General features: G+C 73.3%; 102 protein-coding genes, 5 tRNA genes and 2 pseudogenes (1 of these 109 cut by a window edge). 47 read left to right on the top strand and 62 right to left on the bottom strand.

Annotated features, from left to right (window positions below; genetic code table 11):
• Nucleotides 1–182 precede the first annotated feature (182 nt).
• The 6 genes from PUR71_RS13365 to PUR71_RS13390 form a co-directional block, all read right to left on the bottom strand.
• Nucleotides 183–554 carry a holo-ACP synthase gene (locus tag PUR71_RS13365; protein WP_329927189.1) on the bottom strand — a complete coding sequence of 124 codons (372 nt, stop codon included), beginning with the start codon at nt 552–554 and terminating at the stop codon, nt 183–185.
• Nucleotides 551–1,408 carry a hypothetical protein gene (locus tag PUR71_RS13370; protein WP_329927190.1) on the bottom strand — a complete coding sequence of 286 codons (858 nt, stop codon included), beginning with the start codon at nt 1,406–1,408 and terminating at the stop codon, nt 551–553. The genes PUR71_RS13365 and PUR71_RS13370 overlap by 4 nt, the downstream gene beginning before the upstream one ends.
• Nucleotides 1,409–1,416: 8 nt before the next feature.
• Nucleotides 1,417–2,289 (bottom strand): diiron oxygenase, encoded by an 873-nt coding sequence (locus PUR71_RS13375; protein WP_329927191.1) that lies wholly within the window; start codon nt 2,287–2,289, stop codon nt 1,417–1,419.
• Nucleotides 2,290–2,454: 165 nt separating this feature from the next.
• Complete coding sequence (locus PUR71_RS13380; protein ID WP_329927192.1) at nt 2,455–3,087, bottom strand: pyridoxamine 5'-phosphate oxidase family protein; 633 nt, start codon at nt 3,085–3,087, stop codon at nt 2,455–2,457.
• Between the two features lie 393 nt (nt 3,088–3,480).
• Nucleotides 3,481–4,599 (bottom strand): nucleotide disphospho-sugar-binding domain-containing protein, encoded by a 1,119-nt coding sequence (locus PUR71_RS13385; RefSeq protein ID WP_329927193.1) that lies wholly within the window; start codon nt 4,597–4,599, stop codon nt 3,481–3,483.
• 246 nt (nt 4,600–4,845) lie between these two features.
• A complete protein-coding gene (locus tag PUR71_RS13390; protein WP_329927194.1) occupies nt 4,846–5,625 on the bottom strand; it encodes an alpha/beta fold hydrolase in 780 nt (259 codons plus the stop codon).
• Nucleotides 5,626–5,841: 216 nt separating this feature from the next.
• Here PUR71_RS13390 and PUR71_RS13395 point away from each other — a divergent pair, with 216 nt between their 5' ends.
• Nucleotides 5,842–6,414, top strand: coding sequence for a hypothetical protein (locus tag PUR71_RS13395; RefSeq protein ID WP_329927195.1), 573 nt, complete (start codon nt 5,842–5,844; stop codon nt 6,412–6,414).
• Nucleotides 6,415–6,851: 437 nt separating this feature from the next.
• On the opposite strand, the gene PUR71_RS13400 is transcribed toward PUR71_RS13395, so the two are convergent.
• The gene (locus tag PUR71_RS13400) at nt 6,852–7,484 is read right to left on the bottom strand and encodes a response regulator transcription factor (protein ID WP_329927196.1); all 633 of its coding nucleotides are present in this window, start codon (nt 7,482–7,484) and stop codon (nt 6,852–6,854) included.
• Nucleotides 7,481–8,749 (bottom strand): sensor histidine kinase, encoded by a 1,269-nt coding sequence (locus PUR71_RS13405; RefSeq protein ID WP_443077436.1) that lies wholly within the window; start codon nt 8,747–8,749, stop codon nt 7,481–7,483. The genes PUR71_RS13400 and PUR71_RS13405 overlap by 4 nt, the downstream gene beginning before the upstream one ends.
• Nucleotides 8,750–9,040: 291 nt before the next feature.
• Here PUR71_RS13405 and PUR71_RS13410 point away from each other — a divergent pair, with 291 nt between their 5' ends.
• The 7 genes from PUR71_RS13410 (at nt 9,041) to PUR71_RS13440 (ending at nt 15,884) form a co-directional block, all read left to right on the top strand.
• Nucleotides 9,041–9,601: a GlcG/HbpS family heme-binding protein gene (locus PUR71_RS13410; protein WP_329927197.1), complete on the top strand. Its 561-nt coding sequence runs from the start codon at nt 9,041–9,043 to the stop codon at nt 9,599–9,601.
• Nucleotides 9,602–9,783: 182 nt separating this feature from the next.
• On the top strand, nt 9,784–10,200 hold the full coding sequence (locus tag PUR71_RS13415) for a YunG family protein (RefSeq protein WP_329927198.1): 417 nt from the start codon (nt 9,784–9,786) through the stop codon (nt 10,198–10,200).
• 136 nt (nt 10,201–10,336) lie between these two features.
• Entirely contained in the window at nt 10,337–11,218 is an 882-nt protein-coding gene (locus tag PUR71_RS13420) for an NAD(P)-dependent oxidoreductase (protein WP_329927199.1), read from the top strand.
• A 304-nt stretch (nt 11,219–11,522) separates the two neighbouring features.
• Nucleotides 11,523–12,101, top strand: coding sequence for a flavodoxin family protein (locus PUR71_RS13425; protein ID WP_329927200.1), 579 nt, complete (start codon nt 11,523–11,525; stop codon nt 12,099–12,101).
• A 315-nt stretch (nt 12,102–12,416) separates the two neighbouring features.
• On the top strand, nt 12,417–13,574 hold the full coding sequence (locus PUR71_RS13430; protein ID WP_329927201.1) for an LPXTG cell wall anchor domain-containing protein: 1,158 nt from the start codon (nt 12,417–12,419) through the stop codon (nt 13,572–13,574).
• Between the two features lie 187 nt (nt 13,575–13,761).
• Nucleotides 13,762–15,006 carry a hypothetical protein gene (locus PUR71_RS13435; RefSeq protein ID WP_443077437.1) on the top strand — a complete coding sequence of 415 codons (1,245 nt, stop codon included), beginning with the start codon at nt 13,762–13,764 and terminating at the stop codon, nt 15,004–15,006.
• A 107-nt stretch (nt 15,007–15,113) separates the two neighbouring features.
• Entirely contained in the window at nt 15,114–15,884 is a 771-nt protein-coding gene (locus PUR71_RS13440) for a MerR family transcriptional regulator (RefSeq protein ID WP_329927202.1), read from the top strand.
• Between the two features lie 9 nt (nt 15,885–15,893).
• Here the strand turns inward: PUR71_RS13440 and PUR71_RS13445 are convergent, their stop codons facing one another.
• Nucleotides 15,894–16,871 (bottom strand): helix-turn-helix domain-containing protein, encoded by a 978-nt coding sequence (locus PUR71_RS13445; RefSeq protein WP_443077442.1) that lies wholly within the window; start codon nt 16,869–16,871, stop codon nt 15,894–15,896.
• Nucleotides 16,872–17,204: 333 nt separating this feature from the next.
• On the opposite strand from PUR71_RS13445, the gene PUR71_RS13450 reads away from it, so the two are divergent.
• Both PUR71_RS13450 and PUR71_RS13455 read left to right on the top strand, forming a co-directional pair.
• On the top strand, nt 17,205–17,882 hold the full coding sequence (locus PUR71_RS13450) for an RNA polymerase sigma factor (RefSeq protein ID WP_329927204.1): 678 nt from the start codon (nt 17,205–17,207) through the stop codon (nt 17,880–17,882).
• Nucleotides 17,879–19,279 carry a hypothetical protein gene (locus tag PUR71_RS13455; protein WP_329927205.1) on the top strand — a complete coding sequence of 467 codons (1,401 nt, stop codon included), beginning with the start codon at nt 17,879–17,881 and terminating at the stop codon, nt 19,277–19,279. Before PUR71_RS13450 ends, PUR71_RS13455 begins: the two co-directional genes overlap by 4 nt.
• Nucleotides 19,280–19,333: 54 nt before the next feature.
• Here PUR71_RS13455 and PUR71_RS13460 read toward each other — a convergent pair whose 3' ends face one another.
• Both PUR71_RS13460 and PUR71_RS13465 read right to left on the bottom strand, forming a co-directional pair.
• A complete protein-coding gene (locus PUR71_RS13460; protein ID WP_329927206.1) occupies nt 19,334–20,833 on the bottom strand; it encodes an aminopeptidase P family protein in 1,500 nt (499 codons plus the stop codon).
• A 123-nt stretch (nt 20,834–20,956) separates the two neighbouring features.
• Nucleotides 20,957–22,426: a PP2C family protein-serine/threonine phosphatase gene (locus PUR71_RS13465; protein ID WP_329927207.1), complete on the bottom strand. Its 1,470-nt coding sequence runs from the start codon at nt 22,424–22,426 to the stop codon at nt 20,957–20,959.
• A 632-nt stretch (nt 22,427–23,058) separates the two neighbouring features.
• On the opposite strand from PUR71_RS13465, the gene PUR71_RS13470 reads away from it, so the two are divergent.
• Nucleotides 23,059–23,694 carry a bifunctional DNA primase/polymerase gene (locus PUR71_RS13470; RefSeq protein ID WP_329927208.1) on the top strand — a complete coding sequence of 212 codons (636 nt, stop codon included), beginning with the start codon at nt 23,059–23,061 and terminating at the stop codon, nt 23,692–23,694.
• A 213-nt stretch (nt 23,695–23,907) separates the two neighbouring features.
• Here PUR71_RS13470 and PUR71_RS13475 read toward each other — a convergent pair whose 3' ends face one another.
• From PUR71_RS13475 to PUR71_RS13490, 4 genes are all read right to left on the bottom strand, one after another.
• Nucleotides 23,908–24,891, bottom strand: coding sequence for a DUF5926 family protein (locus tag PUR71_RS13475; protein ID WP_329927209.1), 984 nt, complete (start codon nt 24,889–24,891; stop codon nt 23,908–23,910).
• Nucleotides 24,892–25,017: 126 nt separating this feature from the next.
• On the bottom strand, nt 25,018–25,737 hold the full coding sequence (locus PUR71_RS13480; RefSeq protein ID WP_443077438.1) for an ATP-binding protein: 720 nt from the start codon (nt 25,735–25,737) through the stop codon (nt 25,018–25,020).
• Nucleotides 25,738–25,896: 159 nt separating this feature from the next.
• A complete protein-coding gene (locus PUR71_RS13485) occupies nt 25,897–26,721 on the bottom strand; it encodes a glycerophosphodiester phosphodiesterase family protein (RefSeq protein WP_329927211.1) in 825 nt (274 codons plus the stop codon).
• A gap of 112 nt (nt 26,722–26,833) precedes the next feature.
• The gene (locus PUR71_RS13490) at nt 26,834–28,285 is read right to left on the bottom strand and encodes a purine-cytosine permease family protein (protein ID WP_329927212.1); all 1,452 of its coding nucleotides are present in this window, start codon (nt 28,283–28,285) and stop codon (nt 26,834–26,836) included.
• A 373-nt stretch (nt 28,286–28,658) separates the two neighbouring features.
• On the opposite strand from PUR71_RS13490, the gene PUR71_RS13495 reads away from it, so the two are divergent.
• From PUR71_RS13495 to PUR71_RS13520, 6 genes are all read left to right on the top strand, one after another.
• The gene (locus PUR71_RS13495; RefSeq protein WP_329927213.1) at nt 28,659–30,533 is read left to right on the top strand and encodes a S1C family serine protease; all 1,875 of its coding nucleotides are present in this window, start codon (nt 28,659–28,661) and stop codon (nt 30,531–30,533) included.
• 61 nt (nt 30,534–30,594) lie between these two features.
• A tRNA-Ser gene (locus PUR71_RS13500) sits at nt 30,595–30,682 on the top strand.
• Between the two features lie 120 nt (nt 30,683–30,802).
• Entirely contained in the window at nt 30,803–31,630 is an 828-nt protein-coding gene (locus tag PUR71_RS13505; protein ID WP_329927214.1) for a MerR family transcriptional regulator, read from the top strand.
• 176 nt (nt 31,631–31,806) lie between these two features.
• Entirely contained in the window at nt 31,807–33,171 is a 1,365-nt protein-coding gene (locus PUR71_RS13510; protein ID WP_329927215.1) for an FAD-binding oxidoreductase, read from the top strand.
• A gap of 435 nt (nt 33,172–33,606) precedes the next feature.
• Nucleotides 33,607–33,936 carry a hypothetical protein gene (locus PUR71_RS13515; RefSeq protein ID WP_329927216.1) on the top strand — a complete coding sequence of 110 codons (330 nt, stop codon included), beginning with the start codon at nt 33,607–33,609 and terminating at the stop codon, nt 33,934–33,936.
• Between the two features lie 375 nt (nt 33,937–34,311).
• Nucleotides 34,312–35,130, top strand: a complete 819-nt coding sequence (locus PUR71_RS13520; RefSeq protein WP_329927217.1) for a pyridoxine/pyridoxamine 5'-phosphate oxidase — start codon at nt 34,312–34,314, stop codon at nt 35,128–35,130.
• 25 nt (nt 35,131–35,155) lie between these two features.
• On the opposite strand, the gene PUR71_RS13525 is transcribed toward PUR71_RS13520, so the two are convergent.
• The gene (locus PUR71_RS13525; RefSeq protein ID WP_329927218.1) at nt 35,156–36,223 is read right to left on the bottom strand and encodes an EamA family transporter; all 1,068 of its coding nucleotides are present in this window, start codon (nt 36,221–36,223) and stop codon (nt 35,156–35,158) included.
• Between the two features lie 152 nt (nt 36,224–36,375).
• Between PUR71_RS13525 and PUR71_RS13530 the strand changes: the two genes are divergently transcribed.
• Nucleotides 36,376–37,248, top strand: coding sequence for a DUF1906 domain-containing protein (locus PUR71_RS13530; RefSeq protein WP_329927219.1), 873 nt, complete (start codon nt 36,376–36,378; stop codon nt 37,246–37,248).
• A 21-nt stretch (nt 37,249–37,269) separates the two neighbouring features.
• On the opposite strand, the gene PUR71_RS13535 is transcribed toward PUR71_RS13530, so the two are convergent.
• The gene (locus PUR71_RS13535; RefSeq protein WP_329927220.1) at nt 37,270–37,461 is read right to left on the bottom strand and encodes a hypothetical protein; all 192 of its coding nucleotides are present in this window, start codon (nt 37,459–37,461) and stop codon (nt 37,270–37,272) included.
• Nucleotides 37,462–37,657: 196 nt separating this feature from the next.
• Between PUR71_RS13535 and PUR71_RS13540 the strand changes: the two genes are divergently transcribed.
• Entirely contained in the window at nt 37,658–39,319 is a 1,662-nt protein-coding gene (locus PUR71_RS13540; protein WP_329927221.1) for a long-chain fatty acid--CoA ligase, read from the top strand.
• Nucleotides 39,320–39,376: 57 nt separating this feature from the next.
• Here PUR71_RS13540 and PUR71_RS13545 read toward each other — a convergent pair whose 3' ends face one another.
• Nucleotides 39,377–42,781 (bottom strand): PAS domain-containing protein, encoded by a 3,405-nt coding sequence (locus tag PUR71_RS13545; RefSeq protein WP_329927222.1) that lies wholly within the window; start codon nt 42,779–42,781, stop codon nt 39,377–39,379.
• Between the two features lie 177 nt (nt 42,782–42,958).
• On the opposite strand from PUR71_RS13545, the gene PUR71_RS13550 reads away from it, so the two are divergent.
• The 6 genes from PUR71_RS13550 to PUR71_RS13575 all read left to right on the top strand — a co-directional run bounded on the left by PUR71_RS13550 (nt 42,959) and on the right by PUR71_RS13575 (nt 48,895).
• Nucleotides 42,959–43,052 (top strand) — tRNA-Ser (locus tag PUR71_RS13550).
• A gap of 160 nt (nt 43,053–43,212) precedes the next feature.
• A tRNA-Arg gene (locus PUR71_RS13555) sits at nt 43,213–43,288 on the top strand.
• A gap of 31 nt (nt 43,289–43,319) precedes the next feature.
• Nucleotides 43,320–43,395: transfer RNA gene (locus PUR71_RS13560), tRNA-Arg, on the top strand.
• A gap of 228 nt (nt 43,396–43,623) precedes the next feature.
• Nucleotides 43,624–46,383, top strand: a complete 2,760-nt coding sequence (locus PUR71_RS13565; protein WP_329927223.1) for an Ig-like domain-containing protein — start codon at nt 43,624–43,626, stop codon at nt 46,381–46,383.
• Nucleotides 46,384–46,607: 224 nt separating this feature from the next.
• On the top strand, nt 46,608–47,864 hold the full coding sequence (locus PUR71_RS13570) for an SPFH domain-containing protein (RefSeq protein ID WP_329927224.1): 1,257 nt from the start codon (nt 46,608–46,610) through the stop codon (nt 47,862–47,864).
• A complete protein-coding gene (locus PUR71_RS13575; RefSeq protein ID WP_329927225.1) occupies nt 47,861–48,895 on the top strand; it encodes a C40 family peptidase in 1,035 nt (344 codons plus the stop codon). The genes PUR71_RS13570 and PUR71_RS13575 overlap by 4 nt, the downstream gene beginning before the upstream one ends.
• Before the next feature lie 63 nt (nt 48,896–48,958).
• Here PUR71_RS13575 and PUR71_RS13580 read toward each other — a convergent pair whose 3' ends face one another.
• The 3 genes from PUR71_RS13580 to PUR71_RS13590 form a co-directional block, all read right to left on the bottom strand.
• Nucleotides 48,959–51,151, bottom strand: a complete 2,193-nt coding sequence (locus PUR71_RS13580) for a WXG100 family type VII secretion target (RefSeq protein WP_329927226.1) — start codon at nt 51,149–51,151, stop codon at nt 48,959–48,961.
• Between the two features lie 57 nt (nt 51,152–51,208).
• Nucleotides 51,209–51,514, bottom strand: coding sequence for a hypothetical protein (locus PUR71_RS13585; protein ID WP_329927227.1), 306 nt, complete (start codon nt 51,512–51,514; stop codon nt 51,209–51,211).
• A gap of 128 nt (nt 51,515–51,642) precedes the next feature.
• Nucleotides 51,643–52,623 (bottom strand): aldo/keto reductase, encoded by a 981-nt coding sequence (locus PUR71_RS13590; RefSeq protein WP_329927228.1) that lies wholly within the window; start codon nt 52,621–52,623, stop codon nt 51,643–51,645.
• Nucleotides 52,624–52,775: 152 nt separating this feature from the next.
• Between PUR71_RS13590 and PUR71_RS13595 the strand changes: the two genes are divergently transcribed.
• On the top strand, nt 52,776–52,973 hold the full coding sequence (locus tag PUR71_RS13595; protein ID WP_329927229.1) for a hypothetical protein: 198 nt from the start codon (nt 52,776–52,778) through the stop codon (nt 52,971–52,973).
• Between the two features lie 60 nt (nt 52,974–53,033).
• Here the strand turns inward: PUR71_RS13595 and PUR71_RS13600 are convergent, their stop codons facing one another.
• The 8 genes and pseudogenes from PUR71_RS13600 to PUR71_RS13635 all read right to left on the bottom strand — a co-directional run bounded on the left by PUR71_RS13600 (nt 53,034) and on the right by PUR71_RS13635 (nt 63,290).
• Nucleotides 53,034–54,056 carry an endo alpha-1,4 polygalactosaminidase gene (locus tag PUR71_RS13600; protein ID WP_329927230.1) on the bottom strand — a complete coding sequence of 341 codons (1,023 nt, stop codon included), beginning with the start codon at nt 54,054–54,056 and terminating at the stop codon, nt 53,034–53,036.
• Nucleotides 54,057–54,078: 22 nt separating this feature from the next.
• The gene (locus PUR71_RS13605) at nt 54,079–54,771 is read right to left on the bottom strand and encodes a spherulation-specific family 4 protein (RefSeq protein ID WP_329927231.1); all 693 of its coding nucleotides are present in this window, start codon (nt 54,769–54,771) and stop codon (nt 54,079–54,081) included.
• The gene (locus PUR71_RS13610) at nt 54,768–55,682 is read right to left on the bottom strand and encodes an NAD-dependent epimerase/dehydratase family protein (protein ID WP_329927232.1); all 915 of its coding nucleotides are present in this window, start codon (nt 55,680–55,682) and stop codon (nt 54,768–54,770) included. Before PUR71_RS13610 ends, PUR71_RS13605 begins: the two co-directional genes overlap by 4 nt.
• 122 nt (nt 55,683–55,804) lie before the next feature.
• A pseudogene (locus PUR71_RS13615) lies at nt 55,805–56,506 on the bottom strand (nucleotidyltransferase family protein); the annotation flags it as partial.
• A gap of 74 nt (nt 56,507–56,580) precedes the next feature.
• Nucleotides 56,581–57,573, bottom strand: coding sequence for an SDR family NAD(P)-dependent oxidoreductase (locus tag PUR71_RS13620; protein WP_329927233.1), 993 nt, complete (start codon nt 57,571–57,573; stop codon nt 56,581–56,583).
• A 133-nt stretch (nt 57,574–57,706) separates the two neighbouring features.
• Complete coding sequence (locus PUR71_RS13625) at nt 57,707–59,230, bottom strand: hypothetical protein (protein WP_329927234.1); 1,524 nt, start codon at nt 59,228–59,230, stop codon at nt 57,707–57,709.
• Nucleotides 59,231–59,306: 76 nt separating this feature from the next.
• On the bottom strand, nt 59,307–60,818 hold the full coding sequence (gene pelF / locus PUR71_RS13630) for a GT4 family glycosyltransferase PelF (RefSeq protein ID WP_329927235.1): 1,512 nt from the start codon (nt 60,816–60,818) through the stop codon (nt 59,307–59,309).
• A 117-nt stretch (nt 60,819–60,935) separates the two neighbouring features.
• The gene (locus PUR71_RS13635; protein WP_329927236.1) at nt 60,936–63,290 is read right to left on the bottom strand and encodes a hypothetical protein; all 2,355 of its coding nucleotides are present in this window, start codon (nt 63,288–63,290) and stop codon (nt 60,936–60,938) included.
• A 428-nt stretch (nt 63,291–63,718) separates the two neighbouring features.
• Between PUR71_RS13635 and PUR71_RS13640 the strand changes: the two genes are divergently transcribed.
• The gene (locus PUR71_RS13640) at nt 63,719–64,678 is read left to right on the top strand and encodes a tyrosine-protein phosphatase (protein WP_329927237.1); all 960 of its coding nucleotides are present in this window, start codon (nt 63,719–63,721) and stop codon (nt 64,676–64,678) included.
• A gap of 15 nt (nt 64,679–64,693) precedes the next feature.
• Here the strand turns inward: PUR71_RS13640 and PUR71_RS13645 are convergent, their stop codons facing one another.
• From PUR71_RS13645 to PUR71_RS13680, 8 genes are all read right to left on the bottom strand, one after another.
• Nucleotides 64,694–65,596: an RNA polymerase sigma factor SigF gene (locus tag PUR71_RS13645; protein WP_329927238.1), complete on the bottom strand. Its 903-nt coding sequence runs from the start codon at nt 65,594–65,596 to the stop codon at nt 64,694–64,696.
• A 144-nt stretch (nt 65,597–65,740) separates the two neighbouring features.
• On the bottom strand, nt 65,741–66,580 hold the full coding sequence (locus tag PUR71_RS13650; protein ID WP_443077443.1) for an RNA polymerase sigma factor SigF: 840 nt from the start codon (nt 66,578–66,580) through the stop codon (nt 65,741–65,743).
• A gap of 286 nt (nt 66,581–66,866) precedes the next feature.
• Complete coding sequence (locus PUR71_RS13655; protein WP_329927239.1) at nt 66,867–67,160, bottom strand: Dabb family protein; 294 nt, start codon at nt 67,158–67,160, stop codon at nt 66,867–66,869.
• A 97-nt stretch (nt 67,161–67,257) separates the two neighbouring features.
• A complete protein-coding gene (locus tag PUR71_RS13660) occupies nt 67,258–67,497 on the bottom strand; it encodes a hypothetical protein (protein WP_329927325.1) in 240 nt (79 codons plus the stop codon).
• 378 nt (nt 67,498–67,875) lie between these two features.
• Nucleotides 67,876–67,965: transfer RNA gene (locus tag PUR71_RS13665), tRNA-Ser, on the bottom strand.
• Nucleotides 67,966–68,021: 56 nt separating this feature from the next.
• Nucleotides 68,022–68,555 carry a tRNA adenosine(34) deaminase TadA gene (gene tadA, locus PUR71_RS13670; RefSeq protein ID WP_329927240.1) on the bottom strand — a complete coding sequence of 178 codons (534 nt, stop codon included), beginning with the start codon at nt 68,553–68,555 and terminating at the stop codon, nt 68,022–68,024.
• Between the two features lie 51 nt (nt 68,556–68,606).
• The gene (locus PUR71_RS13675) at nt 68,607–69,182 is read right to left on the bottom strand and encodes a tRNA adenosine deaminase-associated protein (RefSeq protein WP_329927241.1); all 576 of its coding nucleotides are present in this window, start codon (nt 69,180–69,182) and stop codon (nt 68,607–68,609) included.
• 236 nt (nt 69,183–69,418) lie between these two features.
• Nucleotides 69,419–69,655, bottom strand: coding sequence for a hypothetical protein (locus tag PUR71_RS13680; RefSeq protein ID WP_329927242.1), 237 nt, complete (start codon nt 69,653–69,655; stop codon nt 69,419–69,421).
• A gap of 163 nt (nt 69,656–69,818) precedes the next feature.
• Here PUR71_RS13680 and upp point away from each other — a divergent pair, with 163 nt between their 5' ends.
• Nucleotides 69,819–70,454 (top strand): uracil phosphoribosyltransferase, encoded by a 636-nt coding sequence (upp, locus tag PUR71_RS13685; protein ID WP_329927243.1) that lies wholly within the window; start codon nt 69,819–69,821, stop codon nt 70,452–70,454.
• A gap of 90 nt (nt 70,455–70,544) precedes the next feature.
• Here upp and PUR71_RS13690 read toward each other — a convergent pair whose 3' ends face one another.
• From PUR71_RS13690 to PUR71_RS13705, 4 genes are all read right to left on the bottom strand, one after another.
• A complete protein-coding gene (locus tag PUR71_RS13690) occupies nt 70,545–71,228 on the bottom strand; it encodes a LytR C-terminal domain-containing protein (protein WP_329927320.1) in 684 nt (227 codons plus the stop codon).
• Nucleotides 71,229–71,505: 277 nt separating this feature from the next.
• The gene (locus PUR71_RS13695) at nt 71,506–71,802 is read right to left on the bottom strand and encodes a type II toxin-antitoxin system VapB family antitoxin (RefSeq protein ID WP_329927244.1); all 297 of its coding nucleotides are present in this window, start codon (nt 71,800–71,802) and stop codon (nt 71,506–71,508) included.
• 299 nt (nt 71,803–72,101) lie between these two features.
• Nucleotides 72,102–73,268, bottom strand: coding sequence for a hypothetical protein (locus PUR71_RS13700; RefSeq protein ID WP_329927245.1), 1,167 nt, complete (start codon nt 73,266–73,268; stop codon nt 72,102–72,104).
• Between the two features lie 97 nt (nt 73,269–73,365).
• Entirely contained in the window at nt 73,366–74,022 is a 657-nt protein-coding gene (locus PUR71_RS13705; RefSeq protein WP_329927246.1) for a rhomboid family intramembrane serine protease, read from the bottom strand.
• An 83-nt stretch (nt 74,023–74,105) separates the two neighbouring features.
• Here PUR71_RS13705 and PUR71_RS13710 point away from each other — a divergent pair, with 83 nt between their 5' ends.
• A complete protein-coding gene (locus tag PUR71_RS13710) occupies nt 74,106–74,624 on the top strand; it encodes a YbhB/YbcL family Raf kinase inhibitor-like protein (protein WP_329927247.1) in 519 nt (172 codons plus the stop codon).
• 4 nt (nt 74,625–74,628) lie between these two features.
• Here PUR71_RS13710 and PUR71_RS13715 read toward each other — a convergent pair whose 3' ends face one another.
• Nucleotides 74,629–75,603: a helix-turn-helix transcriptional regulator gene (locus PUR71_RS13715; protein WP_329927321.1), complete on the bottom strand. Its 975-nt coding sequence runs from the start codon at nt 75,601–75,603 to the stop codon at nt 74,629–74,631.
• 96 nt (nt 75,604–75,699) lie between these two features.
• On the opposite strand from PUR71_RS13715, the gene PUR71_RS13720 reads away from it, so the two are divergent.
• Nucleotides 75,700–77,187 carry an MFS transporter gene (locus tag PUR71_RS13720; RefSeq protein ID WP_329927248.1) on the top strand — a complete coding sequence of 496 codons (1,488 nt, stop codon included), beginning with the start codon at nt 75,700–75,702 and terminating at the stop codon, nt 77,185–77,187.
• Nucleotides 77,188–77,259: 72 nt separating this feature from the next.
• On the top strand, nt 77,260–77,472 hold the full coding sequence (locus tag PUR71_RS13725; protein WP_329927249.1) for a KTSC domain-containing protein: 213 nt from the start codon (nt 77,260–77,262) through the stop codon (nt 77,470–77,472).
• Here the strand turns inward: PUR71_RS13725 and PUR71_RS13730 are convergent.
• Complete coding sequence (locus PUR71_RS13730) at nt 77,465–78,091, bottom strand: TetR/AcrR family transcriptional regulator (protein ID WP_329927250.1); 627 nt, start codon at nt 78,089–78,091, stop codon at nt 77,465–77,467. The genes PUR71_RS13725 and PUR71_RS13730 overlap by 8 nt on opposite strands.
• 104 nt (nt 78,092–78,195) lie before the next feature.
• Between PUR71_RS13730 and PUR71_RS13735 the strand changes: the two genes are divergently transcribed.
• On the top strand, nt 78,196–78,582 hold the full coding sequence (locus tag PUR71_RS13735; RefSeq protein ID WP_329927251.1) for a DUF4345 domain-containing protein: 387 nt from the start codon (nt 78,196–78,198) through the stop codon (nt 78,580–78,582).
• A gap of 24 nt (nt 78,583–78,606) precedes the next feature.
• Here the strand turns inward: PUR71_RS13735 and PUR71_RS13740 are convergent, their stop codons facing one another.
• Nucleotides 78,607–79,206, bottom strand: coding sequence for an HhH-GPD-type base excision DNA repair protein (locus PUR71_RS13740; protein WP_329927252.1), 600 nt, complete (start codon nt 79,204–79,206; stop codon nt 78,607–78,609).
• A 274-nt stretch (nt 79,207–79,480) separates the two neighbouring features.
• On the opposite strand from PUR71_RS13740, the gene PUR71_RS13745 reads away from it, so the two are divergent.
• The 4 genes from PUR71_RS13745 to PUR71_RS13760 all read left to right on the top strand — a co-directional run bounded on the left by PUR71_RS13745 (nt 79,481) and on the right by PUR71_RS13760 (nt 83,992).
• The gene (locus PUR71_RS13745) at nt 79,481–79,828 is read left to right on the top strand and encodes a DoxX family protein (protein ID WP_329927253.1); all 348 of its coding nucleotides are present in this window, start codon (nt 79,481–79,483) and stop codon (nt 79,826–79,828) included.
• 355 nt (nt 79,829–80,183) lie between these two features.
• Nucleotides 80,184–82,559 (top strand): terpene synthase family protein, encoded by a 2,376-nt coding sequence (locus PUR71_RS13750; protein WP_329927254.1) that lies wholly within the window; start codon nt 80,184–80,186, stop codon nt 82,557–82,559.
• Between the two features lie 132 nt (nt 82,560–82,691).
• On the top strand, nt 82,692–83,498 hold the full coding sequence (locus PUR71_RS13755) for a VOC family protein (protein ID WP_329927255.1): 807 nt from the start codon (nt 82,692–82,694) through the stop codon (nt 83,496–83,498).
• The gene (locus PUR71_RS13760) at nt 83,498–83,992 is read left to right on the top strand and encodes a DinB family protein (RefSeq protein WP_329927256.1); all 495 of its coding nucleotides are present in this window, start codon (nt 83,498–83,500) and stop codon (nt 83,990–83,992) included. The genes PUR71_RS13755 and PUR71_RS13760 overlap by 1 nt, the downstream gene beginning before the upstream one ends.
• Before the next feature lie 10 nt (nt 83,993–84,002).
• Here the strand turns inward: PUR71_RS13760 and PUR71_RS13765 are convergent, their stop codons facing one another.
• Complete coding sequence (locus tag PUR71_RS13765) at nt 84,003–84,716, bottom strand: ArsR/SmtB family transcription factor (RefSeq protein WP_329927257.1); 714 nt, start codon at nt 84,714–84,716, stop codon at nt 84,003–84,005.
• Between the two features lie 57 nt (nt 84,717–84,773).
• A complete protein-coding gene (locus PUR71_RS13770; RefSeq protein WP_329927258.1) occupies nt 84,774–85,727 on the bottom strand; it encodes a helix-turn-helix domain-containing protein in 954 nt (317 codons plus the stop codon).
• Nucleotides 85,728–85,824: 97 nt separating this feature from the next.
• Between PUR71_RS13770 and PUR71_RS13775 the strand changes: the two genes are divergently transcribed.
• Nucleotides 85,825–87,324, top strand: a complete 1,500-nt coding sequence (locus PUR71_RS13775) for an alpha/beta hydrolase (RefSeq protein WP_329927259.1) — start codon at nt 85,825–85,827, stop codon at nt 87,322–87,324.
• A gap of 188 nt (nt 87,325–87,512) precedes the next feature.
• A pseudogene (locus PUR71_RS13780) lies at nt 87,513–87,665 on the top strand (helix-turn-helix domain-containing protein); the annotation flags it as partial.
• A 107-nt stretch (nt 87,666–87,772) separates the two neighbouring features.
• Here PUR71_RS13780 and PUR71_RS13785 read toward each other — a convergent pair.
• Together PUR71_RS13785 and PUR71_RS13790 are read right to left on the bottom strand one after the other, a co-directional pair.
• A complete protein-coding gene (locus PUR71_RS13785) occupies nt 87,773–88,984 on the bottom strand; it encodes a metallophosphoesterase (protein WP_443077439.1) in 1,212 nt (403 codons plus the stop codon).
• Nucleotides 88,985–89,302: 318 nt separating this feature from the next.
• Nucleotides 89,303–89,767, bottom strand: coding sequence for a DUF5994 family protein (locus tag PUR71_RS13790; protein ID WP_329927261.1), 465 nt, complete (start codon nt 89,765–89,767; stop codon nt 89,303–89,305).
• Nucleotides 89,768–90,021: 254 nt separating this feature from the next.
• Here PUR71_RS13790 and PUR71_RS13795 point away from each other — a divergent pair, with 254 nt between their 5' ends.
• A complete protein-coding gene (locus tag PUR71_RS13795) occupies nt 90,022–90,447 on the top strand; it encodes a CBS domain-containing protein (RefSeq protein ID WP_329927262.1) in 426 nt (141 codons plus the stop codon).
• Here the strand turns inward: PUR71_RS13795 and PUR71_RS41270 are convergent.
• Nucleotides 90,384–90,701, bottom strand: a complete 318-nt coding sequence (locus PUR71_RS41270; protein WP_443077440.1) for a type II toxin-antitoxin system YoeB family toxin — start codon at nt 90,699–90,701, stop codon at nt 90,384–90,386. The genes PUR71_RS13795 and PUR71_RS41270 overlap by 64 nt on opposite strands.
• A gap of 69 nt (nt 90,702–90,770) precedes the next feature.
• Nucleotides 90,771–91,187, bottom strand: coding sequence for an SRPBCC family protein (locus tag PUR71_RS13805; protein WP_329927263.1), 417 nt, complete (start codon nt 91,185–91,187; stop codon nt 90,771–90,773).
• Between the two features lie 285 nt (nt 91,188–91,472).
• Between PUR71_RS13805 and PUR71_RS13810 the strand changes: the two genes are divergently transcribed.
• The 3 genes from PUR71_RS13810 (at nt 91,473) to PUR71_RS13820 (ending at nt 93,726) form a co-directional block, all read left to right on the top strand.
• Nucleotides 91,473–92,300, top strand: a complete 828-nt coding sequence (locus PUR71_RS13810) for a helix-turn-helix domain-containing protein (protein WP_329927264.1) — start codon at nt 91,473–91,475, stop codon at nt 92,298–92,300.
• A 626-nt stretch (nt 92,301–92,926) separates the two neighbouring features.
• The gene (locus PUR71_RS13815; RefSeq protein WP_329927322.1) at nt 92,927–93,418 is read left to right on the top strand and encodes a DUF5994 family protein; all 492 of its coding nucleotides are present in this window, start codon (nt 92,927–92,929) and stop codon (nt 93,416–93,418) included.
• A 59-nt stretch (nt 93,419–93,477) separates the two neighbouring features.
• Entirely contained in the window at nt 93,478–93,726 is a 249-nt protein-coding gene (locus tag PUR71_RS13820) for a hypothetical protein (protein WP_329927265.1), read from the top strand.
• Nucleotides 93,727–93,781: 55 nt separating this feature from the next.
• Here the strand turns inward: PUR71_RS13820 and PUR71_RS13825 are convergent, their stop codons facing one another.
• The 6 genes from PUR71_RS13825 to PUR71_RS13850 all read right to left on the bottom strand — a co-directional run bounded on the left by PUR71_RS13825 (nt 93,782) and on the right by PUR71_RS13850 (nt 99,313).
• Nucleotides 93,782–93,949: a hypothetical protein gene (locus tag PUR71_RS13825; RefSeq protein WP_329927266.1), complete on the bottom strand. Its 168-nt coding sequence runs from the start codon at nt 93,947–93,949 to the stop codon at nt 93,782–93,784.
• Nucleotides 93,950–94,505: 556 nt separating this feature from the next.
• Nucleotides 94,506–95,084 (bottom strand): DUF5994 family protein, encoded by a 579-nt coding sequence (locus PUR71_RS13830; protein WP_329927267.1) that lies wholly within the window; start codon nt 95,082–95,084, stop codon nt 94,506–94,508.
• Between the two features lie 831 nt (nt 95,085–95,915).
• Nucleotides 95,916–96,287, bottom strand: coding sequence for a thiol-disulfide oxidoreductase DCC family protein (locus PUR71_RS13835; RefSeq protein ID WP_329927268.1), 372 nt, complete (start codon nt 96,285–96,287; stop codon nt 95,916–95,918).
• A gap of 33 nt (nt 96,288–96,320) precedes the next feature.
• Nucleotides 96,321–97,454, bottom strand: coding sequence for an HTTM domain-containing protein (locus PUR71_RS13840; protein WP_329927269.1), 1,134 nt, complete (start codon nt 97,452–97,454; stop codon nt 96,321–96,323).
• A complete protein-coding gene (locus tag PUR71_RS13845) occupies nt 97,444–98,205 on the bottom strand; it encodes a DUF5819 family protein (protein WP_329927270.1) in 762 nt (253 codons plus the stop codon). The genes PUR71_RS13840 and PUR71_RS13845 overlap by 11 nt, the downstream gene beginning before the upstream one ends.
• 151 nt (nt 98,206–98,356) lie before the next feature.
• Nucleotides 98,357–99,313: an ice-binding family protein gene (locus PUR71_RS13850; RefSeq protein WP_329927323.1), complete on the bottom strand. Its 957-nt coding sequence runs from the start codon at nt 99,311–99,313 to the stop codon at nt 98,357–98,359.
• On the opposite strand from PUR71_RS13850, the gene PUR71_RS13855 reads away from it, so the two are divergent.
• Nucleotides 99,270–99,401, top strand: coding sequence for a hypothetical protein (locus PUR71_RS13855; RefSeq protein WP_329927326.1), 132 nt, complete (start codon nt 99,270–99,272; stop codon nt 99,399–99,401). The genes PUR71_RS13850 and PUR71_RS13855 overlap by 44 nt on opposite strands.
• A gap of 986 nt (nt 99,402–100,387) precedes the next feature.
• Here the strand turns inward: PUR71_RS13855 and PUR71_RS13860 are convergent.
• Nucleotides 100,388–101,068, bottom strand: coding sequence for a response regulator transcription factor (locus tag PUR71_RS13860; protein ID WP_329927324.1), 681 nt, complete (start codon nt 101,066–101,068; stop codon nt 100,388–100,390).
• Between the two features lie 23 nt (nt 101,069–101,091).
• Complete coding sequence (locus PUR71_RS13865; protein WP_329927271.1) at nt 101,092–102,333, bottom strand: sensor histidine kinase; 1,242 nt, start codon at nt 102,331–102,333, stop codon at nt 101,092–101,094.
• A gap of 140 nt (nt 102,334–102,473) precedes the next feature.
• On the opposite strand from PUR71_RS13865, the gene PUR71_RS13870 reads away from it, so the two are divergent.
• A complete protein-coding gene (locus tag PUR71_RS13870) occupies nt 102,474–103,676 on the top strand; it encodes a serine hydrolase domain-containing protein (protein ID WP_329927272.1) in 1,203 nt (400 codons plus the stop codon).
• 80 nt (nt 103,677–103,756) lie between these two features.
• Nucleotides 103,757–104,899 (top strand): serine hydrolase domain-containing protein, encoded by a 1,143-nt coding sequence (locus PUR71_RS13875; RefSeq protein ID WP_329927273.1) that lies wholly within the window; start codon nt 103,757–103,759, stop codon nt 104,897–104,899.
• Between the two features lie 427 nt (nt 104,900–105,326).
• Here PUR71_RS13875 and PUR71_RS13880 read toward each other — a convergent pair whose 3' ends face one another.
• The 4 genes from PUR71_RS13880 to PUR71_RS13895 are packed head-to-tail and all read right to left on the bottom strand — an operon-like array spanning nt 105,327 to nt 109,981.
• A complete protein-coding gene (locus PUR71_RS13880; RefSeq protein ID WP_329927274.1) occupies nt 105,327–106,829 on the bottom strand; it encodes a CoA transferase in 1,503 nt (500 codons plus the stop codon).
• A 52-nt stretch (nt 106,830–106,881) separates the two neighbouring features.
• A complete protein-coding gene (locus tag PUR71_RS13885) occupies nt 106,882–107,823 on the bottom strand; it encodes a 3-hydroxyacyl-CoA dehydrogenase NAD-binding domain-containing protein (RefSeq protein ID WP_329927275.1) in 942 nt (313 codons plus the stop codon).
• The gene (locus PUR71_RS13890; RefSeq protein ID WP_329927276.1) at nt 107,820–108,572 is read right to left on the bottom strand and encodes an acetoacetate decarboxylase; all 753 of its coding nucleotides are present in this window, start codon (nt 108,570–108,572) and stop codon (nt 107,820–107,822) included. The genes PUR71_RS13885 and PUR71_RS13890 overlap by 4 nt, the downstream gene beginning before the upstream one ends.
• 5 nt (nt 108,573–108,577) lie before the next feature.
• Nucleotides 108,578–109,981, bottom strand: a complete 1,404-nt coding sequence (locus PUR71_RS13895; protein ID WP_329927277.1) for a CoA transferase — start codon at nt 109,979–109,981, stop codon at nt 108,578–108,580.
• A gap of 227 nt (nt 109,982–110,208) precedes the next feature.
• Between PUR71_RS13895 and PUR71_RS13900 the strand changes: the two genes are divergently transcribed.
• Nucleotides 110,209–111,387 carry a CaiB/BaiF CoA transferase family protein gene (locus PUR71_RS13900; protein WP_329927278.1) on the top strand — a complete coding sequence of 393 codons (1,179 nt, stop codon included), beginning with the start codon at nt 110,209–110,211 and terminating at the stop codon, nt 111,385–111,387.
• 13 nt (nt 111,388–111,400) lie between these two features.
• Nucleotides 111,401–111,589 carry the beginning of an acyl-CoA dehydrogenase family protein gene (locus PUR71_RS13905; RefSeq protein WP_329927279.1) on the top strand. The gene runs 969 nt beyond the window's last position, so only the first 189 of its 1,158 coding nucleotides appear in the window; its start codon is at nt 111,401–111,403; the stop codon falls past the right edge of the window.

The raw sequence follows: 111,589 nt of genomic DNA on the forward strand, positions 1-111,589 counted from the left end.
CGATCGTGTAGACGAGCTCGACGAAGGCGAGCGAGTCGACGAGGCGGCTCTCGATGATGTTGACGTCGGGGGCGAGTTCGGTGCGGCCGGGGTGACGGCCGAGGATCCAGTCGCGGACCTTGTCGATGCCGGTGGCGCTCACGGCGCTTCCCTTCGAACGGTGCGGTCGGTGGTGGGGCCGCTCAGGAGGCGGTGGTGGCCGCGACGGCGATGGCGAACCCGCCGTCGTGGCTGATGCTGATGTCGATCGGGCCGAGCCCGGCGTCCGCGGCGAGTTCGGCGGCCGAGCCGCCCAGCCGCACCTCGGGACGGCCACCGGGGCCGCGCAGGATCTCGATGCCCTGCCAGGGCACGGGCCGGCCGGCGGTGCCGAACAGTTTGAAGACGGCCTCCTTGGCGGCCAGCCGTCCGGCGATCCCGGACGGGTCGGGCACGCCGTCCGGGGTCCGCGAGGCGGTCAGCTCGTCGGTGGAGAGGAATCGCCGCAGCACCGGCAGGAGTTCGTGGATCCGCGTGAGCGGCACGAGGTCGACGCCTATGCGCGGTCGGCTCACGACGGACCGGCGGCGCCGGCGCCGGCCGTGGCGGCGTCGCGGACGGCTTCGGTGGCGTGGTCGAGGTCGCCGTCGAAGCGGTCGGTGAGGACGGCGATCCAGCGTTCGAGGCCGAAGGCGGTGCAGGAGGTGTAGGCGTGTTCGCCGGTGGTGAGGGTGATGCCGCAGCGTTCGCCGAAGAAGTTGCGGTGGGTGTTGACGGAGGCGATGGCGAGGTCGCCGTAGTGGAACTCGTGTTTGACGGGGTTGAGTTTCTGCAGGAGGGCGCGGGCGCCGTCGTTCTGGAAGAACGGGTCGCCGGCGGGGGCCTTGCCGAGGTCGAGGCCGAGGTGGGCGGCGAAGGCGAGGATGCGTTCTGTGAAGTGGTGCAGGACTGCCTGGGTGTGTTCGTGGGTGCCGATGGCGACGATCTCGCGCATCTGGAAGGAGGCGAGGCGGCGTAGTCCGTCGTAGTGGTCCTCGTTGCGGAAGCAGCGGTTGACGAGGGTGACGAGGGCGTCGTCGGGGACGGTGGTGCCTTCGTAGTAGAGGTAGGCGCCGTAGCAGGTGGCGTGGGGCAGGCCGTAGCGGGCGTCGGCGAGGGCGTCGGGGGTGAAGCGTCCGTCGTGGGGTTTGTGGGGGGCGCCGGTGAGGTCGAGGGGGGCGGCGGTCCAGGCGAGGTGGGGGAAGTTGGTGTAGACGTCGAATTTTTCGAGGTCGGTGACCGGGTAGAGCGGTGGTGGGGTGAGGGGCTGGGCACCGGCGTGGTGGGCCCAGGTGGTGAAGGTGTGGTCGAGTTCGTGGAGGAGGCGGGTGGCGGGTGGTCCGAGGATGGCCAGGGCGGGTTGTCCGTCGTGGCCAGTGAGGCGGTTCATCGGATGTGTCATCGGATGAGTCCCGTCTTTTCCAGGTATTTGAGGGTTTTGCGGAAGGTGCGTCGTTCGGCTTCGGCGCGGGCGGGGGATTGGAGGAGGCGGCGGCGGATGTCGTGGGGGTGGTCGAGGCCGGCGTCGCGGTAGACCTGGGGGTGGTAGAGGGATTCGAAGCTGTGGGTGAGGTAGCGGCGCAGATAGGTGGAGATGTCGGTGAGTTCCTGGTCGGTGGCGGTCTGCCGGAGGTCTTGGTAGAGGAGGTCGACGAGTTCGCGGCCGAAGGCGATGTGGCGGGATTCGTCCTGGTGGTGGATGCGGTTGATGGCGCGGATGGTGTCGTGGAGGCGTTCGTCGGCGGCCATCGTGGAGTTGTAGTGGTCGACGAGTTCCTCGAAGATCAGGATGCGGGTGAAGACGAGGAGGCTTTCGGTCTTGGGTCCGTGGGTGGGGGTTTCGGTGGTGGTGGGGGGCTGACGGTAGATCTTCTTGCCGTAGCGCAGGCAGAACTCGGCGAAGAACCACATGTGTTCGTTCTCTTCGCCGATGAAGTGGTGGAAGAACTCGGAGGGTGTCTCGAATCCGGCGGTGTGGATGCGGTTGACGACCTCGGTGAGGAGTTCGCGGATGCCGTGGACGTTGAGGCTGTAGAAGTTGATGCTCTCGTGTTTGGAGAGCGTGTGGAGTTGTTCGGGGGTGAGGTGTTCGGCGATGTCGGTGCCGTGGGTGGTGGTGAGTTCGGGGCTCATCCACCAGGTGTTCTCGGGGAGGTGGTCCGGCCATTCGAAGAGCCGGTAGGGGTTGTAGTAGTCGTCGATCGATTTGTCGGTGAGGCGGTTCATGATTTCCTGGAACCGGCTGTTCCGGTCGATCACATCGCTGACCATGGGCGATGTCTCCGTTCACCTCGGCGCTCTTGGGTGGTTCGAGGCTATGGATTGGTGCAGACCTTCCTCAACGCCCGGAACCGGCTGCCGAATTAGGCCAGCGGACAGCGGGGTGCGGCACCGGGACACTGGGCACAGGGGGACACCCCGGCGAGGCACCCGGTCCTATTGCGGCTTGACCGCCGCGAGTTCGGCGCGCAGGGCGGCGTTCTCCTGCTCCACCAGCGCGAGGCGCTCGCGGATCGGCACCAGGGCGTCGGAGACCTCGCGCTCGCTGAAGCGGGGCGTGATGTGGTTCGGGCAGTTCCAGGCGAACGCCTCGACCCGGATGGTGACGACGTGTTCGACCGCGCCCTCGGTGCGCGGCTCGCTCAGGCGCTCGACGAGCCCGGGGTCGTCGCCGACCGGGACGGCGGTGGCGCGGCCGAACAGTTTGAGGCGCGCCCGGCGGGCGTGGTCGATGAAGAAGAGCGCGACCCGGTCGTCGCCCCGCAGGTTGCCGGTGGTGATGTACTGCCGGTTGCCCCGGACGCTGAGGTAGCCGAGGGTGTGCTCGTCCAGGACGTGGACGAACCCGGTCGGGCCGCCTCGGAACTGGATGTACGGCCAGCCGGTCTGGCCCACGCTGGCGAACAGGAAGCCGTCGAGGCCGCGGATGAACGAGGCCTCGGAGCCGGTGAGCGGCTGGGCCTCCTCGGCCTGGCGCCGCAGCCGGCGGTCGGCGGCGGTGGCGCTGCCCATCTCCTCCTGGACCTGGCGCACCGCCTCGGTGTACGCGAGCTGGTCGAACCGGCTCATGCGACGCTCCTCTGGTGGGTCGGCACGGGGAACGGCCTCGTGGTTCGACCACCGTACGGACCTCGCCTGGTCGGCCCCCTACAGCCCGGCCAGAGGAGCGGGAGTCCCGGTCCGTCCGGCCGCTGCCGACCGAACCGGCCCCCACCTGCGCTTCCGGCGGGCGTCGCCGACCGGACGGTCGCGACCGGCAGAACCGGCAACACTGCCGGAGCAGTTGTCCGCAGGGCACGGCGCACCGGCCGGGGCGGCGTCCGGGGGCGACCGACGACGCGTGCCCGCGCCGCGACGCGCGGCAGCCGCAGGCCGGGTGGCCTGCGGCTGCCGGAGTGCCTCAGTGGGCGGCTGCCGGCTGCCGGAGTGCCTCAGTGGGCGGCTGCCGGGTGCCGGGGTGCCTCAGCGGGCGGCGGTCAGGGCCTCCAGGGTGGGGACCATGGCGGCGGGGGTGGGGAGGGCGTCGTTCTCGGCCCGGACGCGGGCGGCGGCCGCGCGCAGGTCGGCGTCGGTCAGGAGGCGGTTCAGGATGTCGGTGTCGACGGTCTCCGAGGTGGACCGCAGGGCGATGCCGGCGGCGACGAGGGCGTCGGCGACCAGGAAGTTGTCGGCGCCCTGGGGGAGCAGCAGCTGCGGGACACCGGCCGAGAGGGTGGTGCCCGTGGTGCCCGCACCGCCGTGCTGGATCACGCCGTCGCAGTGGCGGACCAGGTCGGCGAGCGGCACCCAGGGCAGGGCGCGGACGTTGTCGGGCAGGGTGCCGAGCGGGGTGATGTCGGCTCCGTCGACGGCGAGCAGGAAGTCGGCGTCGACGGAGGAGGAGGCCTCGATCAGGCGGGCGATGCCGCTCACGCCGTCCATCTGGGTGACGACGGTGCCCAGGGTGATCAGCACTCGCGGGCGTTCGGCCGGGCCGAGGAAGTCGCCCGGGACGAGGCCGCCGCCGTTGTACGGCACGTAGCGCATCCGCAGGCCGTCCGGGTCGCCGCCGAGCGGGCCGATGCTGAGCGAGGTGGGCGTGGCGGGACCGGCCACGCCGTGCTTCTCGTAGAGGTCGGTGAAGTTGGCGGCGAGGCGCTCGACCATGTCGCGGCCGGTCGGGATGCCGTAGTTGTGCAGGACCGACGGGAGCCCGAGCTTGGCCGCCACCAGCGGGGCCGCGGCCTGGAAGGCGGCGTGCACGAGCAGGTCGGCGCCCCAGCCGGTGGCGACGTCGAGCAGGCCGTCGACGGTGGGGCGTGCGGCGAAGGCGAAGGCGCGGGCGGCCATGTCCAGGATCCCGTCCTGGTCGAGGCCGTGTCCGCTGTAGCTGAGCCGGCCGTCGTTGGCCTCGGAGAACAGGTCGCGCATGTCGCGTCCGTCGCCGATCTCGGCGAGCGGGAAGCCGGCGCTGCGGATCTGGTCCAGGGGCCGGGAGACGGCGAACAGGATGTCGTGCCCGGCGGCGCGCAGGGCCTGGGCGGTGGGCACCATCGGGAAGAGGTGGCCGGCCGCGGCCGGGCCGGTGAGGAGTATGCGCATCATCGTCTCCTTGCATGACGTGTCGCGCTCTCGTGCGGAGCGGCGACGGACTAGGCCATCTCCTCTCGCGAGCTGATGTCGAGTCAATTCGGATTTCGACGCCGTGTGCGGGAATCGGACGTTCTGCCGCGGCTCTTGCCAGGCGGGTCGAGGTGTGCTCTCCGGGGCGGGTGGCGTGCGCACAGGGCACGGGCGCTGTGCTCGGGCCGGGCGGTCCGGTCGTGCGCGCCGACGAGGGCGCGCCGCTCAGGCGCCGAGGAAGTCGCGGACGGTCTTGGTGTACGCCTCGGTCTCCTCGGCCAGGACGACGTGCCCGGTGTCGAACTCGGCGTAGGCGCTGCCGGGGAGGGCGGCGTGCAGCCGGCGGGTGTTCTCCACCGGCACGGTCGCGTCCCGGGTGCAGCCGATCACCAGGGTCGGCGCCTGGACCCGGGGCAGCAGCGGGCCGAGGTCCAGCGCGAGGTCGAGGGCGATGTGCCGCAGCGTGCCCGAAGTCGGCTGCATGTAGGCGGTGTTGGCCTCGACGGCGGCGCGCCCGATCCGGTTGAGGAAGTCGCGGCTGAAGGCGGTGAGGGTGGCGTACCGGCCGAAGGCGACGGGGTCGCCGGCGAGCGACAGCCACGTCGCGAAGGACAGGCGCAGGTACTCGTCCTGTTCGCTGCTGATCCACCCGGCGGTGGCGACGAGCCGGCGGACCTGGTCCGGGCGCAGTGCGGCGGCCGCGGTGGCGACGACGGCGCCGAGCGAGAAGCCGACGACGTCGGCGGGGCCGCGGCCGGCGTCGTCGATGACGGCGTTGACCTGGGCGGCGAGGGTCACGAGGGCCAGCGGGCCGCCGTCGTCCTCGGCGCTCTCGCTGCCGGAGAGGTCGGGCAGGAGGACGGTGTACCGGTCGGTGAACGAGTCCAGCAGGCCGTCCCACATGCCCGAGCCGGGGCCGGTCCCGTGCACCAGGACGAGGGTGTCGGGGCCGTCGCCGACGACGCGGTACGGGATGCGGGCGGTGCCGACGGTGATGGTGGGCATGGCGGGGTCCTTCCGCTGAAGAGGGGTGCTTCCTGTCGGCGCTTCTCGCCGACAGGAAGGAAACTACACGGTGCAGATCATTGATTCAACTGCACCGTGCAGTGCATTTCGGTCGGTGCGACGCGCCGGACCCGGAACCGATCGCCTGAGCGCGCCGTCGAAGGGGTGACGGAATCCCTGCCCGGGTTGAACGCCGGGAGGAGTACGGAGAGCCCAGTGCTGCCAGGTGGTGCCGACCTGAACCTCGGATGCCCGGTGGGTCGCCCCTGCCACGGACCGCAGGAGCCGGCCGCCTGGCCGGCGGGAGGGGCGACGGTCGATCAACTCGTCGCCTCCGCACGGTGCGAGACGCTGCTCCAGGACACGCTCGACGCGATCCGGCCGATGCCCGTCTGGCAGAGTGCGTCGCCCCGGTCCGGCGTGCGGCTGCCGCGGCCGGGGACGGGCGACGCCCTGCAGTGGTACGTCACCCGGGGGCGGGACGTCCTCACCGTCGTGTCGGAGGCGCGGCGCACGGCGCTGGCCGGCGCGGTCGAGGGCCACTGGCGGCGGCGCGGCTGGACGATCACCGCGCTGGGTGTCGGCCGGGAGCTGCCGCGGGTGGCCGCGACGACCCGGGACGGCTACCAATTGGTACTGGAGTTCGGCGACTTGGGCGAGGCCGGACTGATCGCGAGCTCACCGGGGGCGGATCGCCCGGAGCACCCGTCACGCCCGTGGGCCGCGGGTGGATGCGGCCGCGCGCCGCTGCCGTACGTCCGCTGCTCCCACTGGAGCGCGATGGCGTGACGCGAGGTCACGCGTGGAGAGGGGCATCGACGAGCAGGGGTGGCGCGGAGCGAGCCCCCCCGGACACGCTCCGCGCCACCCTCGCCGCGCGGCTTCGGCACTGCCGCTCCCCCCGACCCCCCGGCCGCTCACCGGCCCCCCTCGGCGGTGCCCTCCGGCGAGGGCGGTCCGCACGGACCCCGGCGAGCCCCTTCCCCCAGGGACGTCGTCGGACCCACGCTAACAAACCGCGTGGTTGGTTTGTCAATAGCGGGTTCCACGAAACGTCCACAATCGTGACAGGCCCGTGGACGCCGCGCCACCAGGTATTTGTGGGCGCATCAGGGCGCGCGACGGCCTGTCGGGGGCGCGCTCGAGGTGCGACGGAGCGGCGCGCGCCGGTCTGGAATCCGACATTCCGAGCACTTCGCCGGTACGGAGCGGTACGGGACCGGCGCTCAGCGCAGCAGCCTGCGCTCCTTGGCCACGGCCACCGCGCCGGCCCGGGTGTCGACGCCGAGCTTGTCGTAGATGCGGCCCAGGTGGGTCTTCACGGTGGCCTCGCTGATGAACAGCGCGCGGGCGATCTCCCGGTTGCCGAGCCCCTGCGCCAGCTGCTCCAGGATGTCCTGCTCGCGCTCGGTCAGCTGCGGCGCGGGCGCCCGCATCTGCGCCATCACCCGCGTCGCCACCGGCGGCGACAGCACCGTCCGGCCCTGCGCGGCGGCGTGCACGGCGGCGAACAGCTCCTCCGGCCGTTCGGCCTTCAGCAGGTAGCCGGTGGCGCCGGCGGCGATCGCGCGGCTGATGTCGGCGTCCGTGTCGTACGTCGTCAGTACCAGCACGTGCGGACCGCCGGGGGCGGCGGTGATCCGCCGGGTGGCCTCCACGCCGTCGATGCCGTCCCCGAGCTGGAGGTCCATCAGCACGACCTGCGGCGTCAGCCGGGCGGCCAGCGCGACCGCCTCCTCCCCGGTGCTCGCCTCGCCGACCACCTCGAAGTCGCCCGCGCTCGCGAGCAGCGCCAGCAGGCCGGCCCGGACCACCGCGTGGTCGTCGCAGACCAGCAGGCGGACGGGGGGCGTGGTCATGGCTGCTCCAAGGGGATCGACGCGGAGACGACGGTGCCCTCGCCGGGGGCGCTCTCGACGGTCAGCGTGCCACCGAGCTGCCGCAGCCGCGCGCGCATCGCCGGCAGTCCGTAGCCGCGGCCGGCGGTGTGCACGTGCGCACCGCCGTCGAAGCCCCGCCCGTCGTCGGCGACGTCCAGCACGGCCTGGTCGCCGAGGAAGGACAGCGTGATCGCCGCCGCCGAGGCCCCGGCGTGCTCGCGGACGTTGGCCAGCGCGCCCTGGGCGATCCGCAGCAGTGCGGACTGGGCGGCGGCCGGCAGCGGGACGGGCGCGCCGTCCAGGTGGAAGCGGACCGGCAGGCCGCTCTCGGCGGACTCGCGCGCGGCCAGGGCGCGTAGCGCCTCGTCCAGCGGGCGGCCGTCGGCGAGTTCGGCGGGCGCGAGGTCGTGGACGAAGCGGCGGGCCTCGGCGAGGTTGCGGGCGGCGACGTCGGCGGCGGTGCGCACGTGCGCGCGGGCGGTCGCCGGGTCGGCGTCCCAGGTGCGGTCGGCGGCCTGGAGCAGCATCTGCTGGCTGGACAGCCCCTGGGCGAGGGTGTCGTGGATCTCCATCGCCAGCCGCTCGCGCTCCGCCAGCGTGCCCTCCCGCCGTTCGGTGGCGGCGAGTTCGCGCCGGGTGCGGACCAGGTCGGCGATCAGCGCGCGCTGCCGGGCGGACTGTCGCGCCATGAAGAGGAAGACACCGGTCGCGAGCGCCGCCACGGCGGGCGGCAGCAGGACGAGCGTCGCGTCGGCGCCGCCGGGCAGCCGGATCTCGGCGATCACCACCAGCAGGGTCAGCGCCGCCACCAACGGGATCGCCGCCCGTGCGGGAAGCGCGCGCAGGGCGGTGTAGACCAGCGGGACGGCGCACCACGCGAAGCTCGGCGCGAGCAGCACCAGCACCACCCAGAGGGCGACCACGGCCGCGAACGGCCAGAGCCGGCGCCGGCCCGGTGCGGGCGGACGGCGGTGCGCCAGCCAGGAGCCGGCCGGCTGGGCGGTGGCCAGGGCGGCGCTCAGGCCCACGACCCACGGGATCCGCGGGCTGCCGGCGTGGTGGGTGAGGTAGCGGCTGAGCGAGGCGACGAGCAGCAGGAGGAAGGCGGAATCGAGCAGCAGCGCGAGCCGGCCCGCGTCCGGGTCGCCGGTGGAGCTCCCGGGCGCGTCCGCACCCGCGAGCGCTTGGGCGCCCGCGGTGCCCTCGGCGGCGACGGCGTCGTCTGCGGCGCGCGGGTGCGGCACGGGCGGCTCCTGGTCGGGTGATCGCGGATGGCGCGCTGACCTGCGCCGATCCCTCGATGGTGGCCCGTCCGGCCCGGTCCCGCATCAGCCGATCGGTTGACCCCGGTGTCCGCCGACCCGCCCGCGCACCCGCGCCGGACCGCCGATGTGGCGGGCCCCGCTCCGGCCGGAGGATCGAAGCACGGCCGCCGGACGGGTCCCCCCGCCGCCCGGTGGCCCACGGGCCCGCGGCCCCGACGAACCCGCGGAACCCGACTTCCGATCCCGCAGTCCCCGAGGAGCTGGACCCCGATGAAGAAGATCTCCGTGCGCACCCGAGTCCTGACCGGCACGCTCGCCGCCGCCGCGCTCGCCGCCACCGTCGGCGCCGTCTCGGCCAGCGCCGACACGAGCGGGACGCCCGCCGCCGCGCCGGCCGCGGTCAAGGTCGACGCCCAGAACAAGGACCTGGCCCAGAGCACCGGGCTGAGCATCGACGCCGCCACCCGCGCCGCCCAGGCCGCCCTGGACGCGGCGACCAGGGCCGGCCAGCACGTCTCGGTCGCGGTCGTCGACCGGGACGGCGTCACCCGGGTCCTGCTCAAGGGCGACGGGGCCGGCCCGCAGTCGCCGGAGTCGGCCGTGCGCAAGGCCTTCACCGCGGTCTCCTGGAACGCGCCGACCTCGGAGCTGGCCAAGCGGCTGGCGCAGGCCCCGAACCTCAAGGACATCCCGGGCACGCTGTTCCTGGCCGGCGGCGCCCCGGTGCAGGCCAAGGGCGCCCCGGTCGCGGCGATCGGGGTCGCGGGCGCGCCCGGCGGCGACCTGGACGAGCAGTTCGCGCAGGCGGGGGTCGCCGCGCTCGCGAAGTGACGCGGCCCCGGGGCCCGCGGACGGGGAGCACCCCGGCGCACCGCCCGTCCGCCCCGCTCACCGGGCGGGCGGGTTTCCGTTTCCCCTCGATCGGGTGAAGATCGGGAGGGTCCTTGCAGTACAGGGCGCGGACCGGTCAAAAGCCGGTGCCACTGTCGGTGGCGCGTGGCAGGCTTCCCGGTATGACGGCGTGGACCCTCAACGACATCGAACGTGCGATCCGCTCCTCCTGGGGTGTCGACACCTGTGCGCCCGAGGACCTGGCCCACTGGCGTCCCGACAATCCCGCCCGCGGTCAGTGCGGCGTCACCGCGATGGTGCTGCACGACCTGATCGGCGGCGAGCTGATGATGGGCGAGGTGTACGCCGGCGGGGTCCGGACGGACCTCCACTGGTGGAACCGCTTCGCCCCCGGCGTCGAGATCGACCTCACCCGCGAGCAGTTCGGGCCGGACGAACTGGTCGGCCCCGGCCGCCCGGTCTCCCGCCCGGCCCGCCACGGTCGGCTCCAGGCCCAGTACGAGCTGCTGCGCCACCGGGTGCTCACCCAACTGGAGCGCGGCCGGGCGGTGCGGCTGCCGGAGCGTGCCTGCGCCTGAGCCCGGGCCCGGGCCGCCAGGGCCCCCGTCCGGGGCCGGGCGCCGCTCCACCGGAGCCCGGCTGACGTACAGTCGGCCGCGGGTGCGGCGGCGCGTGCGCGCGGCCGCGGCGACGGCGACGGCGAGGGAGTGCGCGATGACCGGGACGGTCGGCTTCGTGGGGCTGGGTGCGATGGGCCGGGGCATGGCGGGCAGCCTGCTGCAGGCCGGGCACGCCGTCCGGGTCTGGAACCGTTCCCCCGAACCGGTGGCCGCCCTGGTCGCCGAGGGCGCGGAGGCGGCCGAGACGCTCGCCGAGGTCTTCGAAGCCGAGACGGTGGTCTCGATGCTCGCCAACGACGAGGCGGTCGAACGGCTGCTGCTCGACCCCGCCCTGCTGACGGGCGCGTCGGCGACGCTGCACGTCAACATGGCGACGGTCTCGCTCGCGCTCGCCGAGCGCGCCGAGGCCGCGCACGCCCGGCACGGCATCGGCTACGTCGCCGCGCCCGTCCTCGGCCGGCCCCCGGTCGCCGCCGCCGGGCAGCTGAACATCCTCGCCGCGGGCGATCCCGCGCTGCTGGCGCGCGCCGAGCCGCTGTTCGCCGCGATGGGGCAGCGGACCTGGCACTTCGGGGACCGTCCGGGCCAGGCCAACACCACCAAGATCAGCGTCAACTTCCTGCTGGCCTGCGCGATCGAGTCGATGGCCGAGGCGTGCGCCCTCGCCGAGGCGCACGGCGTCCGGCCGGCCGACCTCGTCGAGCTGATCAACGGCACGCTCTTCCCCGGGCCGGTCTACGGCGGGTACGGCGCGATGGTGGCCGAGCGGCGCTACGAACCGGCCGGGTTCCGGCTGCCGCTGGGCCTCAAGGACGTCGGCCTCGCGCTCGACGCCGGGGCCGCCGCGACCGTCCCCCTCCCGTTCGGCAGCGTCCTGCGGGACGCCTTCCTCGACGCGCTCGCACACGGGGACGGCGACAAGGACTGGGCCGCCGTCGCGGCCGTCGCCCGCCGCCGCGCCGGCCTGCCCGACTGAGGCCCCGTCGAGTCCGACGGCATGGGCTACTGGACGGCCCGCCTGGGCGCCGACGGACCGGTGGTGGGCGTCAGGACGGGGTGCCACCGCGGGCCGAGGTCGGCGAGGCCGATCCGCTCGACGACCGCGCGGGAGGAGGTGGCCGGCTCTGGGCCGACCGGCCCGTGCCGCCGACGGAACCGGACCGCACGCCCCCGGAATAACCGGCCCCGCCCGCGCGCTGGCGCCTGCGACCGCAGCACTTCCGCACCACTTTGCACGGACCGCGCCGACCGGGCGGTACCGGGCCGACGGGGGGCCACCCATGGACGACCAGCACGCGGGCGCCGAGGCGCCGCGCAAGTTCCTCTTCCTCCTCGCCAGTTCCCGCGCCGACGGGAACTCCGAGCAGCTCGCCCGCCTGGCCGCCGCGGCGAGCCTGCCGCCCGGCGCCGAACAGCGCTGGCTGCGCCTGGGCGACCACCCGCTCCCGCCGTTCGAGGACCTCCGGCACGCCGGGGACGGCTCCTTCCCCGACCCGCAGGGGCACGAACGGACCCTGCTGGACGCCACGGTGGAGGCCACCGACCTGGTCTTCGTCGCGCCGCTGTACTGGTACTCGCTGCCCACCAGCGCGAAGCTCTACCTCGACCACTGGTCGGCCTGGCTCCGGCTGCCGGACCGGGCGTTTCGCGCGAGCCTGGCGGGCGGCACCATCTGGGCGGTCACCGCCCTGGCCACCGAGGACGACAACGCCGACCCGCTGATCGGCGCGCTGCGGCTGACGGCCGACTACATGGGCATGCGCTGGGGCGGCGCGCTGCTCGGCAACGGCACCCGGCCGGGGGACGTGCTGCGCGACGAGCGGGCGCTGGTCGCCGCGAAGTCCTTCTTCTCGCAGTGAGCTCCCGCCGGGCCCGAGCGTCCGACCGATGGATTCCCGCCACCCAGGGCCGTGCGGTACGGCCCTCCGGGCGTGTACCCGTCACGGCGGGTGTGCTTTTGGTAAAAGACAAAAGCCTTGTCCGGTGACGGAGTTGGGCGATCCGGACAAGCCCCGTGTGCCGAACGGGACGCAGCGTGACACCTGCCTTCCGAAGTGGCCGGATCGTTCGGTAGTCTCCGTCGGACTTTCAAGCTTCGCGGGGGGATCGCGGCGCGCTCAGCCGCGCCCCGCCGCGCCCCCGGGCCGTGCCCGGACTCTCCCGTGAGGTCTCCCTTGTCGATACGTCGCACTCTTGCCCTCGCCGGCGCCGCCGCGCTCGCGTCCTCGATGGTGCTGGCCGGCGCCCAGGGCGCCATGGCCGTTGGTGCCGGCGCCGCCCCGTCCGCCACCGCGTCGGCCGAGAAGTCGGCGGCGGAGCTCCTCGGCCTCTCCCTCCAGGGCGTGCCGGACACCTTCATCGCCGGCGGCGACGCCCGCGAGTTCAGCTACCGGATCGACAACACGTCCAAGCACGACGACGTCTTGTACCCGTTCCTGAAGTTCAAGAACAAGGCCGGCTCGCTCAAGGCGAAGGACTTCAAGGTCGAGTACCAGCTGCCCGGCGAGGGCTGGCAGACCGGCGCGGTCGCGCCCGGCGGCGGCGACGGAGACGACTCCGCCGCCCTGATCCTGCTCGGCCGGGTGGACGGCGACGGGAACCCCTCCGACGACGCCCTGCTGGTCGTGAACCGCGGCAAGAACCTGACGATCAAGGTCCGGGTCTCCTTCACCGGGGACGCCCCGCTCGGCAAGGCCGGCGTCGTCCCGGTGGTGTTCGCCGCCGCACTCGACGACGACAGCCACCTGCCGGGCGACAACGGCGGGTTCAGCTGCGAGGGCATCCGCGGCGCCGGCTTCACCATCAAGAAGGCGGGCCCGACCCCCACCGGCAAGCCGACCCCGACGACCACCACGTCGCCGACTGCCACCCACACGCCGACCCACACGCCCACCCCGACCGGCTCGCCCACCACCAGCCACACGCCGACGGCCACCGCCACGCCGAGCACCACGGCCACCGCGACGCCGACCGGCACGCCCAGCACGCAGCCGACCACCCCGGCCCCGAGCACCACGGCCACCGGTTCGCCGTCCGCGTCGCCCTCCGCCTCCGGCACGACCGCCGCCCCGGCCCCGTCCGGCGGCGGCAGCACCGAGGCCCCGGAGCCGATCGACTTCCCGGTCAGCGTCCCGAAGGTCACCCCGCCGAAGATCGTCCCGGCCGCCGTCACCAAGGCCAAGGCCGCCGCCGACAACGCGGACAAGGCCCTCGCCACCACCGGTGGCGGTGACGACACCACCGCCATCGCCGCCGCCGGCGGCGCCGTCCTGGTGGCCGGCATCGGCACCCTCGTGGTGCTGCGCCGCCGCAAGTCGGCCCAGCAGGGCTGATCGCGCAGCCGCTGTCCGGCGCCGGATCCGGCACCGGACAGCGGCTGACCTCGGCGGATCACCGCCTGAGTACCGCCGCGCCGCCCGGCCCGTCCGTCCGCCGGACACCCGGGCGGCGCGGAAGGTACTCCTCCGTCACATAGGATGTCCGGCCGGAGGGGGGCGGAACCGGCGGGGAGAGGGACAGGTGCGGGGAGCACGCACGGCACGGACCACCACCGACTACGAGGCCGACACGGGGCGCATCGCGGGTCTGCTGGTGCGCAGACACCACGTCCTGCTGGTCGCCTGGACGGTGCTCTGGTTCTTTCTGGTCGAGCCCAAGGGCGGCTTCTCCTGGCACTACCTGCGCCAGGGTGAACAACTGCTCTTCAGCGGTCAGCCCGACGGCGGGCTGTCGCTCTACGCCCACCATCCCGAGCTGCAGATCGGCCCGGTCAGCCTGGCCGCGGCCCGGCTCACGGCCCCGTTCTCGCCGTACACGGGCCAGGTGATCGCCGAGGCGGTGAGCTCCGCGCTCGGCCTGGTGATGCTGGTCCTGGTGGGCCGCACCGCCGCCCTGTACTACCTGGGCACCGGCACCAACCACCGCCGGCTCCAGCAGCGCGTCCTGATCGCCGGGCTGGCGTTCATCCCGATGTGGGTCGAGGTGTCGGTCCGCTTCGCGCACCTCGACGACGTGCTGGCGTTGTTCTTCACCGCCCTCGCCGCGCACGCGCTCGCCCGCGGCAAGCCCGTCCAGGTCGCGGCCTTCCTGGCGCTCGCGGTCGACTCCAAGCCGTGGGCGATCGCCTTCGCCCCGCTGATCCTCGCCCTGCCCAGGCCCGCCTGGCTGCGCACCGCGCTGTGGTTCTGCGCGCTGGTCGCGGTCGCCTGGCTGCCGTTCTACCTCGGCAACCTGGACACCATGGCGGCCGCCAAGTTCACCATCCCCAACCAGCCGGCCTCCTCGCTGCGCTGGTTCGGCGTGACCGACCCGACCACCCCGTGGTGGGACCGCCCCACCCAGTTCGCGCTCGGCCTCGGTCTCGGCGGCATCGCGGTCTGGCGCGGCCGCTGGCCGGCCGTCGTGCTGCTCGGCGCCAACGCCCGCGTCCTGCTCGACCCCAGCGTGTACACGTACTACACGGCCTCGATCCTGCTCGGCACCCTCCTGTGGGACGCGGTCGGGCAGAAGCGCCTGGTGCCGTGGTGGAGCTGGATCGCGCTGGCCTCGCTGTACGGCGGCACGCTGTTGCTGCCGTCCGACTCGGCGCGCGGGTTCGTCCGGCTCGCCTTCGTCGTGGTCTCGACGGCGTACGTGCTGCTCTGGCCCACCCAGCAGACGCGCCGCCCGCGCACCCCGGCGGACGAGCAGGGCCACGGCCACGGCTCCGGACGCGCCCGGCTCGGCCGGCGGCGCGAGCGGGTCCTGGTCGGCGCCGGGCGCTGACGGCCGGCCGGGCACCCGCGCGCGGGCACCGGCGGCCCCTTCCGGCTTGACCCTCACGCGACGTGAGAGACGAGTGTCGAGTCAGCACGAAGGGAGGAACACCCCGCATGAACAGCGACGGCTACTCGGTCGGCGCCGTGGCGAAGATCGCCAAGGTGACCGTCCGCGCCCTGCACCACTACGACGAGATCGGACTGCTGTCCCCCGCGGGCCGCACCCGGGCCGGCTACCGCCGGTACGTGGACACCGACCTCGACCGGCTGCAGCAGATCCTGTTCTACCGCGAACTCGGGTTCCCCCTGGAAGAGATCGCGGCGATCCTGGACGACGACTCGGTCAGCCCGAGCGAGCACCTCCGGCGGCAGCACCGCTTGCTGACCGACCGGATCGCGCACCTCCAGGAACTCGCCACGGCCGTCGAACACGCCATGGAGGCACGGAGAATGGGCGTTCAGCTGACCCCCGAGGAGAAGTTCGAGATCTTCGGCGAGGACTACCAGGAGGAGTGGGAGCAGGAGGCCGAGCAGCGCTGGGGCGACACCGAGGCCTGGGCCGAGTCGCAGCGCCGCACCGGCGCCTACGGCAAGGCCGACTGGGAGCGCATCCAGGCCGAGATGACCGCCCTCAACGGCCGCCTGGCCGCGGCGGTCGCGGCCGGCGAGCCCGCCGACGGCACCCTCGCCACGGACCTCGCCGAGGAGCACCGCCAGCACATCTGCCGGAACTTCTACGACTGCACCTTCACCATCCACCGGGGCCTGGCCTCCCTGTACGTCGGGGACCCGCGCTGGACCGAGAGCTACGAGAAGATCGCGCCCGGCCTCGCGCAGTGGCTGCACGACGCGATCCTGGCCAACGCGGCCCGGCACGAGGCCTGAGCCGGGGGCTCACGCCACGCCGCGGCCGAACCCCCGCCGGTAGGCCGTCGGCGAGGTCCGCATCACCCGGCCGAAGTGGTGGCGGAACGTCGCCGCGCTCTCGAAGCCGACCGCGGCGGCGATCTCCTCGACCGTCCCCTCCGGGGACTCCAGGAGCGGCAGACTGGCCGCGATGCGCTGGCTGATGACCCAGCGCATCGGGCTGGTCCCGTTGCGGGCCGTGAAGTGCCGCAGGTACGAGCGGTCGGACATCCGGGCGGCCCCGGCCAGCGCCGAGACGGTCAGCGGCGACGCCAGGTGGTCCATCGCGTACTGCATGCTGCGCGCGATCCCGTCGTCCTCCTCGTCGACGGGCAGGATCGCCGCCTCGATGAACTGGGCCTGCCCGCCGTCCCGGTGCGGGGGCACGACGAACCGGCGGGCCACGGTGTTGGCCACCTTCGCGCCGTGGTCCCGGCGCACCAGGTGCAGGCACAGGTCGATGCCGGCGGCGCTGCCCGCGCTCGTCAGGACGTCCCCGTTGTCGACGTACAGCACGTCCGGGTCGACCTCCACCGAGGGGTACCGCTGCTGGAGCAGCTCGGCGTAGCGCCAGTGCGTGGTCGCCTTGCGGCCGTCGAGCAGACCGGCGGCGGCCAGGGCGAAGGCGCCCGAGCAGATCGAGACGATCCGGGCGCCGCGCTCGTGCGCCGTGCGCAGCGCCGTGACCAGGCCGGGCGAGACGTCCCCGCCGAAGGCGTTCGGGACCCCCGGGACGATCACGGTGTCCGCGGCCGCGAGCTCGTCCAGCCCGTGCCGGGCGATCATCGCGAACCCGCCCACGGCGTCGAGCGCCGTTCCCGGCCGGTCCGCGCACACCTTCAGGCCGTACCAGGGCGCCGCCAGCAGGCCGCTCAGCTCCGGCCGGGCGAGCCCGAACACCTCCACCGCCACGCCGAGTTCGAACGGCGCCATGCCGTCGAAGGCGTACACCGCGACGTCGTGCACCGGCTCGGGCCGCCGCCCGATGGCGACCGGGACCGGTCCGGACCCGGTCCTCCCGCCGGCGGGGGCGATCCCGAACGCGCCGTCCTGCTGGGCCATGCGAACCCCCTGCTCACGGGTGGTGGAACCCCGGTGAGTTTAGTGCGTCCGGCCGCGCCGGGATTTTCTCCGCATCCGCCTGCAACCTCCACGGCTTCCGCACGTCCATTGGTACGGGGGCGGATGACACCACGCCGGCGGCGGCTGGGAGGATCTTGCCGATCTCGATCTTGATCAGGTGTGTTGACGGTTTCCGGCGTGCCCGGGCACCGTCCCGGGGGAAAGCGGAAGACGCAGATGTCCATGGCCATCGGGCCGATCTTCGCGCCGGTGCGGGAGCGTGGCTTCTCCGTCCGCGCAGTGACCGCCCTGCTGTTCGGCGCCCAGGAGGCCGGCGAGCCCGTCGCCGGTCCCACCCCCGAGCAGCAGGCGGTGCAACGGCGCTCCGGCTTCCGGCTGCTGCGCGGAGGCCGCGGCCGGACCGAGGACCGGCCCACCCTGACCGACCTCTACCACGCCCACCGGCTCGGGCTGGTCCGGATGGCCGTCCTGCTGGTCGACCACCAGGACCTCGCCGAGGACGTCGTCCAGGAGGCCTTCACCCAGCTCTACCAGCGCCACGGCGAGGAGCTGGACGACCTCGACAACGCCCTCGGCTACCTGCGCACGGCGGTCGTCAACGGCGCCCGCTCGATGCTGCGCCGCCGCAAGACGGCCCGTGAGTACGTGCCGCCGCACGAGACCGACGCCCCGTCGGCCGAGGAGCACGCGGTGCTCAACGACGAGCACCGGCGCGTGCTGGTGGCCCTGCAGGAACTGACTCCCCGCCAGCGCGAGGTGCTGGTGCTGCGCTACTGGTCGGACATGTCGGAGGCGCAGATAGCCGAGACCCTGGGACTGTCCCGGGGTGCCGTGAAGTCCACCGCCAGCCGGGCCCTGGACGCTCTCGAAAAGCACCTGGAGAAGGTTCGATGACCGACAAGTTCCCCCGCCGGATCGGCGGCGACGGCGACGGGCCGGCCGAGACCCCGACGGAACGGCTGCTGCGCGAGGCGATGACCGCCCGCACGTCCCTGATCACCGCTCACGACCTGCGCCCCGCGGCTCCGCCCGATCGCCGGATCCGCAGACTGCGGCCGGTCTACGCCGTCACGCTGCCGCTGCTCGGCCTGGCCGCCGCGATGGCGGTCGGTGTGGTCACGCTCCACGGGAACCCCGTGGCCGACCACGAGCACCCGCCGCCGGCCGCCACCGTGTCGGCCTCCCCCAGCCCGACCTCCGCGGCCACACCCACCGGGACCCCGTCGCCCACGGCCACCCCGACCGAGACGGCCACCCCGACCGACACCGCGACCCCGGACGACCCGGAGACCGCCGCGGCCCTCGCCGACGAGACCCCGACGCCGACGCCCACCCCCACGCGCACGACCGCCGCGAAGTGGTCCACGGTCAACGGCGTCAAGTTCAAGGTCCCCGCCGGGTGGCGGATCGCCGGCAGCGGGCCCCAGGTCTGCGTCCTGAGCCCGGGGGCACCGCAGGACGCGGATGAGAAGGACTGCAAGCCGTACGGTGTGGCCCTGTCGGTGTTCGACGAGGAAGCGCCGTCCTGGCCCTCGGTGAGCGCGCTCGACGAGTCGGGCGGCTGGGGCTCGCAGCCGAACTGCCCGATCTGGGGAAATCCCCACCCGCCGGCTGCGGACGAGCCGCTCGACAGCGTCGGTCCGACGAAGAGCACGCCCACCGTGGCCGGCCGTCCCGCGCTCAAGTCACAGTGGCAGGTGACCTGCGGCAAGTCCGCCTTCACCGCCCAGCTCTGGGCCCTGCCCAAGGACCAGGTGTTCGTCTCCGCGATCGGTCTCAAGAGCGACTACCAGGCCGACCTGATGTCCATCGTGAACAGCCTCGACGTCAGCGGCCACCGCGCGCCGTACTCGGACCGCGTAGGCGTCTCGGTGAGCGGTGTCGGGCCGGCACAGCAACTGCCGAACGACGGTACCCCGCTGGAGTTCTCGGTCACCTTCAAGAACACCGGCAGCACGAAGGCCACCGGCGCCAAGGCCCTGGTCTTCGGGGATCACTACCCCGGCGTCCCGGTCGGGCAGACGCTGACGGGCACCCTGGAGCGCCAAGAGGGAGCCGTCTGGAAGTCGCTGGACTTCCGCAGGCTCGACTCCGGCTTCTCCGCGCTGGAGACCGGTCTTCCGCTCGACCTGGATCCGGGTCAGAGCGTGACGGTCAACTACCGGCTCAAGCTGGCCGCTCAGGACGGTCCGGGGGCTCTGCCGCTGACCGCGCGGCTCGCCGTTCCCACCGGGGACAGCTTCTCCAGCCTCGGTGAGACCCAGGTCCAGGTCCAGGTCACCGCGAAGTAGCACGCACGAGGGCCGGACTCCCCGCGCGGGGAGTCCGGCCCTCGTGCGTGCGGGTCAGGCGAGCGAGGCCATCCAGGCCTCGACGTCCTCCGCGCGGCGCGGCAGGCCCGCGGAGAGGTTCTCGTTGCCGTCGGCGGTGACGAGGATGTCGTCCTCGATGCGGACGCCGATGCCGCGGTACTCCTCCGGGACGGTCAGGTCGTCCTGCTGGAAGTACAGGCCGGGCTCGACGGTGAGGACCATGCCGGGCACCAGCAGGGCGTCGACGTGCTCCTCGCGGCGCGAGTGGGCGCAGTCGTGGACGTCCAGGCCGAGCATGTGGCCGGTGCCGTGCAGGGTCCAGCGGCGCTGGAGGCCCAGCTCCAGGACCTTCTCGACGTCGTACACGGAGCCGTCGAGCAGGCCCCAGGCGAGCAGGCGCTCGGCGAGGACGCGCTGCGAGGCGGCGTGGAAGTCCCGGAAGCGGGCGCCGGGCTTCACCGCGGCGATGCCGGCCTCCTGGGCGTCGTAGACGGCCTCGTAGATCTTGCGCTGCAGGTCGTCGAACCGGCCGCCGATGGGCAGTGTGCGGGTGACGTCGGCGGTGTAGAGCGTGTGCGTCTCGACGCCCGCGTCGAGCAGCAGCAGCTCGCCCGGGCGGACGTCGCCGTCGTTGCGGACCCAGTGCAGGGTGGTGGCGTGCGGGCCGGCGGCGGCGATGGTGCCGTAGCCGACGTCGTTGCCCTCGACGCGGGCGCGGCGCCAGAAGGTGCCCTCGATCCAGCGCTCGGAGGTGGCGACGGCCTGGCCGAGCTCGCGGACGACGTCGGTGAAGCCCTTGACGGTGGCGTCGCAGGCGGCGCGCAGCTCGCCGATCTCCCAGTCGTCCTTGACCAGCCGCAGGCCGCTCAGGAACTCCTTCAGCTCGGCGTCCTTGTCGGCGTCGAGGAACTCGCCGAGGGCGGCCTCCAGGCCGTCGTCGTAGCCGCGGACGAGCCGGGTGGGGACGGCGGAGTCCTTGGCGCGCCCGGCGAGCTCGTCGGCGGCCTTGCGGACGTCGCGGGCGGGCAGGCCGAGCAGCTGCTCCTGCTCGGTGAGGCTGTGCCGGCGGCCGACCCACAGCTCGCCGTAGCCGTCGAGCCAGAACTCGCCGTTCTCGCGGTCGGAGCGGGGCAGCAGGTAGAGGCCGAACTCGTGGCCGCGGTCGCCGGTCGGCTCGGCGACGAGGACGGCGTCCTCGGTCTGGTCACCGGTGAGGTGGACGTACTCGCTGGCCGCCCGGAAGTTGTAGTCGGTGTCGTTGGCGCGGACCTTCAGGTTGCCGGCCGGGATCACCAGTCGCTCGCCGGGGTACGCGGCCGAGAGCCTGGCGCGCCGCTCGGCGGCGTACGGGGCCTGGGCGACGGGGGCCAGGCCGTGCAACTCGGTGTCGGCCCAGCCGGACTTCATCGAGGCGGCCAGTTCGTCCGAGACCTCGGAGTACAGGCCGTTCTTGCGGCCCTTGAACTGCTTCGGCTCCTCGCCGCCGGTGGCCTCGGGGTTCTCGGCCACCGCCGGGGTGCGGTCCTCGGTCACGTACAACGCCTCCTTGGGGTGGTGCGGCCCGCCCGTGGGGGATGTCGGATCGCGACACACGTGGGCGGCCGTGCGTCCCATGGTACGGACGCCCGGTCGCCCACTCGTTCGGGGCCGGAAGGTCTACTCGAAGCGGGCGCCCAGCAGCATCAGGTCGTCGGCCGCGGCGTCGGCGGTGGTGGTGACGGTGCCGGCCCCCTCGCGGTCGGGGCAGACGGCGAGCAGGTGGGCGCAGAGCCGGTCGGGGTCGATCCGCACGTCGCGGGGGGCGTCGGCGGCGGCCCGGCGCAGGTTGGCCTGCCCGGCGTGCAGGGTCGGGCCGCAGCGGCGGGCCAGGCCCTCGGTGTACAGCAGCAGGGTGTCGCCGCGCTCGGCGGTGAACTCGACGCCGGGGGCCTCCCAGCAGGCGAGCATGCCCAGGGGCGCGGAGAGCGAGGTCTCGACGAACTCGGCGCCGTGCCGGTTGACCAGGATCGGCGGGCAGTGCCCGGCCCCGGCCAGGGTGACCCGGCGCTCGTCGGGCTCGACCCAGGCGTAGACGGCGGTGGCGGTGCGGGCGGGCTCGGTGGTCTTCAGGAGCAGTTCGAGGTCGCCGAGGACGGAGACCGGGTCCTCGCCCTCCAGCACCGCGTAGGCCCGCAGCGCGGCCCGCACGCGGCCCATCGCGGCCGCCGCGCCGGGCGCGGAGCAGGGGCCCGCGCCGGGGCCGTCGCCGGACACGGAGCCGACGGTGAGGCCGACGGTGCCGTCGGGCAGCGGGATGGCGTCGTACCAGTCGCTGCCGTTGGAGCGGTCGAGGGCGGCGGGGACGAGCCGGGCGGCCAGCCGCAGCCCGGCGGGCTGGGGGAGGCGGTCGGGCAGCAGGCCGCGGCGCAGCGCCTCGGTGGTGCGGCTGACCTTGTCGGCCTCCAGCTGCCTGGCGATCAGCGGTGCGGCGAACCGGCAGTAGTGGTGGGCGAGTTCGCGCTGGCGCTCGGTGGGTTCGGCGGGCCGGTCGTAGAACCAGACGGCGGCGGCGAGCGGGCCGTCCTCCTCGGTGGCGAGCGGCAGGCCGTAGCAGCCGCCGAGGCCGAGGTGGGTGGCGAGTTCGCGCAGCCGGGCGCCGGTGGCCGGGTCCCCGGCGAGGTCGGGGGAGTGCAGCCGCTCGGGCCGGTCGCGGTCGCGCAGCAGGCGGGTGAGCAGGCTCTGCTCGAAGGGGACGGTCTCCAGGGCGCCGAGGCTGGCGCGGTCGAGGCCGAGGCCGAGCGGCTGGCCGGGCCCGCCGCCGGGCTGCCGGGTGACCAGGACGCCGCGGTCGGCGCCGAGCAGGTCGGCGCCGGAGGCGAGGACGGCGGCGAGGGTGGCGGGGAGGCCGCGGGCGCGGACGAGCCGTTCGGTGTGCTCGTGGAGGCTGGTGACATCGGACAGGCGTCCGGCCAAACGGTCCTGCACTCCGGTGGACGGCGCCGTGCGGGCCTGCGCCGCACCGTCCCGGTCCTCGGCGGGGCCGGGCAGGCCCGGCGGGTCGACGAGCGGGGCGAGGACGGAGAGCCCGCCGGTGAAGCCCGGCTCGGCCGGCTCGGAGGGCGTCGACGACGGGTGGGTCTCGGTCATGCCGGCACTCCTGACGCGGTGCTACGTGTCATGCGGAACCCCCAGGGACGGCCGATGTGCGGCGGGAGCGCGGCCGAAGGGCGCGTTTCGCCTCGAATCGCTACTACTCGTCATTGATCGACAGCAATGGCACCACTTCTACACAGGCCATTTGGGGCATGTCCAGATCCAGGACGAGCCGGTGCCCGGTTCCCCCTCCACTGCGACCCGGACGGGCGGCGCGCCCGGTTCGTACGCGCGCCGTCCCGACCGGGAGGAATGGAGCGGCCCGGGAGCGGGCACAACCGTGGGGACGGGCCCGGCGGCCGTCCGGATCGTATGCTTTCGCCGCCCGGATGCCGCGCTGGCCGGATGTCACTCACTCGTACGGTGGAACCAAGCGCGCCCGGGCGGCGTCCATCCGGGCGCATACGCGATTCTCGTTCCGAGGGCTGTTCCCGTGCGCGGCCCCTCTCATGTCGTGCTCCACGCCGTGCTCCACGTCCGCGCCGCGCCGTCCGCCGTACCGCCCGCCCGCCGCGTGCCCCCGGGTCCGCGCCGTGGCGGCCCGTGCGGCGAATCCGGCGGACGGGCCGCGGCGGCGGTCCGCGGCCCCGGAGCGAACCGAGCGGTCAGGGAAAGGAACGAGCGCCATGCGTGAGGATCCGAGGGGCCGGTCCGCGGCCCGGTCCGCCCGGCTGACCGCGGCCCTGGAGGCGGCCGTCGACCATTGCTGGCCGGTGGTGCCGGGCGCGGTGCTGTCCGGCGGGCGCTGTTCGTGCGGCGACCCGGACTGCCCGGTGCCGGGAGCGCACCCGCACGACCCGCCGCTGCTGGCGGCCACCACGGATGCCCGGATGGTGCGCTGGTGGTGGGAGCGGCAGAGCCCGGACGCGCCGGTGCTGGCGGCGACCGGCCGGGCGGTGTCGGCGGTGAGCCTGCCGGCCCTGGCCGGGGCCCGGGCGCTCGCGTACCTGGGGGCGCTGCGGCTGCCGCTGGGGCCGGTGCTGGCGATGCCGGGCCGCTACGCGCTGCTGGTGGCGCCGTACTCGCTGGACGCGCTCGGCGAGATGCTCGCCCAACTCCCCTGGGTGCCGGGCTCGTTGCACTACCACGGGCCGGGCGGCTTCCTGGCGCTGCCGCCCGGGGCGGGGGCCGGCCCGGTGCGCTGGGTACTGGCGCCGCGGCGGGCGGCCGACGGCGGGGTGTGGCTGCCGCAGGTCGGGCCGCTGCTGGGCGAGTTGGTGGAGGCGACGGTCCGGCTGGACAGCGGGCGCTCGGCCTTCTGACCGGCCGTCCGGCGGCCGCTCGAGCGCTGCTCGGCGCCGTCCGCCCGGAAAAACGAAAGATCCGGCCGCTGGCGACGGGGGATGCACCAGCGACCGGACTCTTTAGACAGTAACAAGGATCTGCGCCCGCGCCAATTTCCAAGACGCCTTCCACGCCCGGAAATTGCGGTTCAGGTCGACAATGTGACGCGTATCACCTCGTTCCTGCGCGCTTTAGTTCAAGGTGACCTGACGGTTCACCAGGTTCGCGCGGGCGCGCCGCTCGTCGGCGGTGAGCGGCGCCGGGTCCGCGAGGACGGCCGCGAGGCGCTCGGCGAACTCGGCGGCGGGCTTCTCGCAGTCGGCCGCCGTCATGGCGAGCGGCAGGTCCCACACGGGGACGGTCAGGCCGTGCGCGCGGAACGAGCCGACCAGGCGGGTGTCCGCGCCGAGCGAGGCCTCGCCGGCCGCGTTCAGCCGGGCCAGCGCGTCCAGGAGCTGCTCCTCGGGCACGGTCATCACCCAGCGCAGGTGGTTCTTGTCCGGGGTGCCGCACCAGTACGCGGCGTCGACGCCGGCGAGCTTCTCGGTCGGGATGGCGGAGGCGTTGGCGCGCTCCAGCGAGGCGGCGACCTCACCGGTGGCGGTCTCGGCATCCTCCAGCCAGAACTCGAAGCCGGTGTGCACGGCGGGCGTGAAGTCCGCGGTGACGTCCAGCAGGTCCTGCAGGCGGCGCCCGCCCGGCACGGTCCGGCGGGCCGGCACCGGGCTGCCCGGCTCGGCGGCCAGGGCCAGCTCCAGCGCGTCCGCGAGGTCGCGGCTCAGGTCGCCCGAGGAGGACTGGGTCTGCAGGCCGAGCAGGATCGAGCCGTCCTGGCGGCGCAGGGCCGGCCAGGCGAGCGGCAGGACGGTGGCCAGGGTGACCGACGGCACCTCGCCGACGGCGGTCCCGGCGACCCCGGCGGCCAGCGTCAGGGGCACCGTGGCGGCGGGCACCAGTTCGCGCAGCGCGACCCAGTCGGCCTCGCCCGGCAGGCCCTCGAACGGCCGGTGCACCAGTTCCTGCACCGCGTGCGAGGCCTCCCGGCCGTGGCAGGCCTTGTACCGGCGGCCCGAGCCGCACGGGCAGTCGTCGCGGGCCCCGACCACGGGTACCTCACCCGTGACGGCGGTGGTGGACTTGCGCTGCGGCGCCTTCTTGGCGGCCTTCTTGCCCATGGTGCGGCTCTCCCGGGGACGGTGGTCCTTTGCTCCGGGAAGCCTACTGACGTTCCCCCGGCGTGCGGGAACGCGCCGGGGCGGGAGCGCCGCCGCGGGGGCGCGCGGTGGCGGCGGGCGGACCGCTCAGGCGCTGCGGGCGTCACCGCCGGTGCGCCTGGCGTGCCGCGCGCGGGCCGGCAGCGCGGCCCAGACCGTCACCTCGCCGGGCGCGTCGCGCACGCCCCAGTCGCTGGCGAGCTGGTCGACGATGCCCAGGCCGCGGCCGCCGCGCGAGGTCAGCGAGGGGCTGCCGGGCTCGGGCCGCGTCGGCGCGCCGCCGTCGGTGACCTCCAGCGTCAGCAGGCCGTCCGCGTGCATCTGCCAGCGGACGAGCACGCCGCCGTCGTCGTCGCCGGACTGTTCGTCCCGGCCGGCGGACGCGTCGGCGTGCGGCCCGGACGGGACGCTCACCAGCACCTGGTCGACGACCTCGGCCCGGGTGCCGCGCCCGAGCGCGGGCAGCGGGCCGAGCGGCCGGGCGTACCGGCACGCATTGCTCAAGAGTTCGGAAAGGATCAGTACGGCATCGTCAATGACCGGTTCCGGTATCTGCCGATCACCCAGATCTCGTCGCAGTCGGCGCCGTGCGACCCCGACACTCGCTGGGCCGTGCGGCACTGCCATGGTCGACGAAGTCGGCCCAACTTCTGTGGGCACCGTACGCGCCACCATCAACGCCACCCCCGGACCTCCTTCAGCGTGTGCCGAGGGATGGATGCCCCTTGGTAATGCGTCGGAAACGACCGCGCGACGATCCCGCGAGCCCATTTCGAGCAACGCGACCGAGGGTGGGCGGGAGGTCATTCCCCGCTCACCCTCCGTCGCGCCTGCGCACGATTTCCGCCAAGGAACGTGCGCGGAAGGTTTGAATGCCGACCGGATCGGTCGCGTCCGGCCATCGGGTTTCGACGGACCCGTCGCCGTCGGAAGGGACCCCCGGGACCACCGGGGCTCCCGGGACGCTCAGCGGCCGAGCTGAGCCAGTACCTGCGCGGGCTTGTTGGTGATGATCGCCGACACCCCGAGCTCCAGGCACAGGTCCACGTCGGCCGGCTCGTCGACCGTCCAGACGTGCACCTCGTGGCCCAGCTCGCGCAGCCGCGGCACCAGGTCGGGCCTGGCCCGCACCAGGTCGATGCCGGGCCCGGCGATCCGCGCCCCGCCGGGCAGCGGCCGGCCCTCGCGCAGCCGGCCGAGCAACGGCAGCAGCCGCTCGATCAGGAACACCCGCGGATGGTCCGGCGCGGTGACGGCCACCCGGTTCAGCGCGACCGAGGAGAAGCTCATGATCCGCGCGGACGGGCGGTCGCCCTCGCGGGTGCCGGAGATCTTGAACCGTTCGAGCATCCGGAGCAGCTCGGCCTCGACCCGGCCGCGGAAGCGCACCGGGTGCTTGGTCTCGATCGCCAGGTCCACCGGCCTCCCGCAGTCCACGACCAGCTCCAGCAGCCGCTCCAGGGTCAGCACGCCGCGCAGCTCGGGGTCGGTGCTGGGCCGGCCGGTCTTCCAGGCGCCGAAGTCGTAGGCCTCCAGCTCGGCGAGCGTCATCGCCGAGACGGTGCCGCGGCCGTTGGAGACCCGGCCGATGCGGCGGTCGTGCACGCAGACCAGGTGTCCGTCGGCGGTCACCCGGACGTCGCACTCGACGGCGTCCGCGCCCTCTTCGAGGGCCCGCCGGTAGGCGGCGAGGGTGTGCTCGGGCAGGGCGTCCGAGGAGCCGCGGTGGGCGACTACCTGGACGGACGGCGCGGTGCGCGGGGCCGTCGAAGACAGATCTGGGCTGGTCACGCCGTCAACGATAGGCGGCGCAGGTGACGCGGAGGCGAAGACGGTCCCAACCTGAGGGGCCGTCCCCGCCTCCCGCGCGGTCCGGGGCCGGGCCGCGGGCCCGGTCGCGCACTCAGCCGCGGACGGTGCGCCGGCTCAGCGGGGTGAGCGCCCAGGTGACCAGCGCCGGCACCGCGAAGGCGAACAGCGAGGCCGACGTCCACTCCTGCGGGGTGAAGTGCAGCGCTTCCTGGGCCGAGGCCCAGACGTCGGTCCACCAGCCGGCCACCGGGGTCGGCGCGATGAACTGGTAGACCGCGAAGCCGAGCGCCCACGGCAGCAGCATCAGCCAGCGCGAGGGCGCCTCGGCGGTGAGGTTCCAGCCGTTGCGGCCGGCGCCGAAGAAGTAGTCCACCGCCAGCACGGCCAGCAGCGGCACGAAGACCGAGCCGATCAGTCCGAGGAAGTTGGTGTACGTGTCGGTGAACTTGTCGATCCGCAGCGCCAGCACGGTGGTCAGCAGGCCGATCGCGCCGGACAGCACCCGGCGGTCCACCCGCGGCAGCAGGTTCTGCACCGACATCGCGGTGGAGTACACGTTGGCGAAGGACTGGTCGGTCTCGCGCAGCACCAGCACCAGCAGGAACAGCCAGCCCGCCCAGACGCCGAGGAAGGAGTCGAAGATCTTGTTCGGGTCGCCGTCGGACTGCAGCAGCGCCATCAGGCCCAGCGCGTAGCACCACACCTGGGCGACGGTGTAGCCGGAGAAGCTGCCCCAGAAGGCCGAGCGCGGCGTGCGCGAGTGCCGGGTGTAGTCGGCGGCGAGCGGGACGAAGGAGATCGACACCGCGATCATCGCGTCGGTGGCGCCCAGGAAGCCGTGCCAGTTGCCCTTGCCCGGGTCGGGCACGCCGTGCCGGCCCAGCTGGACGGTCAGGTAGACCATCGCGACGGCGACGGCGCCGGCCACGAAGCGCCGCAGCACCCGGATCGAGCCGAGCGGCCAGATCGTCAGCACGGTGGTCAGCCCGCCCGCGAGCAGGACGAACAGCCACCGGTAGCCCTCGGTGTGGGCCACGGTCTGCGCGCCCGCCGCGATCGTCAGGAGCTCGAACACGCCCCAGCCGATGCACTGGACGATGTTCAGCACCGTCGGGACGTACGACAACCGGGTGCCGAACAGCCCGCGCAGGCTCGCCATCGCCGGCGCGCCGGTGCGGGCGCCGATCAGCGCGGCCACGCCGAGCATCGCGGTGCCCACCGCGGTGCCGGCCACGATCGCGGTGCCCGCGGCGGCCAGCGACAGCTCGCTGCCCGGGGCGCCGAGCACGGTGGCGGCGGTGGAGAAGCCGATCAGGCTGACGCCGAGGTTCATCCACAGCGCGAAGTGGTCGCGCAGGCGCAGCGTGCGCGGCGGCTCGGCGTCGAGGACGAGCGGCGCCTCGGCCTTCTGCGGCCGGTCCAGCAGCGTCGTCGCGGCGGCGGCTCCGCCGGCGCCGGGACCGTCGTGACCGGTCGTGGACGATTCGGGGAAACCCTTGGACTCGGGCGCGCCCGAAGAAGAGGATGGCGAAGCAGGCGGCATGGCCGATACTCCCTACGCCGGCATTACCCGGACAGGTTCCGGCGGTCAGCGCCCCCTCGACGGTCCGCCCACGATCCCGTGGCGTACGGTCGACCAGCGCACTCTCAGCCTGGAAGGTCCAAGCTCCCGCGTGTCAGTTTGGAGCGACAGGCTAACCGGCACCGGGGCGAACGCCCAAGGCCGGGGAGTGTGCGGTCCGCATCGCGGGACGTCCGGTGGGGTGGGGGGAGCCGCCACCCGGAACGTGTCGTCGAGCGGAGCCGTCGGTCCCGCCTAAGGATTCTTATGACTTCTTCAGAGGGGTCCTTACGGCAATCGAATCGGCAGTGCGAAAAACTATGGTCCTTGGTTCTGTCAGCTATGGAGGTCGTCCGTGAGCACCGAGCGCGAGGTTGGGCCCACCGGGCCGCAGGGGGAGCAGCCCTCGGGCACCGAGGCCGCGGCGGCGGCCCCGGCTCCGGACGGGCACAAGCCCACCATGGCCTTCGGCAGGATCCCCGAGCCCGAGGCGCCGGCGGAGGCCGCGCCGGCCGACAGCGGGCACAAGCCGACCATGGCCTTCGGCCGGGTGCCCGAGCCGGAGGCGCCGGCGGAGGCCGCGCCGGCCCAGGGTGGGCACAAGCCCACCGTGGCCTTCACGAAGGTCCCCGCGCCGGAGGCGGCGCCCGTCGCCCCCGCCGCGCCCGTCGAGGCGCCTGCCGCGCCCGTCGCCCCGGTCGCCGAGACCGGCTACATCGACGCCCCGCCGCCGGTCCTGCCGCCCGCCCCGGCCGCGCCCGCGGCCCCTGCGGCCCCGGCCGCTCCGGCCGCTCCCGCCGCGCCCGTCGCGCCCGTCGGCGAGGCCGCCCCGGTCCTGCCGCCGGTCGCCAACCCGTACGCGACGCCGACCCACGGCGTCCCCGCCGCCGGCGCGCACGACCCGTACGCCGCCACCGGCGCCCAGCACCCGTTCGGCGCCGGCCGCCCGCTCGGCGGCTGGGGCACGGGCCACGACACCACCGCCGCGCACGGCATGCCCGGCTACCCGGGCGCCCCCGGTGCGCCCGGCGGCCCGGCCGGCCCGCTCGGCTACCCGGCGGACTACCCCGGCGGCCCGGCCGGTCCCGGCGGTCCCCGCAAGAAGCGCGGCGGCCTGGTCGCCCTGATCGCCGCCGTCGCCCTCGTGGCGGGCGTCGCCGGCGGTGCCGTCGGCGTGGCGGTCTCGGGCGACCACAACTCCGTGGCCTCCGCGGACGACCACCGCAGCACCACCGTCCAGGCCGGCAACACCCAGAAGAACGAGCCCGCCCCCGGCTCGATCGCCGCCATCGCGCAGAAGGCGCTGCCGAGCGTCGTCACCATCAAGGCGCAGGGCAACGGCGAGTCGGGCACCGGCACCGGCTTCGTCTTCGACACCGAGGGCCACATCCTCACCAACAACCACGTGGTGGCGCCCGCCGTCACCGGCGGCGGCGGCAAACTGACCGTCAAGTTCGCCGACGGCTCCTCCTACAACGCCTCGGTGCTCGGCCGCGCCGAGGGCTACGACGTGGCCGTCGTCAAGATCGACAACCCGCCGAAGGAGAAGCTGGCCCCGCTGACCCTGGCCGATTCCGACAAGGTCAACGTCGGCGACGCCACCATCGCGATCGGCGCGCCGTACGGCCTGGAGTCGACCGTCACCAGCGGCATCATCAGCGCCAAGGACCGCCCGGTCGCCTCCGGCGACGAGACCGGCGCCCAGGCCTCCTACATGAACGCCCTGCAGACCGACGCCTCGATCAACCCCGGCAACTCCGGCGGCCCGCTGCTCGACTCCAGCGGCGCCGTGGTCGGCATCAACTCGGCGATCCAGTCCAACGCCTCCGCCAACGGGCGGGCCGGCAGCATCGGCCTCGGCTTCGCCATCCCGATCAACCAGGCCAAGTGGGTCGCCGACACCCTGATCAAGACGGGCAAGCCGGTCTACGCCCAGCTCCAGGTGCTGCGCAACGACGACTACAAGGGCGACGGCGCGCAGATCCAGACCCGCGACATCCAGGGCCAGCCCGCCGTCACCCCCGGCGGCGCCGCCGACAAGGCCGGCCTCAAGCCGGGCGACGTCATCACCAAGCTCAACGGTGCCCCGATCGAGAACGGCCCGGCCCTGGTCAGCCGGATCTGGACGCACAAGCCCGGCGAGACCGTCGACGTCGAGTACCAGCGCAACGGCCAGACCATGACCACCAAGGTCACCCTCGGCTCGCGGGAGGGCGACAACCCCAGCTGACCCGGCACCCGGAAACGGTGTGCACCGAACCCCGCCGGACCCGTTAGGCTGACCTCCGCCTGGAGAGCTGCCCGAGCGGCCTAAGGGAACAGTCTTGAAAACTGTCGTGGCGTGACCCGTCACCGTGGGTTCGAATCCCACGCTCTCCGCCGGTAGGGGAAATCACCTGCTCAGGGCGGGTGCCGACATCGAGTCGGCACCCGCCTTCGCGTTTCCGGGCCGCGGGGGCTTGACCCTGACACCGTGGAAGGCCGTGGACTGGGATCACCATGTTGAACATCGGAGACTTCGCCAGGCACGGCCGGGTGTCGGTGCGCATGCTGCGCCACTACGACGCCATCGGACTGCTGCACCCCGCCCGGGTGGACCCGGTCAGCGGCTACCGCTTCTACGAGGCGGCCCAACTCGCCCGGCTCAACCGGGTGATCGCGCTCAAGGAGCTGGGCTTCACGCTCCAGCAGGTGCGGGCCGTCCTCGACGAGGAGGTGGACGCGGCCGAACTGCGCGGGATGCTGCGGCTGCGGCGCGCCGAACTGGCCGAGGCGATCGCGGCGGACACGCGGCGACTGGCCCGGGTGGGGGCGAGGCTCCGGACGATCGAGAGCGAGGGGACCATGTCCACGCACGATGTCGTGGTGAAGCCGGTGCCGTCCGTCCGGGCGGCCGAACTGAGCGCGGTGGCGGCGAGCTACCAGCCGGAGGACATCGGGCCGGTGATCGGCCCGCTGTTCGAGGAGCTGTGCCGCCGCCTGGCGGCGGCGGGGGTGGCCGAGACCGGCCCGGCCGTCGCCCGCTACGAGGAGGCCCCGGAGGGCGGCGGGGCGGTGCTGGTCCGCGCCGCGGTCCCGGTCGGGCCGGGCGTCCAGGCGCAGGAGCACGACTTCGACGTCGTCGACCTGCCCGCGCTCGCCCACGCGGCGACGGTCGTCCACCGCGGGTCGATGGACGACGCGATGGGTGCCTTCCAGGAGCTGGCGCACTTCATCGAGGCCAACGGCTACCGCTCCACCGGCTACGCCCGCGAGCTCTACCTGGAGTGCCCGGACGACCGGGCCCACTGGGTGACCGAACTCCAGGAACCCGTCGAGCCGAAGTAGCCCACGACGCAGGCCCCGCCCGCCGGGGCCTGCTCGGCCCTCTGCTTCTCCTCCCTGCGCCCCGCCCCCTCCGGCGGAGCGGTCCCCCACCCTCCGCCCCGCAAGGCCCACTTGCCGGGGCTACGCCCGGCGGGCAGAGTGCGGGGGACGACTGCGGACGGTGCGCGGAGGCGGCGATGGGTGATCTGACGGATCGGCTGGCGCAGGGGCTCCCGCCCGGGGCGGTCGTCGTGGACGAGGACGTCCTGGACGCCTACCGCCACGACATGGCCGGGTTCTGCGCCGCCGGGTCGCCCGCCGTCGTGGTGTTCCCGGAGACCGTCGAGCAGGTGCAGCACGTCCTGCGGACCGCCACCGACCTCCGTGTCCCGGTGGTGCCGCAGGGCGCCCGGACCGGGCTCTCCGGCGCCGCGAACGCCGTCGACGGCTGCATCCTGCTGTCCCTGGTGAAGCTGAACCGCATCCTGGAGATCGACCCGGTGAACCGGATCGCGGTCGTCGAACCGGGCGTGGTCAACGCCGAACTCTCCCGTGCCGTGGCCGACTTGGGCCTGGCGTACCCGCCCGACCCGTCCAGCTGGGAGTCCTGCACGATCGGCGGCAACATCGGCACCGGCGCGGGCGGCCTGTGCTGCGTGAAGTACGGGGTCACCAGTGAGTACGTGCTCGGGCTGGACGTCGTGCTCGCGGACGGCCGCCTGCTGTCCACCGGCCGCCGGACGGCCAAGGGCGTGGCCGGGTACGACCTGACCCGGCTGCTGGTCGGTTCGGAGGGCACGCTGGGCGTGGTGGTCCGGGCGGTGCTGTCGCTGCGGCCCGCCCCGGCGCCGCAGCTGGCGCTGGCGGCGGAGTTCCCGAGCGCGGACGCCGCCGGGGCCGCGGTCTGCGCGGTGATGGCGGGCGGCCTGACCCCGTCGCTGATGGAGCTGATGGACGCGGTCAGCGTGCGGGCGGTCAACGAGATGGGGCGGATGGGCCTGCCGGCGTCCACGCAGGCGCTGCTGCTGGTGGCCTTCGACGGGCCGGACCGGGCCGCCGAGCTGGCGCGGGTGGCCGGGCTGTGCCGGGCGGCGGGGGCGACGGAGGTCGTGCCCGCCGAGGACGAGGCGGAGTCCGACCTGCTGCTGGCGGCCCGGCGGCTGGCGCTGCCGGCCCTGGACCGGCTGGGGACCACGATGATCGACGACGTGGCGGTGCCGCGTTCGCGGCTGGCCGAGATGCTGAACGGCGTCGCGGCGATCGCCGAGCGGCACGCGCTGACCATCGGTGTGGTGAGCCACGCGGGGGACGGCAACACCCACCCGATCGTCATCTTCGACGCCTCGGACGAGGAGGAGGCGGCCCGGGCGCAGCGCTCCTTCGACGAGATCATGGCGCTGGGGCTGGAGCTGGGCGGCACGATCACCGGCGAGCACGGGGTCGGGCTGCTCAAGCGGGACTGGCTGGCGCGCGAGCTGGGGCCGGTGGCGCTGGACCTCCAGCGGCAGCTGAAGGCGGTCTTCGATCCGCTGGGAATCCTCAATCCGGGCAAGATGGTCTGATCTTCCGACGGTCGCAGCATCATTCCTGAATGCTGGTCGGAATGGCGATCTGAATGATGGTCTTCATGGTTCGCCGATTGTCGACATGGATGGGTCGTCGAACTTTTCGGGGGCGCGTTTCGCCTGTTCGTGAGCCCAGGGTGGTGCGGTGATTTTTCCGTGCGCTCCTTAGCGCCGCTTCGCGCGGGGTCATGCGAGGCGCCCGTTCGGATGAAATCCCAGCTCAGGGTGGATGGGTCGGCCGCTGTCCCGCTGTCGTGCCGTTATGCGGAGCCTCGGTGGATATCACGCTAACGGGCGAAAACTGCTCCATCGGGTGGTGCTTTGTCGATTTGTTGCGGAAGTCTGTCTCTCGGCGTCGCAGCCCGCAGGTGTTCGTCTGGCCGGCGAACTCCCGCACACATTGCACGATTTACCGTTTTCTTGGAGGCTTTCATGGCTCGCATCCACACCCGTCGGGTGGCCGGTTTCCTGGTCGCCGCCCCGCTCGCGGCCGGCCTGCTGCTCGCCGGCGCCGGTGCCGCGGCGGCCGACAACGGTGCGATGGCGGGCGCCGGTTCCAACGCCGGCGTCGTCTCCAACGTCGGCACCGGGAACGTCTTCGGCGGTGTCGACGGCAACTACGTCTCCACCCAGCAGACCGCCACCGGTTCCGGTGCCTCGAACCAGAGCAACACCCTCGCCGCGAAGGACAACGCGGGCACCGTCCTGGCCGACCAGTCCAACAAGAACGTCAACATCGTCTTCGCCCCGATCCTTCACTGATCCGGGCGCACTCCACCGTCGGCGGGGGCGCCGGAGGTGGATGGCCGCGGGTGGGCTGAGCGCCCGCGGCGGGCTCGGAACGGTCGCGATCGACGCGACGGCGCATGACCGGCCAGCGGAAAGGGTCGCCGCGAACCGGCTGCGTGGGCGGTGCCGTCACCGGCACCGCCCACGCGTGCGTCCGGGGCCGCTGCGGTCCGGCGGCGGAAGGGGCCGCCGCCGTCATCCGTCCGGGTGCGTACAGCCGGGGCCCGCGCCCGGAGCCGTCCGGGGGCGGCGGTACGGTTGCGCCCGACAGCTACACCGCGCGCGCCCGGGTCCAGGAAGGCCCGGCCGACCGCGGCGGCGGACGCGGCGACCGGAAGGAAGGGCGCGATGGCAGCGGAGGAGGAGGGCCTGACCGGCCCGGGCGAGGCCGGGTCCGCACCCGGCCCGGACCCGAGGTCCGAGTCACGGCCCGAGCCGCGGGACGAGCACCGAGACGAACACCGAGACGAACACCGGGACGAGCCCCGGCCCGGGCCCAGGTCCGTGCCCGAGCTGCTGCTCGGCCGCCCGCCGATGGCCCGGCCGCTGCCGACCTTCGACGCCGAGGCCGCGCCCGCAGAGCCCGGCCCGCTGTTCGCGGACTGGCTCACCACCGCCCTCGACGCCGGCGTGCTCGATCCGCAGGTGGTCACCCTCTCCACGGTCGACGCCGACGGCCTGCCGGACGCCCGGGTCCTCGTGCTGCGCGACGTCGACGCGAGCGGCACCGGCTGGGTGTTCTCGGCCGCCGCCGACAGCCCGAAGGGCCGTCAGCTCGCCGACCACCCGGCCGCCGCGCTGACCGTCTACTGGCCGCAGCTGGGCCGGCAGGTCCGGGTCCGCGGCACCGTCGAGCGGGCCGCCGACCTGGTGGCCGCCGCGGAGTTCGCCACCCGCTCCCCGGCCGCCCGGGTGGGCGCGCTGGTGGGGCGCCAGAGCGAGCCGCTGGCCTCGCTGGAGGAGTACGACGAGGCCGTCGCGGTGGCCCGGCGCCGCCTGGAGGCCACGCCGGACGCCGTCGCGGCCGGCCACGCCGTCTACACGCTCTGGGCGCACGAGGTGGAGTACTGGCAGGGCGACGCCGAGCGCCGCCACATCCGCCTGCGTTACACCCGCACCGGCCCGGTGCGCACCCCGGAGTGGTCCCGCACCCTGCTCTGGCCCTAGCCGGCGCCGTGTCCCTACCGGGGCTTCACCTGCGCCCGGTCAGCGTCGCGCCGACGCTGGCCGCCACCACGCAGCCGATCCCGGCCAGTTGCGGCACGCCCAGCAGCTGGCCCAGCACCACCAGGCCGACCAGCGCGCTGACCGCCGGCTCCAGGCTGACCAGCACGCTGAACACCCGCTGCGGCATCCGCCGCAGCGCGGTCATCTCCAGCGCGTACGGGATCACCGGCAGCAGCAGCGACACCCCGGCGACCGAGGCGAGCAGCACCACCGGTGAGGCGTCCGGCGCGGTCAGCCCGTGCCACGCCTCGCCGAGGCCGAACGGCGCGAGCGTGATCGCGCCGACCGTCATCGACACCGCGAGGCCCTGGAAGCCCTGGAACGCGGCGCCGACCTTGTCGGTGAACAGGATGTACAGCGCGTAGCAGGCGGCCGCGCCGAACGCGAAGAGCAGACCGACCGGGTCCAGCGAACCGCCGCCGTCGCCCCCGCCGAGCAGCGTCAGCAGCGCGACCCCGGCCGCCGCGAGCAGCGCCCACAGCAGGTGGCTCGCCCGCCGGGCGAAGACCAGGGCGACCGCGAGCGGGCCGAGGAACTCGATGGTCGCCGCGGTGCCCATCGGCAGCCGGTCGACCGCGCCGGCGAACAGGAAGGTCATCCCGGCCGAGGCCATCCCGAGCAGGGCCGCGGCGGCGAGGTCGCGCGGGCGCTTGTCGCGCAGTCTGGGCCGGGTGACGGCGAGCAGGATGACCGCGGCGAAGCCCAACCGGAGGAAGGTCGTGCCGCTGACCCCGAGTGGGCCGAACAATGGCTTGGAGAGCGCGATCCCGGTCTGCACGAGGAACATCGCGGTCAGACACAGAAGCGGCGCCGGGATGCTCTCCGGGCGCCGCAGGAACTTGGGGAACCGGCCGGCGGGCCGGTCGAGCCGGAGATCGGGTGGTGCCGCGGGGCCGGGCGCCTCGCCTCGTCGCCAGCTGCCGCGCTCGCCGGCGGGCTCGCCCTTGGGGGCGGGCGGCATGGCAAGGGCCTCGGCGACGGCTACGGTGGCCGGCGTCGGGGCGGCGGTTTCGCCGGGCATGGAGGTGGGCATGGGGACGAGTTTGCCGTAAGGAGTGCAGAACCGGCAAGCTCGTTACAAATATCGGGACGGAAGCGGACGGGTGCGCCCGAAAGGGTGGGCGCGGGTGCGCCGCACGGCGTGGTTGGCACGTTCATCCGATGGTCCGTCAGTAATAAGGATTGATGCGCTATCTCCGCCCCACGGCCCTCATCGCCGCTGCCCTCGTGCTCCTCCTGGCCACCGACGGGACGGGCGCGAGCGCCGAGGCCACCGCCCCGGTCGCCGTCGTCCTCCCCAGCATCCGGCCGCTCGTGCTGCCCGACCTCGCGGGCCCGCCCAAGGTCCGGGACGGCTTCAGCGGCTACGCCTTCGACATCTGTGCCGCGCCGTCGCTGGACACCCTCAAGGCCTGGCGCGGCGACTCCCCGTACGGCGCGCTCGGGATCTACACGAGCGGCTCCCAGCGCGCCTGCTCCCAGCCCCGGCTGACCGCCGACTGGGTCCGCCAGGCCCGCGCGAACGGCTGGCGGTTCCTGCCGGTGCACGTCGGGCCCCAGGCGCCGTGCACCCAGCTCGAGCACAAGCCCAAGCTGATCGACCCGGCGCACGCGGCCGACCAGGGCCGCTCCGAGGCCTCCGAGGCGGTCCGCGGACTGCAGGCGCTCGGCTTCGGCCCCGGCAACCCGGTCTACGTGGACATCGAGTCCTACCCGCCGCGCGTCGCCGGCTGCGGCCAGGCCGTGATCGACTTCGCCATCGGCTGGACCCAGCGGCTGCACGAGCTCGGCTACACCTCGGGCTTCTACTCCAGCCTCAATTCCGGCATCTCCGACCTGGCCGCCGCGGCCTGGGCGCACAGCTCCCCGCTGCCGGACGCCGTCTGGTACGCCAAGTGGGACGGCCACGCCGACACCGACGCGCCCGCGCCGCTCGGCGGCGACCTGTGGGTCTACCACCAGCGGATCCACCAGTACCAGGGCAACGTCCAGACCACCCACGGCGGCGTCACCCTCACCGTCGACCGCGACTACGTCGACGGCCCCACGGCGGGCTGAGCCGACCGCCGGGACGGCGGGTCAGCCGCCGAACGGCAGCCAGCCCCGGCCGAGGCAGTCCCCGCAGGTCTCGGTGATGTACCCGGTCCCCGCCAGGTCGGCCCGCACGCCCAGCCGCGCCCGCATGCGCACCCCGCCCGAGCAGTTCGGGCACGGCACCCGGAACCGCACCGGCTCCCACCGCACGTGCGCGCCGTCCTGGCTCTCGTCCATGACGCCCAGTATCCCGCGCGGCCCGCGCGAGCGGCCGCGCGAGCCGCCGCGCCGTGCCCCGTCCGTGATCCGTGCAACGGGGTCGGGATGCTGACAGCGGCCGGACGGAACGGCACAATCGGGCACGTCCGCGCCGATTACCGCCCGGTAGGTGCCGCAGGCGCACCCGCCAGTGCCGCCAGGTCAAGGAGGACCCGTGTTCAGCACGATGCAGGACGTACCGCTCACCGTCGCGAGGATCCTGGAGCACGGGTCCACGATCCACGCCCGGTCGACCGTCGCCACGTGGGACGGCACCGGCCCGGTCGTCCGGACGTACGCCGAGGTCGGGGCGCGGGCCGCCCAGCTCGCCCACGCGCTGCGCGACGAGCTCGGGGTCACCGGCGACGACCGCGTCGGCACGCTGATGTGGAACAACGCGGAGCACCTGGAGGCCTACCTCGCCGTCCCCGCGATGGGGGCCGTGCTGCACACGCTGAACCTGCGCCTGCCCGCCGGACAGCTGGCGTTCATCGTCAACCACGCCGCCGACCGCGTGGTCATCGTCAACGGGACCGTCCTGCCGCTGCTCGCCGCCGTCCTGCCCGAGCTCGCCCCGACGCTGCGGCACATCGTGGTGAGCGGCCCCGGCGACCGCTCGGTGCTGGCCGGCTTCGCGGGCACCGTCCACGACTACGAGGACCTGATCGCCGACCGGCCCACCACGTACCCGTGGAGCACCGAGATCGACGAGCGGCAGGCCGCCGTGCTCTGCTACACCTCCGGCACCACCGGCGACCCGAAGGGCGTGCTCTACAGCCACCGCTCGGTCTACCTGCACTGCCTCCAGGTGAACACCGGCGACAACTTCGCCTTCACCCCGCGCGACACCGCGCTGCCGGTGGTCCCGATGTTCCACGTCAACGCGTGGGGCATCCCGCACGCCGCCTTCATGTCCGGCGCCAACCTGCTCATGCCGGACCGTTTCCTCCAGCCCAAGCCGATGGCCGAGATGATCGCCGCCGTCCGGCCCACCGTCAGCGCCGCCGTCCCCACCATCTGGAGCGGCCTGCTGGACGAGCTCGACGCCGGCGACTACGACACCTCCAGCCTGCGCATGGTCGTCATCGGCGGCAGCGCCTGCCCGCCGTCGCTGATGAAGGGCTTCGAGGAGCGCCACGGCATCAACGTCATCCACGCCTGGGGCATGACCGAGACCTCGCCGCTCGGCTGCTTCGCCCAGCCGCCCGGCGGCCTGACCCCCGAGGAGGAGTGGCCCTACCGGATCACCCAGGGCATCTTCCCGGCCTCCGTCGAGGCCCGGCTGATCGGCCCGGGCGGCGAGAAGATGCCCCACGACGGCGTCGCGGCGGGCGAGTTGGAGGTGCGCGGCCCCTGGATCGCCGGCGCGTACTACGGCGGCGCCGGGCAGGACCCGCTCCGCCCGGACGACAAGTTCTCCGAGGACGGCTGGCTGCGCACCGGCGACGTCGGCACCATCACCGCCGACGGCTACCTGACCCTCACCGACCGTGCCAAGGACGTCATCAAGTCGGGCGGCGAGTGGATCTCCTCGGTCGACCTCGAGAACCAGCTGATGGCCCACCCCGAGGTGGCCGAGGCCGCCGTGGTCGCCGTCCCGGACGAGAAGTGGGGCGAGCGCCCGCTGGCCACCGTCGTGCTGCGCCCGGGTGCCAAGGCGGGGCTGCCCGAACTGCGGGCCTTCCTGGCCGAGCGGATCGCCTCCTGGCAGCTGCCGGAGCGCTGGTCGATCGTCGAGTCGGTGCCGAAGACCTCGGTCGGCAAGTTCGACAAGAAGGTGATCCGGGCCAGCTACGCGGCGGACGAACTGGACGTCACGGTGCTCGGCAAGGAGTGACCGGACGGACGGCGAGGGCCGGCCACCCCGAGCCGGGCGGCCGGCCCTGCGCCGTGCTCAGCCCGCGGCGGCGACGCCCGCGTCGCCCATCGCGCCGATCCGCCCGAGCAGGTCGACGATCCGGGACTGGACGTCCGCGCTGGTCGAGCGCTCGGCGAGGAACAGCACCGTCTCGCCGGTGCGCAGCCGGGGCAGTTCGCGCGGGTCGAGGTCGACCGAGGTGTAGACCACCAGCGGGGTCCGGTGCAGCCGGTCGTTGGCGCGCAGCCAGTCCAGCAGGCCGACCCGGCGACGGCGGATCTGGAGCAGGTCCATCACCACCAGGTTGGGCTGCACGCTGCTGGCCCGGGAGACGGCGTCGTTCTCGTCGGTCGCGTGCTCGACGTGCATGCCGCGCCGCTCCAGGCTGTTGATCATCGCCGAGGCGATGTCCGGGTCGCTCTCGACCAGCAGGACGCGCGGGGCGTGGTGCTCGCCGTCGCGCGGTGCGAGGGCGCGCAGCAGCACGGCCGGGTCGGCGCCGTACGCGGCGTCCCGGGTGGCCTGGCCCAGGCCGGCGGTGACGAGCACCGGCACCCGGCTGTTGAGCGCAGCGGTGCGCAGCGACTGCAGGGCGGTGCGGGTGATCGGGCCGGTCAGCGGGTCGACGAAGAGCGCGGCGGGGAAGCCGGCGACCTGGGCGTCCACCTCCTCGCGGGAGCGGACGATCACCGGGCGGTAGCCGCGCTCCTGGAGGGCCTGCCGGGTGGCCGGGTCGGGCTCGGGCCACACCAGCAGCCGGCGCGTGCCGTGCTCCTCGCCGGCGGGCTTGTCCAGGGTCACGCCGCCGCCCGCGGGCAGTTCGGCGATCGCGGCGCGCGGTGCGGTGCGGGCCTCGGCCGGACCGGCGGGCGCGGGCAGCTGCGGCGCGGCGGACGGCACCGGCGGGGGGCCGAACTGGCGGGGCGGGGCGAGCTCGCCGAGGCCGGTGCCGACCGGTCGCGGGGCGGAGTCCGCGCCCCCGACGGTCCCGGGTGCGTCCGCCGGCGGCAGCGCCGGGCGGGCGGGCTCCAGCGCGGCGGAGGGCGACGGCACGGCGGGCGTCTCGGGTGCGGGGCCGGGCGGCACGGCCAGGCGCCGACGGCGGCCGGTCGGCGCGGCGGCCGGCTCGGGCGGGGCGGGCGCCGGACCGGCCGGGAGGGCGTGCTCCAGGCCGGGGTAGACGGGGGTCTCGGGCAGGCCGGGCAGGGCGAGGCCGCCGGAGGAGTCCTCGCCGGCCTCCCGGGCGCGGCGGCGACGGGGCTTGGCCTCGCCCGTCGGGGTGCCGTCGGCGGGAGTGCCGGTGGCCGGCGCGTCACCGGTGCCGGGGCCGAGCGCGAGCGGGCCGCGCGCGGCAGGGCGCTCCTGCGGGCCCTCGCCGTCGACCGGGACGGCGTAGGCCGGGCCGGAGCGGCCGTCGTCCTTGCCCCACGGGTCGCGCTGCGCGTCGTCCGGGCCCGCCGGGCCCTGGCGGCCGTAGGCGGCGTCGTTGCCGGTGCCGTTCCACTGCTCGGGGACGGCCCGCTCGATGCGCGCGGGGGCGTTCGGCCACTGGTCGGCCGGGGCCTGGTCGTCCGTGGCCCCGGGGGCCACGGACGGCGGGGTCTCGGCGGCGGGCCGGCCGCGGCGTCCGCGCCGTTCGGGGGCGGGTTCCTCGGCGGGTGCGCGGTCCGGCTCGGCGTCCGCGGGGCGCCCGGCGGGCCGGTCCTCCTCGGAGCGGCGGGCCGCGGGCAGCTGCGGGATGCCCGGCAGGTCGGGCAGGACGGCGCTGTCGCTCTCCTTGGGCCGGTCGGAGCGGCCCTCGGCGGCGGCGCGTTCGGCGGCGGCCTTCGCGGCGACCGGGTCCAGCGGCAGCTCGACGACGTACGTGGTGCCGGCCTTGCCGGGCAGTTCGTGCGGCTGGAGCACGCCACCGTGGCGCTCGACCACCGCGCGGGCTATCGGCAGGTGGACGGGGCTGCCGCCGCGCCCCGGGCCGCGGATCTCGACCCGGGCGACGTCGCCGCGCTGGGCCGCCGCGAGGACGACCAGCGGGGGTTCGCCGACGGACGGGGGCAGGGCGGCCCCCGAGCCGTTGTTCAGCCCGGGGGCGGCCAGACCGGGCGAGGGGACGGTCGGGGCGTCCAACGAGAGCCCGACGCCGCTGACGTCGGCGACCAGGTGCGCGACGGCCTGCGCGAGGCGCTCCTCGTCGGCGATCACCTCGACGCCGGCGGCGTGCACCGAGAAGCGCACCCGTCCCGCGCCGACCAGCTCGCCGGCGTCCTCGACGGCCCGCCGGACGATCTTGTCCAGCGCGACCGGCACCCGCTGCTCGGCGCCCTTGCGCTCGCCCTTGCCGCCCTTCGCGTCCTTGCCGTCGGGCTGCGCGGCCTCACCGGCCTCGGAGCGCTGGTGCGCGAGGACGCCGTCGATCAGCCGGCCGAAGCGGCGGCACTCGTCGGCGAGGCGGCGCAGCGTCCAGTTCGCCTCCGGCCACAACTGCCCGGCGGGGTCGGCGGCGAGCGTCTCCAGGCGCTGGTTGAGCGCGCTGAGCGCGCCGCCGAGCTCGCTCTCCAGGACGGCGGTGAGGTGCTCGTTGCGGGCGACCAGGGCGAGTTCGCGGCTGCGGTCGGTGAAGGTCATCACCGCGCCCACCAGCTGGTCGCCGTCCCGCACCGGTGCGGTGGTGAGGTCGACGGTGACCGGGCGGCCGTCCTTGCGCCACAGCACGGTGCCGCGCACCCGGTGCTTGCGGCCGGAGGTGAGGGTGTCCATCAGTGCGGACTCCTCCAGCGCCAGCGGGCTGCCGTCGGCCCGGGAGTGCTGGATCAGCGGGTGCAGCTCACGCCCGCCCAGTTCGCTCGCGCGGTACTCCAGGATGTGCGCGGCGGCCGGGTTGACCAGCACGCAGCGCCCTTCGAGGTCGACGCCGAGCACGCCCTCGGCCGCGGCCCTGAGGATCATCTCGGTCTGCTTGTGCTGGCGGCGCAGCTCGGCCTCGACGCCGAGCCGGCTGGAGAGGTCGCGGACCAGCAGCAGGAGGAGGTCGCTCGCGGACGGCGAGCGGGAGCCCTCGCGGTACGGGTCGTACGGGACGAGCGGGGAGAGCGTGTAGCCGCGGCCCTCGCCGGCGCCGTCGTCGGCGAAGTCGTTGCCGGAGACCTCGACCGGGAAGGTCGTGCCGTCGGTGCGACGGGCGGTCATCCGCACCGGACGCTCCATGGCGTCGTCCTCGCGCGGGGCCGGCCGCATCGAGCCGGGGATCCGGCTCGGGTCGAACTCGGGCAGGAGGTCCAGCACGCCCATGCCGACGAGCGAGGTGCCCGGGGCCTGCAGCGAGTGGACCGCCGCGTTGTTGGCATCGACGACGGTGCCGTTGCTGTTCACCAGCAACAACGCGTCGGGCAGGGCATCGAGTATGGCGGCGAGGCGAGCAGCGCCTCGGATCGGCCTGCTGCTCACGTCGACAGGTCTCCTCGGCTTGGGGCAGCTCCTCCGGAGTCGGCAGTATCTCATTCTTCTTTGCGGTGGGGACGACCCGGCTAGTAACGTTGGCGGTGGTTGGTGCCGGGCCCCACGGGTGTGGCATCATCACAGGCACACGGAACGCGTCCGCCGAGCGGGTGCGGTCCACGTGGAGGAGGCTTCGCCTAGTCCGGTCTATGGCGCCGCACTGCTAATGCGGTTTCGGGGTTATTCCTGATCGAGGGTTCAAATCCCTCAGCCTCCGCCAGCCGAAGGGCCCCGTCGACGATCTCGTCGGCGGGGCCCTTCGCGTTGTCCGGGCTCGTCGGGGCGGGTGCGGGCGGGCCCGGAGCAATCGATTTCGTCCTGCGTCGCAGGTCATGTAATGTTGTTCCCGCAACGCCACGGAGACACGTTCACCGGGGCGAGCGCTCATAGCTCAACGGATAGAGCACTTGACTACGGATCAAGAGGTTGCAGGTTCGAATCCTGCTGAGCGCACCAACCTCCGCAAGATCGGGTTCGCCCGTTCCTTGCGCTCATAGCTCAACGGATAGAGCACTTGACTACGGATCAAGAGGTTGCAGGTTCGAATCCTGCTGAGCGCACCAGCAAGAAGCCCCCGGCCATCGGCCGGGGGCTTCTTTCGTTCGCGTAGGGGATGAATCGGGCTGTTTCGGGTACATCCCGTCCTACCGCCCGGATGGCCTCCAAACGGGTGGGACACGGCCAAAAGCGCAGGTGTCGCAGTATGACCGGTTCAGGATCGTGATTCCGTTTTGTCACATCTTGTGCCCAGACTGCCCGCCACCCGGCAGCCGACCGCGAAGGAGAGCCGGATGAGCCGACAGTTCCCCCGCACGGCCGCCGCCCTGGCCGTCTTCACGGCAGGGCTCCTCATCGCCTGGAACCAGCCCTCGGCAGCCCAGCAGTCCCCGGACGCCTGGAATACGGAGCAGCGCGCGGTACTGCCCTCCGGCCTCGGCGTCCGGTTCGACCTCACCACCTCGCCGGGTTTCGAGGTCACCGCCGAGCCGGGCGAATTGGCCGACCGCGCCGGCGGGGGTCGCCCGGCCGGGCTGTACGCGGACGGAACGCGCCCGGGCGACCCGGCCCAGACCTTCCGGATCGGCGACGCGCGGCCGCAGACCGACGGCTCCTGGCGCACGGTCGGCACGCTCCGGCTGACCTTCTCGCGCTCCGTGCGCAACCCCCGGCTGCACGCGAGCGGGCTGGCCGCCCTCGCCACCGGCGCGTCCGGGACCACCAGCACCGCCGCCCGGCTCACCCTCACCGGCGGCAGCCCGAGCGCCCCGGCCCTCGTCAACCGCACCGACTGGCCCGGCTGGACGGTGGACGCCAACACCCTCGCCCCGGCCGGCTCCGACGGCAGCACCGACGGCTCGGGCGGCGCGGCCGCCGAGGGCAGCCTGGAGCTGGCCGGCACGTTCCGCACCGCCGTCTTCCGGGTCGAGCAGCGCAGCACCGCCCGGGCCGGCAGCACCACCGCTCCGCCCGTCCTGCGCCAGGCCTACACCGTCACCGTCGACGAGGAGCTCGGCACCGCGCCCCAGGCCTACGGCAACGCCTCGCACGTCGTCTCCGACCTCTTCCTCGGCGCGGAGGCCAACCCGTCGGCGCGCCGTGGCGGGCGGACCGCCGTCGCGGTGCGGGGCACGGCCGACCGGCACAACGTCTGGGCCAACCCCGTGCCGCCCAAGCTCCAGCCGGGCCGCGGCGAGTACCAGGGCGCCGACCCGTCGCTCGGCTTCCCGGTCGAGGCCGCGATCGGCCGCTACTACCGGCTCACCGTCCCGGTGGCCGTCGGCGACCAGCCGGCGGTGCTGGCCGGCTGGATCGACTGGGACCACAGCGGGCGCTTCGACCCGGCCGACCGGGTGCAGGCCGAGGTCCAGCCCGGCACGGACACCGCGACCCTGGAGTGGACCGTCCCCTCCGGCGCCGCCTCCGGCGAGACCTGGGCCCGGCTGCGGATCGCCCGGGACCCGGCCCAGTTGATCGCCTCCGGCGGCTTCGCCGACTCCGGGGAGGTCTCCGACCAGCGGATCAAGCTGACCGTCGGGGCCGCCCGGCCCGAGATCGCCGAACCGGTGGACGGCACCGCGACCGCCGACGTCCGGCCGCGGATCCGCGGTGAGGGCGCCGTCGCGGGGGCCTCGGTCGAGGTCCGCGAGGGCGACGCGGCGCTCTGCCGGGCGCGCGTCGAGCGCGGCGGCGACTGGAACTGCCGCCCGGGCGACGCGCTCGCCCCGGGCCGGCACGGCCTCACCCCGGTCGAGACCACCAGCGGTGGGGTGGTGCTGCGCGGCGAGCCCGTGCGGCTCACCGTCAAGACCACCCCGCCCACCGCGCCCGTGCTCACCCTCCCCGAGTACACCAACGACCCCGGGATCCAGCTCACCGGCACCGGCGAGGCGGGCGCCACCGTCTCGGTCGCCGACCAGCCGGCCGGGGTGCGCGGCGGGTCCGCCGGGGACGTGTGCAGCACGACGGTGCGCACGGACGGCGAGTGGTCCTGCCTGCCGGTGGAGAACCTGACGGACGGGCGCCACCAGCTGACCCCCGTCGCCGTGGACGCGGCGGGCAACCGGACGGCGGGCAAGGCCGTGTCGCTCGTCGTCACCACCGTGCCGCCGGACAAGCCGGTGCTCACCGCGCCGGCCGCCGGCGAGACAGTCCGCACGGCGCGGCCGAAGCTCGCCGGCCGGGCCGGGACGGGCACCCGGGTGCTCGTCACCGCCCAGGCGGGCGGGGCCGCCTCGGACGAGCGGGTGGTCCTGTGCGGGGCGGCGACGGCCGTCGACGGGAGCTGGACCTGCACCGCCAACCGGGACCTGACCAACGGTGAGCAGGCGCTGACCGTCACGGCGACCGACCTGGCGGGGAACGCGGCGGCGGGGGACCCGGTGCGGGTCCGCGTCGCGGTGGCACCGGCGCCGGTGGCCGGCCCGGCGGCGCCCGGCTCTGCAGTGCCGAGTGCCGCCGTGTCGAGTCCGGTCGTGCCGTCGCCGTCGCCTTCGGCGGTGCCTGCTCCTGCGCAGCCGAGTTCGCCGAAGCCATCGGCGTTGGCCTCGGCTTCGGCCACGTCGTCCAGACCGGCGGTGCCGACGGTTCCGGCGGTCTCGTCAGTCTCGTCGAGCGCGTCCGTGCCCGCCGAGGAGGTGTTTGCACCGCCGCCCGCAGGCTTGCTGCCGGTCTTCGTCCCGGTGGTCGCTCCGCGGTTCGTGCCGGCCTCCGACCTCCCCGTCCCACCCTCCCCGGCCGCCGTCCCGTCACCTTCTGGTGTTCCGTCATCATCCGCGTCCGTATCCGCGTCCGCGTCGGCCAGGCCGAGCCTGGTCGGCACCGCCGTGCCGCTGTCGGCGGACGCCGCGAAGCCCCCCGCCGTGAGTGCCCGGCCGCTGCCGGCGCCGCCCACCGCTTCGCCCGAGGGGGCGGGCGGGGCTCAGGTGGCGGCCCACGAGGCCGGGCCCGGCCGGTGGCGCGCCGGCCTCGCCGGCGGTCTCCTGCTGCTCGCCGCGATCGGGCTGATCACCCGCCGGGTGTTCGCCCGGGGACCGGGTGCCCGACGGCGCTGACCTGCGCCGGAACCGCCGAGGGCCCTTCCGTCGGCCACTCGCACAACCGACCAACCGATCATGTGCCTGCGCGTCAGGTCGGCTTCGGACGATACGTCAGCAAATGGCGACACACAGCGGCTTAAATGTCGCATTTGATGACGTATGAACTTAGCCTGACTCTGGCACTGCCCGTCAGATCCGGGCCGCCCGTTGCGCGACACACCGACCCCGAGGATCCGTGCATGGACGTCACCCGCGATTCTTCACAGCGACCCGACCACCTGCCCACGACGTTCCCGCCGCCACTGCCGGAACGTTCCGCCAGCGGCGCGAGTCCGCTGGCCAAGACCGCCAGGACGGCGGCTCCGGCCGACGGCGGGGAGGTCACCACCCCCGTCGCCGTCGTCCCCGGGCCTGCCCTCGGCAGGGCCGACCTGCGTGACCCGCTGGAGTCGGTCGCGGCGGAGAGCGTCGAGCTCCCGGACGCCACCCCGGCCGGCGGCATCGTGGCCGTGACCTCCCGCCGCCCGCCGCGCGCCGACCAGGCGCTGCGCGAGCACGTCGCCACCGGCCTGCCGGGCTGGGTGGCGCTGTTCGCGGTACTCGTCGGCGTGGCCGGCGTCCTCGCGGTGCTGCTGCACGATGGCGTCATCCCCCATTGGGACGCCCTGCCCGACCTGCGCGGCACCGCCGCGCGCGAGCGTGGCCGGGCGGAGGTGGACCTGCTGTCGGTCGCCGCGGTGAGCGCCGCCGGGCTGCTCGTCGTCCTCGCCGTCGCCGGGCTGCTGGCCAACGCCGGGGGCGAGACCCGGGTGCTCACCCGCTGGGGCCGCTACCGGGGCACCGTCCGCCGCACCGGCCTCGTGTGGGTCAACCCGCTGCTGCGCCGCCGCCGGGTGGACGTGCGGCTGCGGCACTGGCGCAGCGAGCCGGCCAAGGCGGTCGACCGCACCGGCACCCCGATCGTCGTCCGGCTGCTGATCGTCTGGCGGGTCAAGGACACTGCACGGGCGCTGCTGGCCATCGACGACCACGAGAGCTACCTGCGCGAGCAGATCCAGGCGGTGCTCACCCGCACCGCGTCCACGCTGCCGTGCGACAGCAACGCGGCGCCCGGCCCGGCGCTGCGCGACGGACAGTGGTTCGCCGACGAGCTGACCCGGGCGCTGGCCGCCGAGGCGGCCCCGGCAGGCCTGGAGGTGTACTCGGTGCAGCCGCTGGCGCTGGACTACGCGCCCGAGGTCGCCGAGTCGATGCGCCGCCGCCGGCTGGCCGACCTGGACGCGGGTCTGCGCACGGTCCTGGTGGACGACGCGGTCGAGGCGGCGGCGCTCGCCGTCCGCCGGCTGGAGCGCGCGACGGCGCACGAACTCGACGAGGCCGCCCGCAGCGCCCTGATGGAGCAGCTGCTGGTGGCCTTCGTCGCGCCGGCCGGAGTGGCCGCTTCGGTACCGTCCCCGGCCGCCCGGGCCGGGCGGAAGGAAGGACGACCCGCATGAGGATAGCCACCGGCGCGTACGCCGGCCCCGGGAGCGCCGCCGCCGACGTCGTCGCCGACGTCGACGGCGACTTCGGGACGATCGGCTTCGAGGAGAGTTCCGGCGGCATCCCCGCGATCGCGGGCTGCGGCTGCCCGAACTGCGCGCCCCGCCCCCGCCCCCGCACCGCCCGCTCCGGGGCGGAGGCCGGGGGGAGCCGAATACACCGCGCCGTGCGAAGTACCTGCCTGGCCACCACGGTGCTGGCGGGCGCCGGCGTCGTCGGCCTGACGGCCGGCGCCGGGTCCGCGCACGCCGAGGCCGGCAAGCAGGGCTGGGACGGGTCGCGGTACTGGTTCAAGGGCGTCAAGGGAGACTGGCGCTGGACGAGCCACTCCGACGTCTACGCGAGCCGCACCGGCAGGTCCGCGAAGTCCGGCGAGTCCGGCGCTTCCGGTGGCTCCGGCAGCAAGGGCGGGCAGTCGGCCGGGTCCGACGGCCAGGCCTCGCCCGAGGGACTGCGGCAGGGCTGGGACGGGTCGCGGTACTGGTTCAAGGGCGTCAACGGAGACTGGCGCTGGACCAGCCACTACGACGTCTACCTGAACCGGGTCGGCCGGTCCGGCGGCTTTGACGCGGCGCCGTCGAGACCGTCCTCCGACGACGGTGCCGACGGGAGCACGTCCTCCGGGAGCACCGAGTCGGCCATCGACTACGCGCTCGCCCAGCTGGGCAAGCCGTACGTCTGGGGCGGTGACGGGCCGTCCGGCTACGACTGCTCGGGGCTCGTCCAGCAGGCGTACCGGCGCAGCGGGATAAGCCTGCCGCGGGTGGCCGACGACCAGTACGCCGCCACCACGCCGATCGGCGCGGGACAGCTGCGCCGCGGCGACCTGGTGTTCTGGTCGGACAGCGGGCGCGCCTCGGGGATCCACCACGTGGGGATCTACTTGGGCGACGGCACGTTCGTGGAGGCGCCGCGGCCGGGCAAGACGGTGCGGGTCTCGTCGCTGAACGCGGGCTACTACCCGACCCACTTCGGGCGGCCGTAGCTCTCGGGCCGCGGGCCCCCGGTGGTCACGACCGCCGGGGGCCCGCGGCGCTTCCGGTGGGGTTCAGCCCCCGGCGCGGCCGAGGGCCGCGGCGGCGTCGGTGCGGCCGGTGCCGTAGACGGCGCGCAGCTGCTGCTTGTCCCAGTCGGCGGCGAGACCGTCCGGGTCCGGGTGGCCGTGCTCGCGCCGCCACTGCTCGACCATCGCGATCACGCCCTCGTGGCCGGTCCGGCCGTCCGGGCCGGTGAGGGTGTTGCGCTCGATCCGGCCGGCCGCGGCGGCGTCGATGGCGTCGAGGGCGCCGCTCTGCCAGTCGGCGATGCCGGCCGCGAGGATCCGCCGGGTCAGTTCGCCGAGCCCGGGGCCGGGGACGAGCTTCAGCGGGGCGTCGAGGCCGGTGTACAGGCCCTTGGCCTTCCAGGCGGCGACCTTGGCGGCGTCGTCGCGCTGGTCGAGCACCGCGTCGGCCTGGACGGCGTCGAGCACGCCGAGGGCGACCGCCGAGTTGGCGAGCAGCCCCTTCCACTCCGGCTCGGAGGTGTCGGCGGGAAGGCCGCCGATCCGTTCCGCGATGTGCGTCAACTCGGCCTGCTGGACGAAGTGGTGGGCCTCCGGGAGGTCGGCGAGGCCGCGCAGGGCGCGGATCAGCGGGCCCTTCTCGACGGCCATCCGGACCTCGCCGGTGCGCTCGTCGGTCCACACGCCGGAGGCCGCGGCGGCGGCGTGGTCCTTGACGGCGCGGCTGGTGCCGGAGAGGACGGCGTGGGTGTCGGCGGCGTAGTCGGCGAGGGCCGCGGCGACGGGGGCGTGCAGGCCGGACGGGAGGTGCTCGCGGCCGATGCCGGCGTCCAGCAGGGTCACCGTGTCCCGCATCACCCGGGCCTGGGCGGCGGTGTGGGCGTGGAACCCGTCCGGGTGGCCGCCGGTCGCGGCGGCCTGGACGGCGAGGCCGAGCGCGGGGTGGCCCCGGACGTGGGCGCCGGCCACCAACTCCTCGGGCCAGCGGCGCTCGCGCAGGAGGTAGGCGAGGTGGTCGCCGCGGCGGGGGTCGCCCGGGTCCAGGAACGCGGTGGCGGCGGCCGGGTGGTGGGCCAGGGCGGCCAGGAAACCGGTGACCGGGTCACCGCCGCGGCCCTCGCCGAGGTGGTCCCAGGCGGGCTCGGTGCCGTCGGGGCACCACAGGAGCTGCGGGGGCACCTTGGCGGCGCGTTCGGTGGCCAGCAGGCCCTCGCCGTAGGAGGCGAGGAAGCCCGGGGCGTACCGGCCGGAGTGCAGCAGGGCGCTCATCAGGTGGTAGCCCGTCGGCATCGGACCGCCGCCGGGGCGGGCCAGCTGCTTCGGGCCGAGGCGCAGGACCTCCTGCTCCCAGGCGCGCACGGCCGGGTCGGTGCAGTGGGTGGCGGTGCCGAGGACGGTACCGAGGGAGGACTGGAGGCGGCGCAGGGCGTCGGCCCGTCCGGGTGCCGAAGCGGGCGACAGCACCGGGTCGTTGAGGTCGCGCCAGAGTTCGAGCGCGGGGCGCGGGCCGAGCGTGGTGGCGAACCCGGCGGCGAAGGCCGGATCGTCGGCGTGGGCGGAGAGCAGGGCGTCGAGGCGGGTCAGTTCGTCCGGGGTGAGCGCGGCGCGCTTCGCGGCCAGGGCGAGGGCGGCGCCGAGGTCCGCGCGGGCCTGCCGGGCCTGGGCGAGGGAGTGGCAGCCGTCCGGGCCGAACGGGCGGTCCTCCGGGACGGGCGGCGCCGAGCGCAGGGCCCAGGCGGCGGCTTCGTCCGCCTCGGTGGCGGCGCGCCGGGCGGCCTCGATGCGGCCGGCCAACTCGGCGACCGCTCGGTGGCGTTCGGGGAGGAAGAGGGACCGGTACTCGGGCTGGTGGCGGGCCGACTCGTCGTCGTGCAGCGGGTGGACGTCCGTCACGGCGCCGGTGGGGGAGACCCGGAGGTGGGCGGCGGGGGCGTCCTCGTCGGCCAGGCGGACGAGCTGCCGTTGGGCCTCGGTGAACTGGCCGGCGGCGTCGGCCAGGAGGGTGCCGAGGTCGGCGGACTCCTGGCTCGCGGCGGTGAACTGGCCGGCCACCCCGGCGATCAGCGTGCGGGCGGCGGTGGCCGCCTCGCCGTTCCAGCCCTCGGCCAGCGGGCCGGCGATCTCGCCGTCGAGCCGGTCGCGCAGGCCGAGGTAGCGGCCGCGCAGGGCGATCCACTCCTCGGCGGCGGAGAGCAGGGCGTCCAGGCGGGCGGAGCGGACGGTCTCGTAGCTCAGCACGGGCCGCTCCCCGCCGGGAGGGGGGCCGAGGCCCGGCAGCCGCGGGACGCCACCGCGCTACTCCTCGGCGGCCGGGTCGCGGTCGGTGGAGGCGTACGCGGTGCCGGTGGCGCGCAGACGGTGGGCGAGGTCGTGGAGGATGCCGCCCAGGGCGGCCACCTGGTCGTCCCAGCGGTCGGCGCGGGCGCGCAGTTCGGCGCCGGTGCGCCAGCCGGCCAGGGCGGTGTGGGCGCCGGCGGTGCGGTCGCGGGCGGGGTCGTCGGCGGCGGTGAGGCCGGCGTGGAGTTCGTCGACCGTCCCGGCGTGGGCGCACAGGTCGGACGGGGAGACGGCGAAGCCGCTCCGGGCGGGCTGGTCGGGCACATCGGGCCCCCGGGCTGCGGTGGGTCGGTCGGGCACGGACCATGGTGGCCCGGAAACGGCCGCGGGCCGCGCGCCACCACCCGGACGGGCGGCGTGCACGCGGCCCGCGGGGGCGCACGGTGGTGAGGTCAGGCGGACGCCCGGTCGAGCAGCGCCGTCTCCTCGGGGGTGAGCCGCAGCGTGGCGGCGGCCAGCAGCGGCGGGAGCTGTTCGATCGTGCGGGCGCTGGCGATCGGGGCGGCAACCGTCGGGCGGGCGGCCAGCCAGGCCAGGGCGACCGTGGCGAGCTCGACGCCGTGCTCGGCGGCGACCTTGTCCAGCGCCTCCAGCACCCTGGGGCCGCGCGGGTCGTCCAGGTAGCGCGCGGCGCCCTCGGAGCGGGCGCTGGCCACGCCGGGGCCGCCCGGGCGGTACTTGCCGGTGAGGAAGCCGGAGGCCAGCGCGTAGTACGGCACGGTGGCCAGGCCGTGGTCGGCGACCACGTCGGCCAGCGGGCCCTCGAAGGTGCCGCGCGAGACCAGGTTGTAGTGCGGCTGGACGGCCACGTACTTGGCCAGGCCCTCGCGCTCGGCGAAGGCCAGCGCCTCCGCGAGCCGCTCGGCACCGATGTTGGACGCGGCGACCGCGCGGACCTTGCCCTCGCGGACCAGTTCGTCCAGCGCGGTGACGAACTCCTCGACCGGGGTGTCGTCGTCCCGGTGGGTGTAGTAGAGGTCGATCCGCTCGACGCCGAGTCGCCGCAGCGAACCCTCGGCCGAGGCCTTGATGTTGGCCGCGCCCAGGCCGCCCGCCCCGGGGTGCATGCCGACCTTGGTGGCGATCACGACGTCGTCACGGTTGCCGCGGCTGCGCAGCCAGTTGCCGATGATCGTCTCGGACTCGCCGCCGGTGTTGCCCGGGGCCCAGGCGGAGTAGACGTCGGCGGTGTCGACGAAGTTGCCGCCGGCCGCAGTGTAGGCGTCCAGGACGGCGAAGGACTGCTCCTCGTCGGCCGTCCAGCCGAAGACGTTGCCGCCCAGGGAGAGCGGGTGGACGCTGAGGTCGGAGCCGCCGAGCCGGACCCGGTGCGGGGCGCCCGTCGGCGTGGGTGCGGTGTGGTTTCCGGTCATGGATGCAGTCAACCGGATCACGCCGTACGGCATTCCGGGCTCCGGGGGTCTTCACGGGTTCGTCGTACCGCCGTTGCACGTGCGGGTGGTCCGGGACCGGGGGGAGGGTCCGGGGTGTCGGGCCGGGGGCCGGATTCGTTAGAGTCCGTGCCATGGCTGACAACGACTACGACCCCGCCGGCAGCACCCAGATGTTCCGGGCGTTCGTCGACGAGACCCCCGCGCCGCAGAGCCCCGGCTCCGTCTCCACCTACGGCCGCAGCAACGGCAACCGCACCGGCACGATCGCGCTGATCGCGGTCATCGGCCTGGTCGTGCTGGGCGGAGTCATCTGGCTCGCGGTCAAGTGACCTTCGCGCGGGTGACCCCCGTCCGGGTCACCCGCGCGACGGGAGTCCGTCGGGTGCGGCTCAGCAGGGCTTGCGCCACGCGTTCAGGTCGAGCTGCTTCTGCATCGAGCTGAAGCCGAGCGCCTTGGCCTTGGCGCAGAACTGGTCCGTGCCGACCTTGTACTCGACGTGGAACACCGCCTTGCCCTGCTTCACGAACGGTTCGACCCGGTCGCACTCGTCGTACTGCGAGCACTCCTCGTTGACCGCGAAGTCGAAGTCGTTCAGCAGCGCCGGGATCTGGTCCAGGTCGTTCTTCAGACCGATCGCCAACCCGCGCTCGTGGGCGAGCTGCGCCAGCATGCGGTTGTACCGGATCTGGTCGTCACCGGTGAGCGGGAAGCCGCTGTCCTGGTTGTAGGCCTCGATGGTGTCCGGCTCGATGGCGTCGAAGCCCTTGCTCCTGCACATGTCGAAGCGGGCCGCCATCAGCGGCCTGAGCTGGTCGACCTGCCGGATGTCGAACCACTTCTCGCCCTTCCAGCCGGTGTCCGAGCCCTCGAGGGACTTGGCGAAGGCGGCCGCGTCGGGGCGGAAGCCCTCCCAGGAACCGGCGTTGACGTAGCAGATCACCTTGCGGCCCTTGGCGTGCAGCGAGGCGACCACCGAGGCGTCGTTCTCGAAGCCGTCGATGTCGTAGACCGGCACGTCCACCGACTGGTCGACGCTGCCGCCGAGCTGCCACTGCCAGGCGAGGCCCGGGGTGGGCTGCCAGCGTGCGCCGGACGGCGGCGGGGCCGTGGCGCCGCCGCCCGGGGTGCCGGGGGCGGACGGCCTGCCGGACGCCGACGGGGTGCCCGGCGTGCCGGTCGGCGTCGGCGTCGGCGTGGCGGGAGCGCTGGGCGTGCCCGGGGCGCTCGGGGTCGCGGTGTCGCTCGGGGTGCCGGGGGTGCCCGGAGCGGTCGCCGCGGGCGGCGCGCTCGGGGAGTCGCCGGCCGACGGCCTGTGGTCGTCCTCGGAACCGGAGCTGCACGCGGTGGCCAGCAGGGCGACGGCGGCGGCGAGGGCGATGGCGGCCGGTAAGGGCCGGGTGCGGCGGTTCACGGTTGTCGAACTCCGGATCTGGTCAGGTCAGTTCAGCGGCGGTCAGACCGTGGGGGAGCGTGCACCAGGGGTTGTCCCCGGAGCCCGGAACGGCGGCGCCGACGCCGGCCCGTCGGGCGGCGATCAGCGCGGTGACGTCCCCTGCCTGGTCGGCGGGGACGTCGTACACCAGGTGGCAGAAGCGGGAGGCCGCATGGCGGCCTGTCCACAGGGGCAGGGTCATCTCACGGTAGGCGTCCCAGGTGCCCTCGAAGGTGACCAGCAGGTCGGCGAGGCCGACCTCGGCGTAGCCGGGGTCCGGGTGCTCGCCGTGGCCGAACACGACGGTGCCGCAGCCGGCCGCGCGGGCCGCCGTGGCCAGCCGCCGGTAGTGCGCCAGCGCGCCCGGGTGGCAGGCGACCTGGTCGAGGTAGACGCCGGTGATGCCGTGGCGCTGCCGGTACGTCAGGATGTCGGCCACCACGGCGGCGTGGGAGCGGCGGCCGTAGTCGGTGTCGGCGTAGCCGAGCAGCGGCAGGCCGGCGGCCCGCAGTTCCTCGGCGGCCTCGGCGAAGACGCCGTCCGGGACCTCGCCGGGACCGTCGGCCAGGTTGAGCACGATGGCGGCGATCTTGGTGGGGTCGGCGGCGGCGACCGCCCGCCAGGCCGCCGGGTCCACCGCGGGGTGGACGTACAGCGGCACCAGCAGGCGGCCGTCGGGGGTGGTCCCGGTCATCCGACGACCGGGGTCGGGCCGGGCTCGGTGCTGAGCCACAGGTCACGCAGGGTGTCGGTGAGCTCGGTCTCCGGGTGCCAGCCGAGTTCCCGGGCGGCGGCCGACACGTCGGCCTGCTGCCAGGAGACCGCGGCCGAGCGCTCGGAGCCCGCCCCGCTCTCGTCGATCCGGCCGGTGAAACCGGCCGCCGCGACCAGGCCGTCGGCGATCGCCCGGACCGGCTTCGCCCGCCCGGAGGCGAGGTTGAGCACCCGGGGGAGCGGACGGTCCGCGGCGACGGCCAGGCCGACCGCGCGCGCGATGTCGCGGGCGTCGACGAAGTCGCGGTGGGCGGAGAGGTCCCCGACCCGCACGACGCCGTCGGCGCCCTCGGGCGCCACCCGGCGCAGCTCGGCGGCGAGCCGGCCGGGCAGCGAGCCCGCCGGTGCCCCGGGGCCGACCGGGTTGAACACCCGCAGCACCACCGCGTCCAGCGGCGAGCCGGCCACCGCGAGGGAGCCGGCCAGCTTGGTCGCGCCGTACACGCCGACGGGACGGGCGTCCGCCTCCTCGGACAGCGAGCCGCCCGCCTCGCAGACGCCGTACTCCCCGGCCGAACCGATGTGCACCAGCCGGGTCTTGGGGGCGCCGAGCTGCAGCGCCTCGCAGAGCACCGCCGGACCGCGGGCGTTCACCTCGGCCAGCTTGACCGCGCTGCCCGCCACCGCGCCGGCGAAGTTGACCACCGCGTCGGGGGCCAGCGCGGCGAGTTCCTCGCCGAGCGGGCCGGGCTGGGCGCAGGCCAGGTCCAGCCGGAGGTCGTGGGCGGGCCGTCGGCCCGCGGTCAGCACGGTGGCACCGGGCAGCGACCGCAGGACGGCGGTGGCGTGGCGGCCGAGGAAGCCGTCCCCGCCGAGAAGCAGGATCCTCACGCGGCCCGTCCGTCGCTCTCGGCGCCCGCGGTGGCGGGCGTCTGGTCGGTGTCCGCCGCAGTGCGGGCGTCGGGGACCGACAGCTCCGTGACCGACGGCGTGACGCCGCCCGCCTCGAACGGCATCAGCATCGGGCGGATGCTCGCGAACTCGGCGTTCGCGCGGTCGTAGTCGTCCGGGCGGCCGATGTCGAGCCAGTAGCCGCCGAAGTCGTAGGAGGACGGCGGGGTCCGGGCGGCCAGCAGGTCGAGCACCAGCTCGTCGAAGCCCAGGGGCAGGCCGGGGGTGTACTTGGCGAGCGCGGAGCGGGACACGCCGTACACGCCCATCGAGACGCGGTAGTCGATGCTCGGCTTCTCCTGGAAGCCGGTGATGCTGCCGGACTCGGTGGTCAGGACACCGAAGTCGATCTTCACCTGGCGGGCGTAGGTGGCGATGGTCAGCGGGGCGCCGGACGCCTCGTGGTGCTTGAGCACCCCGGCGAAGTCCAGGTCGGTGAGGATGTCGCCGTTCATCACCAGGAAGTGCTCGGGCAGGCGGTCCTGCATGGTGAGCAGCGGGCCCATGGTGCCGAGCGGGCTGTCCTCGACGGCGTAGCCGACGCGCAGGCCCCACTGGGAGCCGTTGCCGACGTAGGCGCGGATGATGTGGCCGAGGTGGCCGATGGCCAGGGTGACGGTCTTGAAGCCCGAGGCGGCGAGCTGACGCATCACGATCTCCAGGATCGCGTGCTGGTCGCCGATCGGGACGAGAGGTTTGGGGAGCGCGGTGGTGTACGGGCGGAGACGGACGCCCTTACCGCCGGCCAGGATCACTGCATGCATGGTGTTTCCCCCACGGAAGGTATGTGCAGGACACGAGCCTTGAGAACCAGAGATGGCTGGATCGGTGCGGCAGGTCAGACGTTGTAGATGTCGGTCTTGTAGCGGGCCAGGTTGGCCGGGTCCCGGAAGAACTCGATGGTCTGCTCCAGGCCCTGCTCCAGGCTGAAGTTCGGCGCCCAGCCGGTGGCCTCGCGCAGCTTGGTGGCATCCGCGACCAGGCGCATGACCTCGGAGTTGGTCGGGCGGATGCGCTGCTCGTCCTCCTTGACGACGAGGTCGACGCCCATCAGCTTGCCGACCAGGGTGACCAGGTCGCCCACCGAGATCTCGCCGCCGGTGCCGGCGTTGAAGGTCCGGCCGACCACGGCCTCGGCGGGGGCGGTGCCGACGGTGCGGAAGGCGTTCGCGGTGTCCTTGACGAACATGAAGTCGCGGGTCGGGCGCAGGTCGCCGAGGGTGATCTCGGTCTGGCCGGCGGCGACCTGGGCGATCACGGTCGGGATGACGGCGCGCATCGACTGGCGCGGGCCGAAGGTGTTGAACGGGCGCAGGGTGACGACCGGGGTCTCGAAGCTGGCGTAGTAGCTGTCGGCCAGCCGGTCCCCGCCCGCCTTGGAGGCGGCGTAGGGGGACTGGGTGTTGATCGGGTGCTCCTCGGTGATCGGCACGGTCTGCGCGGTGCCGTAGGTCTCGCTGGTCGAGGTGTGCACCAGGCGCTGGATGCCCAGGTGGCGCACCGCCTCCAGCACGTTCAGGGTGCCGGTGACGTTGGTGTCGACGTACGAGTGCGGGGCCCGGTAGGAGTACGGGATCGCGATCAGGGCGGCCAGGTGGTACACGGTCTCGGTGTTCTTGACGAGGTCGATGACCGAGCCCGGGTCCCGGACGTCGCCGAGGATGATCTCGACCGAGTCCAGCACGTCCTTCGGCAGGGTCTCCAGCCAGCCGAAGGAGGAGAAGGAGTTGTACTGGACCATCGCGCGGACCTGGTGCCCGTCGGCGACCAGGGTCTCCACGAGGTGGGAGCCGATGAAGCCCTCGGCTCCGGTGACGGCGACGCTGCTCATGCGTGATTCGCTTTCTGCTTCTCGGGGGTTCGACCGGGCCCCGTGGCGGGGCCGGCCGGTGCTGGGTCCGGCCGGTGTCGTGGTGTTCGTCCGGCCGTGCAGGTGGTTCGGGCGTGCGGGTGTTCCGTTGTGCTCAGCGGTGCTGGGTGGTGCGGCCGAGCACGGGCCCGGCGATGGCGGTGAGGACGAAGGCGGCCGCCCCGCAGCCGATCAGCTGCAGGAGGGTCGGATCCGCACCGGTCAGCAGCCCGGCGCTCTCGGCACCCGCGGCGGCCAGACAGATGAGGGCGGTGCTCCAGCTGAGCCCGAAGGCGTTCAACAGCAGCGCCAGCCAGAGCGAGCCGCCGAGGAGCAGCAGCGCGCCGAGCTGCGGGACGCCGAGCGCGGGGGCGCCGGGCCACAGCACGGTCGCGGCGGCGTCCAGCGCGGCCACGGTGGTGAGGTAGATGAAGAGGCAGCCGAGCAGCACGCCGCCGGTGCGGCGTACGAACTCGCCGGAGGTGTGGCTGACCCGCAGCGCGGCGACGGCCATCGCCCGGTAGCGGAAGAGCAGCCACTCGGCCAGGCCGAGGCTGAGCGTCAGGGCGATCATGGCCGGCCCGGTGGGGGCGGTGTGGGCGCCCCGCGCGGCGCCGGTCTCGACCGCCTCGTGGATGGTCACGCCGAGGCCGGCGATCAGGGTGAGGGTGCCGCAGGCCAGGCCGAACAGAAGGTGCGGGATCTCCTGACGCAGCTGCAGCCTGACCTCGGCGGCGTCCTTGCCCTCCTTGTCGCCGCGGATGCAGAGGACCAGCTCGCGGGCGGCCAGGCCGACGGCCAGCAGCAGCGAGGTCAGCAGGACCACCGTCCGGACGACCTGCGGGACGTCCACCGCGAGCACCACGCCCGCGCCGACCGAGGCCGGGGCCAGCGCCAGCAGCAGGAACTTCTCGCGTCCGAGCACCAGCAGCACGGTCGCCGCGCCCAGGTAGGCGGACTGCCCGGCGGCGAACAGCAGTGCGGCGAGCGGCCCGCCGACGACGTACGCCGCGCTCGCGGCGATCAGCGCGCCGACCGGTGCGCCGATGCTCAGGCAGATCGCGGAGTCCCGGCGCCGCAGCCGGCTCAGCCAGCGGTACGCGCGGTGCGCGAGCGCCTGGTTGAAGGCCCAGCTGGCGACGGTGGCGACGGTCAGCGCGAGCATGCCGGAGGGCAGGCCGAAGCGCATCCGGGTGGCCGCGAACAGGTTGGCGCCGAGCAGGTAGCCGAGCCCGGGCAGGGCGAACACCAGGCCGCGCACGACGCAGCGCCAGGGGTCGGCCCGCCAGGGGTTGGCGAACTCGGAGCTCGGGCCGGGGTAGCGGCGCTCGACCTTCTCGAACAGCTCCTCGGCGACGGTGAACGCGTCGGGGCGGCCGTACAGGAGGGCGGCCTGCTCGTCGGAGAGGCCGTCGGACTCCAGGAAGGCCGCGATCTCGAAGGGGTGGACGGCGTCGGCACAGACCTCGCGCAGCCGATCGGCGAGCTCGTCCAGCGGGTCCGCGGAGAGGCCGAGGTCCTCAGCGGGCGCCGGCTGGGCCGGCAGCGCGGGGCGACGGCGCTTGATCGGCAGCGTGCGCAGCTGCACCGTGTGGTCGGCGCCGGCCTCGTCGGGAACGAGACGGATGGGACCGCTCATGCGCCGCCCACCTCGCTGCGCTCGGCGGACGCTTCGCGGAACGCGCACCTCTTGACGGCTCGCTCGCTTCGCTCGTTCACGCGCCCACCTCGCTCGGCTGGGGCTGGGCGACGGTGAGCTGCTGGTCCCAGCCGGTCGGGACGTCGTCGCCGACGGCCACCACGCCCTCGGGCATCCAGCGGGCGGTGCCGAGGAGCTCGGTGTAGATGCCCCGGAAGCCGTCGATGTTCTGGCGCAGCGTGAACTGCTCGATGACCCGCAGCCGGGCCTGCTCGCCGAGCCGCCCGCGCCGCTCGGCGTCGCGCAGCAGCTCGATCGCGGCGGCGGCCATCGGCTCGGGCTCGCGCGGCGGGACGACCAGCCCGGTGTCGCCGACGGCCTCGCGCACGCCGCCGACGTCCGTCGAGACGGTCGCGCGGCCGCAGGACATCGCCTCGATGAGGGTGAACGGGAAGCCCTCGCTGATGCTGGAGAGCATGACCACGTTGCCCGCCGCGTACGCGTCGGTGATGTCGGCGACGCGGCCTTCGAAGGCCACCGAGTCGGCGATGCCGAGCTCGGCGGCCAGGGCTATGCAGCCGTCCCGGTACGCCTCGCCGCCCTTGGGGGTGCCGCCGAAGAGCCGCAGTCGCGCCTCGGGGATCTCCCGCCGGACGATGGCGAAGGCGCGGATCAGCGTCTCCAGGTCCTTGATCGGGTCGACCCGGCCGGCCCAGCTGAGGGTCGGGGTCTGCGGCTCGGGGCCCGCGGGCGGGAAGGCCGCCGGGTCCACGCCGTTGTAGACGGTCCGGATGTTCGCCGACGGGGTGCCGCCGCGCTCCTCCCAGCGCCGGTTGTACCGGTTGCCGGGGGTGACGAGGGCGGCCTGCCGGTAGCTCTCCTCGGCGAGCATCCGGTAGAAGCCGAGCAGCAGCGCCTTGACCGGCCAGCGGTACGGGCCGGTGCGGTAGCCGAGGTAGCGCTCGCGCAGGTAGATGCCGTGCTCGGTGAGCAGGAACGGTACGCCGTACTGCTGGGCGGCGATCAGCCCGGGGAGGGTGGCCAGGCCGCCGCTGGCCGCGTGGGCGACGCCGTCCGTCGGCGGCTCGACCGCCAGCGGGCGCAGCGCGTGCTCCAGGAGGTCGGTGGCGTTCAGGGCGTCGTGGAGGGTGGGCCGGGAGGCGGCCGTGGGGAGGTAGTCGCGGGTCCAGACGTGCTGGAGGGTGCGCAGGGCTCGCTCGCTGCGCAGCGCGGGGCTGAGCAGCCCGCGCCGGGCGAGGTCGGCGAAGCCGTACAGCTCGGTGCCGAAGTGCGTGGTGTAGACCGGGTCGAGGATGGAGTGCAGGAAGCGCTCGTACGCGTTGAGGAAGCGCCGCATCTCGCTGCCGCGCGGCGCCCTGGCCTCGGCGGCCGGGCCCCACAGCGGCGCGGTGGTGACGGACCGGACGTTGGCGGGCAGCTCCCAGGCGAGCGGCTCGTGACCGGTTCCGGTGACGGCGATGATGTCGAAGTCCACGTCGGGCATGCCCTGAACGAGCTGGTCGCACCAGACGCTCACGCCGCCGTGCTGGTGCGGATACGTCCCCTCGGTGAGCAGGGTGACGCGCATCTCCTGTCCCCCCTCCTGTTCTTGCGTCGGGTGTCCGGCCTGGGTGGCCGGAACGTGAGCCGTGGCAGGGCCGGGCCGGATTGTCCCGGCACCGGCCCCGCCATCGGGTCTTACGTGTTACCGGGAGCCGGGCTTGCCGGCGTGCTTCCTGTCGAGCTCGGCCGTCCCCCCGGAGGCCATGGCGCTCTTCACGACACCGGCGGTGCTGCCGTTGCGGTTCTGCTGGACGCCCTTGCCGGGCACCGGGGTTCCGCTACCCGGGACCAGGACCGGAGCCTTGGTGCGGGTGGTGTCGCTGGGACCGGCGGGGACCGGAGTGGCGACGCCCTGGGGAACCACCTTCTTGTCGGCCGGGGCCGGGGCCGGGACGGACTTGGCCGCGACGCTCGGCGCGACGGCGGCCGGGGCCGCCGGAGCGGCACCCGAGGACAGCTGCAGCGTGACGGAGCTCTGCAGCGCGCCCGGCGCCACCCAGCCGGAAAGCGTACCGGCGTAGGCGGAACCGAAGGCGGTCGAACCGATGGCCAGCTTCTGAGTAGTTCCCGTCGGCATGGTGGCCTGGACCTGAACGCCGGCCGGCGCGGAGACGGTGACGGTGTTGCCGATCTTGTAGGCGGTCACCTGACCGGCGGCGACGGCCGCGTTCCACGCACCGCGCTTCTGGAACTCCTGGCCGATCTCGCGCTCACCGAGGTTCACGACGGGCGCGCTGTCGGCGTAGAGCGAGCGGTAGGTGCCGAGGACCTTCTCCAGCACCGGGTACAGGATCCGGCCCTCGGAGAGGTTCGACTGGTGGATGAAGTGCGGACGCGGGTCGTTGTTCATCACGTGGCCGAGGTCGATCCGCGCCTCCAGCGGCACGATGTACGACTGGTAGCCGGTGTTGACGTCCAGCGGCTTGGGCAGACAGGTGGAGCTGGGGTTGTTCTCGCAGATCCCGCTGCCGCCGTCGGCCTTGCTGGTGTAGATCCAGTTGTACTCGTCGGTCTCCTCCACCGCCGAACCGGCGTTGTAGAAGACGTTCATCGGGTAGCGCGGCACGGTCAGCGTCGAGGAGCCGACGGCCCGCTGGGCGGGCTCGCGGGAGGCGTCGCTGCCGGTGAACTTGATGCCGTTGGCGGCGAGCGCCGGCGCCAGGTACGGGTTGTCGCTGGTCTCCTGCGGAGCGGTCAGCAGACCGGAGTGCTCGCCGGTGACCAGGACCTGCGGGTCGACCTTGAGCCCGTTCTTGGTGGCCCAGTCGAAGTTGTTCTTGATCTGGGTCTGGACGGTGTTCTGGTCGACCCAGACCGTGTTGCCGGAGGCGTCCTTGGTGCAGCGCCACGGCACCACGGTGACGTCCTGGACGCAGCCCAGGTACGGGTGGGTGTAGGTGTGGTTGACCCAGCGGTAGCTGTTCTGGTCGGCGATCATCTGGTTCGCCGTGGGGTCGACCGTCGTGTTGTTGTCGGCCTTCCAGTCCTCGCTGCCTCCACCGTTGAACACCATGTCCAGGGTGAAGTTGTTCGTGGTCATCCACTGCTTGGCGTACTGCGCGTCGGCGGGGGTCATCCGGATCGGGGTGCCGGTGTCCGGGGTGCCGGGCGGGCAGGTCACGTCACCGGGGGTGCACTTCAGGGTGGTGGACCAGCGGTCGTCCGCCAGGAAGACGTCGTCGACGTGGGCCGCGAAGTAGTTGCGGTCGTAGCCGAGGTGGACGCCCTGGGTGATCCAGTCGACCATGCCGCGCGCCAGCAGGCGGTACTGCTGCTGGTACTGGTTGTAGACGAACGTGACGACCAGTTCCTTGCGGCCGTCGTGGGTGTACTCGCCGACGAGCGAGCCGCGCGACGAGGCGCCCGGGATCGGGGCGTCGACGAGGGGGGTGAACGAGGCGCCGGCCGGCAGGCTCGCCAGGGGGGTGGCGAGGTACCCGTAGCTCTCGCTGACGTTCGGGTCGTTGTCCTCGAAGGGCACGGAGCCCTTCAGGTAGCCGAACGGGCCCGAAGTGCCGGCGGTGGTGGTGGCGGCCTGGAAACCGTCCAAGGTGCCAATGTAACCGGGATTTTGAGCCCAGTTCAGGCCGACGGACGGGCTGGCGAACGTGTACGCGTCGATCTGGCGGACGTTGAATGCCGCCTCGTACGTCGCGATCGCCGTCATCTCGGCCGGCGAGTTGGCGAAGGGGTTTTCGTTGGGCATCACGATGCCCTGGTACTTGCCCCGCGGCAGCCCGTTGATCGTGTCGCTCAGGAAAGCGGCGTTGATGACGGGGCGGTTGGGGTCGCTGAGGGTGACGACCTTGTACGGGGTGCCCTGACTCTTCAGTTCGGCCGTGATGGCCGCGACGGAGGGACCGCCGTCGTCGATCACGAGGACGGTGAGGTCGATCCTCGGCGTCGTGGTGTCGCCGTGGGCCAGGGTGATCTGCAGGCCGCTGGCCAGCAGAACTGCCGCCGCGCAGGCGGCAACTCTTCGGGTCGCTCGACCCATGGTGATCCTCCCCTTGGGACAGGCGCATCGCTGCTCGGCGGTCGCCTGTCCTGTAGCTGTTCGCGGGCAGCAGGGCTGCCCGGCGCCCATCCTGGTCGAGGGTCGGCTCCGCGAGGGACCAATTGGGCGAGAGTGCAGCAAACCTGTTACCAACGTTCATGGCGAAGCCATGAAGGCGCTGATTGTGACCGGAACAGCATCGGCCATGCAAATGATGAATTGAAAATGAAAAACCGGAACCTGACTGCTACGCGCCGTTACCAAGCGTTGTTACCGGCCGGGCGACGTGGTGGGGCCCGGTGGACACCTACACTGGGGTCGTTGCGCATGACACTCTTGCACATCTCATCGTGCCATTGGGCAGGTTCATGCAATATCGGGCACCGCTGTGCCATGTGACAGTCCGAATATGCAATGGAGGCGCCCGCATGGCCGATCAGCAGACCGGGGCCGGCGGTTTCGGCGGCGTCCGGAATGCGGAGCCCAAGCGGAACGGAATGACCCAGGTCGGGCGCAGTCTCGGGCTGCGCGGCGCGGTCAACGCCCGCGATCTGGGTGGCTGCCGGACGGCCGACGGAAGGGTCCTTCGCCCCGGGACGGTCCTGCGCAGCGATGGCCTGAACCACGTCACCGCGGATGACCTGAACGCGCTCCGGGCGCTCGGTCTGCGCCGCGTGGTCGACCTCCGCAGCCTCGACGAGGTCCGCGAGGCCGGCCCCGACCGCGTCCCCGGGCTCCCCGTCCCGGTGCTCGCCCGCGACCTCCCCCCGGGCACCGCGGTGACCGTGGAGCCGGACGCCGAGGACGGCGTCACCCTGCACCATCTCCCGGTCTTCGCAGCGGACTTCGACATCTACGTGACGCTGCGCGACGCCCTGGCAGACCGCAGCCCGGAGAAGCAGCGCGCGCTGCTCGGCGACGGCCGCGCCGCCGCGATGATGACCGGGCTCTACCGCTGGTTCGTCACCGACGGGCTCGCGCGCGAACGGTTCGCGGACGTGCTGCGCCTGCTGGCCGCCCCGGACGGCCCGCCGCTGCTGTTCCACTGCACGGCCGGCAAGGACCGCACCGGCTGGGTCTCGGCGCTGCTGCTGACCGCCCTGGGCGTCGACCGCGAGGCCGTCGTCGCGGACTACCTGCTGACCAACGAGCGCGCGGCGCCGGTCGTGGCCCGGGTGATGGACGACTTCGGCACCCGGGGCCTGATGCACGAGCCGCGGCTGCTGCTGCCGGTGTTCCGGGCCGACGCCGCCTACCTGGCGGCGGCCTTCGAGGAGATCGAGGCGGGTTGGTCCGGTTTCGGGGCGTTCTGGCGCGACGGACTCGGCCTGGACGACGAGGTGCTGGCCGGCCTCCGCGACAACCTGCTGGACGGAGCGGCGGGCTGAGGCCCGCCGGGCCCGTCAGCCCTCGCTGATGAGCCCCTCCCGGAGCTGGGTGAGGGTCTTGGTGAGCAGTCGGGAGACGTGCATCTGGGAGATCCCGATCTCCTCGCCGATCTGCGACTGGGTCAGGTTCCCGAAGAAGCGCAGCATGATGATCCGGCGCTCGCGCGGCGGCAGCTTGGCGAGCAGCGGCTTGAGCGACTCCCGGTACTCGACGCCCTCCAGGGCCAGGTCCTCGTAGCCGAGCCGCTCGGCCAGCGGCCCGTCGCCGTCCTCCTCGCCGGGGCTGGAGTCGAGCGAGCTGGCGGTGTAGGCGTTGCCGACCGCGAGGCCCTCGACCACGTCCTCCTCGCTGACGCCGAGGCAGGCGGCCAACTCGGGCACGGTGGGGGAGCGGTCCAGCCGCTGGGCCAGCTCGTCGCCGGCCTTGGTGAGGGCGAGCCGCAGCTCCTGGAGCCGCCGCGGCACCCGGACGGACCAGCTGGTGTCCCGGAAGAAGCGCTTGATCTCGCCGACCACCGTGGGCATCGCGAAGGTGGGGAACTCCACCCCGCGCTCCGGGTCGAACCGGTCGATCGCCTTGATCAGCCCGATCGTGCCGACCTGGACGATGTCCTCCATCGGCTCGTTGCGGCTGCGGAAGCGCGCCGAGGCGTACCGGACCAGCGGCAGGTTGAGCTCGATCAGGGTGTCGCGCACGTAGGCGTGCTCGGCGCTGCCGGGCTCCACGGCGGCCAGCCGCAGGAAGAGCGAGCGGGAGAGCGTGCGGGTGTCCAGCCCGGTGCCGGGCGCCGCCTCGGGCGCGTCGGGGACGGGCGGCGTGGTGGAGGGCCCCCGCTGCAGCGGGATGCGCTCCTCGGCGACCACGGTGCCGTTGGCCTGACCAGCGTGGATCTCCGCAGTGCCCAGCTCTCCGGACATGCGCCCACCCCCTTGTGACTGACGGTTGAACGGGTGCCGACGCGCGGGTGTTCCCGGCGACGGCCCTCCCCCTCCATACCGGCACACGATCCCCGGCAAACCCGATCGTCGCAAGATGTCACACGGCGGTAACGCGGAGCGATCTCAGTCTTCCCAGGAGTTGCCGGTGCGAAGCCTCGTCAGGATCCGCGAGAGCAGCCGGGAGACGTGCATCTGGGACATCCCGAGCTCGGTGCTGATCTGCGACTGGGTCAGGTTGGCGAAGAAGCGCAGCATGACGATCCGCCGCTCCCGCTCGGGCAGCTGGACCAGCAGGTGGCGGACCATGTCCCGGTGCTCGACCTCGGCGAGCGCGGAGTCCTCGTAGCCGAGGCGGTCCAGCAGGGCGAGCCCGCCCTCGTGCTCCTGGGCCGCCTCCAGGGAGGCCGCGTTGTAGGCCCGTCCGGCGTCCAGGCAGGCCCGGACGTCCTCCTCGGGGATGCGCAGGCTCGCGGCGATCTCGGGCACCTTGGGGGTCCGTCCGTGCAGCACCGTCAGCTCCTCCATGGCGCCGCTGACCTGCACCCACAGCTCCTGGAGCCGGCGCGGGACGTGCATGGTGCGGACGTTGTCCCGGAAGTAGCGCTTGATCTCGCCGAGGATGGTGGGCAGCGCGTAGGTGGGGAACTGGACGCCCCGGCTGGGGTCGAAGCGGTCGATGGCGTTGATCAGGCCGATCGTGCCGACCTGGACGACGTCCTCCATGGGCTCGCTGCGGCTGCGGAAGCGGGTGGCCGCGTAGCGCACGAGGGGGATGTTCACCTCGATCAGCGCGGCGCGCACCCGCTCGCGCTCGGGCGCGTCGGGGGGGAGCTCGGCCAGGCGCTCGAACAGCACCCGGGTCAGCGTCCGGACGTCGACCGCCGGGCGTCCGCCGGGGCCGCGCAGGCCGTCCGGTCGGAGCTCCCCGGCTGGGCTGATGATCCCCGCGAGCGCCTCGTCCACGGACACGTCACCCCTCCCAAAGTCGACTACGGCGGGCCCTGCGGAGCGGGTGTCATGGCTGGTTCCCTATGTCGCCATGTCCGGCAAAACCGGTCATAGCATCACAAGGCGGGCGCAGGTCGGGCAAGCACCGGCGGAGGTGTGTTGATGCGGTGCCGGTGCTTCACCGGGCCCGCCGGTGAGGCGCCGCAAGGATCGTTCCCGGACGGACCACGGCGCCCCGCCCGAGGTCCGGGCGGGGCGCCGCGGTCCGTCCGGGGGAAGCGCCCCGGGGCGGACGGTGGTCTCAGACCTCGATGTCCGCGATCACCCAGGTGGCGAACTCGCGCCACAGGCCGGCGGCCGCCTGGTGGGCCGGGTGGGTCAGGTAGGCCTGGAGCGCCTCGCGGTCCTCGACCAGGCTGTTGATGGCGTAGTCGTAGGCGATGTCGCGCTCGGTGGTGTTCCAGGCGCACTCCCACTCGCGCAGCTCGGGGATCAGCGAGCCGAGCTCGGCGAACGCCTTGGCGCCGGCGAGCGCGCGCTCATCGTCCTTGCTGACGCCTTCGTTGAGCTTGAACAGGACCAGGTGCCGGATCACGATGCCGCTCCTCGCGGACGGGGGTACAGAGGGTCCCGCCCACCGTAGCCGGTGCGCCGCGGCGGCTCGGCGGCCGTCCGCCCGCTGGTCGGAGCGGTTACTTGATCAGTCCGGTCATGAAGGTGCCGACGGCCTTGGCGGCGTTCGAGATGCCCTCGAAGCCCAGCTGGACGAGCTCGGCCGAGCGGGCCGGCGAGGTGATGATCGAGTAGAGGACGAAGATGAGCAGGAGGACCATGCCGATCTTCTTCGCCTGCGCCATCGGGTGACCTTCCTCCCAGCTGTGGGCCGCCGTCATCCGGGTCCCCGAGCGGCCCCGCAGGGGCAGCTTATCCACCGGACGGGCTATCAAGTGTGCGACGCGTTCGCCCGGCGGGACGAAGGTCCCCGCGAGTGGGGCCTTTCTCCGGGTGCCCGAGCGCGGACCGGGCGGCAGGATGGATGGCGTACCGGGGACCTGGCAGGAATTCCCGGTGCGTGGATCCGGAGCTCCCCGCTGTGGGACCGGGTGCCGCGGCTCCTCCCCCGACCGCGCCACCGGTTGTGGGACTCCGACGGGGGAGCGGTTAGTCCCCCCGAACCGCTCCCCCCTCCAGGCTCCGTACTCGACAAGGGCGTTGGTGGTCATCGGCCCCGGGTGCGGAGCCCTTTCCGCGCCTGAGGGTGCGCGGAAACGCCGAGGGCCCGTCCGGATCGGACGGGCCCTCGGGCTTTCTGGCGGTAGCGGTGGGATTCGAACCCACGGTGGAGTTGCCCCCACACACGCTTTCGAGGCGTGCTCCTTTGGCCGCTCGGACACGCTACCGAGAGGAACTCTACCGGACCGGTGCGGCGGGAACGAAATCCGTGCCCGGCGGACGTTCAGCGGGCGGTTCCGCGGTGGCCGTCGAAGAAGTCGCGGAGCTGCTCGCCGCACTCGTCGGCGAGGACGCCCCAGATCACCTCGGGGCGGTGGTTGAGCCGCCGGTCGCGCATCACGTCGAAGAGCGATCCGGCCGCGCCCGCCTTCTCGTCCAGCGCGCCGTAGACCACCCGGTCGATCCGGGACAGCACGATCGCGCCGGCGCACATCGTGCACGGCTCCAGGGTCACGACCAGCGTGCAGCCGCCGAGCCGCCACTGCCCGACCTTCTCGGCCGCCTGGCGGATGGCGACCACCTCGGCGTGCGCGGTCGGGTCGCCGACCGCCTCGCGCTCGTTGTGGCCGCGCCCGATCACCTCGCCGTCCGGGCCCAGGACGAGCGCCCCGACCGGGACGTCGCCGGTGGCCGGCGCCAGGGCGGCCTCGGCCATCGCGAGGCGCATCGGCGCCGCCCAGCGGTCACGGACCGGGTCGGGGCGGACGGGGGCGGGCAGCGGGGTGATCGGGAGGGCTGCGGGGGTGGCGGACTGCATGGCATCCAGTGTCGGGCATCCGGCGACGGACACCGGTCGGGCCGCCGGCCGCTACCGGACCGCTTCCAGGACCTCGCCGCAGCCCAGGGCCTCGGCGATCTCCTCCAGGGCGTCGCCCGGCACGGCGCCCTCGCCGCTGAGGGCGAGCAGCTCGTCGGAGGGCAGGCCGAACTCGGTCAGCAGGTGGGAGTCGCCGAGCGGGCCGACCGGGACGCCGCCGGGCGGCGCCGCGTCGTCAGCGGCGTCGTCCACCGCCTCCTGCGCCTCCTCGCTGTCCTCCAGCTCCACGACCAGGTGGTCGAGGTCGCCGAACTCGCTCTCGCCGGCCTGGTCGACCAGCTCGTCGGTGAGGACGGAGCCGTACGAGCTGCGGGCGGCGGCGGCGCCGTCCGACACGAAGATCCGCGGGTCCTCCTCGCCGTCCACCCGGACGATGGCGAACCAGGCGTCCTCCTGTTCGATGAAGATCAGGACGCTGTCGTCGTCCTGCGCGGCGTCGCGGGCCAGGTCGGCCAGGTCGGCCAGGGTTTCGACGTCGTCGAGCTCCGTCTCGCTCACGTCCCACCCGTCCTCGGAGCGAGCAAGCACTGCAGCGAAGTACGCCACCAGGGACACTCCCAAGATCATCGGTCTCGGCTGTCGGCGCGCACGGGCGACGCGAACATCTGGCCGCCCCCGCGCCAGAGGCGGTCCGCTGTTCGGACCGTCCCATCGGAATCGTGACAGAAAGCCCGCCCTCGCGGGGGGTGTTCGGCAGCGCGTCTTTGCAGGTCGTGTCGGAAGCGTCGGTCTCCGGCCGGCCGCGCGCCGCCTCGGTCGTCCGGGGACGGCCGAACGGCGGACCCGGGCCGTCCGGAACCGTCTCAGATCCGGAAGGTTCGCATCCGCATCGCTTCGCGCATCCGGCGCTCCTTGGTCCGCCTGGGCTGGACCCGCTCCCGCAGCTCGCGCGCCTCGGTGAGCTCGCGGAGGAAGACGGCCCGCCGTTTGCGGCGCTCCGCCTCGGTCTCCTGGGGGCTCGCCGGCGGGCCCGCGCGGCCGCCCGAGGGCCCCCTGGGCTCCTCCGTCGAGCCGTCCCCGGCCTTCGGGTTGCTCGTCATAAGACGTGACATTCCCAGAACGGCCCGGTTGATACCACGGCGACCGGTTCCGTCCGGACATTCGCCGTACGTCACGGCGTGTCACGGCAGAGTGAGCCCCGGCGCGCGCCGCGGGGCCCGCGGCGTGTCGTACAGGCGTCCAGGGCCGGGCTAACCTCGGTACATGCGTCTCCACGTCGTCGACCACCCCCTGGTCGCCCACAAGCTCTCCACCCTGCGCGACGAGCGCACCGACTCGCCGACCTTCCGTCGCCTGACCGACGAGCTGGTGACCCTCCTCGCGTACGAGGCCACCCGGGACGTCCGCACCGACGAGGTGGAGATCACCACGCCCGTGGCGGTCACCACCGGCACCCGCCTCAGCTACCCCCGTCCGCTGGTGGTCCCGATCCTGCGCGCCGGCCTCGGCATGCTGGACGGGATGACCCGCCTGCTGCCGACCGCCGAGGTCGGCTTCCTCGGCATGGTCCGCAACGAGGAGACCCTGGAGGCCTCCACCTACGCCACCCGGATGCCGGACGACCTCTCCGGCCGCCAGGTCTACGTGCTCGACCCGATGCTGGCCACCGGCGGCACCCTGGTCGCGGCGATCAAGATGCTGATCGAGCGCGGCGCCACCGACGTCACCGCCGTGGTCCTGCTGGCCGCGCCGGAGGGCGTCGAGGTGATGAAGCGGGAGCTGGCGGACCTGCCGGTCACCGTGGTCACCGCCGCCCTGGACGAGCGCCTGAACGAGAACGGCTACATCGTCCCCGGCCTCGGCGACGCGGGCGACCGCCTCTACGGCACCGCCGGCTGACGCGGGATCCCCTCCGAACGACCGAGAGCCCCCCACCGCTGGGGGGCTCTCGGTCGTTCGTGCGCGCCGTGCGGGCCGTGCGCCGCGTGCTCAGCAGCTGCCGGTGGCGGTCGGGGTGGGGGAGGGCTTGGTGGCCAGCGCGAGCGCGGCCGCGGCCTGGGTCTCGTCCAGGAGGGCGTTGTAGCTGTCGCCGATGACGAAGTCCACGCTGGCATCGGTCCGCGCGTCGGCGGTGGCGGTCGCCCCCGCGATCTGCGAGCTGAGCAGGGTGGACGCGCCGGCGCCGGCCGGGCCGGCGATCACCTGGGCGGTGCCGGGCACCTTCTTGTCCAGCTCGGCCGGGGCGTTGCCGACCTTGCCGATGGTGAAGCCGCGCTTCTTCAGCTCGTCGGCGGTCCGCCCGGCGAGGCCGGCCTTCGTGGTCGCGTTGTAGACGTTCACGGTGACCGTGGCCGGCTGCGGGATCGCGTGCGGGTCGCCCTGCGCGGCCGCCGGGGCGCCGGAGGCGGCGGGTGCGCCCGGCGTGGCCCCCGGCGTGGGGGCGGCCAGCGCCTTGCCGGAGGGCGTGGCGCAGGCCTGCGCGCTCGCGTGCTTGTTCTTGCCGGTGAAGATGTCGTAGACCTGCACGCCGCCGAGTCCGATCAGGGCCAGCGCGAGCAGCGCCGCGAGCCCGGCGATCACCTTGCGGCTCCTCTTGGGCGGCCGGCCGAGACGCGGATAGGCGTTGCCGGTGACGCGGTACTGCTTCCCCTTGAGGCCTTGGGGAGTCAACATGCTCACGGTTTGTCTCCCCCTCGGTGCCGGGGTGGGGTCGGGATGACTCGGGATCTCGGGATGACGACGAGTCGGCCGACGGGGACGGTTCCCCAGGTCGCGGCCGTAGTCAGCAGATTAGTGCCCGATGCCCGCGAAGGTACTAAACGATCATCATCTGGAGTATCCCGCTACCCGAAAGGGTGTACGGGAGGGGCGCACGGAGGCGTCCGGGTACGACGGGACCGCCCTCCGCCTCGGTGGCGAGGGGCGGTCCGGAAGCGGGCGGGCCCGCCCGTCACTCCATGTCGAGGACACGGGCGTGCAGCACCTGGCGCTGCTGCAGCGCGGCCCGTACGGCCCGGTGCAGCCCGTCCTCCAGGTAGAGGTCGCCACGCCACTTCACCACGTGGGCGAAGAGGTCCCCGTAGAAGGTCGAATCCTCGGCCAGGAGGGTTTCGAGGTCGAGCTGGCCCTTGGTGGTCACCAGTTGGTCGAGTCGCACCGGGCGCGGGGCGACGTCGGCCCACTGGCGGGTGCTGGTCCGGCCGTGATCCGGGTACGGCCGCCCATTGCCGATGCGCTTGAAGATCACACGGAAAGCCTACCGTTCGGACGGCGGATGGCGCAGCAGCCGCGACGCCGCCACGCGCCCGGGTGTGAACCGCAGGTGGACTTTTGTGGCTGTTTGATGGGAAATGTCGCGAACTTCGCCCCCGGTTTCCGGCCGGGTTCCGCCCCATTGGCGCGGCCCGGTCCCGCTCTGCCCGGGAGTGTGCCCCGATGTCCTCGGCCTCACCCCGCCGGCCGTCCGGGAGATCGCCGACGGGTACGCCTTCTCCGGGCCCGCCCTCGACCCCGGGGCGGTGCTGCTGAACGACCCGGCGGCGGCGCCTAGCCGGCGAGCGCGGCGCCGATCCGGTCGAGCGAGGACAGGCGCATCAGCCCGTAGTTGTAGAACTCGACCTCGGGCACGCCGAGTTCGCGCAGGACGGCGAGCTTGGCGGCGAGGTTCTCCGGGCCGTCGCAGTCCGAGGACATCGGGCGCAGGACCACCGCCAGGTCCCGCGGGCGGACGCCGTGCAGGGCGAAGGCGGCGATCTTCTCCCGGACGGCCTCCGGGGTCCTCGCGTAGCCGAGCGTCTCGATCTGGTCCGCGGCCCCGGCGAGCGCGGGCAGGTCGATGCCGGACAGCCAGCCCTTGCCGGGGCCGCCGCCGTCCATGAAGCTCAGCCGCATGCCGTGCCGCCGGGCCTCCGCGGCCAGTTCGGCGGCCAGTGAGGTGACCGTCGCGGCGGAGGCGTCCACGTAGGCGGCGAACGCGCCGTCCGCGAGCTCGTCCAGCGCGCCGGGCTCGGCGGTGGCCGTCTCGTCGGCGAGGCGGCGGCGCAGTTCGGTGCGCACGGCCGTGGCGACGTCGTCGGCCGGGACGCCCGCCCCGGCGGCGGCCGTACGGCAGTGCGGGCAGAAGCAGACGCCGAGCAGCGCCTCGGTGACGGGGCCGAGCTCCTCGAAGTAGCGCTCGTGGTGGTAGCCGTGGCGCAGGCCGTGGAAGTGCAGCGACTCGGCCCGGACCACGTCCACGCCGTAGCGCGCCAGGTCGGCGACGAGGGTGTGCGCGTACTCGCGGACCTCCGGGTTCGCCGGGCACAGCTCGGTGAGGTGGCGGTCGCCGAAGGCGTTGGCCGGGGCGCAGTCGGGGTGGGCGAAGCCGAGCCGGTCGTTGTGGCAGAACACCGTCCAGGCGTGCAGCTTGAGGCCGCGTCGGCGGGACTCGGCGGCGGCTTCGGCGAAGGGGTCGCGGTCGCCGATGGCGCTGGACGGGACGGGCGCGAGGCGGCGGCCCCGCCAGCGGGCCGGGTCGGGGCGGAAGTAGGCGACGCCCGGCTCCAGGTAGCGGATCACCCGGTGGGGGTTGTGCGGGAAGACGTCCCTCGCCTCGTGGTAGACCGAGGCGAGGGTGACGCCGCCGACCCCCGCGCGGTCGGCGAGGTTGCCGAAGAAGGTGTCGGGGCCCTCGTCCAGCAGGTCGGTGGCGAAGGCGAGGACGGACGACTCCACGGTGCGGCTCCGGAGCAGGGGGCGGGGGCGCCGCCCACGCTAGCCGCAGGGGTGGGATTGGTCTATACCTGGCCGCTCGGGCGCGGCGCCGGACGGGCTAGAGGCCCAGGTCGTCCAGCTCCTTGAGCAGGGCGGAGCGGGAGTCGGCGGGGGCCGGCGCGGGCTCCGGCGCCGGCCGGCCCGGCTGGTCGCGGAGCAGGACGGCGGCGGCCAGTCCGCCGATCAGCCCGCCGAGGTGGCCCAACCAGCTGACGCCGTGGGCGACGGGCAGCACGCCGATCAGGGTGGTCCAGTAGACCGCGGCGACGCCGAGGCCGACCACCGCGTCCAGCAGGTTGCGGTCGAGGACCCCGCGCAGCACCACGTAGCCGAGGTAGCCGTAGACCATGCCGCTCGCCCCGGCCGTCACGCTGTTCGGGTTCTCCAGCAGCCAGACCAGGAGCCCGCCGGAGACCGCGATCACCAGGCTGGCCAGCAGGAACTTGCGCATGCCCCGGTAGGCGGCCAGGAAGCCGAGCACGAACAGCGGCCAGGAGTTGGAGATGATGTGGTCCCAACTGAAATGCAGGAACGGCATGGTGAACATCTCGGGCAGGTCGTCGACCCGCTCCGGGCGCAGGCCGAACTCCCGGGACAGGTCGTAGTCGTCCAGCCAGTTCACGACCTGCACGGACCAGATGACGGCCTGGATCCCGAGCATGGTGAACAGCGCGCGACGGGAGTCCGAGAGCAGCTGGGCGAATTTCGAGGCCATGGCGTCGACTTTAGGGGCGACCGGATCGGACGTGCACCCCGTTACAGTGACCGGTGTCATTCCGACCGTGAGAGGTGCACGCCATGAGTGTCCGTCCGCCGCTTCCGTACGAGTTCCTGCCGCAGGTGCCGTCCTTCCCGCTGACCAGCGCGGACATCACCGAAGGCGGCACGCTGGCGCAGGAGTTCATCCACGCCGGCGGCAACCTCTCGCCGCAGCTGTCCTGGTCGGACCTGCCGGAGGGCACCCGCGGCATCGCCGTCACCTGCTACGACCCGGACGCGCCGACCGGTTCCGGCTGGTGGCACTGGCTCGCGCTGAACCTGCCCGCCGAGACCACCGGACTGCCGCGCGGCGCGGGCTCATCGGACGACGCCCTGCCGGGCGCCGCCTCCTTCCACGGGCGCAACGACTTCCCGGGCAACCGCTACGACGGCGCCGCCCCGCCGCCCGGTGCCCCGCACCGCTACGTCTTCGCGGTGCACGCGCTCGACGTCGAGGAACTGGACGTCTCCGCCGACACCCCGCCGGCCCAGGTCGGCTTCCACCTCACCTTCCACACCCTCGGCCGGGCGCTGCTGACCGCCGAGTTCGGGGTCTGACGCCTCAGGAGCCGTCAGCCCGGTCGGCCGCGCGGGAGGCGCGGCCGGCCAGGGCGCGCAGGTGGGCGATCAGCTCCGGCGGCTCGTGCACCTCGAACTCGCAGTCGAGCAGCAGCAGCCCGGACGCCAGCCACTTGAGCGAGTCGCCCCGGGAGTGCAGCCGGCAGGTGCGGTCGTCGATCGGCTCGATCCGGTGCTCCCCGGTCCACGGCATCCACCGGTCGACCTCGTCGGCGGGGCGGTGCACGGTGGCGACCATGGTGTACGCCGTGTTCCGACGGCGCAGCTTGTCGGCCACGAACGCGGCAGCGTCCTCGGCGGGCAGCGGGCGCGGGGCGAACCGCGCGCCGGTGGGGAAGGGCTCGCGGAGGCGGTCGACGCGGAAGAGCCGCCAGTCGTCCCGGTCCAGGTCGAAGCCGACCAGGTACCAGCGGCGGCCGGTGGAGACCAGGCGCTCGGGCTCGACGTTGCGGCGGGTCTCGGCGCCGTCGCGGGCCCGGTAGCCGAAGCGCAGGCGCTCGTGGTTGGCGACGGCGCCGGCGATCAGGGTGAGGTCGTCCGGGTCGACGGTCGGACCGTCCCCGGTCATCAGCGGCACGGTGGCCGCGTTGAGCGTGCCCACCCGGTGGCGGAGCCGTCCGGGCAGCACCTGGAGCAGCTTGCCCAGCGCCCGGACGGACGCCTCCTCGATGCCCACCACCGCGTGGCCGGCCGCGGCCCGCAGCCCGACCGCGATCGCGACCGCCTCCTCGTCGTCCAGGAGCAGCGGGGGCATCGCCGTCCCGGCGACCAGCCGGTAGCCGCCGACCGCGCCCATCGTGGCCTGCACGGGGTAGCCGAGGTCGCGCAGCCGATCGATGTCGCGCCGGATCGTCCGGGCGCTGACGCCGAGCCGCTCGGCGAGCTCGCTGCCCGGCCACTCGCGCGGGGTCTGCAGCAGGGAGAGCAGGCCCAGCAGGCGGGCCGGGGTGTCGGTCATGCCGACCAGGATGCCGGAGAACTGGGACAGGATCTGGCCTACATGCCCCCTAGCGTCGTCCACGTGCCGACGAGCGAGACGAACGAGGAGCGTGTGATGAGCACAGTGGACACCGACCGGCGGAGGTGGATCGCGCTGGCGATCGTGATGGTCGCCTCCTTCATGGACCTGGTGGACGTGACCATCGTCAACATCGCCGTCCCCAGCATCCAGGAGGACACCGGCGCCTCCTTCAGCGCCATCCAGTGGGTGACCGGCGGCTACGCGCTGGCCTTCGCGATCGGCCTGATCACCGGTGGGCGCCTCGGTGACATCTACGGCCGCAAGCGGCTGTTCCTGGTCGGCATCGGCGGCTTCACGCTCGCGTCCGCGCTGTGCGGCCTGGCCACCGGCCCGGACATGCTGGTCGCGATGCGGGTGCTCCAGGGCGGCACGGCGGCGCTCATGGTGCCGCAGGTGCTCTCGATCATCCACGCGACCTTCCCGGCGGAGGAGCGCGGCAAGGTGTTCGGCATGTTCGGCGCGGTGGTCGGCCTGGGCGCCGTCTCCGGTCCGCTGATCGGCGCGCTGCTCACCGAGTGGGACCTCTTCGGCCTGGCCTGGCGGCCGATCTTCCTGATCAACCTGCCGGTGGGCCTGGCCGGTCTGCTGGCCGGGCGCCACTTCATCAGCGAGTCCAAGGCTCAGAAGGCGCTCAAGCTCGACCTGGTGGGCGTGGCCCTCGCGAGCGTCGGCCTGCTGATGCTGATCTACCCGCTGACGCACGGGCGGGAGGCCGGCTGGCCGCTCTGGGGCTACCTGTCGATGGCCGGCAGCCTCGCGGTGTTCGCACTGTTCGTGGTGTACGAGAAGGCCAAGGCCCGGCGGGACGGCTCGCCCCTGGTGGAGCTCTCGCTGTTCCGGGTGAAGTCCTTCGCGGCCGGGATCGGCGTGCAGCTCACCTTCGGCGTGGTCTGCGGGATCTTCTTCCTGGTGTGGACCCTCTACATGCAGATGGGCCTCGGCTGGAGCCCCCTGAAGGCCGGTTCGACCGGCATCCCGTTCTCGCTCGCGGTCTCGACGGCGGCCGGGCTCTCGGTGCAGAAGCTGGTGCCGCGGTTCGGGCGCCGGGTGCTGCAGACCGGTGCGCTGGTGATGGCGGCGGGCGTGCTCACCTACATCGGGGAGGCGCACCGCTACGGGACGGCGATCGCGCCCTGGCAGATGGCGCTGCCGCTGGTCGTGATGGGCCTCGGGATGGGGCTGATCGTCGCGCCGATCACCGACGCGATCCTGGCGGAGGTGCCGCGCGAGCACGCCGGTTCGGCGTCGGGCCTGATCAACACCGTGCAGCAGGTGGGCAACGCGCTCGGGCTCGGCCTGGTCTCGGTGGCCTTCTTCGGGGCGATGGACGACGTCGTCGCGCCGGCGGAGGTGGGGAACGCGTTCAGCGGGGCTTTCGAGCACGCGATGTGGTGGGTCGCGGGGGTGCTGGTGGTGGTGTTCCTGCTGATGTTCGCGCTGCCGCGCCGGAAGGCCGTCGCCGCGGGCGCCGAGTCGGGTACGGAGGCGGTCGGGGCCGCCCGGGAGCCCGAGCTGGTCTGACGGTTCCGCACTGCCGAGGGGCCCCGGTCGCGATGCGCGGCCGGGGCCCCTCGCGCGCACACTGGAGGGGTCATGGACCGTGTGGCGGTGGAGTCCTCGGTGCTGCGCTCGGTCGGGTACGACCGCCGGGCGCGGCTGCTGGAGTTGGAGTTCCTCGGCGGGCGCGTGTACGAGTACGCGGCCGTGCCGGCGCGGGTGCACTGCGAGCTGATGGCGGCGGACAGCCACGGGCGCTACTTCGTCCGCAGGATCCGGGGGCGGTACGCCTACCGGCGGCTCAGCTGATCCCGCCGGCGGGGCGCGGCCAGTCGGGGGCCGGGTCGACGGGCAGCAGCGGGCGCAGGGCGCCGATGCAGCCGCCGATGCAGGCGTCGCGCAGCTCGGTGCGGGTGCAGGTCTCCTCGGTGAGCCAGTCGACGACCAGCACCTGGACGAACACCAGCCAGCTGCGCAGGACTTGGGACACGGCCGCGCGCGTGTCGTCGTCGGCGAGCGGGAGCACGCCGAGGAGGCGGGCGCGCAGGGCGTCGAGCTCGCTGGTCATGATCGTCTGGATCACCGGGTCGCCGGCCAGCACGCGGTTCGCGGCGAGGACGGCGTGCCGGTTCGCGACGAAGTGGTCGAGGTGCGCGTCCATGCCCTCGACCAGCTGCTCGACGAGGGTGTCGGCCGGGTCGAAGCGGGACTTGCCGAGCAACTGGTCGGCGGCCTGCTGGTAGACGGCGGCGAAGAGGTCGCGCTTGCTCGGGAAGTGCCGGTAGAGCAGGGCGCGGGAGACGCCCGCCTGCGCGGCGACCTCCTCCATCAGCACCTCCTCGTACGGTCGGGCGGCGAAGAGTCCGGCGCCGACGGAGAGGAGCTGGGCGCGGCGGTCGGCGGGGGAGAGGCGCTGGCGTGGTGGCACGGGGTGAAGGCTACTTGACACGTGTCCACTAGCGGGTGCCTCATGGAAGTAGACGCGTGTCAACCAAGCGGCGCGCGCCGACCGAGTGTGGGGTGGGTGGCGTCATGGCCAGGGCACTGCGGGCGCTCGTGTGGACGATGGGGATCACGTGCGTGGCGATCGGCCTCGCACACGTGCTGGTGGGGAACGCCGTGTTCCCCGGCGAGGAGCACGCCGGGGCGACGATCGACAGCTGGGGCCGCTTCATGGGCGCGATCTTCGCCGGGTACGGCGCCGCCTGGATCCGGCTGGCCCGGCAGGCGACGATCCCCGCGCGCTCCGTCCGGTGGCTCGCCGGCGTGTTCCTGCTCGGCGGCGCCGGACGGCTTCTGTCGCTCGCGGCGACGGGCTGGCCGGGCGCGTTCCAGGCGGTGCTGGCCGCGCTCGAACTCGGCCTGCCGCCGGTGTACTTCTGGCTGGCGGACGCCGACGAGCGCCGGGCCGCGGCCTGAGCCGCCCCCGGAGCTCCGGGTGGCTCAGCGCGCCTTGGCGGTGGCCTTGGCCTCCTTCGCGGCGCGCTTCGCCTCCTGCTTGAACTCCCGCACCAGGACGAGGGATTCGGGCCCGGTGATGTCGGCGACCGAGCGGTGCGCGCCCTCCTCGCCGTACGCGCCGGCCGCCTCGCGCCAGCCGTCCGGCCGCACGCCGTACTGCTTGCCGAGCAGCGCCAGGAAGATCTGGGACTTCTGCTTGCCGAAACCGGGGAGCGCGTTGAGCCGGCTCAGCAGCTCCTTGCCCGTCCGCACGTCCTTCCACAGCGCGGCGGCGTCGCCGTCGTACTGCGCCACGAGGAACTGGCAGAGCTGCTGCACCCGCTTGGCCATCGCGGCCGGGTAGCGGTGCACGGCCGGCTTGGCGGAGAGCAGGGCCACGAACTCCTCGGGGTTGTACGTGGCGATCTCGTGGGCGTCCAGGTCGCCCCGTCCGAGCCGCTGGGCGATGGTCAGCGGGCCGGTGAACGCCCACTCCATGGGCACCTGTTGGTCCAGCAGCATGCCGACGAGCGCGGCGAGCGCACTGCGTCCGAGCAGTTCGTCGGCCTCGGGCTGCTGTGCGAGCCGAACGGTGACGTTCATGGGCCCTCCTCGGAGTGGATCGGTCGGGTAGGCGCCCAGTCTGGTCGACGGGGCGGGAGGGGCGGTGGTCAACACGCCCGTAGGAGGGGAAGTCTTGGGGATCGGGGCCTTGGCGGAGCTGGTTTGTTCGTTGGCGTAGCGGTTGTTGGGGGCGTCCGGTGCCAACACCCCACCGCTGGGCGGAACATTTTTTCCCCCGCGGCGGTCACACTCTCCGCTCCCGGCGGGTCGAAGGAGTGTCGGACCAACCAGCCACCGAGTGGGGAGCACTTCAATGTCCGTGGCCTACGTCATCGTCACCGTCCTCGGCGCCGTCATGGCCGGTTTCTCGGCCGGATCGGTCTTCGCCGGAGCCAAGTACGTCGTCGAGCCGCTCGCCCAGTACGGCGTCCCGCGCAGCTGGTGGGTCTGGCTCGGGATCGCCAAGGCCGCGGGTGCGGCCGGCCTCCTGGTGGGCCTCCTCGTCCCGGGGATCGGCCGCCTCGCCGCCGTCGGCCTGATCCTCTACTTCGCCGGTGCCGCGCTCACCGTCGTCCGCGCCCACCACTACGCGCACGTCCCGTTCCCGCTGATCTACCTCGCGCCGGCGGCGGCTTCGCTGGTCCTCGGCCTGGCGGCCTGAGCGGCCGGTCCCGCAGTGCGCCTCCCGGGAAGGACGGGCCGAACCCGGCCCGTCCTTCCGGCTGTTCGGGGTGCTGGGGCTCGTGGGTGGTGCGTGCGCGGTGAGGGCGCTGCGCTGGTGGCGCGCGCCGGGTGGGCGTGCGCTCCGCTGGGCGGGTGGTTGTGGCGGATGGTGCGGGTGGGGCTCCTGATCCCGTACGGGTGAGCCACCGTTGGCCGGTCGCTCGGGCGGAAGTTCGACCGGGGGTTCGATCAAGTGGGTCATCTCATATGACTGTTCTTGTTGTGCCGGTGCCGGGAAGGGGGCGCGCGTCATCCTTGGTCCAAGTCGACGCGTCAAGAAAGGCTCGCCCGCCGTGACCCAGCCGTTCGAACTGCCGTCCTTCTACGTGCCGCACCCGGCACGGCTCAACCCCCATCTCGACAAGGCCCGCTCCCACTCCTCCGACTGGGCACGGGAGATGGGCATGCTGGAGGGGTCCGGCATCTGGGACCAGGCGGACCTCGACGCCCACGACTACGGCCTGCTCTGCGCCTACACCCACCCCGACGCGTCCGCCGAGGTGCTGTCGCTGGTCACCGACTGGTACGTGTGGGTCTTCTTCTTCGACGACCACTTCCTCGACATGTACAAGCGGACCAACGACCGCGAGGGCGGCAAGGCCCACCTCGACCGGCTGCCGCTGTTCATGCCCGCCGACCCGACCGCCCCGGTCCCCGAGCCGGAGAACCCGGTCGAGGCGGGCCTGGCCGACCTCTGGCGGCGCACCGTGCCGACGATGGGCGAGGACTGGCGGCTCCGCTTCGCCGAGAGCACCCGGAACCTGCTCAACGAGTCGCTGTGGGAGCTCTCCAACATCAACGCCGGCCGGGTCGCCAACCCGGTCGAGTACATCGAGATGCGCCGCAAGGTCGGCGGCGCGCCGTGGTCCGCGCAGCTGGTCGAGGTGGCCGCCGGGGCCGAGGTGCCGAAGGAGGTCTCGGGTTCGCGCGCGCTGCGGGTGCTGATGGACGCCTTCGCCGACGCCGTGCACCTGCGCAACGACATCTTCTCCTACCAGCGGGAGGTGGAGGACGAGGGCGAGCTGAGCAACGGCATCCTGGTGCTGGAGCGGTTCCTGGAGTGCTCCACCCAGGAGGCCGCCGAGGCGGTCAACGACCTGCTCACCTCGCGGCTCCAGCAGTTCGAGAACACCGTGTTCACCGAACTTCCCGTGCTGTTCGCCGAGACCGGGCTCGAACCGATCGGCCGCGCCAAGGTGCTGACGTACGTCAAGGGCCTGCAGGACTGGCAGTCGGGCGGGCACGAGTGGCACATGCGGTCGAGCCGGTATATGAACGGCGGGGGCATGAACGGCGGGGGCATGAACGGTGGCGGTGCGGCGGCGGATTCGCGTGCCGCCGTCGTGTCCGAGACCGGGTGGGACCCGTTCGCGATCGGCGGGATCGGCACGTCGGCGCTGGACCTGGTGCGCGGTGGCGGGCCCGCGCCGGAGGCGTCGGCGACGCATGCCGGGCCGGGCGGGGCGGATCCGGCGGTGCGGCGGGCGCGTTCGCACAGCCACGTGCCGTTCCAGCATGTCGGGCCGTCCCGACTGCCCGAGTTCAAGGTGCCGTTCCCCCTGGCGCTGAGCCCGCACCTGGCGGGCGCGCGCGACCGGGCCGTCGAATGGGCCCGGCGGATGGGCATGTTGGACGACCTGCCGGGCGCTCCCGGCTCCGCGCTCTGGACGGCCGAGTCCACCCGGGACTACGACCTCCCGCTCTGTGCGGCCGGTATCCACCCGGACGCCACCGCCGGCCAACTCGACATCGAGTCGGCCTGGTTGCTGTGGGGCACCTGGGCGGACGACTACTTCCCGCAGGTCTACGGACGCGCCCGTGACCTGGCCGGTGCCAAGCTCGCCGTCGAGCGGCTGTCGCTGTTCATGCCGGTCGACGGCAGCGGTCCGGCGGCGGAACCGGCCAACGCGCTGGAACGCGGCCTGGCCGACATCTGGGAGCGGACCGCCGGGCCGATGACCGCCGACGCCCGGCGGACGTTCCGCCGTGCCGTCGAGACCATGCTCCACAGCTGGACCTGGGAGATCTCCAACCAGGTGCAGCACCGCATCCCGGACCCGGTCGACTACCTGGAGATGCGGCGGGCCACGTTCGGGTCCGACCTCACCATGAGCCTCAGCCGGATCGGTCACGGGCGGACCGTGCCGCCCGAGGTGTACGAGCACGGCGTGATGCGGTCACTGGAGAACTCGGCGGCCGACTACGCCTGCATGATCAACGACCTGTTCTCGTACCAGAAGGAGATCGAGTACGAGGGCGAGGTGCACAACATGGTCCTGGTGGTCCAGAACTTCTTCGGCTGCGACTACCCGTCGGCCGTCCGGATCGTCGACGACCTGATGCACTCGCGGCTCGACCAGTTCCGGCACGTCGTCGAGCGGGAACTCCCGGTCATGTTCGACGACTTCGGGCTCGACGACGCGGCGCGCGGGCTGCTCGTCGGGTACGTCGGGGAGCTGGAGAACTGGATCGCGGGCATCCTGAACTGGCACCGGGAGTGCCGGCGGTACGCCGAGGAGGACCTGAAGCGGCACTTCGGGCGCGCGGTGCCGCAGGTGCCGCAGGTGGACGCGCCCCGGGGCGGGGTGCCGCGACCGGGAGCGGTGCCCGGCGGGCCGACGGGACTGGGCACGTCGGCGGCCCGCGTGGCATCGGCGCTGGTCGGCTAGCCGGGAGAGAGACGTGCCGCGGCCGGTCCGGGTGTGGCCGGGCCGGCCGCGGGCGCGCGGGCGAACGGGGGACTGGCTAGGGTGGCGAAATGGGGGCAAACCTGGCGCAATGCCGTACGAGAGGGCAGACACATGGCCGCGCTACCTGAAGGCACACCCTGCTGGGCCGACGCGATGTTCACCGACCTGGAAGGCGCCAAGACCTTCTACGGCGACGTCCTCGGCTGGACCTTCGGCGAGGGCTCGTCGGAGTTCGGCAACTACACACAGGCCTACTCGGACGGCAAGGCCGTCGCCGCCATCGTGCCGCCGATGCCCGGCCCGGACGGCACGCAGGCCCCGTCCGCCTGGTGCCTGTACCTCGCCTCGCCGGACGCCGCCGCCACCGCCGAGAAGATCCGCGGCAACGGCGGCGAGGTGCTGATGGGCCCGATGCAGGTCGGCGAGTTCGGCACGATGGCGATCGCGAAGGACCCGGGCGGCGTCGTGTTCGGCGTCTGGCAGGCCGGCACGCACGAGGGCTTCGAGAAGCAGGGCGAGCCCGGCGCCTTCTGCTGGGCCGAGGTGCTGACCCGCGACCCGGCGAAGGCGGACGCCTTCTTCCCGGCGGTCTTCCCGTACGGCGTGCAGAGGATGGACACCGAGCAGGTCGACTACAAGATCTTCCGGATCGGCGAGCAGCCGGTGCTCGGCCGGATGGGGATGGGCCCGGCGGACCTGCCGCCCGAGGTGCCCTCGTACGTGAGCGTGTACTTCGCCGTGGACGACGTCGACGCGGCGATCGCCCGCCTGCGCGCGGGCGGCGGCGTCGTGCACATGGAGCCGATGGACAGCCCGTTCGGCCGCTTCGCGGCGGTCGGCGACCCGCAGGGCGCCGCCTTCGGGATCATCGACACCGGGACGACCGCCGGCCCCGTGCCCGACCTGACGGACGCCTGATGGGCGAGCGCGAGGACCTCGTCGCGATGCTCGACAAGCACCGCGGCTTCCTGCGGTACACCGTCCGCGACCTCACCGACGAGCAGGCCGCCCGGCGCACCACGGTCAGCGAACTGTCCCTGGGCGGTTTGATCAAGCACGTCGCCGGGGTGGAGGCGCGCTGGATGCGGTTCGCGCTCGGCGGCGCCGAGGAGATGCGGCGCGGCGGCGGCTCGCAGGACGACTGGGCCGCCCAGTTCCGGATGCTCGACGGCGAGACCCTCGCCGGGCTGCTCGCCCGCTACGACGAGGTGGCCGGGGAGACCGACGAGCTGGTCCGGACGCTGCCGGACCTCGACCTCGCGCACGAGCTGCCGAAGGCGCCCTGGTTCGAGCCGGGGGCGACGTGGTCGGTGCGGCGCGTCCTGCTGCACGTCCTCGCCGAGACGGCGCAGCACGCCGGGCACGCGGACATCCTGCGGGAGTCCCTGGACGGAGCGAAGACGATGGGCTAGTGCCACCGCCCTAGGCGCACGGCTCCATGCGTACGCCGAAGAGTTCGCGCAGCGCGCGGTCCCCGTCGGGCGTGACGCGCAGGGCCCGGCCGGAGCCGATCCGCTGCACCCACGCGCGCTCCAGCGCCGTCCGGCAGAGCGCCGCGCCCAGCGCCCCGCCGAGGTGGCTGCGGCGTTCCGTCCAGTCCAGGCAGGCGCGGAGCACCGGGCGGGCGCCCTTGCCGCCCGCCCGGGGCGGCAGGTCGATGGCCTGCGCGGCGAGCCAGCCGCGGCCGTCCCCGGTGAGGACGAGCCCGGCGTCGGCGCTGACCAGGCCGCGGTCGAGCATGGCGTCGGCGACGGCCACGCCGAGGCGCCCGGCCAGGTGGTCGTAGCAGGTGCGGGCGCGGGCCTCGGCGCTGCGGCGGGTGGCCTCGCGGAGGTTGCCCGGGGCCGGGCCGCTGACGGCGGCCCCCGCCGCCGTCCCGGCGAAGGCGGTGAGGTCCTCGATCAGCGTGGCGACGGCGGGCCCGGCCAGCCGCACGTACCGGTGCCGCCCCTGCCGCTCCTCGGCGAGCAGGCCGCCCGCGATCAGGCGCGACAGGTGCTCGCTCGCGGTGGACGGCGCGACGCCCGCGTGGCGGGCCAGCTCGCCGGCCGTCCAGGCGCGGCCGTCGAGCAGCGCGCCGCAGAACGCGGCGCGGGTGGGGTCGGCGAGCAGGGCGGCCAGCTGGGCGAGGGACATGCCTCCATGGTCGCGCGGAGTCGTTTCGGCCGGGGCCGAAACGGGCGCCCGGCCCTTTCAGACCGCTGCCGCCGGCTGCCCCGCCAGCGCCGCCCGCAGCCACGCGTGCGCCCGGCCGAGGGTGGGCTCGTCGGGCGTGGTGAGTTCGCCGGCGAGCTCCCAGTAGCGCGCGATCACCGGGTCGTCGGTGGCGTCGAGCATGACCCGCAGCCGGCGCCGGAAGTCCGGCGTGTCGCGGACGGAGCGGGAGGCGGCGTGCGCGGCGACGAAGTTGTCGAGCGCCCCGCCGTCGTACGGGTCCCGGCCGGCGCGCAGCTCCACCGAGGCCAGGTCGTAGGCCTCGGCGAGCCCCGCGTAGAGCACGGCGGGCCGGTACTCGGGGTCCGTGCGGGCGAGCTCGTTCGGGCAGCCGCCCTTGCCGCCGGCGGAGTGGCCCGGACCCGAACAGCCCCGGGAGACGAGCGCGTTCAGCCGGGCGAACGCCAGCACCTGGGCGGGCGCCGGATCCGCCGGGGGCTGCGGGACGACCGTGTCGACGATCGCGGCGGTCAGCCGGGCGGGCATCCGGAGCGGCAGCGCGCGCCGCCAGAAGCGGGCCAGCGGGGTGGTGTCCGGCGGGGTGGACAGCCTGCCGATGAGCGTCAGGCGGTCGGCGCGCTCCTCGGGCGGGCACTCGTGCAGCAGCCGCAGGGCGGCCTCCCGCCAGCGCAAGGCGGTCAGTTGGGAGCCGAGCTCGCGCAACTGCCGGGCCACCGCGTCCTCCAGGGCGTCGCCCAGCGCCTCGTCCTGCTCCAGCAGCCGGCCGACCTCGGGGACGGGCACGTCGAGCGCGCGCAGCGAGCGGATCAGCCGCAGCCGCTCCAACGCCTCCGGCCCGTACCGCCGGTGGCCGCCGGAGCTGCGCCCGGCTTCGGGCAGCAGGCCGCGGTCGGAGTAGAAACGGACGGTCTTGACGGTGACGCCCGCGTGCTCCGCGAGCTCACCGATGCTCCACAGGACGGCCGGTGGCAAGGCTTGAACCTCCCTCAGGGGGAGTTCCTACGGTACCCGCATCGCCCGGCCGGACGGGGGTCGGTCGGGCGGACCACCAGCGACGAGGAGAACCGACATGACCGCATTCGTGCTCGTACCCGGCCACTTCACCGGCGGCTGGATCTGGCGGGAGGTGAGCGCCCGGCTCCGCGCGGCCGGCGCCGAGGTGCACGAGGCGACGCTCGCCGGCGGGGGCGGCGCCGGACTGGAGGCGCACGTCGAGGACGTCCTGCGCCTGATCGACGCCGCCGCCGACCCCGAACTCGTCCTGGTCGGCCACGAGTACGGCATCCACCCCGTCCTCGGCGCCGCCGACCGGCGGGCGGAGCGCCTCACCCGCATCGTCTACCTGGACGCCGGCCTGCCGGTGGACGGCGACCGGGCCGTCCAGCTCGTCCCCGACCAGCTCGCCCGCGAGCTGCTGATCGACCCGGCCCGCCGGCCCGCCGGCGGCCTCCTCCCGGCGCCCGGCCGGGGCGAGTGGCACCGCTGGGGCAGCATCGACGGCCTCACCGCCGAGGCGCTGGACCGGCTCACCGCGCTGGCCACCGCGCAGCCCGTCGCCAGCCTCGTCGAGCCCCTGCGGCTGTCCGGCGCCGTCGCCTCGGTGCCGACCACCGGGATCCTCTGCACCTCGGGCGGCACCAACATCGCCACCGTCGAGGCCATCGTGCGCACGGGCATGCCGCAGTTCCGGTTCCTGGCCGACCCCCGGGTGGGCTTCTTCGACCTCGACACCGGCCACTGGCCGATGCTGTCCCGACCCGACGAGCTCGCCGACCTCCTGCTCAGGGCCGCCGCCGGCGAGGGCCACCGGATCGCCCCGCCGGCCGACGCCGAAGCACCGGCGTTCTCACGCCCCCACGTCCTGGACACCCCGGAGCACCCACTGCCGGACTGTCCGCACGAGCGCGCCGGGAACCTCGACGTCTACCTGCCGGAGGCCGAGGGACCCCGGCCCGCCGTCCTGTTCGTCCACGGCGGCCCCGTCCCCGCCGGCACCCGGCCGACCCCGCGCGACTGGCCGGTGTACGTCGGCTACGGCCGGTACGCGGCGAGCCTCGGCGTCGTCGGCGCGACGGTCGAGCACGGACTGCACGAACTCCACGGGTACCCGCGGGCCGCCGACGAGATCGCCGCGGCCGTCCAGGCGCTGCGCGGCCACCCGCGTGTGGACGGCGACCGGATCGCGCTCTGGTTCTTCTCCGGCGGCGCCCTGCTGACCACCGACTGGCTCGCCGCTCCGCCGTCCTGGCTGCGCTGCCTCGCCGCGAACTACCCCGTCCTCGCGCCGTTGCCCGGTTGGGACGCCGTCGACCGGCGCTTCCGCCCCGCGGAGGCGGTGGCCGGGGCGGGCCGGCTCCCGGTCGTGCTCACCCGGGCCGGGCTGGAGGCGGACGCGATCGCGGCGACGGTCACCGGGTTCGTCGCGGCGGCGGGGGAGCACGGGGCGCGGCTGGAGGTGATCGACGTCCCGAAGGGGCACCACGGCTTCGAGGTCGCCGACCACACCGACGAGGTCCGGGAGGCGATCGCCCGGGCCGCGGCCTCGGTCCTGCGGCACCTGGGGGCGTAGCCTTCCGGGTTTTGGGGCTTCCGGGCTTCCGGGGATCTGCGCCTTCGGGCTTCCGGGCTTCGGGCCTCCGGGGGCCGGGCTTCCGGGCGTAGCCTTCGAGGCGTGGCCCCCGAGTACGCCGAGCGCGCGTCCCGCCTCCCCGGTGCGGTGGTGTGGACGCGCGCGGCCGTGCCGCGTGCGAGCGCGTCGCCCTCGGCGAACGCCGGCTGCACCGCCGTTCGTTGACCGCCTTCGGCTACGGCCCGAAGACCCTCGCCCGCATCCTCCGTCTGCAACGGGCCCTCGCTCTGGCCCGTTCCGGCGTCCCCTTCGCGGACACCGCGGCCCGGACGGGATTCGCCGTTGCGGATCTCAAAGTCCATTGCATCCCCTGAGCTGGGGTGTTGCAACGACTCCTAGAACCTAAGGTGATGGGGTGGTCCGGGCCTTCGCTCGCCTCCGTACCGGGCTACGCGGCGCCCGAGCGCAGCGTGAGCACGGTGATCTCGCTGGGGGCGAAGACCCGGAAGGGCGGTCCCCAGAAACCGGTGCCCCGGCTGGTGTAGAGCTGGGTGCGCTCCCCGTGCCGGCTCAGGCCGTGGACCACCGGCTGGTCGATCCGGACGAGGAAGTTGAACGGCCAGATCTGTCCGCCGTGGGTGTGCCCGGAGATCTGCAGGTCGATGCCGGCGGCCGCCGCCTGCGGGACGTACTTGGGCTGGTGGGCGACGAGCAGCACGGGCAGGGCGGGGTCGGCCCCCTCCAGGGCGCCGGTCAGGTCCGCGCTGTGCCCGGCCAGGCCGGAGGACCCCGCGGTGACGTCGTCCACGCCGGCGAGCACGAGGGCGTCCCCGCCGCGCTTCACCACGACGTGCCGGTTGTGCAGCGCCTCCCAGCCCAGGTCCGCCATGCGGTCCAGCCAGCCCTGGGCCTCGCCGCCGTACTCGTGGTTGCCCGTGACGTAGACCCTGGCCAGCTTCGAGCGGATCGTCCCGAGCGGCGCGGACTGCTCCCGGCGCTGGGCCGGGGTGCCGTCGGCGATGTCCCCGGCGTGGACCACGACGTCCGCGTCCAGCGCGTTGACCGCGTCGGCCACCCGCGCCGACCACCCCGCCCGGTCGATCGGCCCGTAGTGGGTGTCGGCCAGCACCACGACCCGGGTCCCGTCCAGCCCCGCGCCGAGCCGCGGGACGCGGACGTCCAGCCGCTTCACCCGGGGCACGCGCATCGCCTCGTAGTGCCCCCACCCGAGCAGCCCGGCCGACACCGCGGCCACGGTCAGGGCCACGATCCTGGCCCGCCCGGCCCCACCGACGTCGAACCCGCCCAGCACGAGGTCCACCAGACCGCCCAGCACCGACCAGGTCCACAGCACCCAGACGACGCCGAGGCTGGTGTCCGCGACCCGCGCGGCCCGGTCGTTCCGCCGGGACCCGTGCCCCGCGACCATCAGGAAGGGGAACGAGACCAGCCAGGCGACGAACACCCCCGTGCCGGTCAGGAAGACCGGCAACGGCCAGTCGGCCCCGGCCCCGAACAACGTCCACCAGGGCGGCAGACACAGGACGACGAGCACCCCGAGGAGCACCCCGACCCGCCGCCACCTCCGACCCGCACGCCCCACCCGAACCTCCGCCTCGACGGATTCACCCTCGTCCACAGCGCCGCCCCTACCGTCCATGCCCTCATCATCCGCCACACCCAACCGCCCCGGAACGGCACACAGGACACGAGAACGGCGAACGTGAGGAGGTTCAGGCGCGCATGGAAACGGCGCAAGCGCCGCGAGTCCGCCCGTTGGATCTTCGCGCTCGGCCTCGGTCTGCGTCAGGGCGAGGTGCTCGGGCCCCGGTGGAAGGGCGTCGGCATCGCCTGTGGCGTCGCGTGAGCGGGCCCTCGTCCGTGACCTCGTGAGCGGGCCCTCGTCCGTGACCTCTGGACGGACCAGGGCTACGTCTTCACGTCGGAGACCGGCGCGCCGCTCAGCGCTCCGGCACCGTCAGATGCCGGACTGCTCATCGAGCAGGAGTTCTGCCGCCGGGGTGTGGTTCCCGGTCGCTGAGGCTCCCGCCATCGCCGAGGAAGCGTTCTCCGTGGTGGTGCCGGGCGGGACCACCAGGAGGAGGAAGTGGTCCTGGAAACCCCGGGTGACGCTGACCGTCGCGTTACTGCCGGCGAACCAGTTGATCTTGACCATGAGGCCGTTCACCACGAGGGAGCGGGGAACCTCGTCCCAAGCCGGGGTGTCCAGGCCGACCCGGACGATGCGCCCGAGGTGGGCGCCGAGCGCGGTGATCAGGTCCGGCAGTTCGGCGAGGACGTGGTTCGAGCGGGGCCACCATGCGCCGTCGAAGATCCCCTCCCGAGTCATCGTCGGCTCCAGTACCAGGCGCGGCAGCAGCGGAACCGCGGGCACGGACCACGGCCCGGAGGAGGAAGGGGTGGGGAGGGGGATCGGCATCATGCGGGGCCGCCCGTCCGGTCCGCGAAGGACCCATCATGACCCAGGGCGACACCAGCGCGGATGCCGATATCCGGAATGTCCTCGGCTGTCTTCCACGGTACTCCGCGGCGACCTCCCAGGGGCCGTCCGACCGCAGGAGTAGGCTCGAAGACATCCAGGGCATTCCGCATCCCGGTACCCGTTCCGGCTTCGTTCTGGGTGAAGGACGTTCCGGACAGCCTCGCGTGAGCCCGGAGACGGGAACGGTGTCCACCGTGACCACTCATTCCCCGCAGTCGCCACGCCCGGGCCACGGCCTCACGGTCGCCGACGCCATGGCCCCTTGCGACTACCAGATAGCCGACGACCGCACCGTCGACCAGGCCAACGACATCTTCCACAGCGCCCACGTCGAGTACCTGCTCGTGCGTGACCACAACGGCCGGTGCGAAGGACTGGTCACCCGCGCCGGGCTCCACCCGTTCCTGACCCGTTCCTGGGATGCCGAGCGGACCGCGATCAGCGCCACCGCGCACCAGCGCGGCCCGTTCACGTGGCCGACCATGGGGCTGGCGCTGGCCGCGCTCGCGATGCGGATCAAGCACCTGGCGGTCTGGCCCGTCGTCGACGAGGACGGCTACATCCTCGGCGTGCTCACCACGGACCGGGTCGCTGGTCTACTCGCCACCGGGCTGGTCTGAGCCGTGTCTCTCCTGGGCGTGCTCAGCTTGCCGCAGTGGTCACGGCAGGCGATGACGCACAGGGTGTCGGCCTGCCCGTCGAGGACGTCGACGAGGCGGTGCTCCCGGTCGATCCGGCGGGACCAGGCACCGGCGAGCTCGTGCCGCAGGGGCTCGGGTTCGCCGATGCCCTCGTCGGGGCGATCGCCGCCGCGGCGCGGCCGAGCAGACCGATTCCTCGCCGCCCGGACCGAGGCCGAGCGCGAGCACCTCAACCGCCTGCTCCAGCCGGCTCTACGCCGCGCACCTCCCCTCCACCGGCACGGCGTGGGACTCCGAAGTCATCAGGAAGCGGGGGTGGCAGTGGCCTCCAGGGTTCGCCGGATCACCCGGATTCCCTGGTCGATCATTGCGGCGATGGGCTCCGCCAAGCCGTGCGGCTGCAGGTCGGTGATCCAGACGAACCGGCTGCGGCGGCCGGCTTCGGCGAACACCTGCATGGAGGCGTGGTGGTGGACGACGTCCAGGGAGCCGCCCACCAGCGCGTAGGCGATACGCCGGGCGTCGTCATCCAGCGAGACGATGAGCTCGTGCACCACCGTGCCGTCCGCGAACGTCACCACTCGGACGTCGCCTTCGACGCGGGTGTCGGTGACGAAGCCGGGGGCGAGTCGCCGGTGGACCTCACCCCAGTCGCGGATCGCTGCCCAGATCTCTTCGGGGGCGGCGTCGATCGGGACGTCTCGGTGAATGGTTGCCATGGGGGTTCTCCGTAGGTCTCGGGCGGTCAGTTGGCGGCCGTGGCGGTGGGAATCAGGCAGAAGGGGTGGCCCTGGGGGCCGGCGAGCGCGGCCGGGCCGGCGCAGTCGACGACCGCGGTGGTGAGCTGTTCGAGAGCGGGCATGAGCGGTCTCCTGACATCGCGAAATCGTGAACGGCCGGAAGCCCCGAGGGCTTCGGGGAAGAGCCTCGCCCGGCCGCCCCGCCCGGGTCTTGAACATCCTTGCGGGGTGAGGTTGTCGGACCCGCCGCGTACCGTGCGGACCGTGCTCTCCGCCCGACCCATCGCCACCCGGCCCGGCTTCGAGATCAGCGCGGTCGCCTGCCGCAGCGACCACACCCGCTGGTCACCTCCCGAAGTCCGCGGCGACTACCGCGTGGTGCTGGTGCGGCGCGGCCGCTTCCGACGCCAGGCCGCCGGCGCGGCTGTCGACCTCGACACGAGCCTCGCCTACCTCGGCACCCCGGGGGAGGAGGAGAGCTTCGCCCATCCCGCGGGCGGCGACCACTGCACGTCGATCAGCGTGACGCCGACGCTCTGGCGCTCCCTGGCCGGGGACGGGAACGGGCCCTCGGCGGGGACGGTCTACGTCGATCCTCCGCTCGATCTCGCCCACCGGCGCATGCTCGCGGCCGCCCGCTCCGGGGACGTCGACTACGCCGTCACCGAGGAACTGCTGGCCCTGCTCGCGGCCGCTGTCGCCCGTACGGTGCCCGGGCATACGCGCGCGGCCGGGTCCTCGGCCCGCGACCGCGCGCTCGTCGCCGTCGCCCGCGAGGCGATCACCGACGAGCACCCGGCCTCCGCCACCCTCTTCTCCCTCGCCGGCCTGCTCGGTGTCTCGCCCTACCGCCTGAGCCGCGCCTTCCCACGCGAACTCGGCGTCTCGGTGACCCACTACCGCCACCGCGTCCGCATCGGCCGCGCCCTCGACCGCCTGGAGGCCGGCGAGGCCAGCCTCAGTGTCCTCGCCGCCGACCTCGGCTATGCCGATCAGGCCCACCTCACCCGGACCCTCCGCCGGCACCTCGGTCATACCCCGACCGCCCTGCGCCGCCTGTTGGACCCGGCGAACGGGACGCGGCTCAGTTAACGGTCGGACGACGGACCGCAGCGGGCTCGAGATCGAGCTGTCCTGCCGGACCGGGCGCCCAGGCCGGGCAGGCGGTAGTGCGATCACGGGCGGGTGATCGACGCCCTGCTGAAGTCCCGGATTCGGGCGCCATGGGAGGGAGGTCCAGGCCGAGCTCGGCTCGTGGAAAGGCAATTGCAACCAGGAGACGACGAAGGCCCGGGCCGCGTGTGGTCCGGGCCTTCGCGGAGGATACGAGATTCGAACTCGTGAGGGGTCGCCCCCAACACGCTTTCCAACTGTTCGTCCGACTGTCCAGGGACGGCCGGACCGGTTCTGGCCTGCGGTGGAGTAATCCGCCGACAGGGCTCTGAACGGCGCGGACGGAGGTGAATGCGACCAGAACTGCAACCAGAACTGGTCGCATCAGGCCTCCCCCGCGCGGTGGGGACGACGTCTCATTCGCATCACTCCTGGGTGCCGACCTTCCCCCATCGCGGGTGCACGGGCCACGGTGGACGGACCGGCCCGGGGCCGAGCGGGCGGAGTACCGTGGGAATGTCGGAACGGCTCGATCGGTCGGCAGCGACGGAGGACCGCCTTCGCGGTAGCGGACGGGGCGTGTGTCCGCGGATGGGTGGCGTGCCATGTCGGATGAATCCGGTACCTCGCACTACGGCCTTCTTCCGGAGCGGCTGCGGCAGGCCGCGAAGCCGGGGACGGTCCTGCTGCGCCTGGCGACCACACGGTCGCGGGAGGGCGCGCTGGACGGCGCCTGGTGGCCGCGTTCGCGGGATGTCGTCGCTGAACTGCCCGGCCTGGTCAGGGCGTTGACCGAACACCTGGGCCCCGTGGTGAGCGTGGGGCTGGACGCGGACGCCTGGGACGACGTGCCGGCCCGGCTGGTCGTCGACGGGCGGCCGGTGCACATCGACCGATACCCGGTCGGCGACGACACGGTGATCGTCACGCGGGGTGACCGCGATCACTTCAGCCTGCTCGTCGTTCCCCCGCAGGCGGCTCAGGAGGCAGCCCTGGCCGCGATGGCACGTGCGGTCGAGGCCGGTGGAACCGACTCGGCACGGCAGATCCTCGTTTCGACCGGCGTCGGCTCCGCGCCGCCGATCGAAGCGGTTTGAGAGGACCGGCATCGCAGGCCGGCCCCTCGGAAGGAGCAGGAAGAGGCAGGGGCGGTGGGATGTCCGTCTACGTGAAACTCTCGGCCGAGGCCCGGGCGCCGGCGGAGCCGTCGAGTGGGCCGCTGGACCTGCAGTACGAGGACGGCACGGACGACGGCGTCACCTTCGAGTACGACCTGCACCCCAGCGGGGCGCTTCGTGTCCTGCGGGTCTTCGAGGACGCCCCGCACCGGATCGAGGCGTGCTTCAGCCCCGGAGCGTGGCTCCAGGTCGTGGGCACCTATCTGCGAAGCGGCTCCGAGTACTGACAGCAGTCGGCTCCGGGCGGACCGCAGGCCTCGGGCGGGCGCTGGGTTGGGGTGCTCAGCGGCGCGCGGACCGGCCTCCGTGCCGGACCCGAACGGCGGAGAGGACCACCGCGACGATCAGTACAGCGATGCCGATGAACAGCAGGAAGAGCAGGTCCTTCGCGACGACGCCGACCAGCCCGAGCACGATGGCCACGATGATCAGGAAGAACACGAGTGCCATTTCGGTCTCCTTGGTGTCGCTCGGGGCCGCTGACGGGTGTGCGGCCCAACAGGACCCCTCCTGCGTATTGGCGGGTGCGGCGGGGGCAAACCTCGTGGCCGCAGCCTGTTGGGGTGATCTTCCGCCGGTCCGACCCCCGGCCGGGCCGGTGTGTCCGGCGGGCCGGTCGCAGCAGGCGACGTCTCCCGGTCGCGGTTGGTCCGCCCCGCCCCTACCGTCATTCCCGGGGACGGGATCGGCGGCGCGGGAGGCCAGGATGCGGCACTACCGATGGGTCTTGGAGACCCAGGACGATGACGGCCACTGGTCCCGGCAGGGCGGCGCTCCGATGAGGAATCCGCTGGAGTACGACGGGCCGCCCCAGCGAGCGGCCAATCACCTGCGGGAGGTGTTCGTGCGCACGCTCGCGCAACCTGCTCCCGGCCCCCGGGCGGTCAGGATCCGCCTCTGGGAAGGGGAGAGCGCCGCCGGCCCACCCCAGGCCGAGGCCGAGTGGTCACGCGAGTGACGCCCCCGGCCCGCGGCGGGCGCGGGCCGGGGGCCGCCGTCCTCACTACTACGCGGGTACCGGCCAGGAGGCTGCCCGGTCGCGGGCGACATCCGCCCGTCGTCCGGCCTCACCGGCCTCGTCGGAGGGGGCGACGGCAGACGGCAGGAAGTCGGAACGGGACGTCGGCCCTGCCGCACCACCACTCGTCTGCGCGGCGAGCAGGGCGCTCGCGGGCCCGGTGTTCGCCGGGTCGGCTGCCGCGGCCATCAGCCGGGCGGCATCGGTGGCATCCGTCTCCGGCGGGACGACCAGCAGGGTCAGTCTGCGCGGTGCGTACGAGAACACCGCGATCGTGTGCTCGTCCTGCTCGGTGGTGAACCAGCCGGCGTGGACGATGTGCCCGGTGACCGGGATGCGGCGGGGGATGACCGGCCACTGCGCGGGGTTCACGGTGATCCGGGTGACCCTGCCCCACGGCCCGTCGAGTGCGGCGGCCAAAGAGGGGACTTCGAGAAGGAGATCACGCGAGCGGGGCCACCAGGCTCCGTCCAGACGGCCGCGCCGCACATCGCTGGGAGTGAGGGAGAGCCGTGTGGCGGGTTCCGGGGCGGTGAGCGTCGTCGCACGATCGAGCGTCGTGGTCATGATCGAGACCTGTCTCCGGGCTCGGCCAGAGAGGTCGGGTCCGGCATTGCCATTCGCCGGAGACGACGCCAGTATCCGCTGCCGGCATGCGAAGTGCCTTCGGTGATACCCAGGCTACTCTCGGTCCGGCCCGGACCCGCCATGTTCGCAGCGGCAGCTTTCGCGGTCCGGCCTTCGGACAGGGGCCGCGCAACCGAAACCGCAACCACGAGACGACGAAGGCCCGGTGGCGGTCTCGCCGGAGTCGTTGCCACGCGTGGTCGGTTGTGCGGGCCGTGAGGAGTTCGGCCAGGGACTCGGCAGGGCTTACCAGCCGAGCGTCTTGCGTGGGGCGGCGGTTGCGCTGGTCGGCGACGGTGGCCAGGTGGCGGGGGTTTGGACGGACAGGTCGAGTGCTTGCGGGGGGCGCGTCCGCTCCGTAGGGCGACGGCCAGTTCGTGCCGCAACTTCCGTCGCCCTTGAACGTAGCGCGACGGGCGGGGTGCGCTGCGGCCGGGCTCGGTGGTGATCCCCGCACGGTGGCCGCCTTCTGCCGCCGGTCGGCGCTGCGGCCGTTGCTCCCCCCCTTGGCAGCTCGGAAGGTCTCCTCGACGGTCCGGCGGCGTCCGGTCACCCTGACAGCTTGGTGAGCGGGAGCGGGCGGGGCGAGTAGCAGTGCCGGAAGACGGGTTCACCGGGGCACCGGTTGCGTCGGACGAGCAGCCACCCGTGGCCGGGGGTGCCCGGGTGGGCTGTCGATGTCGACCTGGGCCCACTCGGGGAGCGCCGGCCCGTGGCCCCGATGCCCATCTCAGGCCCAGGCGCCCTTGTCGGGTCCAGCACACTGGCTGCTCAGAGCGTGCATGTGCGCTCCCAGGGCCCCGGGATCCGATGCCGGTTCCTGGCGACGAGCCAGTAGGCTCCAGCTGCCATCCGGGTGACTCCGGGCAGCGACAGCAGGCGCCCGGCGGCACGGGCGCCGGCGTTGCCGGTCCGGGCCCAGGCTGCGAAGGCGGCGGCGCCGCCGTGGCATTGGTCGCCCTGGACGAACCACATCCGGGTCCTGGCCTGGTCCTCGGTCAGCCCGTAGGTCGTCAGATCGGCGCCTTGCCAGGGTTGGACCACGCCGGCCAGGGCCAGGCGCGGCACGAGGAAGCGGATGACCGCGCGACAGAAGCCGCAGCTCCCGTCGTAGACGATCACTGGCGACACGGTGACGGGCATGCTCCGCCGTCCTTGTCTTGAGGGGCTGGCCTTTCAGCCGGCCGATCCGGTCTGTGGCGGTGCGGGCGAAGCTTCTGCCGTCGACAACGTCCCCACCCTGCCTCCGGTTTGTTCGCCGGTGCGCCGGCACGCGTGTCCCACGAACGTCCAGAATCGGTCCGGCAGGAACACGGCATCCGCAATGATCATTGCTCCGGAGAAGACCGGGAGTCCCAGGAGAACCGCGATGCCCACGTGCATGCCGAGGAGCAGGGCGAGCACGAGGTACTTGTACCTGCCGAACAGGACGAACGGAAATGCCACTTGCAGGAGCACGGTCGCATAGCTCGCGACGGCGACCAGCATCGGACGGCTGTCCACCAGGAGCGACAGAGCGGGCCACGGCCGGAACAGGTCGAGGTTCAGGACGTAGTGCAGGGCGGTTCCACTTCCCCAGGAGCCGCCCTGCACCTTGTACAGCCCTGCGGATCCGTAGAGGAAGCAGACCTGAGCCGCGATGACGAACATGCCGCAGTTGTGCAGCACCGTCGTCAAGAGCTGGCGTGCGTACCCGAGGTGTCCCACCGGGTCGCGCGGACCGCGGCTTCCTGCCGGTCGTTCGGCCTTGCCCGCGGATGATCGGATCCGGGCTCTGCGCGCATCGAGGGACCACCGACGGCCGCACGCGGTGAAAGGCAGGTACAGGGCCATCAGCAGGATGAGGTTGTCGCCTCCGTCCGTCATGAAGATGGCCTTGGCGTGGAAGGAGGCGACCACGAACGCGAACAGGACGGACACGGCCCGGGTGTGCCAGCCGAGCACGAACAGCACGGAGGCGATCAGAGCCAGTGCGTAGCAGGCCTCGAAGTACGCCTGGCTGTCGGACAGGGTCAGGATGCTGGACCAGTCCGTCTGGTGGAACAGCTCGGAGGCCAGCGCGGGCGTCCACGGTGAGCCAGGACCCCAGATCTCGTTGCGGTGCGGGAACTCCCTCAGCAGGAGGGCGAGGTAGAGCAGCCCGTACCCGATGCGCAGCACCGCCGCTGCGTAGAGGGAGACCGGCGGCCTGGTCAGGACGGTGCGCGGCGCTCCGAGGCCATCGAGCAGCCGCTGCGCGTGCGCGGCCGCGGCTTGTGCGGCCGGCTGGTGCGGTGCGGGGGCCACGCGGGGTGCCTGCTCAGTTTCCATCGGATGCCACCTTCCACCAGGGCAGGTACCTGGTCTGGGCCGGTGTGTTCGGACGGCGGCCGGCTGATGTGCCGGCGGCGATCGGCCGTGTGATCACCCGCAACTGGATGTCCTCGAATGCGTTGTGCCGGTCGGCGGATACACGGTTCACTGCGATGTTGCGCAGGTACTTCTGCAGCATCAGGGCTCGTTCTGACTTCGATTGGTCGTCGTTCCCGTGTGATGCGGCGTAGGCGTCCCAGGCGCGGCGCAGCATGTTCTGGGAGGTGTGGCTCGGGAAAGCGTTGTGGTTGATGGCGGCGTCGTCGACGGCGGTCAGGTCGAACCAGTCGCTGACCTCGCGGCTGCCCTCGGGAGAGGTGTGGAGGGTCCTCGCGGAAATCTGCTGGGTGACCGATTGCGGGTCCGGGGCGAAGAGTCGCCAGTTCTGCTCGAACAGCGGGTGGATCCAGGCGTTGATCTGCTTGCGGTAGCGCTGCGACACTTCGTTCGGAGGGGCGACGTACAGAAACACCATGACCACGTGGACAAGAGCGACCGCCATACACAGGGCCGCAGCGATGCCCACGGACGCCCGCAGTGGGCGCGGCAGATCTGCAAAGCCGGGGGGCCCGCCGAATTCCCCGGCCGAAGGCGGCACGTGCGGCACCCTGTCGGCGGTGACCGGGTCGTGGACCGGTCCCGAGAACGGGACCTCCACATCCTGCGGGCAGACGGCGCCGGCCAAGGTGTCGCGCCCAGTCGTTTCCATCGTCGTTGCTCCCCTCGCACAGTGGCCGCTGTGATCTTCTGAATGCCTGCCCGGTGCCGCCCCCAAGCGGCACGCGACGATCTGCACGAGATTCGTCGTGTGCCGCTGGAGGCCACCCTTCACCGAGCGGACGACCGCCTCGCAGTCACCGTCACGGGCACGGCTCCGGCGGGCACGGCTCGGGCGGGCACGGCTCGGGCGGGCATTCCCCGCCGGTCGTGCCGCCGGTGGTCCCGCCGGTCGTGCCGCCGGTCGTGCCGCCGGTCGTGCCGCCGGTCGTGCCGCCGGTCGTGCCGCCGGTGGTCCCGCCGGTCGTGCCGCCGGTGGTCCCGCCGGTGGTCCCGCCGGTCGTGCCGCCGGTGGTCCCGCCGGTCGTGCCGCCGGTGGTCCCGCCGGTGGTCCCGCCGGTCGTGCCGCCGGTGGTCCCGCCCGTGGTACCACCGGTCGTCCCGCCGGCACACGTCTCACGGGTGATCGTGTTGGTGTCCAGCGTCACCGACCCGTTCCGGGCCAGGGCCCGACCGTCGATGGTCGTCCCCGTGGTCACGGTGATCGACGTGAGGGCCAGGATGTTGCCCACGAAGGTGGAGTTGGTGCCGAGCGTGGCGGAGCTTCCGATCTGCCAGAACACATTGCAGGGTGCAGCACCATTGATCAGGTTCACCCGGCTGGCGGAAGCGGTCGTCAGGGTCGATCCGACCTGGAACACCCAGACGGCGTTCGGGTCCCCACCCGCGTCCAGGGTGAGCGTTCCGGTGAGCCCGATGGAGGAGGAGGCGTTGTAGACGCCCGGGACCAGCGTCAGGCCGCCGAGGTCTCCCGGCGAGGTGAGGCTGGCGTCCTTGGGCTGGCTGGCGGCGTTGTTGTAGGCCACGGTCAGGTCGCTCTGGGCCTGCAGGGCGACCGCATCCGCCGAGTGGATGGTTCCGTTCACCATGCCGGGCGGAAACCCGCTGATGGCCGTCCCGGGACTCACCCCGAGGTCTCCGGTGATCACGGAAGGACCGGTGTTGCTGACCGACTGACCGCCCAGGACCGCGAAACTGCTCGCCGTGCCGAGGGAAATGGGTGAAGCGACGGCGAGTGCCCGTGCGGGCGTCAACGCCACGGCGGCGCCGGCGACCAGCGCCACCGCCGCGATCCATCCGGACAACATCCGCCAGTACGGCGAACTGGAGAAGTTCAGTCTCATCTGAGCCCAATCTCTCGTTGAAACACGTGACGGGCACTGGTGCCCTACGCGATCGCGCAGACAGGCTTCTGATCCGGAGACATCGGTAGGATCCCGTAGGTCCTGAGGCCCTGTTCGGCGATCGCCTAGCAAGAGAGTGGACCGCAGGATCCCGGCGTTGAACGTTAGGACGCGATCCACCCCGTGGACTTCAGTTGAATGGCAGAAGACGGGGCCATACTTTGCCCTGGTGGGCGAGGCAGGGGATATGAGATGAAATCGTGATGGGTTGTGCCCAACACGCTTTCCAGTCCTCCCGAACGGTGTCCGCTGGGGTTCACACCCGTCCCGTCCTGACTTGCAGCGGAGCGGACCGCTTGGTGGAGGGTGAACCCGACCGGACGGGGGTGAACGAGACGAAAACCGAGACCAGCCCCGGGCCTCACGGCCAGGCGCCGACCGTCGTCGGCCCGGGCGCGTTTCGCCTCTTCGGGGACGTCGTCGCTGCGATCGAGCGCAGGATGACGTTGTTGAACAGCAGGGGCCAGAAGGGGATTTCGGTCCGGTCCGCGCTCGTCGTGGGCAACGCCACCGGGCAACCGTATAGGGCCGGATCGCTCTGTCGAGCCGGCGTTGACAGGCCGGTGCCGCAGCGAGGTAGGGGCTGCGTGCTGCAGCCTGGGCGAGAAGCCGGCTGAGGCGAGAACTGCAACCAAAACTGCAACCACAAACGAGGAAGGACCCGACCGCATAACGGTCGGGTCCTTCGTCTGCCCAGGTGGGCGGAGGCGGAGGATGCGAGATTCGAACTCGTGAGGGGTTGCCCCCAACACGCTTTCCACCTGTCCGTCCGGCCGTTCGGCGGCGGTCGTGAGCGTCCTCACCTGCGGCGGAGCGGCTGGCTGGATCGGCTCCGAACGGTGCTGGACGGGGGTGAACGCGACCAGAACTGCAACCGATGCGTAGCCGGGATCGCGTTGAGCTGTCTCGGTTGGGTGCCGTTCGGATTGGTCAGCCGGCGAAGCCCGGAACCACCAGGCCGGATTCGTACGCGATCACCACCGCGTGGGTCCGGTTCTGCGCGCCGAGCTTGGTCAGCACGTTTCCGACGTGGGTCTTGACCGTCTCCAGGCTCACCGTGAGGGACTCCGCGATCTCCGGATTGGAGAGGCCGGTGGCCATCAACCGCAGCACCTCCTCCTCTCGGCCGGTCAGGGCGGCCTGCGGCAGGGCCTCGGCGGAGCCCAGCGGGCGGGCGGCGACCATGCGGCCCAGTGCGGCCGGGAAGAGGACCGCTTCGCCCGCCGCCACCACCCGGACCGCCTCGGCGATCTGGCGGACCGGAAGCCGCTTGAGGACGAAGCCGCTGGCGCCCGCGCTGAGGGCGGCGGTGACGTAGCCGTCGTTCTCGAAGGTGGTGATCACCACGACCTTCGGCGGGTCGGCCGCTTCGGCCAGCAGGTGGCGGGTGGCCTCGATCCCGTTGCGACGCGGCATCCGGACGTCCATCAGGACCACGTCCGGCCGCAGGCTCCGTGCCCGTTCGACCGCCTCGACGCCGTCGGCGGCCACGCCGACCACCGTGATCCCCGGCTGTGCGGCGAGCAGCATGCGCAGGCCGCTGCGGGTCACTTCGTCGTCGTCCGCGATCAGGAGGGTGACGGTGGGGCTGGTGGCGGCGGGGAGGGCCATGCCTTCGCCCGCCTCGGATCCACTCACGCCGAGACCCGTACCGGCAGCCGGACGGCCAGCCGCCAGTGCTGCGTCCCGTCCGGGCCGGCCCGGAACTCACCGTGCAGCAGCCGGACGCGCTCGGCCAGTCCGGGCAGACCGTGGCCGGAGGTCGGGAAGGCACCCGGGCCCGGGCCCGTCCGTGCCCCGGTCCGGTTGACCACCGTGAGATCCAGTCCGTCCGGCCCGGCCGCCACCCGGACTTCGATCGGGCCGCCCGCCCCGTGGCGCAGCGCGTTCGTCAGCCCCTCCTGGAGGATCCGGTACGCCGCCCGGGAGAGCGTCCCCTGCACCTGCGCCAGCTCGCCCGACAGGGCCGGTTCCACCACCGCCCCCGCGTGCCGCAGACGGTCCAGCAGCTCGGGGAGGTCGGCCAGGGTCCGGGTCGGCGCTGTTCCTGACTGTTCCTCACGCAGCACGCCGAGCACGTAGTCCAGGTCCTCCAGTGCGGCCCGGGTCGATTCCTCGATGCTGCGCATGGCAGCCCGCGCCGCCGCCGGGTCGGCGGAGAGCACCTCGCCCGCCACCGCCGCCTGGATGGTGGCCGCCGTCAGCGTGTGCCCGATCGAGTCGTGCAACTCGTGAGCGATCCGGTTGCGTTCGGCCAGCAGCAGCTCCCGCTCGGCAGCCAGCGCGAGCCGCTCGGCCGCCGACGGGCCCAACAACCGCGGCGCCGACCACCGCAGGGCCTTCGTCACCAGTACGCAGACGGCCACCGCCAACAGGATGCACACGGCCGCCACCACCCAGCTCCACCCGCCCGACACCCGGACCGACGTGCCGAACAGACTCACCCGAGCTTCGCCGCCGAGCCAGTTCCCCGGCAGGGAGAGGCCCATGATGAACAGCACCCCGCTCGCCAGTGCCCCCGTCCACCCGACGGCCACGTGCAGCACCAGCCAGATCGGGGTCCGCCAGCGGTCGAGGCCGTGTGAACCAGAGGTCCGGCGACCGGCCACCGGATTCGGCAGCGACACCCGCAGTAGCCGGCGGGCGGACACGACCAGCGCCCGCCGTACGGGGCCCGCCAGTCCGACCATGCCGACCAGCACCGCCCAGACCAGCAGCACCAGGACGATCTGCATGCTCTCGGGAGCGGATCGCCACGACAGTGCCGGCAACAGGGCGAAAGGGAGCAGCGGAAGGCTCGCCAGCGCGCCGCAATAGGCGAACAGCACACCCGAATACGTGGAGCCGCGCAGCAGCGGCCGGATTCCCCTGATCATGGTCGCCAGTATCGTCGGGCAGCCCACCGGCAGCCTCCCCCGATCGGGGGAGCGATTTCTCCCGCCTTCCCGCGATGCGGGCAGAGGGCCCTGGAAACCAGGATCGTGCCCAGACCAAACGATTCCCCAGGAGATGACTGATGCGTACTCAGACCCGGCAGGGCCTTCGTTCCTCGACCCGGCAGCAGGACGGCAGGCGGCGACGAACCGTGTCGGCCGCCGCCGCGCTGGCCATCGGCGTCATGACGCTGGGCGCCCTCGCCCCGCCCGCCGCCTCGGCCTCCGGTTCCGCAGCCGCCTCCGCTGCCGCCGCCGCCAGGCCTGATGCCGTCCAGCAAGCCCTGAACACGCTGGTGCGCGACGACGGGATGCCCGCCGCGCTGGCGAGCGTCCAGGACCGGAACGGCCGCACCCGGACCTACGCCGCAGGAGTCGGCGACCTGACCACCGGCTCGAAGGTGCCCAGTGACGGCCAGGTACGGATCGGCAGCAACACCAAGGCGTTCACGGCGGTCGTGGTCCTGCAACTGGTCGGCGAAGGAAAGATCGGCCTCGACGCCACCGTCGACACCTACCTGCCCGGCCTCGTCCGCGGCGAGGGGATCGACGGGCGCCGCATCACCGTCCGCCAGCTCCTCCAGCACACCAGCGGACTCCCCGACTACGGCATCCACCTCGACGACGACGAGATCAGGAACCGGTACTTCGAGCCCCGCGAGCTGCTCGACATCGCCCTCCGTTACAAGGCCGACGCGGCTCCGGGAGCGAAGTGGGGGTACAGCAACACCAACTACGTCCTGGCCGGCCTGATCGTCCAGAAGGTCACCGGCCGCCCCCTCGCCGAGGAGATGGACCGGCGCATCATCAAGCGGATCGGGCTGCGCCACACCTACTTCCCCGCCCCCGGCGAGACGACCATCCGAGAGCCGCACCCCCAGGGCTACCACCGCAACCCGGCGGACGGACCGCTGCGCGACTTCACGGAGCTGGACCCCTCCGCAGGCTGGGCCGCAGGCCAGTTGATCTCCACCAACTCCGACCTCAACAGCTTCTTCACCGCGCTCCTCGCCGGCCGCCTCCTCCCGGCGGCCCAGCTCGCCGAGATGCGCACGACCGTCCCCGCCGGGGCCTCAGGCCTCCGCTACGGGCTGGGGCTGACGAGCAGGCCGCTGTCCTGTGGCGGCGTCTACTGGGGCCACGGCGGCGACATCGCGGGGTACGAGACCCGGGGCGGTGTCACCGACGACGGCCGCGCCGCCAACGTCGCGGTCACCACCATCCCGACGGACGAGGCGGCCACGCAGCACGTGAAGGACGCCGTGGACAGGGCCTTGTGCGGCTGAGGCACGACCCCTGCCCGGGCCTGGCTCGCCGGGCCCGGGCGACCCGAACGACGATCCAGCAATTCCCCAGGAGTTGACTCATGCGTGGACAGGCACGGCAAGGACTTCGGCGGCGACGGGCCCTGTCGGCCGCCGCCGCGCTGGCCATCGGCGTCATGACGCCGGGCGTCCTGTCGGCGCCCCAGGCCTTGGCCGCCAGGCAGGATTCCGTCCAGCGGAGCCTGAACGCGCTGGTGCGCGACGACGGGATGCCTGCCGCGCTGGCGAGCGTCCAGGACCGGAACGGCCGCACCCGGACCTACACCGCAGGAGTCGCAGACCTGGCCACCGGCGCACCGGTACCCGTCGACGGGCAGGTGCGGATCGGCAGCAACACCAAGACGTTCGTCGCCGTCGTCGTCCTCCAGCTCGTCGCGGAGCGGAGGGTGGACCTGGAGGCCTGCGTCGACACCTACCTGCCCGGCCTCGTCCGAGGGGAGGGGATCGACGGGCGCCGCATCACCGTCCGCCATCTCCTCCAGCAGACCAGCGGACTCCCCAACTACAGCGACTACCTCGGGGACGACGTCCGGTACTACGCCCCCCGCGAACTGCTCGCTACAGCCCTCCGGCACCCGGCCGACTTCGCCCCCGGGACGAGTTGGAAGTACAGCAACACCAACTACGTGCTGGCCGGACTGATCGTCCAGAAGGTCACCGGCCGTCCCCTGGCCGAGGAGATCGACCGGCGCGTCGTCCGACCAGCCGGGCTGCGCCACACCTACTTCCCCGCTCCCGGTGACGCGAGCATCCGGGAGCCCCACCCCCATGGCTACTACCGGGAATCGGCGGACACGCCGCTGCGCGACATCACGGAGATCGACCCCTCCTGGGGCTGGGCGGCAGGCCAGCTGGTCTCCACCGGCACCGACCTCAACCGTTTCTTCAGCGCACTCCTGGCCGGCCGCCTCCTGCCCTCGGCCCAGCTCGCCCAGATGCGCTCCACCGTCCCCGCCGAAGCGACCTTCGGCCCCGGCGCCCGCTACGGACTTGGACTCGTCAGCCGGCCGCTGCCGTGCGGCGGCCTCTCCTGGGGCCACGGCGGAAGCTTCCCTGGGTATGAGACCCGGGGCGGCGCCACCGACGACGGCCGCGCCGCCAACGTCGCGGTCACGATGCAGGTCACCGACGAGGCGGGCCGGAGGAATCTCGAACGCGCCGTGGACACCGCCCTGTGCCGCTGAACCCGCCGAGGGCGTTCCGTGGTCGGCCCCGTCGTGATCCTGCTCATCGGGATGCTCGCCTGCAAAACTGCAACCACACGACGACGAAGGGCCCGACCGCAGTACGGTCGGGCCCTTCGTCTGCCCCGGCGGGCGGGTGCGGAGGATACGAGATTCGAACTCGTGAGGGGTTGCCCCCAACACGCTTTCCAACTGTTCGTCCGGCCGCCCGGGTATGGCCGCAGGTGTCCTGAGCTGCGGTGGAGCGGCGCACTTGCCGGGTTGCGAACGATGGTGGCCGAGGGTGAATGCAACCAGGACTGCAACCACCCGGGCTTGGCGTCGTCCACGCCCGGGGAGTGCTGCAGTCGAGAGCTGGCATAGATCTGCTCTCGGCTCGGGATGCTTTCCGCCACTTCGGCACGATGCGGTCCGGGCGGCGCCGGGCTCAGGCGCGGGCCGGGGATTCCCACGCGGGGCGGGAGGATCCTCGCGGCAGCAGTACGTGGCGGTACGCGCCAGGGGTCTCGGACATCCGGATCTGGTCGGTGACGCCCTGGTAGTCGCCGAGCGGGGTGCGGGCGGTGAAGGTCTCCGGGGCCAGGTAGGCGTGCTCGTCGCCGGTTCCGGCGACGGCCGTGGCGTACGCCTTGTCGAAGACGCCCAGCGAGAGGATCCACAGCGCGACGCGTGTGAGCGAGACATGGACGCGGTAGGAGCCACCGTCCACGGCACGCCGCCGCATCGCCTCGACGATGCCTGCGGTCAGGAACCAGGCCACCAGGTAGTCGTTGACCACGGTGATCGGCGGGAGTGCGGGACGGTCGCCGTCACCCTCCAGGTGGAGCAGGCCCGCGACTGAACCGGCCGTCTGGTCGAACCCGATCCGGTTCGCCCAGGGGCCTGTGGTGCCGTGCAGCGAGACGGTGGCGTGGACGAGGCCAGGGCGCACGGCGATGGCCTCTTCCTCGGACAGTCCCATCGAGGCGAGCAGGCCCGGGCGGCGGTTGGCGTAGAACACGTCGGCCCCGGCCAGCAGTTCACGTACCACCGCCGCACCTTCTGCGGTACGCGGCTCCACGGTGGCCGAGCGGACTCCTACCTGGGTCGTGTTGTACGTCACCGGGTGTTCCAGCTCGCCCGGCCGCCACAGGTTCAGTACGTCCGCGCCGTGCAGGGCCAGTGCGCGGCCGGCCCCCGCGCCCGCGATGATGTGGCCCATGCCCAGCGCCCGTACGCCCGCCAGCGGGGCGGTCGCGCCCGCGCCCACGGTGGGCAGCGGCTCGGGGTCGCTGTCGCCGATCCTGGTGATCTCCACCAGCGGCATGCCGGCGAGGACCTCGGTGAACTGCCGCTCCTTCAGGAACTCCTGGGGCGTGCGGATCATCGGCAGCACCACCCCGGCCCGCTCGGCCGCCTCCTCCAGCTCGGCGGCCCGCCACCCGCCGATCGCCGCGGCGACCGCATCGGGGTCCTCGGGCACGCCGAGCAGGCGCTCGGCGGCGATGCGCAGGTTGGGATACGGGTTGAGCGGCATCACCCAGCGGTCGTCCGCGGTGCGGTAGAAGCCGTTGACGAAGGCGAGGGTGGGGACGGACGGCGCGCCGCCCGGGTAGCCGTTGAGCAGTTCCCACTTCTGGTCGTAGAAGGGGCACAGCCGGTGCGGGGCGACCCGCAGGTCCATCGAGATGTCCTGGCCGCGCCCGCCGCGCTGCCGCCAGAGGGCCGCCACCGCGGCGGACTTGGCGGCGAGGGCGAGCGAGGTGGCCGCCCCCAGGCGCAGCGTGCTGGGCACGATCGGGTCGGCGCCGCGGAAGGTGAAGCTCCCGCCGGTGTCGGCGCGGTTCAGCCCGAGGGTGCCGAGTACCTCGTCGAGCGCGGTGTGGATGTCGAAGACGTCGTCGGTCGCGGGGTTCGCGACCGCCTTGGCGATGCTGTCGGACAGGGACATGACTGCTCCAGGGTGCTTGCCGGAATCGGGGGTCAGCTGCGGGAGACGGGGGTCAGCTGCGGGAGAGGGGGCAGTTCTCGTCGAGCACGCGCATCAGCGCGATCTGGCGGTGGTCGCGTTCGGCGGCCAGTTCGGTGACGCTGCCCTCGGCCAGGAACTCCTTGGCCTGGGCGATGAGCAGGGCGAGCGTTGGCTCGTCGAAGGAGGGAGTACCGAGGGCCGGCCAGGCGGCTTCCATCTGGGGTCCGAGGTGGGCCAGGAAGTCGGGCAGTCCGCCCTGACCGCCGCCCAGGTGGAAGGAGCGGAAGGGGCCGTCCACCGCCCAGCGCAGGCCGATCGAGGAGGTGACGATGGAGTCCAGCTGCTGCTCGGTCACCACACCGGTGGCCACCAGGTGCACGGCCTCGCGGAACAGCGCGGACTGCAGCCGGTTGGCGACGAACCCGGGGACCTCCTTGCGCAGCACCTGGGGCTGCTTGCCGAGCGAGGCGTAGAACTGCCTTGCTTTCTCGACGGTTTCGGCCGAGGTGAGCGCGCCGGGGACGATCTCGACCAGCGGGATCAGGTGTGGCGGGTTGAAGGGATGCCCCACTACCAGCCGCTCGGGGCTGCGCAGGGCCTCGGCGATGGCGGTGGCCGGAATGCCGGAGGTCGAGGTGGCCAGCAGCGCGTCCGCCGGGGCGTACTGCTCGATGCGCTGCCACAGCTCCTGCTTGAGCGGCAGCCGCTCCGGGCCGTTCTCCTGTACGACATCGGCCTGCGCGACAGCGCGGGCCAGGTCGGGCTCCAGGCGCAGGCGCGCGGTCAGGTGCGCGGTGTCGAAGCCGAGTTCGCGCAGGGCCGGTTCACCGGCGGCGAGTTCGGTGTCCAGGTAGGCGTCCAGGTCGGGGCGCGGGTCGCAGACGGTGACCTCCAGGCCGCAGGCCAGGAACAGGGCGGTCCAGGAGGCGCCGATCAGGCCGGCTCCGACGACGGTTGCGCGGATGGGGCTCATGCGGAAGGCACCTTCTTGAGGTAGTCATGCACGGGTTCGGCGGGGGCGAGGGTGAGGTCGGCCAGCACATGGGTGGCGCGCACGACCTCGCGTACGGGCAGATCGGCCAGCGGTGCGAGCGCGTGCTCGAAGAGCTGGAGCCGCGCGGGCCCGGACCAGGCACCCTTGACGGTGAGATCGGTGATCCGGGTGCGGACGAGTTCGCAGCGCAGGGGAGCGCCGTCGAATCCGCGGTCGATACCCAGCAGGTAGGTGGGCGTGGCGAGTTCGGAGCGGGCCCGGGCGGGGTCGAGCGGCTGGTGCTTGTAGCCCATGGTCGCGGTGGCCACCCGCAGCGAGCCGTGGTCGAGGGTACCGATCAGGGTGTCGCCGTCGACGTACAGGCGGGGCGATCCCGCCTTCTTCGGGTACGCGCTCAGTTCGCGCCCCGAGGCGATGGCCGGTGCGCTGTCCACGTACATCGCCAGACTGAACTCGCCCTGCTCGCCGTCGAGTTCGACCGGGACAAGCTGGCCGGACTCGCTGTAGGCGCCGAGGCCGGTGACGTCCGGCATCCGGATGACCTCGAAGCGGACCAGCGGCTCGGGCACGACCAGCGGCTCGGGGACGACGCGCCGAAGGGCGTCGGGGTCGGTGCGGTAGGTGATGGTCAGGTACTCACGGTCGGTGAAGCGGTACGGGGGCAGCGGATAGGCGGGCGAGTTCACCGGTGTGGTGAGCAGCAGGTCGGGGATGTCGTCGGCGCGCATCGGGATCACCAGGCCAGGGCGGAGGCGCCCAGGGGCTCGGCGCTGCGGGTGAGACGGGGGCGCAGCGTGGAGTACGCGATGCGTGTCGGCAGATAGCTGGTGCTGCCGAACGGGCCCTCGACAGTGGTGAGCCGGCCGGCGGCGTCGGTGGGGTCGGGGGCGGGCAGGTCGCGGACCTGCGAGCGCGGGAGCAGCCCCAGGTCCTGCACCCACATCGAGACCTTGGCCAGATCCACGTGCACCCGCCAGGTCCCGCCCTCGCGGGCCCGGCGGCGCAGCGCCTCCACCGTCCCGGCCGCGCCCAGGATCGCCGCGAGGTAGTCGTTGAGCAGATAGGTGGGCGGCAGCCGGGGCCCGTCGAAGGAGCCCTCCTCGGCGGAGAACCCGCTCGCCGCACAGGCGAGTTGGTCGAATCCGCCGCGCCGCGACCACGGTCCGGTCGTGCCCCAGCCGTGGAAGTCCAACAGGACGAGTCCGGGCCGCTCCTCGGCCAGGGCCGCCGGACCGAAGCCCTTGGTGTCCAGGTTCAGGTAGTTGCTCACGTACACGTCCGTCTCCGCCAGGACCCGGCGGAAGGCCTTCGCCTGGCCGGGGGCGTTCAGGTCGCAGAAGGCGGCGCGCTTGCCGATCCCGGTCTCGATGATCATCCCGTTGGGGTCGGGGTGTGCGGGGGAGGACAGGTGCAGTACGTCCGCGCCCAGCTCGGCGGTCATCCTGGCGGCGATCGGGCCGGCGATGACATGCGTGTTGTCCAGCACGCGCACGCCGGAGAGCGGGAGTTCGGCCCCGCCGGGGAAGGGCTCGGGCGCGCTGTCGCCCAGTTTGTCGATGTGGATCAGCGGGCCCTGGTCGAGCAGCCGGCCCTGCGGGTGCTCGCGCCACTCGGCCTGCGTCCGTACGGCGATGGCGGTGCCGCCCCGCGCGCAGATCGCCTCCTCCAGCGCGAAGGCGTCCCAGTGCGCGACGGCGTCCGTGATCCGTTCCCGATCGGGCGGGCAGTCCAGGACCTCGCACGCCGTGTCGCGCAGATGCGGGTAGCTCAGCAGCACGTAGACGTAGCGGCCGTCGGCGGCACGGTAGAAGTCGCTGTTCCCGAGTAGGTTCGGGTCCTCGGCGAGTGCGGTGACGGCAACGCCGTTGACGCTGGTCAGGAACGCGGCCATCAGCTGGTGCACGGCCGACTCCACCGACACGGTGACGTCCTGCCCGTCCCCGCCGCGCTCCCGCCAGAGCGCGGCGACCTCCGTCCCGAGCGCCGCGAGCGCGGCCGCGGCGGCGTCGCCGATCCGGTGCACGGAGGGGGTGACCGGGTCGGCGCCGGTGATGGTGATTTTGCCGCCCGCGTCCGCGGCGCCGACGCCGAGTTCACGGTAGAGGCCGTCGAGTACGTCATGGGGAGTGCGTGGCATGACCGGGATCCTTTCCGGAGGACTTCTGCTGCCTTCAGGAAAGCCGCGCCCCTTCGGTCCGGTCCAATACGAGTTCCAGGCGGTGGTTATATGGTCCGTCATATAGAGGGCCGCTGAGCTGCAGCGATATGCCGGGCCCCGGATTGCCATAGGCGCATCGGTATTGGCCACGGGCCGCCTGTTCGGGCTTTCCTGGATTCACCGAACGAACTCGAAACGGAGGCGAAATGCCGAAGCCAGGAATGCTCGCCGGTGTCCGCGTCATCGAACTCGGCAGCGTGATCATGGTGCCGTACGCGGCCCAGCAGCTCGGCGACCTGGGCGCCGACGTGATCAAGGTCGAGCCGCCCGTCGGCGACATGACGCGCAGCTACCCGCCGATCCGCCACCCCGGAATGGGCGGTGCGGCCCTCAACCTCAACCGCAACAAGCGCAGCGTCGCTCTCGACCTGAAGGCCCCGCACGGCCGGGAGGCGCTGCTCGCGCTGCTCCGCACCGCCGATGTGTTCCTGACGAACATCCGCCCGCAGGCCCTGGCCAGGCTCCGGCTCACCCCCGAGGAACTGGCCGCCGTCAACCCGGAGTTGATCCAGGTCAACGCCCAGGGCTTCCGCAGCGACAGCGAGCTCGGCACCCTCGCCGCGTACGACGACATCATCCAGTCCGTCTCCGGACTGGTCTGGCTCAACCAACAGGCCAGCGGGGAACCGCACTTCGTGCCGACCCTGCTCGCCGACAAGATCTGCGGCCTGCAGATCACCCAGTCCGTGCTCGCCGCCCTGCACCACCGCGCCAACGGCGGCGCAGGCCAGCACATCGAAGTGCCGATGGCCGACGTGATGATGGCCTTCAACCTCGTCGAGCACCTCGGCGAGGCCGTGCTGGAGCCCGACGGCTCCTTCGGCGCACCCCGCTCGATGAGCCGCGCCCGCCGCGCCCAGCGCACCGCCGACGGCTGGATGTGCATCCTGCCGCACAGCGACCGCAACTGGCGCGACTTCACCACCTTCGCCGGCCGCCCCGAACTCGCCGACGACCCGCGGTTCGCCACCCGCGCCACGCGCGCCGCCAACGCCGACGAGCTCTACCCCGTACTGGACGAGCTCGCCCGGCAGCACACCACCGCGACCTGGCAGGACTTCTGCCACCGCGTGAGCATCCCCGCTGCTCCCGTGCACTCGATCGCCTCGGCCACGGCCAGCTCGTACGCCCGCGAAGGCGGCCTGCTCACCGAGGTCGAGCACCCCACCGAGGGCGTCTACCGGTCCATCGCCCGCCCGGTGCGCTACTCCGCCGACCCCGTCCCGCCGCTGCGCCCCTGCCCGGCCATCGGCGAGCACACCGACGAGGTGCTGCGCGAGGCCGGCTTCGACACCAACCTGCTGCGCCCCGCGCACACCGCCTGAACAGGAGTCCGCCATGACCGACACATCGGCACTGCTGCCCGCCCGAGCCCTCGAACTACGTCTGGAGGTCCGCAGGTTCCTCGACGAGGAGCGCGCCCGCGGCACCGTGCTCGGGCGCCCCGATTCCTGGCTGACCGGCTGGCTGCCGGAGTTCAGCCAGCGGCTCGCCGAGTGCGGCTGGGTGGGCATGGCCCTGCCCGAG

It is taken from the genome of Streptomyces sp. SP17BM10 (genome assembly GCF_036322405.1).
In the GTDB taxonomy this organism is placed as follows: Bacteria; Actinomycetota; Actinomycetes; order Streptomycetales; family Streptomycetaceae; genus Kitasatospora.

Excerpts from the sequence above, each read along its gene's own strand:
- PUR71_RS13370 (WP_329927190.1), bottom strand. The coding sequence starts at position 1,408 with ATGAACCGCCTCACTGGCCACGACGGACAACCCGCCCTGGCCATCCTC.
- PUR71_RS13375 (WP_329927191.1), bottom strand. The coding sequence starts at position 2,289 with ATGGTCAGCGATGTGATCGACCGGAACAGCCGGTTCCAGGAAATCATG.
- PUR71_RS13380 (WP_329927192.1), bottom strand. The coding sequence starts at position 3,087 with ATGAGCCGGTTCGACCAGCTCGCGTACACCGAGGCGGTGCGCCAGGTC.
- PUR71_RS13385 (WP_329927193.1), bottom strand. The coding sequence starts at position 4,599 with ATGCGCATACTCCTCACCGGCCCGGCCGCGGCCGGCCACCTCTTCCCG.
- PUR71_RS13390 (WP_329927194.1), bottom strand. The coding sequence starts at position 5,625 with ATGCCCACCATCACCGTCGGCACCGCCCGCATCCCGTACCGCGTCGTC.
- PUR71_RS13400 (WP_329927196.1), bottom strand. The coding sequence starts at position 7,484 with ATGACCACGCCCCCCGTCCGCCTGCTGGTCTGCGACGACCACGCGGTG.
- PUR71_RS13410 (WP_329927197.1), top strand. The coding sequence starts at position 9,041 with ATGAAGAAGATCTCCGTGCGCACCCGAGTCCTGACCGGCACGCTCGCC.
- PUR71_RS13415 (WP_329927198.1), top strand. The coding sequence starts at position 9,784 with ATGACGGCGTGGACCCTCAACGACATCGAACGTGCGATCCGCTCCTCC.
- PUR71_RS13420 (WP_329927199.1), top strand. The coding sequence starts at position 10,337 with ATGACCGGGACGGTCGGCTTCGTGGGGCTGGGTGCGATGGGCCGGGGC.
- PUR71_RS13425 (WP_329927200.1), top strand. The coding sequence starts at position 11,523 with ATGGACGACCAGCACGCGGGCGCCGAGGCGCCGCGCAAGTTCCTCTTC.
- PUR71_RS13440 (WP_329927202.1), top strand. The coding sequence starts at position 15,114 with ATGAACAGCGACGGCTACTCGGTCGGCGCCGTGGCGAAGATCGCCAAG.
- PUR71_RS13450 (WP_329927204.1), top strand. The coding sequence starts at position 17,205 with ATGTCCATGGCCATCGGGCCGATCTTCGCGCCGGTGCGGGAGCGTGGC.
- PUR71_RS13455 (WP_329927205.1), top strand. The coding sequence starts at position 17,879 with ATGACCGACAAGTTCCCCCGCCGGATCGGCGGCGACGGCGACGGGCCG.
- PUR71_RS13465 (WP_329927207.1), bottom strand. The coding sequence starts at position 22,426 with ATGACCGAGACCCACCCGTCGTCGACGCCCTCCGAGCCGGCCGAGCCG.
- PUR71_RS13470 (WP_329927208.1), top strand. The coding sequence starts at position 23,059 with ATGCGTGAGGATCCGAGGGGCCGGTCCGCGGCCCGGTCCGCCCGGCTG.
- PUR71_RS13475 (WP_329927209.1), bottom strand. The coding sequence starts at position 24,891 with ATGGGCAAGAAGGCCGCCAAGAAGGCGCCGCAGCGCAAGTCCACCACC.
- PUR71_RS13480 (WP_443077438.1), bottom strand. The coding sequence starts at position 25,737 with ATGACCTCCCGCCCACCCTCGGTCGCGTTGCTCGAAATGGGCTCGCGG.
- PUR71_RS13490 (WP_329927212.1), bottom strand. The coding sequence starts at position 28,285 with ATGCCGCCTGCTTCGCCATCCTCTTCTTCGGGCGCGCCCGAGTCCAAG.
- PUR71_RS13505 (WP_329927214.1), top strand. The coding sequence starts at position 30,803 with ATGTTGAACATCGGAGACTTCGCCAGGCACGGCCGGGTGTCGGTGCGC.
- PUR71_RS13510 (WP_329927215.1), top strand. The coding sequence starts at position 31,807 with ATGGGTGATCTGACGGATCGGCTGGCGCAGGGGCTCCCGCCCGGGGCG.
- PUR71_RS13515 (WP_329927216.1), top strand. The coding sequence starts at position 33,607 with ATGGCTCGCATCCACACCCGTCGGGTGGCCGGTTTCCTGGTCGCCGCC.
- PUR71_RS13520 (WP_329927217.1), top strand. The coding sequence starts at position 34,312 with ATGGCAGCGGAGGAGGAGGGCCTGACCGGCCCGGGCGAGGCCGGGTCC.
- PUR71_RS13525 (WP_329927218.1), bottom strand. The coding sequence starts at position 36,223 with ATGCCCACCTCCATGCCCGGCGAAACCGCCGCCCCGACGCCGGCCACC.
- PUR71_RS13530 (WP_329927219.1), top strand. The coding sequence starts at position 36,376 with ATGCGCTATCTCCGCCCCACGGCCCTCATCGCCGCTGCCCTCGTGCTC.
- PUR71_RS13535 (WP_329927220.1), bottom strand. The coding sequence starts at position 37,461 with ATGGACGAGAGCCAGGACGGCGCGCACGTGCGGTGGGAGCCGGTGCGG.
- PUR71_RS13565 (WP_329927223.1), top strand. The coding sequence starts at position 43,624 with ATGAGCCGACAGTTCCCCCGCACGGCCGCCGCCCTGGCCGTCTTCACG.
- PUR71_RS13570 (WP_329927224.1), top strand. The coding sequence starts at position 46,608 with ATGGACGTCACCCGCGATTCTTCACAGCGACCCGACCACCTGCCCACG.
- PUR71_RS13575 (WP_329927225.1), top strand. The coding sequence starts at position 47,861 with ATGAGGATAGCCACCGGCGCGTACGCCGGCCCCGGGAGCGCCGCCGCC.
- PUR71_RS13590 (WP_329927228.1), bottom strand. The coding sequence starts at position 52,623 with ATGACCGGAAACCACACCGCACCCACGCCGACGGGCGCCCCGCACCGG.
- PUR71_RS13595 (WP_329927229.1), top strand. The coding sequence starts at position 52,776 with ATGGCTGACAACGACTACGACCCCGCCGGCAGCACCCAGATGTTCCGG.
- PUR71_RS13605 (WP_329927231.1), bottom strand. The coding sequence starts at position 54,771 with ATGACCGGGACCACCCCCGACGGCCGCCTGCTGGTGCCGCTGTACGTC.
- PUR71_RS13620 (WP_329927233.1), bottom strand. The coding sequence starts at position 57,573 with ATGAGCAGCGTCGCCGTCACCGGAGCCGAGGGCTTCATCGGCTCCCAC.
- PUR71_RS13625 (WP_329927234.1), bottom strand. The coding sequence starts at position 59,230 with ATGAGCGGTCCCATCCGTCTCGTTCCCGACGAGGCCGGCGCCGACCAC.
- pelF (WP_329927235.1), bottom strand. The coding sequence starts at position 60,818 with ATGCGCGTCACCCTGCTCACCGAGGGGACGTATCCGCACCAGCACGGC.
- PUR71_RS13635 (WP_329927236.1), bottom strand. The coding sequence starts at position 63,290 with ATGGGTCGAGCGACCCGAAGAGTTGCCGCCTGCGCGGCGGCAGTTCTG.
- PUR71_RS13640 (WP_329927237.1), top strand. The coding sequence starts at position 63,719 with ATGGCCGATCAGCAGACCGGGGCCGGCGGTTTCGGCGGCGTCCGGAAT.
- PUR71_RS13645 (WP_329927238.1), bottom strand. The coding sequence starts at position 65,596 with ATGTCCGGAGAGCTGGGCACTGCGGAGATCCACGCTGGTCAGGCCAAC.
- tadA (WP_329927240.1), bottom strand. The coding sequence starts at position 68,555 with ATGCAGTCCGCCACCCCCGCAGCCCTCCCGATCACCCCGCTGCCCGCC.
- PUR71_RS13675 (WP_329927241.1), bottom strand. The coding sequence starts at position 69,182 with ATGATCTTGGGAGTGTCCCTGGTGGCGTACTTCGCTGCAGTGCTTGCT.
- PUR71_RS13680 (WP_329927242.1), bottom strand. The coding sequence starts at position 69,655 with ATGACGAGCAACCCGAAGGCCGGGGACGGCTCGACGGAGGAGCCCAGG.
- upp (WP_329927243.1), top strand. The coding sequence starts at position 69,819 with ATGCGTCTCCACGTCGTCGACCACCCCCTGGTCGCCCACAAGCTCTCC.
- PUR71_RS13690 (WP_329927320.1), bottom strand. The coding sequence starts at position 71,228 with ATGTTGACTCCCCAAGGCCTCAAGGGGAAGCAGTACCGCGTCACCGGC.
- PUR71_RS13705 (WP_329927246.1), bottom strand. The coding sequence starts at position 74,022 with ATGGCCTCGAAATTCGCCCAGCTGCTCTCGGACTCCCGTCGCGCGCTG.
- PUR71_RS13710 (WP_329927247.1), top strand. The coding sequence starts at position 74,106 with ATGAGTGTCCGTCCGCCGCTTCCGTACGAGTTCCTGCCGCAGGTGCCG.
- PUR71_RS13715 (WP_329927321.1), bottom strand. The coding sequence starts at position 75,603 with ATGACCGACACCCCGGCCCGCCTGCTGGGCCTGCTCTCCCTGCTGCAG.
- PUR71_RS13720 (WP_329927248.1), top strand. The coding sequence starts at position 75,700 with ATGAGCACAGTGGACACCGACCGGCGGAGGTGGATCGCGCTGGCGATC.
- PUR71_RS13725 (WP_329927249.1), top strand. The coding sequence starts at position 77,260 with ATGGACCGTGTGGCGGTGGAGTCCTCGGTGCTGCGCTCGGTCGGGTAC.
- PUR71_RS13735 (WP_329927251.1), top strand. The coding sequence starts at position 78,196 with ATGGCCAGGGCACTGCGGGCGCTCGTGTGGACGATGGGGATCACGTGC.
- PUR71_RS13740 (WP_329927252.1), bottom strand. The coding sequence starts at position 79,206 with ATGAACGTCACCGTTCGGCTCGCACAGCAGCCCGAGGCCGACGAACTG.
- PUR71_RS13745 (WP_329927253.1), top strand. The coding sequence starts at position 79,481 with ATGTCCGTGGCCTACGTCATCGTCACCGTCCTCGGCGCCGTCATGGCC.
- PUR71_RS13755 (WP_329927255.1), top strand. The coding sequence starts at position 82,692 with ATGGCCGCGCTACCTGAAGGCACACCCTGCTGGGCCGACGCGATGTTC.
- PUR71_RS13760 (WP_329927256.1), top strand. The coding sequence starts at position 83,498 with ATGGGCGAGCGCGAGGACCTCGTCGCGATGCTCGACAAGCACCGCGGC.
- PUR71_RS13765 (WP_329927257.1), bottom strand. The coding sequence starts at position 84,716 with ATGTCCCTCGCCCAGCTGGCCGCCCTGCTCGCCGACCCCACCCGCGCC.
- PUR71_RS13775 (WP_329927259.1), top strand. The coding sequence starts at position 85,825 with ATGACCGCATTCGTGCTCGTACCCGGCCACTTCACCGGCGGCTGGATC.
- PUR71_RS13785 (WP_443077439.1), bottom strand. The coding sequence starts at position 88,984 with ATGGACGGTAGGGGCGGCGCTGTGGACGAGGGTGAATCCGTCGAGGCG.
- PUR71_RS13790 (WP_329927261.1), bottom strand. The coding sequence starts at position 89,767 with ATGATGCCGATCCCCCTCCCCACCCCTTCCTCCTCCGGGCCGTGGTCC.
- PUR71_RS13805 (WP_329927263.1), bottom strand. The coding sequence starts at position 91,187 with ATGGCAACCATTCACCGAGACGTCCCGATCGACGCCGCCCCCGAAGAG.
- PUR71_RS13815 (WP_329927322.1), top strand. The coding sequence starts at position 92,927 with ATGTCGGATGAATCCGGTACCTCGCACTACGGCCTTCTTCCGGAGCGG.
- PUR71_RS13820 (WP_329927265.1), top strand. The coding sequence starts at position 93,478 with ATGTCCGTCTACGTGAAACTCTCGGCCGAGGCCCGGGCGCCGGCGGAG.
- PUR71_RS13825 (WP_329927266.1), bottom strand. The coding sequence starts at position 93,949 with ATGGCACTCGTGTTCTTCCTGATCATCGTGGCCATCGTGCTCGGGCTG.
- PUR71_RS13830 (WP_329927267.1), bottom strand. The coding sequence starts at position 95,084 with ATGACCACGACGCTCGATCGTGCGACGACGCTCACCGCCCCGGAACCC.
- PUR71_RS13835 (WP_329927268.1), bottom strand. The coding sequence starts at position 96,287 with ATGCCCGTCACCGTGTCGCCAGTGATCGTCTACGACGGGAGCTGCGGC.
- PUR71_RS13840 (WP_329927269.1), bottom strand. The coding sequence starts at position 97,454 with ATGGAAACTGAGCAGGCACCCCGCGTGGCCCCCGCACCGCACCAGCCG.
- PUR71_RS13845 (WP_329927270.1), bottom strand. The coding sequence starts at position 98,205 with ATGGAAACGACTGGGCGCGACACCTTGGCCGGCGCCGTCTGCCCGCAG.
- PUR71_RS13855 (WP_329927326.1), top strand. The coding sequence starts at position 99,270 with ATGGGTGAAGCGACGGCGAGTGCCCGTGCGGGCGTCAACGCCACGGCG.
- PUR71_RS13860 (WP_329927324.1), bottom strand. The coding sequence starts at position 101,068 with ATGGCCCTCCCCGCCGCCACCAGCCCCACCGTCACCCTCCTGATCGCG.
- PUR71_RS13865 (WP_329927271.1), bottom strand. The coding sequence starts at position 102,333 with ATGATCAGGGGAATCCGGCCGCTGCTGCGCGGCTCCACGTATTCGGGT.
- PUR71_RS13870 (WP_329927272.1), top strand. The coding sequence starts at position 102,474 with ATGCGTACTCAGACCCGGCAGGGCCTTCGTTCCTCGACCCGGCAGCAG.
- PUR71_RS13875 (WP_329927273.1), top strand. The coding sequence starts at position 103,757 with ATGCGTGGACAGGCACGGCAAGGACTTCGGCGGCGACGGGCCCTGTCG.
- PUR71_RS13880 (WP_329927274.1), bottom strand. The coding sequence starts at position 106,829 with ATGTCCCTGTCCGACAGCATCGCCAAGGCGGTCGCGAACCCCGCGACC.
- PUR71_RS13885 (WP_329927275.1), bottom strand. The coding sequence starts at position 107,823 with ATGAGCCCCATCCGCGCAACCGTCGTCGGAGCCGGCCTGATCGGCGCC.
- PUR71_RS13890 (WP_329927276.1), bottom strand. The coding sequence starts at position 108,572 with ATGCGCGCCGACGACATCCCCGACCTGCTGCTCACCACACCGGTGAAC.
- PUR71_RS13895 (WP_329927277.1), bottom strand. The coding sequence starts at position 109,981 with ATGCCACGCACTCCCCATGACGTACTCGACGGCCTCTACCGTGAACTC.
- PUR71_RS13900 (WP_329927278.1), top strand. The coding sequence starts at position 110,209 with ATGCCGAAGCCAGGAATGCTCGCCGGTGTCCGCGTCATCGAACTCGGC.